The sequence below is a fragment of the Corallincola platygyrae genome, from assembly GCF_039544265.1.
GTDB classification, from domain to species: Bacteria; Pseudomonadota; Gammaproteobacteria; order Enterobacterales; family Neiellaceae; genus Corallincola; species Corallincola platygyrae.
Genome location: NZ_BAABLI010000017.1, coordinates 57,672 through 172,559, shown reverse-complemented (window position 1 = coordinate 172,559; position 114,888 = coordinate 57,672). Strand labels below are relative to the sequence as shown.

106 protein-coding genes and 3 tRNA genes (2 of these 109 running past the window's edge) are annotated in these 114,888 nt (G+C 50.5%); 63 read left to right on the top strand and 46 right to left on the bottom strand.

The genetic code is table 11. From position 1 onward, the window contains the following. Together ABEA14_RS15450 and ABEA14_RS15445 are read right to left on the bottom strand one after the other, a co-directional pair. A protein-coding gene (locus ABEA14_RS15450) for a bifunctional diguanylate cyclase/phosphodiesterase (RefSeq protein WP_345341099.1) crosses the window boundary here: on the bottom strand, positions 1-877 show its 5' end (the start). Its footprint begins 1,025 nt before the window's first position; only the first 877 of its 1,902 coding nucleotides appear in the window; it begins with the start codon at positions 875-877; the stop codon falls past the left edge of the window. Positions 878-1,399: 522 nt separating this feature from the next. Then, positions 1,400-1,816, bottom strand: coding sequence for a c-type cytochrome (locus ABEA14_RS15445; protein ID WP_377776214.1), 417 nt, complete (start codon positions 1,814-1,816; stop codon positions 1,400-1,402). Positions 1,817-2,041: 225 nt separating this feature from the next. On the opposite strand from ABEA14_RS15445, the gene ABEA14_RS15440 reads away from it, so the two are divergent. From ABEA14_RS15440 to ABEA14_RS15410, 7 genes are all read left to right on the top strand, one after another. Then, a tRNA-Arg gene (locus ABEA14_RS15440) sits at positions 2,042-2,118 on the top strand. 34 nt (positions 2,119-2,152) lie between these two features. Beyond that, positions 2,153-2,228, top strand: a tRNA-His gene (locus ABEA14_RS15435). 10 nt (positions 2,229-2,238) lie between these two features. Continuing rightward, positions 2,239-2,315, top strand: a tRNA-Pro gene (locus tag ABEA14_RS15430). A gap of 146 nt (positions 2,316-2,461) precedes the next feature. After that, positions 2,462-3,805: a DNA recombination protein RmuC gene (rmuC, locus tag ABEA14_RS15425; RefSeq protein ID WP_345341097.1), complete on the top strand. Its 1,344-nt coding sequence runs from the start codon at positions 2,462-2,464 to the stop codon at positions 3,803-3,805. Then, complete coding sequence (locus ABEA14_RS15420; protein ID WP_345341095.1) at positions 3,786-4,514, top strand: TIGR01621 family pseudouridine synthase; 729 nt, start codon at positions 3,786-3,788, stop codon at positions 4,512-4,514. Before rmuC ends, ABEA14_RS15420 begins: the two co-directional genes overlap by 20 nt. 260 nt (positions 4,515-4,774) lie before the next feature. Next, positions 4,775-5,464: a PEP-CTERM sorting domain-containing protein gene (locus ABEA14_RS15415; RefSeq protein ID WP_345341093.1), complete on the top strand. Its 690-nt coding sequence runs from the start codon at positions 4,775-4,777 to the stop codon at positions 5,462-5,464. A 333-nt stretch (positions 5,465-5,797) separates the two neighbouring features. Continuing rightward, positions 5,798-6,442 carry a hypothetical protein gene (locus ABEA14_RS15410; protein WP_345341091.1) on the top strand — a complete coding sequence of 215 codons (645 nt, stop codon included), beginning with the start codon at positions 5,798-5,800 and terminating at the stop codon, positions 6,440-6,442. Between the two features lie 68 nt (positions 6,443-6,510). Here ABEA14_RS15410 and ABEA14_RS15405 read toward each other — a convergent pair whose 3' ends face one another. After that, positions 6,511-6,816, bottom strand: a complete 306-nt coding sequence (locus ABEA14_RS15405; RefSeq protein WP_345341089.1) for a hypothetical protein — start codon at positions 6,814-6,816, stop codon at positions 6,511-6,513. 266 nt (positions 6,817-7,082) lie between these two features. Here ABEA14_RS15405 and ABEA14_RS15400 point away from each other — a divergent pair, with 266 nt between their 5' ends. Beyond that, positions 7,083-7,952 (top strand): tetratricopeptide repeat protein, encoded by an 870-nt coding sequence (locus ABEA14_RS15400; RefSeq protein WP_345341086.1) that lies wholly within the window; start codon positions 7,083-7,085, stop codon positions 7,950-7,952. A 47-nt stretch (positions 7,953-7,999) separates the two neighbouring features. Here the strand turns inward: ABEA14_RS15400 and ABEA14_RS15395 are convergent, their stop codons facing one another. Together ABEA14_RS15395 and ABEA14_RS15390 are read right to left on the bottom strand one after the other, a co-directional pair. Beyond that, complete coding sequence (locus ABEA14_RS15395; RefSeq protein ID WP_345341083.1) at positions 8,000-9,952, bottom strand: bifunctional diguanylate cyclase/phosphodiesterase; 1,953 nt, start codon at positions 9,950-9,952, stop codon at positions 8,000-8,002. A gap of 40 nt (positions 9,953-9,992) precedes the next feature. Then, positions 9,993-10,649, bottom strand: coding sequence for a transglutaminase-like cysteine peptidase (locus ABEA14_RS15390; RefSeq protein ID WP_345341081.1), 657 nt, complete (start codon positions 10,647-10,649; stop codon positions 9,993-9,995). A 153-nt stretch (positions 10,650-10,802) separates the two neighbouring features. Here ABEA14_RS15390 and ubiE point away from each other — a divergent pair, with 153 nt between their 5' ends. The 11 genes from ubiE to hemB all read left to right on the top strand — a co-directional run bounded on the left by ubiE (position 10,803) and on the right by hemB (position 20,250). Then, the gene (gene ubiE, locus ABEA14_RS15385) at positions 10,803-11,558 is read left to right on the top strand and encodes a bifunctional demethylmenaquinone methyltransferase/2-methoxy-6-polyprenyl-1,4-benzoquinol methylase UbiE (RefSeq protein WP_345341079.1); all 756 of its coding nucleotides are present in this window, start codon (positions 10,803-10,805) and stop codon (positions 11,556-11,558) included. Between the two features lie 8 nt (positions 11,559-11,566). Then, a complete protein-coding gene (locus ABEA14_RS15380) occupies positions 11,567-12,190 on the top strand; it encodes a ubiquinone biosynthesis accessory factor UbiJ (RefSeq protein ID WP_345341077.1) in 624 nt (207 codons plus the stop codon). Next, complete coding sequence (ubiB, locus tag ABEA14_RS15375; RefSeq protein WP_345341075.1) at positions 12,187-13,833, top strand: ubiquinone biosynthesis regulatory protein kinase UbiB; 1,647 nt, start codon at positions 12,187-12,189, stop codon at positions 13,831-13,833. The genes ABEA14_RS15380 and ubiB overlap by 4 nt, the downstream gene beginning before the upstream one ends. A gap of 79 nt (positions 13,834-13,912) precedes the next feature. Then, positions 13,913-14,152: a twin-arginine translocase TatA/TatE family subunit gene (gene tatA / locus ABEA14_RS15370; RefSeq protein ID WP_345341073.1), complete on the top strand. Its 240-nt coding sequence runs from the start codon at positions 13,913-13,915 to the stop codon at positions 14,150-14,152. A gap of 3 nt (positions 14,153-14,155) precedes the next feature. After that, a complete protein-coding gene (gene tatB, locus ABEA14_RS15365; protein ID WP_345341071.1) occupies positions 14,156-14,584 on the top strand; it encodes a Sec-independent protein translocase protein TatB in 429 nt (142 codons plus the stop codon). Beyond that, positions 14,581-15,327, top strand: a complete 747-nt coding sequence (gene tatC, locus ABEA14_RS15360) for a twin-arginine translocase subunit TatC (protein WP_345341069.1) — start codon at positions 14,581-14,583, stop codon at positions 15,325-15,327. The genes tatB and tatC overlap by 4 nt, the downstream gene beginning before the upstream one ends. Continuing rightward, positions 15,324-15,905 (top strand): hypothetical protein, encoded by a 582-nt coding sequence (locus tag ABEA14_RS15355; protein ID WP_345341067.1) that lies wholly within the window; start codon positions 15,324-15,326, stop codon positions 15,903-15,905. The genes tatC and ABEA14_RS15355 overlap by 4 nt, the downstream gene beginning before the upstream one ends. A gap of 1 nt (position 15,906) precedes the next feature. Next, on the top strand, positions 15,907-16,695 hold the full coding sequence (locus ABEA14_RS15350) for a TatD family hydrolase (RefSeq protein ID WP_345341065.1): 789 nt from the start codon (positions 15,907-15,909) through the stop codon (positions 16,693-16,695). A gap of 113 nt (positions 16,696-16,808) precedes the next feature. Beyond that, positions 16,809-18,695 (top strand): sensor domain-containing diguanylate cyclase, encoded by a 1,887-nt coding sequence (locus ABEA14_RS15345; protein WP_345341063.1) that lies wholly within the window; start codon positions 16,809-16,811, stop codon positions 18,693-18,695. 23 nt (positions 18,696-18,718) lie between these two features. Then, positions 18,719-19,216, top strand: coding sequence for a hypothetical protein (locus ABEA14_RS15340; protein WP_345341061.1), 498 nt, complete (start codon positions 18,719-18,721; stop codon positions 19,214-19,216). 14 nt (positions 19,217-19,230) lie between these two features. After that, a complete protein-coding gene (gene hemB, locus ABEA14_RS15335) occupies positions 19,231-20,250 on the top strand; it encodes a porphobilinogen synthase (RefSeq protein WP_345341059.1) in 1,020 nt (339 codons plus the stop codon). Between the two features lie 60 nt (positions 20,251-20,310). Here hemB and ABEA14_RS15330 read toward each other — a convergent pair whose 3' ends face one another. The 5 genes from ABEA14_RS15330 to rhlB form a co-directional block, all read right to left on the bottom strand. Next, positions 20,311-21,240 carry a hypothetical protein gene (locus tag ABEA14_RS15330; protein WP_345341057.1) on the bottom strand — a complete coding sequence of 310 codons (930 nt, stop codon included), beginning with the start codon at positions 21,238-21,240 and terminating at the stop codon, positions 20,311-20,313. Then, entirely contained in the window at positions 21,237-25,946 is a 4,710-nt protein-coding gene (locus ABEA14_RS15325; protein WP_345341055.1) for a response regulator, read from the bottom strand. The genes ABEA14_RS15330 and ABEA14_RS15325 overlap by 4 nt, the downstream gene beginning before the upstream one ends. A 198-nt stretch (positions 25,947-26,144) precedes the next feature. Next, positions 26,145-27,410 carry a DEAD/DEAH box helicase gene (locus ABEA14_RS15320; RefSeq protein WP_345341053.1) on the bottom strand — a complete coding sequence of 422 codons (1,266 nt, stop codon included), beginning with the start codon at positions 27,408-27,410 and terminating at the stop codon, positions 26,145-26,147. A 178-nt stretch (positions 27,411-27,588) separates the two neighbouring features. Further along, positions 27,589-29,091, bottom strand: a complete 1,503-nt coding sequence (gppA, locus tag ABEA14_RS15315) for a guanosine-5'-triphosphate,3'-diphosphate diphosphatase (protein WP_345341050.1) — start codon at positions 29,089-29,091, stop codon at positions 27,589-27,591. Between the two features lie 3 nt (positions 29,092-29,094). Beyond that, positions 29,095-30,396 carry an ATP-dependent RNA helicase RhlB gene (rhlB, locus tag ABEA14_RS15310; RefSeq protein WP_345341048.1) on the bottom strand — a complete coding sequence of 434 codons (1,302 nt, stop codon included), beginning with the start codon at positions 30,394-30,396 and terminating at the stop codon, positions 29,095-29,097. Positions 30,397-30,506: 110 nt separating this feature from the next. Here rhlB and trxA point away from each other — a divergent pair, with 110 nt between their 5' ends. The 3 genes from trxA (at position 30,507) to ABEA14_RS15295 (ending at position 33,341) form a co-directional block, all read left to right on the top strand. Continuing rightward, the gene (trxA, locus tag ABEA14_RS15305) at positions 30,507-30,833 is read left to right on the top strand and encodes a thioredoxin TrxA (protein ID WP_345341046.1); all 327 of its coding nucleotides are present in this window, start codon (positions 30,507-30,509) and stop codon (positions 30,831-30,833) included. Positions 30,834-31,035: 202 nt separating this feature from the next. Then, positions 31,036-32,301, top strand: a complete 1,266-nt coding sequence (gene rho / locus ABEA14_RS15300) for a transcription termination factor Rho (RefSeq protein ID WP_345341044.1) — start codon at positions 31,036-31,038, stop codon at positions 32,299-32,301. Between the two features lie 425 nt (positions 32,302-32,726). Continuing rightward, a complete protein-coding gene (locus ABEA14_RS15295) occupies positions 32,727-33,341 on the top strand; it encodes a DUF642 domain-containing protein (RefSeq protein ID WP_345341042.1) in 615 nt (204 codons plus the stop codon). A 50-nt stretch (positions 33,342-33,391) separates the two neighbouring features. On the opposite strand, the gene ABEA14_RS15290 is transcribed toward ABEA14_RS15295, so the two are convergent. Further along, a complete protein-coding gene (locus tag ABEA14_RS15290; protein ID WP_345341040.1) occupies positions 33,392-34,942 on the bottom strand; it encodes a DUF3369 domain-containing protein in 1,551 nt (516 codons plus the stop codon). Between the two features lie 80 nt (positions 34,943-35,022). Then, entirely contained in the window at positions 35,023-37,449 is a 2,427-nt protein-coding gene (locus tag ABEA14_RS15285) for a cation:proton antiporter (protein WP_345341037.1), read from the bottom strand. 117 nt (positions 37,450-37,566) lie between these two features. On the opposite strand from ABEA14_RS15285, the gene ubiD reads away from it, so the two are divergent. The 3 genes from ubiD to fre are packed head-to-tail and all read left to right on the top strand — an operon-like array spanning position 37,567 to position 40,091. After that, a complete protein-coding gene (gene ubiD, locus ABEA14_RS15280) occupies positions 37,567-39,054 on the top strand; it encodes a 4-hydroxy-3-polyprenylbenzoate decarboxylase (protein WP_345341035.1) in 1,488 nt (495 codons plus the stop codon). A 23-nt stretch (positions 39,055-39,077) separates the two neighbouring features. After that, the gene (locus tag ABEA14_RS15275) at positions 39,078-39,350 is read left to right on the top strand and encodes a 2Fe-2S iron-sulfur cluster-binding protein (RefSeq protein ID WP_345341033.1); all 273 of its coding nucleotides are present in this window, start codon (positions 39,078-39,080) and stop codon (positions 39,348-39,350) included. A gap of 45 nt (positions 39,351-39,395) precedes the next feature. After that, complete coding sequence (fre, locus tag ABEA14_RS15270) at positions 39,396-40,091, top strand: NAD(P)H-flavin reductase (protein ID WP_345341031.1); 696 nt, start codon at positions 39,396-39,398, stop codon at positions 40,089-40,091. Here the strand turns inward: fre and ABEA14_RS15265 are convergent. From ABEA14_RS15265 to ABEA14_RS15240, 6 genes are all read right to left on the bottom strand, one after another. After that, entirely contained in the window at positions 40,088-41,281 is a 1,194-nt protein-coding gene (locus ABEA14_RS15265) for a heme biosynthesis HemY N-terminal domain-containing protein (protein ID WP_345341029.1), read from the bottom strand. The two genes, fre and ABEA14_RS15265, sit on opposite strands and share 4 nt — an antisense overlap. Then, entirely contained in the window at positions 41,278-42,705 is a 1,428-nt protein-coding gene (locus tag ABEA14_RS15260) for a uroporphyrinogen-III C-methyltransferase (RefSeq protein ID WP_345341027.1), read from the bottom strand. The genes ABEA14_RS15265 and ABEA14_RS15260 overlap by 4 nt, the downstream gene beginning before the upstream one ends. Continuing rightward, positions 42,698-43,459: a uroporphyrinogen-III synthase gene (locus ABEA14_RS15255; protein WP_345341025.1), complete on the bottom strand. Its 762-nt coding sequence runs from the start codon at positions 43,457-43,459 to the stop codon at positions 42,698-42,700. The genes ABEA14_RS15260 and ABEA14_RS15255 overlap by 8 nt, the downstream gene beginning before the upstream one ends. Further along, a complete protein-coding gene (gene hemC / locus ABEA14_RS15250) occupies positions 43,459-44,385 on the bottom strand; it encodes a hydroxymethylbilane synthase (protein WP_345341023.1) in 927 nt (308 codons plus the stop codon). The genes ABEA14_RS15255 and hemC overlap by 1 nt, the downstream gene beginning before the upstream one ends. A gap of 89 nt (positions 44,386-44,474) precedes the next feature. Then, a complete protein-coding gene (locus ABEA14_RS15245; RefSeq protein ID WP_345341021.1) occupies positions 44,475-44,720 on the bottom strand; it encodes a hypothetical protein in 246 nt (81 codons plus the stop codon). A 149-nt stretch (positions 44,721-44,869) separates the two neighbouring features. Next, positions 44,870-45,628: a DUF2914 domain-containing protein gene (locus ABEA14_RS15240; protein ID WP_345341019.1), complete on the bottom strand. Its 759-nt coding sequence runs from the start codon at positions 45,626-45,628 to the stop codon at positions 44,870-44,872. 358 nt (positions 45,629-45,986) lie between these two features. Between ABEA14_RS15240 and ABEA14_RS15235 the strand changes: the two genes are divergently transcribed. Further along, positions 45,987-48,509 carry a class I adenylate cyclase gene (locus ABEA14_RS15235; RefSeq protein WP_345341017.1) on the top strand — a complete coding sequence of 841 codons (2,523 nt, stop codon included), beginning with the start codon at positions 45,987-45,989 and terminating at the stop codon, positions 48,507-48,509. A 25-nt stretch (positions 48,510-48,534) separates the two neighbouring features. Here ABEA14_RS15235 and ABEA14_RS15230 read toward each other — a convergent pair whose 3' ends face one another. Continuing rightward, positions 48,535-49,227: an alpha/beta hydrolase gene (locus ABEA14_RS15230; protein WP_377776213.1), complete on the bottom strand. Its 693-nt coding sequence runs from the start codon at positions 49,225-49,227 to the stop codon at positions 48,535-48,537. Further along, complete coding sequence (gene cyaY / locus ABEA14_RS15225) at positions 49,224-49,535, bottom strand: iron donor protein CyaY (protein WP_345341015.1); 312 nt, start codon at positions 49,533-49,535, stop codon at positions 49,224-49,226. Before cyaY ends, ABEA14_RS15230 begins: the two co-directional genes overlap by 4 nt. Positions 49,536-49,608: 73 nt before the next feature. Here cyaY and lptM point away from each other — a divergent pair, with 73 nt between their 5' ends. From lptM to uvrD, 7 genes are all read left to right on the top strand, one after another. Then, positions 49,609-49,773 (top strand): LPS translocon maturation chaperone LptM, encoded by a 165-nt coding sequence (gene lptM / locus ABEA14_RS15220; RefSeq protein ID WP_345341013.1) that lies wholly within the window; start codon positions 49,609-49,611, stop codon positions 49,771-49,773. A 10-nt stretch (positions 49,774-49,783) separates the two neighbouring features. Then, positions 49,784-51,034 carry a diaminopimelate decarboxylase gene (lysA, locus tag ABEA14_RS15215; protein ID WP_345341011.1) on the top strand — a complete coding sequence of 417 codons (1,251 nt, stop codon included), beginning with the start codon at positions 49,784-49,786 and terminating at the stop codon, positions 51,032-51,034. 99 nt (positions 51,035-51,133) lie between these two features. Next, entirely contained in the window at positions 51,134-51,964 is an 831-nt protein-coding gene (dapF, locus tag ABEA14_RS15210; RefSeq protein WP_345341009.1) for a diaminopimelate epimerase, read from the top strand. After that, positions 51,961-52,656 carry a DUF484 family protein gene (locus ABEA14_RS15205; RefSeq protein ID WP_345341007.1) on the top strand — a complete coding sequence of 232 codons (696 nt, stop codon included), beginning with the start codon at positions 51,961-51,963 and terminating at the stop codon, positions 52,654-52,656. The genes dapF and ABEA14_RS15205 overlap by 4 nt, the downstream gene beginning before the upstream one ends. After that, entirely contained in the window at positions 52,646-53,560 is a 915-nt protein-coding gene (gene xerC, locus ABEA14_RS15200; RefSeq protein ID WP_345341004.1) for a tyrosine recombinase XerC, read from the top strand. Before ABEA14_RS15205 ends, xerC begins: the two co-directional genes overlap by 11 nt. Before the next feature lie 65 nt (positions 53,561-53,625). Further along, positions 53,626-54,363: an HAD-IA family hydrolase gene (locus tag ABEA14_RS15195; RefSeq protein ID WP_345341002.1), complete on the top strand. Its 738-nt coding sequence runs from the start codon at positions 53,626-53,628 to the stop codon at positions 54,361-54,363. Between the two features lie 36 nt (positions 54,364-54,399). Continuing rightward, entirely contained in the window at positions 54,400-56,571 is a 2,172-nt protein-coding gene (gene uvrD, locus ABEA14_RS15190) for a DNA helicase II (protein ID WP_345341000.1), read from the top strand. A gap of 34 nt (positions 56,572-56,605) precedes the next feature. On the opposite strand, the gene ABEA14_RS15185 is transcribed toward uvrD, so the two are convergent. From ABEA14_RS15185 to ABEA14_RS15175, 3 genes are all read right to left on the bottom strand, one after another. After that, the gene (locus ABEA14_RS15185; RefSeq protein WP_345340998.1) at positions 56,606-56,743 is read right to left on the bottom strand and encodes a hypothetical protein; all 138 of its coding nucleotides are present in this window, start codon (positions 56,741-56,743) and stop codon (positions 56,606-56,608) included. Positions 56,744-56,757: 14 nt separating this feature from the next. Then, on the bottom strand, positions 56,758-57,078 hold the full coding sequence (locus ABEA14_RS15180; protein WP_345340996.1) for a hypothetical protein: 321 nt from the start codon (positions 57,076-57,078) through the stop codon (positions 56,758-56,760). Between the two features lie 153 nt (positions 57,079-57,231). Continuing rightward, positions 57,232-58,587 carry a YHYH protein gene (locus tag ABEA14_RS15175; RefSeq protein ID WP_345340994.1) on the bottom strand — a complete coding sequence of 452 codons (1,356 nt, stop codon included), beginning with the start codon at positions 58,585-58,587 and terminating at the stop codon, positions 57,232-57,234. Between the two features lie 283 nt (positions 58,588-58,870). On the opposite strand from ABEA14_RS15175, the gene ABEA14_RS15170 reads away from it, so the two are divergent. The 3 genes from ABEA14_RS15170 (at position 58,871) to ABEA14_RS15160 (ending at position 60,102) form a co-directional block, all read left to right on the top strand. Next, positions 58,871-59,095 carry a hypothetical protein gene (locus tag ABEA14_RS15170; RefSeq protein WP_345340992.1) on the top strand — a complete coding sequence of 75 codons (225 nt, stop codon included), beginning with the start codon at positions 58,871-58,873 and terminating at the stop codon, positions 59,093-59,095. Between the two features lie 133 nt (positions 59,096-59,228). Next, positions 59,229-59,663 carry a hypothetical protein gene (locus ABEA14_RS15165; RefSeq protein ID WP_345340990.1) on the top strand — a complete coding sequence of 145 codons (435 nt, stop codon included), beginning with the start codon at positions 59,229-59,231 and terminating at the stop codon, positions 59,661-59,663. Between the two features lie 16 nt (positions 59,664-59,679). Then, positions 59,680-60,102 carry a hypothetical protein gene (locus tag ABEA14_RS15160; RefSeq protein ID WP_345340988.1) on the top strand — a complete coding sequence of 141 codons (423 nt, stop codon included), beginning with the start codon at positions 59,680-59,682 and terminating at the stop codon, positions 60,100-60,102. A gap of 39 nt (positions 60,103-60,141) precedes the next feature. Here ABEA14_RS15160 and ABEA14_RS15155 read toward each other — a convergent pair whose 3' ends face one another. After that, the gene (locus tag ABEA14_RS15155) at positions 60,142-60,420 is read right to left on the bottom strand and encodes a DUF3624 family protein (RefSeq protein WP_345340986.1); all 279 of its coding nucleotides are present in this window, start codon (positions 60,418-60,420) and stop codon (positions 60,142-60,144) included. A gap of 334 nt (positions 60,421-60,754) precedes the next feature. Between ABEA14_RS15155 and ABEA14_RS15150 the strand changes: the two genes are divergently transcribed. Further along, positions 60,755-61,012: a hypothetical protein gene (locus tag ABEA14_RS15150; RefSeq protein ID WP_345340984.1), complete on the top strand. Its 258-nt coding sequence runs from the start codon at positions 60,755-60,757 to the stop codon at positions 61,010-61,012. Between the two features lie 220 nt (positions 61,013-61,232). After that, complete coding sequence (locus tag ABEA14_RS15145; protein WP_345340982.1) at positions 61,233-62,144, top strand: LysR family transcriptional regulator; 912 nt, start codon at positions 61,233-61,235, stop codon at positions 62,142-62,144. Positions 62,145-62,199: 55 nt separating this feature from the next. Here the strand turns inward: ABEA14_RS15145 and ABEA14_RS15140 are convergent, their stop codons facing one another. Continuing rightward, positions 62,200-64,944 carry a cation-translocating P-type ATPase gene (locus ABEA14_RS15140; RefSeq protein ID WP_345340980.1) on the bottom strand — a complete coding sequence of 915 codons (2,745 nt, stop codon included), beginning with the start codon at positions 64,942-64,944 and terminating at the stop codon, positions 62,200-62,202. A gap of 182 nt (positions 64,945-65,126) precedes the next feature. Between ABEA14_RS15140 and ABEA14_RS15135 the strand changes: the two genes are divergently transcribed. The 4 genes from ABEA14_RS15135 (at position 65,127) to ABEA14_RS15120 (ending at position 67,748) form a co-directional block, all read left to right on the top strand. Then, positions 65,127-65,603, top strand: a complete 477-nt coding sequence (locus tag ABEA14_RS15135; protein ID WP_345340978.1) for a hypothetical protein — start codon at positions 65,127-65,129, stop codon at positions 65,601-65,603. Positions 65,604-65,637: 34 nt separating this feature from the next. Next, positions 65,638-65,988: a hypothetical protein gene (locus tag ABEA14_RS15130; protein ID WP_345340976.1), complete on the top strand. Its 351-nt coding sequence runs from the start codon at positions 65,638-65,640 to the stop codon at positions 65,986-65,988. Between the two features lie 248 nt (positions 65,989-66,236). Next, complete coding sequence (locus ABEA14_RS15125) at positions 66,237-67,316, top strand: DUF3179 domain-containing (seleno)protein (RefSeq protein WP_345340974.1); 1,080 nt, start codon at positions 66,237-66,239, stop codon at positions 67,314-67,316. Between the two features lie 108 nt (positions 67,317-67,424). After that, the gene (locus ABEA14_RS15120; protein ID WP_345340972.1) at positions 67,425-67,748 is read left to right on the top strand and encodes a hypothetical protein; all 324 of its coding nucleotides are present in this window, start codon (positions 67,425-67,427) and stop codon (positions 67,746-67,748) included. On the opposite strand, the gene ABEA14_RS15115 is transcribed toward ABEA14_RS15120, so the two are convergent. From ABEA14_RS15115 to ABEA14_RS15090, 6 genes are all read right to left on the bottom strand, one after another. Beyond that, the gene (locus ABEA14_RS15115) at positions 67,738-68,643 is read right to left on the bottom strand and encodes a LysR family transcriptional regulator (protein ID WP_345340970.1); all 906 of its coding nucleotides are present in this window, start codon (positions 68,641-68,643) and stop codon (positions 67,738-67,740) included. The two genes, ABEA14_RS15120 and ABEA14_RS15115, sit on opposite strands and share 11 nt — an antisense overlap. Before the next feature lie 132 nt (positions 68,644-68,775). Then, positions 68,776-69,663, bottom strand: a complete 888-nt coding sequence (gene rarD / locus ABEA14_RS15110) for an EamA family transporter RarD (RefSeq protein WP_345340968.1) — start codon at positions 69,661-69,663, stop codon at positions 68,776-68,778. A gap of 135 nt (positions 69,664-69,798) precedes the next feature. After that, positions 69,799-71,292 (bottom strand): methyl-accepting chemotaxis protein, encoded by a 1,494-nt coding sequence (locus ABEA14_RS15105; protein ID WP_345340966.1) that lies wholly within the window; start codon positions 71,290-71,292, stop codon positions 69,799-69,801. A 22-nt stretch (positions 71,293-71,314) separates the two neighbouring features. Continuing rightward, complete coding sequence (locus ABEA14_RS15100) at positions 71,315-72,160, bottom strand: substrate-binding periplasmic protein (protein ID WP_345340964.1); 846 nt, start codon at positions 72,158-72,160, stop codon at positions 71,315-71,317. Between the two features lie 135 nt (positions 72,161-72,295). After that, the gene (locus tag ABEA14_RS15095; RefSeq protein ID WP_345340962.1) at positions 72,296-75,016 is read right to left on the bottom strand and encodes a family 14 glycosylhydrolase; all 2,721 of its coding nucleotides are present in this window, start codon (positions 75,014-75,016) and stop codon (positions 72,296-72,298) included. Between the two features lie 174 nt (positions 75,017-75,190). After that, positions 75,191-75,709, bottom strand: coding sequence for a thioesterase family protein (locus ABEA14_RS15090; RefSeq protein WP_345340960.1), 519 nt, complete (start codon positions 75,707-75,709; stop codon positions 75,191-75,193). Positions 75,710-75,933: 224 nt separating this feature from the next. Here ABEA14_RS15090 and recQ point away from each other — a divergent pair, with 224 nt between their 5' ends. Together recQ and ABEA14_RS15080 are read left to right on the top strand one after the other, a co-directional pair. Beyond that, positions 75,934-77,757, top strand: a complete 1,824-nt coding sequence (recQ, locus tag ABEA14_RS15085; RefSeq protein ID WP_377776212.1) for a DNA helicase RecQ — start codon at positions 75,934-75,936, stop codon at positions 77,755-77,757. Positions 77,758-77,897: 140 nt separating this feature from the next. Then, complete coding sequence (locus ABEA14_RS15080; protein WP_345340958.1) at positions 77,898-78,845, top strand: transporter; 948 nt, start codon at positions 77,898-77,900, stop codon at positions 78,843-78,845. Between the two features lie 6 nt (positions 78,846-78,851). Here ABEA14_RS15080 and ABEA14_RS15075 read toward each other — a convergent pair whose 3' ends face one another. Further along, a complete protein-coding gene (locus tag ABEA14_RS15075; protein WP_345340956.1) occupies positions 78,852-79,721 on the bottom strand; it encodes a LysR family transcriptional regulator in 870 nt (289 codons plus the stop codon). A gap of 93 nt (positions 79,722-79,814) precedes the next feature. Here ABEA14_RS15075 and ABEA14_RS15070 point away from each other — a divergent pair, with 93 nt between their 5' ends. Beyond that, positions 79,815-80,351, top strand: a complete 537-nt coding sequence (locus ABEA14_RS15070) for a lactoylglutathione lyase family protein (RefSeq protein ID WP_345340954.1) — start codon at positions 79,815-79,817, stop codon at positions 80,349-80,351. A gap of 155 nt (positions 80,352-80,506) precedes the next feature. Here ABEA14_RS15070 and ABEA14_RS15065 read toward each other — a convergent pair whose 3' ends face one another. Continuing rightward, on the bottom strand, positions 80,507-81,196 hold the full coding sequence (locus tag ABEA14_RS15065) for a pirin family protein (protein WP_345340952.1): 690 nt from the start codon (positions 81,194-81,196) through the stop codon (positions 80,507-80,509). Positions 81,197-81,401: 205 nt separating this feature from the next. Here ABEA14_RS15065 and ABEA14_RS15060 point away from each other — a divergent pair, with 205 nt between their 5' ends. Beyond that, positions 81,402-81,758 carry a DsrE/DsrF/TusD sulfur relay family protein gene (locus ABEA14_RS15060; protein WP_345340950.1) on the top strand — a complete coding sequence of 119 codons (357 nt, stop codon included), beginning with the start codon at positions 81,402-81,404 and terminating at the stop codon, positions 81,756-81,758. A gap of 44 nt (positions 81,759-81,802) precedes the next feature. On the opposite strand, the gene ABEA14_RS15055 is transcribed toward ABEA14_RS15060, so the two are convergent. Both ABEA14_RS15055 and ABEA14_RS15050 read right to left on the bottom strand, forming a co-directional pair. Next, positions 81,803-82,126: a c-type cytochrome gene (locus tag ABEA14_RS15055; RefSeq protein ID WP_345340948.1), complete on the bottom strand. Its 324-nt coding sequence runs from the start codon at positions 82,124-82,126 to the stop codon at positions 81,803-81,805. Positions 82,127-82,254: 128 nt separating this feature from the next. Further along, on the bottom strand, positions 82,255-83,697 hold the full coding sequence (locus ABEA14_RS15050; protein ID WP_345340946.1) for a protein adenylyltransferase SelO: 1,443 nt from the start codon (positions 83,695-83,697) through the stop codon (positions 82,255-82,257). A 100-nt stretch (positions 83,698-83,797) separates the two neighbouring features. On the opposite strand from ABEA14_RS15050, the gene ABEA14_RS15045 reads away from it, so the two are divergent. Then, a complete protein-coding gene (locus tag ABEA14_RS15045; protein WP_345340944.1) occupies positions 83,798-84,151 on the top strand; it encodes a DUF3630 family protein in 354 nt (117 codons plus the stop codon). Here the strand turns inward: ABEA14_RS15045 and ABEA14_RS15040 are convergent. Continuing rightward, entirely contained in the window at positions 84,119-84,703 is a 585-nt protein-coding gene (locus ABEA14_RS15040) for a DUF4136 domain-containing protein (RefSeq protein WP_345340942.1), read from the bottom strand. The genes ABEA14_RS15045 and ABEA14_RS15040 overlap by 33 nt on opposite strands. 24 nt (positions 84,704-84,727) lie before the next feature. Beyond that, positions 84,728-85,348 (bottom strand): hypothetical protein, encoded by a 621-nt coding sequence (locus ABEA14_RS15035; protein ID WP_345340940.1) that lies wholly within the window; start codon positions 85,346-85,348, stop codon positions 84,728-84,730. Positions 85,349-85,526: 178 nt separating this feature from the next. On the opposite strand from ABEA14_RS15035, the gene purU reads away from it, so the two are divergent. Continuing rightward, positions 85,527-86,396, top strand: a complete 870-nt coding sequence (purU, locus tag ABEA14_RS15030) for a formyltetrahydrofolate deformylase (protein WP_345340938.1) — start codon at positions 85,527-85,529, stop codon at positions 86,394-86,396. A gap of 295 nt (positions 86,397-86,691) precedes the next feature. On the opposite strand, the gene ABEA14_RS15025 is transcribed toward purU, so the two are convergent. Together ABEA14_RS15025 and elbB are read right to left on the bottom strand one after the other, a co-directional pair. Beyond that, positions 86,692-87,330 (bottom strand): hypothetical protein, encoded by a 639-nt coding sequence (locus ABEA14_RS15025; protein ID WP_345340936.1) that lies wholly within the window; start codon positions 87,328-87,330, stop codon positions 86,692-86,694. Between the two features lie 171 nt (positions 87,331-87,501). Further along, on the bottom strand, positions 87,502-88,155 hold the full coding sequence (gene elbB / locus ABEA14_RS15020) for an isoprenoid biosynthesis glyoxalase ElbB (RefSeq protein WP_345340934.1): 654 nt from the start codon (positions 88,153-88,155) through the stop codon (positions 87,502-87,504). A 472-nt stretch (positions 88,156-88,627) separates the two neighbouring features. Between elbB and polA the strand changes: the two genes are divergently transcribed. Next, a complete protein-coding gene (gene polA, locus ABEA14_RS15015) occupies positions 88,628-91,381 on the top strand; it encodes a DNA polymerase I (RefSeq protein WP_345340932.1) in 2,754 nt (917 codons plus the stop codon). Between the two features lie 844 nt (positions 91,382-92,225). Here the strand turns inward: polA and yihA are convergent. Then, on the bottom strand, positions 92,226-92,882 hold the full coding sequence (gene yihA, locus ABEA14_RS15010) for a ribosome biogenesis GTP-binding protein YihA/YsxC (RefSeq protein WP_345340930.1): 657 nt from the start codon (positions 92,880-92,882) through the stop codon (positions 92,226-92,228). Positions 92,883-93,068: 186 nt separating this feature from the next. Between yihA and ABEA14_RS15005 the strand changes: the two genes are divergently transcribed. The 8 genes from ABEA14_RS15005 to ABEA14_RS14970 all read left to right on the top strand — a co-directional run bounded on the left by ABEA14_RS15005 (position 93,069) and on the right by ABEA14_RS14970 (position 101,945). Then, positions 93,069-93,638 carry a c-type cytochrome gene (locus ABEA14_RS15005; protein ID WP_377776218.1) on the top strand — a complete coding sequence of 190 codons (570 nt, stop codon included), beginning with the start codon at positions 93,069-93,071 and terminating at the stop codon, positions 93,636-93,638. Positions 93,639-93,704: 66 nt separating this feature from the next. Beyond that, positions 93,705-94,319, top strand: coding sequence for a DsbA family protein (locus ABEA14_RS15000; RefSeq protein WP_345340926.1), 615 nt, complete (start codon positions 93,705-93,707; stop codon positions 94,317-94,319). 565 nt (positions 94,320-94,884) lie between these two features. Next, a complete protein-coding gene (locus tag ABEA14_RS14995) occupies positions 94,885-95,484 on the top strand; it encodes a GTPase-activating protein (protein ID WP_345340924.1) in 600 nt (199 codons plus the stop codon). Beyond that, complete coding sequence (locus ABEA14_RS14990; protein WP_345340922.1) at positions 95,481-95,954, top strand: DUF2489 domain-containing protein; 474 nt, start codon at positions 95,481-95,483, stop codon at positions 95,952-95,954. The genes ABEA14_RS14995 and ABEA14_RS14990 overlap by 4 nt, the downstream gene beginning before the upstream one ends. 120 nt (positions 95,955-96,074) lie before the next feature. Continuing rightward, positions 96,075-97,415 (top strand): oxygen-independent coproporphyrinogen III oxidase, encoded by a 1,341-nt coding sequence (gene hemN / locus ABEA14_RS14985; protein WP_345341332.1) that lies wholly within the window; start codon positions 96,075-96,077, stop codon positions 97,413-97,415. A 220-nt stretch (positions 97,416-97,635) separates the two neighbouring features. Further along, the gene (locus ABEA14_RS14980) at positions 97,636-99,609 is read left to right on the top strand and encodes a sensor histidine kinase (RefSeq protein WP_345340920.1); all 1,974 of its coding nucleotides are present in this window, start codon (positions 97,636-97,638) and stop codon (positions 99,607-99,609) included. Positions 99,610-99,641: 32 nt separating this feature from the next. Continuing rightward, positions 99,642-101,447, top strand: a complete 1,806-nt coding sequence (locus tag ABEA14_RS14975; protein ID WP_345340918.1) for a permease — start codon at positions 99,642-99,644, stop codon at positions 101,445-101,447. Between the two features lie 150 nt (positions 101,448-101,597). Then, on the top strand, positions 101,598-101,945 hold the full coding sequence (locus tag ABEA14_RS14970) for a DUF4870 family protein (RefSeq protein WP_345340916.1): 348 nt from the start codon (positions 101,598-101,600) through the stop codon (positions 101,943-101,945). A gap of 45 nt (positions 101,946-101,990) precedes the next feature. On the opposite strand, the gene ABEA14_RS14965 is transcribed toward ABEA14_RS14970, so the two are convergent. Continuing rightward, entirely contained in the window at positions 101,991-103,214 is a 1,224-nt protein-coding gene (locus ABEA14_RS14965; protein ID WP_345340913.1) for a mechanosensitive ion channel family protein, read from the bottom strand. A gap of 110 nt (positions 103,215-103,324) precedes the next feature. Between ABEA14_RS14965 and ABEA14_RS14960 the strand changes: the two genes are divergently transcribed. After that, entirely contained in the window at positions 103,325-103,882 is a 558-nt protein-coding gene (locus tag ABEA14_RS14960) for a lysophospholipid acyltransferase family protein (protein ID WP_345340911.1), read from the top strand. 6 nt (positions 103,883-103,888) lie between these two features. On the opposite strand, the gene ABEA14_RS14955 is transcribed toward ABEA14_RS14960, so the two are convergent. From ABEA14_RS14955 to ABEA14_RS14945, 3 genes are read right to left on the bottom strand one after another with little or no spacing between them, the layout of a single operon-like run. Beyond that, positions 103,889-104,560 carry a response regulator gene (locus ABEA14_RS14955; RefSeq protein ID WP_345340909.1) on the bottom strand — a complete coding sequence of 224 codons (672 nt, stop codon included), beginning with the start codon at positions 104,558-104,560 and terminating at the stop codon, positions 103,889-103,891. 59 nt (positions 104,561-104,619) lie between these two features. Then, positions 104,620-104,949 (bottom strand): hypothetical protein, encoded by a 330-nt coding sequence (locus tag ABEA14_RS14950; protein ID WP_345340907.1) that lies wholly within the window; start codon positions 104,947-104,949, stop codon positions 104,620-104,622. A 19-nt stretch (positions 104,950-104,968) separates the two neighbouring features. Beyond that, positions 104,969-107,503, bottom strand: coding sequence for a TIM-barrel domain-containing protein (locus tag ABEA14_RS14945; protein ID WP_345340905.1), 2,535 nt, complete (start codon positions 107,501-107,503; stop codon positions 104,969-104,971). Between the two features lie 338 nt (positions 107,504-107,841). Here ABEA14_RS14945 and ABEA14_RS14940 point away from each other — a divergent pair, with 338 nt between their 5' ends. From ABEA14_RS14940 to ABEA14_RS14930, 3 genes are all read left to right on the top strand, one after another. Continuing rightward, a complete protein-coding gene (locus ABEA14_RS14940) occupies positions 107,842-108,282 on the top strand; it encodes a hypothetical protein (RefSeq protein WP_345340903.1) in 441 nt (146 codons plus the stop codon). Positions 108,283-108,369: 87 nt separating this feature from the next. After that, positions 108,370-108,858, top strand: coding sequence for a hypothetical protein (locus ABEA14_RS14935; RefSeq protein WP_345340901.1), 489 nt, complete (start codon positions 108,370-108,372; stop codon positions 108,856-108,858). A gap of 143 nt (positions 108,859-109,001) precedes the next feature. Then, entirely contained in the window at positions 109,002-109,517 is a 516-nt protein-coding gene (locus ABEA14_RS14930) for a hypothetical protein (protein ID WP_345340900.1), read from the top strand. Here the strand turns inward: ABEA14_RS14930 and ABEA14_RS14925 are convergent. Together ABEA14_RS14925 and ABEA14_RS14920 are read right to left on the bottom strand one after the other, a co-directional pair. Next, the gene (locus tag ABEA14_RS14925) at positions 109,514-111,448 is read right to left on the bottom strand and encodes a bifunctional diguanylate cyclase/phosphodiesterase (RefSeq protein WP_345340898.1); all 1,935 of its coding nucleotides are present in this window, start codon (positions 111,446-111,448) and stop codon (positions 109,514-109,516) included. The genes ABEA14_RS14930 and ABEA14_RS14925 overlap by 4 nt on opposite strands. 13 nt (positions 111,449-111,461) lie before the next feature. Next, positions 111,462-112,124: a transglutaminase-like cysteine peptidase gene (locus ABEA14_RS14920; protein ID WP_345340896.1), complete on the bottom strand. Its 663-nt coding sequence runs from the start codon at positions 112,122-112,124 to the stop codon at positions 111,462-111,464. 152 nt (positions 112,125-112,276) lie between these two features. On the opposite strand from ABEA14_RS14920, the gene prsK reads away from it, so the two are divergent. Both prsK and prsR read left to right on the top strand, forming a co-directional pair. After that, positions 112,277-114,400, top strand: a complete 2,124-nt coding sequence (prsK, locus tag ABEA14_RS14915; protein WP_345340893.1) for an XrtA/PEP-CTERM system histidine kinase PrsK — start codon at positions 112,277-112,279, stop codon at positions 114,398-114,400. 49 nt (positions 114,401-114,449) lie between these two features. After that, positions 114,450-114,888 carry the start of a PEP-CTERM-box response regulator transcription factor gene (prsR, locus tag ABEA14_RS14910; RefSeq protein WP_345340891.1) on the top strand. 935 nt of this gene lie beyond the right edge of the window, so the window shows 439 of its 1,374 coding nt (coding positions 1-439); it begins with the start codon at positions 114,450-114,452; its stop codon lies beyond the right edge, outside the window.

The window sequence follows — 114,888 nt, the reverse complement described above, 5'->3', positions numbered from 1 at the left end:
GCAAGATAACAAACTCATCACCGCCAAGCCTGGCGAGTAGATCGTTTCGGCGAATGCAATTAACGAGTCTCTCCCCTGCTTCAATCAGTACCTGATCACCTGCCATATGACCGAGGGAATCATTGATTCGCTTGAAACGGTCGAGATCTACGAACAGTAGCGCGAACTGATGATCGGTATGGCGCTTGTGATGGGCGATCGCCTGTTCCAATCTCTCCAACAGCATTTGCCGGTTGGGCAGACCGGTCAGCGGGTCATGCCTGGCCTGATACAGCAAGGTCGAGATTTGGTTCTTATCTGTTGCCTCGATTTTATTGTGAACAGAAATCCTACCAGAGCGGGCTAATTCTGAACTAAGCAGATGGACTGCGGAGGTTAACAGGGCTATGTTGGATTGCTTGTGAGCCTTCTGGCCTTTATATGACTGTACGGCCACCACTCCGACTGCCTCACCTTCTATTTGAATGGGTGCACCCAGCCAGCTATGGGCAAGTTTGCCGACTTGGGTTGCCAGACCGAGCGATTCTATCTGAGCGAACTGTTCCGGGCCGCAGAGCAGTGGTTCATTGGTTTGCATCACCATGCCGGTTAGCCCGGCCATGAGTTGTTCCTGGCTGAGAGAAAGCATGCTCAGCTGGTCTTTACCGTCAACCGCATAGACGATTTTTAGCGCTGATTTTTGCGAAGCTTTCAACGCAATATAAATATTTTCACACGGCAATAAGCTGCTCACATACTCGTGAAACAGGCAATATAGCTGTTCCATGTTGCCGTCCTGAGTGTATTTGCACAGTTGTGCAAGAAGACGGTTGTGGCGCTGTTGCTGACCACGATAAAGGCGCAACAATCTTTGCTGGTGACGGTGATGCATACTCATGGTTCTGTTACCTCTACGGATCTAATTCGTAGTTCAGCGATATTGCTTACGAAGCGGATCCGGAATCGGGTCAAAAATCGACCGGATTTTAAGCCTAGCAGTGGTTTTTCGAGCCGATCATGAGGAAGATCTGAACTTAGACATGGCACACATTGCGAGTGTGCGCTGGGTTACAAAATGGGTAAATTCTCTAGAGAGGCAGCGGCAAAGCGTCGTCTTTTTTCCGAGCTTTTCCATTTGAATCAGCCCCGCAATATATGACCGCCAAGGATGTCGGGAATGTCGATATAGTAAGGAACAGTTTTCGACCGTTCGTCCTGAACACAGAGTGCCCTTTGGGTATCGCCGCTCCAGTGCATTAGCATGCCCCACAAAGTGTTTTGGGTACCATGCACTCGCGACATACCGTTCGTCCATGTATATCGTCGCTCCTGCACGTCCATGTGCCCGCGACATACCATACATCCATGTATATAAAAAAACCGCCGGATGGCGGTTTTTAGAATCAGGGTTGAATTAGGCTTAGATGCCTTCAACCATGTAATCGATGGCTGCCTGGATATCTTCGTCTGAGCAGTCTGCACATGTTCCACGAGGTGGCATGGCGTTGAAGCCATCAATCGCGTGCTTCAGGACCACGTCCATGCCTTGGGCTAGGCGAGGGGCCCAAGCGTTAGCATCGTCTTTCTTAGGTGCGTTCAATGCGCCAGTACCGTGGCAGGCAAAACAGGCTGCCTGATATATATCGGCGCCTGAGCGAGGGCCAGCAGGTTCAGCAGCGGCCGCAACAGCAGGAGCATCACCCTCAATATAGAGTTCACCCACAGGCTTAATACGTGACTGGATCTCATCATTGGTAGGTTCTTTTGCGGCCAAAGGGGTAGCCAGGACCATGCCGGCCAGGCCAGCGATCAGCAGCTGCTGCAAAGGGGTTGCCATCGGGATCTTCTCTCTCTATTTGTTTTAAGTGGTGCCTTTTAAGTAAGCATACCAGACACCGAGTTGAAGCGATTATAACGTTAAATGTCGGTAGCTAAAATGCTAAGACTGCTGAAATTTCAGGCAATAAAACAGCAAATGACAATTGTTTTTCAGATTCTTTAAAAAAAACGTAGACAAGCGATAAACCCTTTTGTACTATGCGCACCCGCTGAAGGCAGGTGAGCGCCCGTAGCTCAGCTGGATAGAGCGTTGGCCTCCGGAGCCAAAGGTCACAGGTTCAAATCCTGTCGGGCGCGCCAAGGCAACGCAAGAATTCAGCAAAAAGTAGTACTGGTGGCTGTAGCTCAGTTGGTAGAGCCCTGGATTGTGATTCCGGTGGTCGTGGGTTCGAGCCCCATCAGCCACCCCAGTTTTAGTGTCGGCGATTAGCGCAGTTTGGTAGCGCACTTGGTTTGGGTCCAAGGGGTCGCAGGTTCAAATCCTGCATCGCCGACCATTTCTTCAGAGCCCTCGGCAAAAGCCGGGGGCTTTGTCGTTTCAGCCCCGATGTTTTTACTGAGTGTCTTTCCCCTTTTCTTGCGGCTCGCTCCGCACCAGCGTTATGCTCTAGCTGATACCCGTCTGAATTTGGAGTGTTTTCTGTTGGATCCGCAGCTGCTGATAATCATTCTTGCTTCACTATCCCTGCTGTTGTTGATTGCCACTTCAGCGTTAGCTTATCGATCCTCTCTGTTGCGTAGTCAGAAGAGTGAAACTGAGCAGCAACTGGTGGGCAGGCAAGATGAGCTAGCTGACCTTCAGGCCGAATACCGTTTATTGCAGGAAAAAACGCAGCAATTGCAGTTGGAAAAAACTGAGGTTGAAGCTCGTTATCAGGCGCAACATGAGGCTGCATCGGAAAAGTTGGTGTTGCTTGAGAAATCAGAACAACGTCTTCAGGTGCAATTTGAAAACCTGGCAAATCGTATTTTTGATGCCAAGTCACAGCAATTTGAACAACAGAGTCAACAAAAGCTCAATGCCACATTTGCCCCACTGACTCAGCAACTAGGCGCATTTCAAAAGCAGGTGCAACAGGCATACGAGACAGAAGCGAAAGAGCGCCATACCCTGAAATCCGAGATCCTCTCTTTAAAAAAGCTCAACGAACGGATGAGCGAAGATGCACTGAATCTGACCAAAGCATTAAAAGGGGATAGCAAACAGCAAGGGAATTGGGGAGAAGTTGTCTTAGGGCGGGTTCTGGAAGAGTCTGGGCTCCGTGAAGGGCATGAGTATGAGACGGAAGTCAGTCAAACGACGGACTCGGGTAAACGATACCGCCCCGATGTGATTGTTCAGTTACCCGAAAACAAGCAAATCGTCATCGATTCAAAGGTATCGCTGACGGCATACGAACAGTACTTTAATAGTGATGACAATGCCGCCCGTGAAACCGCGTTGTCGGCACACGTTCAGTCAATTCGAAATCATATTAAGGGATTGGGCGCCAAGGATTACCATAAGCTCCCCGGCATCAACAGCCTGGATTATGTATTGATGTTTATCCCTATCGAAGCTGCCTTCCTGGCGGCGCTTGATCACCAGCCTGATTTGGTTAAGTTGGCGCTGGATAACAACATTATGTTGGTTAGTCCGACCAATCTGTTAGTTGCACTGAGAACGGTGCATAACATCTGGCGTTACGAGTATCAGAACCAGAATGCGCAGAATATTGCCGACAAAGCAGCGGCTATGTATGACAAGCTGCGCTTATTTGTGGATGAACTCAACAAAGTTGGAAAATCCCTGGAGCAGTCCCACAACAGCTATCAAACTGCAATGAAGCGGCTGGCGACCGGGCGTGGCAACCTGATTAGTCAGGCAGAGTCGATGCGGGAGTTGGGCGTAGCTGCCAAAAAACAGATAGATCTGGACAGTCTGCCGAAAGAAGAGGAGCCCTCTTTAAAGATTGTTGGTGCCAAGGATGAGTCCAGTGACGCGTGACGCTGCTGCTGATTTTGAGCCGAAAATCCTATTTGAAAATGAGGACTTTTGGGCATTTGATAAGCCTCCGGGTATCAGTTGTCATGATGAAAAGCATGATGACGGCACAATCGCCCCCGGTTTTTTCGGGCTACTACGTGCCTATTTCGATACCAAGGTTTTTCCTGTTCATCGGTTAGATAAGGTGACTTCAGGAATTCTCCTGGCCGCCAAACATGCCGAAAGTGCAGCAAAGTTTGGCCAGTTGTTTGAGCAGCGAACGATTAACAAGTACTACCTTGCCATCAGCGATAAGAAACCCAGGAAAAAACAGGGCGCTGTGATCGGCGATATGGTGAAAGCAAGGCGTGGAGCCTGGAAATTAACCAAAGGCAATACCAATCCCGCTGTCAGCCATTTTTTCACCGCAGCCTTGGGCGAGGGGCTGCGTGTGTTTTTGGTTAAACCCTATACGGGCAAGACTCATCAGATCAGAGTCGCCCTCAAAAGTCTGGGTTCTCCTATTTATGGAGATGGTTTGTATGCCGGCTCAGAAGCTGATCGAACTTACCTTCATGCATATGCAATTGAATTTAAGTGGAAAAATGATGACTTGCGCTTAATCTCTGAGCCCGGAGAAGGTGCGTTTTACCGTTTAGAAAAGCTTAAAACCTTACTTGCGGAAACTCTATCTCCCTGGCGGTTGCGCTGGCCAACCTTAAAAAAGTAGTGCTGGCGGGAGATTGTCTCCTTTTTATATTACTAAAAGCTATAAAAGCGCTGTTGAAAAAACAAACAGATATTTCGATTGTCGGTTTTTTTTTCGCCAACTTTATCTCCCCAACAAAAAAACAAACAAAAACAATTGGTTAAATTTTGGCCAGCATCTTGCTTTAGTTACGTGTGAAGTACCCACAGGGGCGAGTGTCATGTGAGGGCCGCGCAGTACCACTGTTCACTCCATGTGTTATGAAAACAAGGGGTTCAGGTATGAAAGTTTTAACGTTAATTAAGGCATCTTTGGCCGCTTCTACGCTGCTTGCGTCGTCTGCGATGGCTATGGTGATGCCAATGCCAGTGACATTGGTATTTGATAGTGCACCTGGCGGTGATTGCAGTGCCACTATCTTCCCTACTACACCTCCTCAGTCAGGCCCTTGCTCCGACTATAAAGGCGCATCTCTGACTTATGACCTAGATTCTGAGCTTGGAATTAACGAAGCGAAGGACTACTGGCTTGTTGTGACAGCACCGGAAGACGACATTATCCAAGATATCACTCCTGCTTCAGGTGGTTTGGGTAATGATGCTGGTGCTTCAGACAACATTGACCCAGGCGAAATGCTGTACCTAACCTTCAATTTCGCTGTCATGCTGGACGCGATCCAGTTTAATGGCGGTACTTTGAACGGTCATGGTGATAGCTGGAACGATTCTGTGGACGAATGGGGTTTGGATATCAATGCCTGGTCTAAAACGGTAGATCTCGTTGATGATGGATTGTATACCTTGGCAGCACCCAAATTTGTTGCTGCTGGAACTTCAATCGTAGTATCTGCATACGACAATGGTTATATCGAAGCATTGACCTTCACACGTGTCGTGCCTGAACCATCAGCGATTGCTCTGGCTGGATTGGGTCTACTGATGCTTGGTGCAGGACGCTTGCGCCGTAAGTAATCTAAGATATTGGCATTCGTAAAAGCCCGGCATATGCCGGGCTTTTTTACGCTTCGACTTCCATTCTTAAAATCTCTGTAGTGTAAATCGTTATCATTACTGTTCGCTTATCCTAAAAGTCTGTCTTTTTCGCATCGGTTATAGCTGATGTGAATTAAAAGATACCCATTAATAGGTATTTCATATGCATATCGTCAATAAATTATGCTATTTAGTTATTTCTTAACTGTTAAATTCAATAAATACAGTTAGTTATATTCTGGCCTGATCTTTGCTGATGATTAGACTGCAGATAAGTAGTCGCATGTCTTTCAATTATGGATGAGGTCAGTCATGAAGACGTTCCTTTTAGTTTTTGCTCTTATATTTTCTGGCACAGTTGCCGCTGCGCCAATCATCCCTGCTCAATACAATGGTATTGATGACAGCGGAGACAGCCTTTTCACTCTAACCGATGCTGACGCTGTGCTTGACGACAGCAACTTCGAAATGGTGTTCCGTTTTGGTCAGTTCAACACCTTTGACCATGCATTTGGTTTGTACCATTACGATTACATCAATGAATCAATTTCTTCGATGCTGACCATTTTTGATGAAACAGTCGTGGTCGGAGATGATTCAAATGTGATCTGGGATTTGGTTACCATGACTGCCAGCAGTATGTTTGGCAGCATTGACCTGAGCCTTGCAGATGGTTTGGCATTTGGTTTGTGGTTTAAGTCCGATGGTGACTATTACTACAGTCAGGCCAAGTTCAATGGTGGCGTTGACCACTTTGGTTTGTATTGGGAAACTAATCCGTTTGTTGATGCCAACCTCTATGTGTATGCCGTAGATGATGGTATTGATCAGACCTTGGATTATATGGAGCTGGCCGTTAATGATGTTGTGCCGGTAGCTGTTCCTGAACCTTCGGTTGCACTGCTTGCTGGCCTTGGCCTGCTGATGGTGGGTGCGGGTCGTTTCCGTCGTCGTTGATACTTAACACATTTGTGTATGTAAAAAAGCCTGGCTACAAGCCAGGCTTTTTTATGCAGGCTGAACAGCTATTCATCGTAGTTGACGTAAATTGGCTCAACATATCCCTCAGTGTTGTTCACTGTTGAGGGGCCTGCTGCTGGTGGATTGGTCCGAAGTAATGCATCCAAATCTTCAGGTTCCTGGTCGAACTGGTAGTTGAGATAACCTGGCTCAAAAACGCCGTTTTCCAATGTTCTACCAAGTTTAATCGCTGTCCCCTCTTTTGAGGCCTGTACGGCATAATTGAGGTAAGTGGGTTCTTCGTAACCGGTATTAGCAATCACTGAACTTGATAACGTAAGTGCTGCTGTGATTATAAGAAACTTTTTCATGGGGATTCCCCTTCTGTCATTAACAGGCGAGCGATGTGCAGTTTGCCTACCTGTTTGCGTGTCGTATTCCTCAATTAAGACCTGTTGATATCTGAGCTACTTTTAGATGGTCGTGTTATCAATAAGGTGACTTGGTTCTGAAAGTTTTTTGATAGATGGGAGGAGGGATTGAGCTTTGTTAAGCTTGCCCCCATATCTGCAAGTATTGATGGCGAGATTCAAGCCCTCTTGCCCGTGCACTTGTTATTACCTAGTTGGAGTCTCCAGTGGAACCCGTGAATAGCTCGCCTAATATCCTTGATGTTTCAGTCGCCAATTTTCAGCAGGTCATTCAATCTTTGCCTGCTAATCAGTTGTTGCTGCTTGAGTTCTGGGCGCCAGAAATGGAAGCGTGTCAGGCAATGAGCCAGACGCTGGAGAAAATTGCCGCGGAGTATCCAAATGAGCTTGTTGTCGGTCGGGTAAACTGTGCCGCTGATCAGCAGTTGGCCATGCAGTGTGGTGTGCGTGCTCTGCCTACCGTGATGGTAGTTAAAGAAGGCAAAATGCTGGATGGTTTTGATGGCCAGGCCGACGAACAGCAAGTGCGTGCGGTATTAGATAAACACTTGCCGAAGGAGCAGGACCTGCTGCTGGCACAGGCGCGGGAACTATTGCAGGCGCAGCAAGCAACAGAAGCTTTTCCCCTATTGAAGAGAGCCTACGAACTTGATGGCTCAAGGCCAGACATCAGACTGTCGCTGGCTGATACTTTGTTGGCGTTAGGTAAATTGAAAGATGCGGCGGAGCTATTAGCGTCAATAGGGCTGGCTGATCAGGATGGCTATTACCAGTCTTTAATGTCTCAGCTTGAATTGAAGCAGCAAGCAGCGGAATCCCCTGAGCTAAGAGAGTTAGAGCAAGCCCATGCTGACGCTCCGGATGATGTCGAAGTGAGTTATCGGTTGGCCGTGCAGTATCAGGCCGCTAATCGTAGTGACGAAGCCTTGGCTATTCTGTTTTCTTTATTGAAGAAGGATCTGACGGCAGTGAATGGTGATGCCAGAGCGAGTTTGTTAGATATTTTAGCCACATTGCCACAAGGCGATCCGTTGGCAGCCGAGTATCGCCGTAAGTTCTATAGCCTGTTGTACTAGGAAGCTTAGAACACCAAAAAAAGAAGGGGCCTTACGCCCCTTTTTGACTATGAAGCTACAGCCGAGGCAGTGGCCAACGCTGTGGGTTTATTCAGCAGATATCCCTGCCCCATCTCTACGCCGAGCTGTCTTAACATCGCCAGATCTTCCTGCTTTTCAATTTCTAGAGCGATCACCTTAGTGTTCAGGCCACGGCAAAGCTGCAATAGGGTTTGAATAAAGAACTGGTGATCCAGAAGTAGTGGAAGTTGGTGGGTAAAGCGGCCATCAAGCTTGAGGTATTTGGGTTTCATCGCTGTCAGCAATGAAAAGCTTGCGGTGCCAGCTCCAAAATGGTCGATAGCAAAAGATACCCCGGTTTCTTCAAGTCGCAGAATATCTGCAGCGATAGCTTCATAGTTTGGCGTAAGGCGACGCTCGTCGAGTTCTAACGTCAGTCGTTGAGCGAGTTCTTCATCTGCTTTGCAATGTGAGACTAACCAATCAAGAAATGTTTCATCTTGAAGCGATACTGGATCGATATTTAATGCCAGTTGGCCATTCTGCTGCTTGGCAAAACTGATCGCCTCTTTACCAATACCCATCTCCAGCGCAGGTAAACGTTCACACTGGCGAGCCAGAGTTAGGATTGTGCCCGGAGGTAATGAATGGCCTTTTAGATCAGCAAAGCGTGGTAACCACTCTTTGTAGACGACCGAGTCTTTGTCCAGGCGTTTAATGGCCTGCTCTTTGAACTCAAATCGCTGCTCTTGAATAATGGCATCAACCAGTTTTTGACGACCTTGATTGGTAAGCAACACAGTAGGCAACTCGCGGTTACCTGTATTGAAATACAAGCTGAATTTACCTTGCTGTTGTGCGTGTTGTACTGCCAGATCTAATTCACTCAGGATCTGATCTTGTTGGTCCTTGGGCCGGAAGTAGCATAGACCGATACCACCTAAACCATGCTCAAGCTGATGAATGTCCAGCTCATTCAGCAGCGTCAGTAGACTGTTTGCCAGTCGCTCTGCACCGGCTCTGTCTGCCTGCGGCATCAGAATAGTGACTTCCTCGTCATGGACACGAAAAGCGGTCTGGCTCTCTTTAAGCTGAGACATCAGCTTTGGAGCGAGCTGACGCCACAACTGGGTGACAGCTTGATAACCATGGGATTGATAAAGTGAATCCAGTTCCAGCTTTATCAAGAGAACACAACCGGCACAGGCTTGTTCGGTTTGTGTCATCTGGTTTAACTCAGCCAAAAAAGCGCGGCGATTGCCCAATCCGGTCTCATCGTCCAGATAGGCTTGTGCCTGAAGCTGTGATGCTTTCTCTTCCAGTCCGCTGAACAGGGTTTGCAGCGTGCCAGACATCTGATTGAAACTCTCAATCAAGCTATTTATTTCACGGGTGCCAGAGTCTGTTTTCAGGCGGTGGAATTTGCCTTCTGCGATCTCGGCAGCCTTCTGCTGCAGCATCTGCAGTGGCTTTAATAGGCGTTTTACCAGCAACAGTGCACCGATAATCGCCACAACGAAAATGACCGCGCCAGCAAGGATAAACTTCCAGCCCGTAATCCAGAGCCTTTGGTAAGCAGCGCTCAAATCCGCCGTTACCTCAACCCGGCCTGTGACGCGCCAGCCATCACTCAGCTCCATCCGTTTGCTGGGAGCGGTTAACGGGTAAAGTTGTTTGAACCAGTTTGGTGTGCCATTTCTGGCAAGCGGAGAAGAGCGGCGCTCGGCAATCAGTTTGCCTTCGTTATCATGGATAGATATTTGACTGAAATAACCGCGGTCATACAGCGCCGTTATGGTCGCTTCAATGGCTGAACTGTCCCACGGCGAAGTATAAGGTACCAAGGTTAAGCTTAAGGCAGTGGCTGTGTCCTGGGCATGATTGCCTAACTGCTTTTGAATGTCGCTGCGGGCACTTTGCAGATAGATAAGCCAGCTAGCTAACAACATCAGCCCCAACAGCAATGTAATGAGCTGTAGCAGTTGACGTGACAATGTCATCGAATCCCTCCTTGAGCTATTACTGCGAGGTAAACAGGCCCTAAATCTGGTGTTGAATACGGTCCATCAAAGCTTCCCAGAACTCGCCACCCTCCTCTTTCAGTTTACTGCCGCCACGTCCTTGTACGCGTGCTAGCCACTGACCATCATCGTTGAAGCTGATTATTGGTTTAAGGTCTTTTCGCTCACTGGCCAGGCGTACCTGACCATCCAGATTGTCTAGAACCAGTGGGATATCTCCATGTCTGGGGTGGTAGGTCAGCACCATATGGGGTTGGTTATCGGCCACGTTTTTTACGTACATCAGTCGCAATTTTTCAGACGGCACACCCATCAGGCGGAGTGTTTCCAGTTTGGCTACGGAGTAGTCTTCGCAATCTCCCCCGGATGTCGCAATAAACTCCAGCGGTGTTGCCCAGTAATCTTCCTGCTGCCAGTGAGCCTGATCAGAAACGAAATTGATTTGATTGAGGTATTGGTTTGCCAGCTCCAGCTTGGCTTTATCATCAATCAGCGCTCGTCCTTCAACAATCAGCCGTTGCCAGGCTAGCAGATTGTCTCTTGCTTCGATGCCATAAGCCTTTTCTACCTTGGCCAAAACATCGGGTGCAAAGTAGTCGTTAAGTTGGTTGTCCATAGCCCAGGCGGGTGATGCGGCGAGCCAGAACAATAAGGTCGTCACTGTGTTTTTCATCATCAGCCAAACAGAAATCCCTAATTTATATGGATAAGTGTAGTTGGCTATTGCCACAAATAAACCTGATGGTGGTTGCAGGGAAAAAATTTCGGGGTGGGTGAATCAAAGCTTTTTCAGTAAACTGCAGGAGATTGACAAAAATAGGGGCTAAAAGTGAGCGAGTCTGCAGGCGATACCACCCATTTCGGCTTTAAAACCGTAGCAGCATCAGAGAAAGAGTCGTTAGTAGCGGATGTATTCCACTCCGTTGCAGCCAAATACGATTTAATGAATGATTTGATGTCAGGCGGTATCCATCGAGTATGGAAGCGTTTCACTATCGATTGCAGTGGCATCCGGCGCGGCCAGCGGGTTTTGGACCTGGCTGGCGGCACAGGCGATCTTACCGCGCGCTTTTCCAGGTTGGTGGGAGATGACGGCCAAGTCGTTCTGGCTGACATCAACAGCTCAATGCTGAAAGTGGGCCGTGATAAGCTGCGCAATATCGGCGTTTTGGGCAATGTCAGCTATGTGCAGGCCAATGCCGAAGCGCTGCCGTTCCCTGACAACCACTTCGATCTTATTACCATCGCTTTTGGCCTGCGCAATGTGACAGATAAAGATAAAGCGCTGGCGTCGATGCTGCGTGTGCTTAAACCGGGTGGCCGTCTATTGGTGCTGGAGTTTTCAAAGCCCCAGATCAAGTTGTTGAGCAAGGTATACGACGCCTATAGTTTCCATTTATTGCCGAAGATGGGAGAGGCGGTACTCAATGATGGTGCCAGCTATCAGTACTTGGCTGAGTCTATTCGCATGCACCCCGATCAAGACACATTGAAGCAGATGATGGAAACACAGGGTTTTGAGCAGGTGAATTACTACAACCTGACTGGTGGCATCGTCGCACTTCATCGAGGCTTCAAGTTTTAGGAACCCCTATGCCTGTTACTCCGCTATTGGTTGGTGGGTTGGAAGCTTTGCTGAATCGATATCTGCAGTCGGCGCCAAATCACCAAAACCTGTTGGCTTCCCTGCGAGGAAAGCGACTTCGATTGGAGCTTGCTGAACTGCCAGCCCCGCTTTTATTTGCGTTTAGTGATTCTCGTATCGATTTGATGTCCGGTGAACAAAGTGACTGGGACTGTCGGTTGCAACTCGCTGCTATCGATTTGCCCAAGCTGCAGACCGGCTCTGACCTTTCTGAACTGATCAAGTCAGACCGACTGGTGCTTGAGGGTAACGCCGAAATTGCTCAACAGTTTGCGGCTTTGCTGAAAGGATTGGAGGTTGATTGGCAGGAGCCGTTATCTAAGTGGATCGGTGACCCCGCCACCCACATGCTATCTCAGCTGCTTGCACGGGGTAAGCAGTATGCCAATCGGCAAAAAGAGGAAGGTATGGCCCAGCTTGGTCGTATGCTGACGGATGAAGTGGCTCTGGTTGCTCACCCTCTGGCGTTAGCTGCCTTTGCCGACGATGTTCAGCTGTTGGCAGCGGACACCGACGCGGTTGAAGTGCGATTGAAGCGACTGGAAACCAAAACGCAGGAGCAGGGTGCATGAAGGTGTTCGGTCAGTTCTTCCGCCTCTACTTTATCGGTGCAACCATGCTCAGGTTCGGTATCGATAAGCTGATACCGCAGCAGCGTTGGCCCTGGTATCTGAAGCTCTGTCGAGCCACTTTATTCTGGTTACGAAATCAACATCCTGATGCGTCAGATGCCAAGCGCTTGCGCATGGCGATGGAAGCCCTGGGGCCTGTTTTTATTAAGCTTGGCCAGATGCTCTCTACTCGCCGAGACCTGCTTGATGATGACTATGCAAAGGAGCTGGCGTTATTGCAGGATCAAGTTGCACCATTTCCAGGTGAACAAGCACAACAGTTAATGGAACAGGCTCTGGGTGGGCCGCTTTCCAACTGGTTTGACGATTTTGACACCGCCCCACTGGCGACAGCCTCCATTGCGCAAGTACATACAGCCACACTTAAGTCAGATGAGCAGGGGCAGCCACAGAAAGTTGTATTGAAAGTCATTCGCCCTGATATCGAGAAACAGATACTGGCAGACCTGCACTGGATGGAGACGCTTGCCGGGCTGGTAGCACTGCTACTGCCGGACGGAAAGCGGTTGCGCCCAAAAGAAGTGATCCGCGAATACCGTAAAACGATTTTGGATGAACTGGACCTGTCCCGTGAAGCTGCCAATGCGATCCAACTACGGCGCAATTTTGAAGGTTCTGACGCACTTTATGTGCCCCGTGTATACAGTGAACTGTGCCGCACGCAGTTATTGGTGATGGAGCGTATTTACGGTATTCCAGTCGGGGATATCGAGGCGCTGGAAGCGAATGGCACCAATATGAAACGTCTGGCGGAGCGAGGCGTTGAGGTCTTCTTTACGCAGGTATTCAGAGACAGTTTTTTCCATGCCGATATGCATCCCGGCAACATTTTTGTGGCAAAAGAGCACCCTGAAGATCCCCTTTGGATTGGTATCGATTGTGGCATTGTCGGTACCTTGAATCGCGAAGATAAGCGTTACTTGGCAGAAAACTTCCTGGCGTTTTTTAATCGCGATTACCGCAAGGTTGCAGAACTGCACGTAGATTCCGGTTGGGTACCCCTAGAGACCGATGTCGACGAGTTTGAGGTGGCGATCCGTACCGTATGTGAACCCATATTTAATAAGCCACTATCTGAGATCTCATTTGGTCATGTGTTAATTAATCTGTTCAACACTGCCCGCCGTTTTAATATGGAAGTGCAACCACAGCTGGTGCTGCTTCAAAAAACCCTGCTCTATATCGAAGGGTTGGGAAGACAGCTTTATCCTCAGTTAGATCTGTGGCAAACGGCCAAGCCTTTCCTGGAAAACTGGATGCAGGAGCAGTTGGGTGTGAAAGCGCTGAAGCGCCAGCTGCTTGAAAATCTTCCTTACTGGGGTGAAAAGCTGCCGCAACTTCCTGATCTGTTGTTCAATAATCTGCAACATGCGCAGCAGATAATACCTACTTTGGAACGTTTATCCGCGCAATATCACCATCAGGCCAACCGTCGTCAACGAGGTTACTTCTGGCTTGGTACATCAGCCATTGCACTGCTCGCTACCCTTGCGTTGCCGTGGCCTGCTGAACAGTGGCAATGGTTGGGTTGGAGCGTCGTGATTGGGTGCTGGATCCCAGCTTGGTGGTTTAGCCGCCGTTAAACCCCAGCAAAATGTTTTATTGCACAATCATCGCCCTATAATGGGTCAGCATTTGCCATAGAGGCTACTTGGAGAAGGTATGGGTATTAGTTGGGTTCAGTTACTGATTGTTGCCGTGATTGTCATCTTGCTGTTTGGCACTAAAAAACTGCGTAATATTGGTGGTGATTTAGGCTCTGCAGTTAAAGGCTTCAAAAAAGCGATGAATGACGATGACGGCAAAAAAGACGCCGACTTCGACAAGCAGCCTTTGGAAGATAAGCGCGAACAGGCCGACGGTGCTGAGCAACCCACCTCCAAGGAAAAAGACAAGGCTTAAGCCATGTTTGATATTGGCTTTTGGGAACTGATCATCATTGCGGTGGTTGGCTTAGTCGTATTGGGGCCTGAACGGTTACCTGGTGCTGTGCGCAGCGTCACCCGGACTATTGGTACTATCAAGCGTTATGGTGGTGCAGTACGTCAGCAGGTGGAGCAGGAGTTGCAGATCGAACAACTGCATCAGGACCTGAAGAAGGCTGAACAAATGGGTACCAAGGTCACCCCCGAGTTGCAGGCGTCACTGAATAAGCTCAGAGCTCGCGCTGAATCGGTCAACCGCCCTTATGGTAAAGATGAAGGTGAGTCTCCTGTTTCTGAGGATGCTTCGTCGAGCCTTTCCCAATCGACAGATGAAGCCAGTCAATCGCAATCCAGCGAGTTGCCAGGCAACACGTCTGATGCGCCTGCAAAAGACAAGAACCCAGAATGAATAGTCCGTCACAGCAGCCTTTTTTAAGCCATCTGTATGAGTTGAGAGATCGCCTGCTCAAAGCCATTGGCGCGGTGTTGGTTATCTTTATCGCGCTGGTCTATTTTGCCCAGGACATCTACCAGTTTATCGCCGCCCCTCTGATTGCTGAGATGCCTGAGGGTGCCTCGATGATCGCCACGGATGTAGCCTCACCTTTTTTCGTGCCGATTAAGCTGACCATTGTGGTTTCAGCTGCTTTGGCAGTGCCTTTTATCCTGCATCAGGTCTGGGCGTTTATTGCGCCTGGACTCTATAAACATGAGCGGAAATTGGCCGCGCCACTGCTGATTATGAGTTCACTGCTGTTCTACGCAGGAGCGGCGTTTGCATTCTATGTGGTGTTTCCACTGGCGTTTCATTTTCTGACAGCCATCGCTCCCGAAGGCGTGACTATTGCGACAGATATCGGCAGCTACCTGGACTTTGTGCTGAAGCTGTTTTTTGCTTTTGGTCTGGCATTCGAAGTGCCTATTTTCATTATCGTGATGTGTTGGACCGGCATCACCACGCCGCAGAGCTTAAGTGCAAAACGCCCCTATATAATCGTAGGTGCCTTTGTTTTTGGCATGCTGCTCACCCCCCCTGATGTGTTTTCTCAGACCCTGTTGGCGTTGCCGATGTGGTTCTTATTTGAAGTTGGCTTGGTGGTCGCAAAATTGTATCGGCCTGAAGATCCTGAGCCGGAGGAAGAAGAGTCTTGAAACAAATACTAATATCGATTGCTGCGTTGTTAGCAGCTTCTTTTTCAGCTCAAGCTGAGACGATTTCTCTAAAAAGCTGTGCGGCGATTGACCACCCAGTTGAGCGTCTTGCTTGTTATGACACGTTGGCAGGAAGGCTACCAGCTGAAACGGCTAATGCCCCCGAGAAAGTTGTCCCTGCGCCTGGTACAGAAGTGGCCAGTGAGTTACCTGACGCACCTGCTGTTGTTCCCGCTGAACCTATTCCAGCCACCGTTGTTCCCGCTGCTCCTGCTCCAACACCCACTGTTGAGCCTGCGCCTGACGCTGAAGCTATTTTTGGCTTAGAGCACAAACAGAAGCCAAAGGAAGAGCGTCCTGACGAGCTGCAGTTAAAGTGGACCAAGAAGAAAAAAGACGCCTACGGCAAGTGGATTGTTACGTTGGAGAATGGCCAGGTTTGGCGCCAGACTGACAGCACCCGATTTAGTTTCAAGAACACTGACCAGTGGGTGATTATCGCCCGTGGCGCAGTAGGGGGATTCTTCCTGGGCGAGCCTGATCGCAACAAGCGGATCCGCGTGAAGCGAGTTAAGTAACATGGGTTGGGTCGATATCGGCGTCAACCTGAGCAATAAGCAGTTTAATGCCGATCGCGAACAGGTATTGGCACGGGCCAGACAAGCCAAGATTGATACCCTGATATTGACCGGTACTGACATTGGTGAGAGTCAGCAGGTGTTGGCACTTTCTAAACAGTACCCAGACTTGTGTGTGTCAACCGCAGGCGTCCACCCCCATGATGCCAAGTCTTTTGTCGCAGAGGATCTGGAAACGCTGAGAGGCCTGTTGGCAGAGCCTGAAGTGGTGGCGGTCGGTGAATGCGGATTGGATTACAATCGCGATTTTTCACCAAGACCTGTTCAGCGCGATGTGCTTGAACAGCAGTTGGCTCTGGCGGCTGAGCTAAATATGCCGGTGTTCCTTCATGAGCGTGATGCCAGCGACGATCTATTAGCTATCCTTGCTCGCTGGCGGGATAAGATCCCAAATGCCGTGGTGCACTGTTTTACGGGTAGCGAGCAGGCGCTTAAGTCTTATCTGGATCTGGACCTCCACATTGGTATCACTGGTTGGGTTTGTGACGAACGGCGTGGGCAGGAGTTGCTGTCGATGACCCCTCTTATTCCTGCTGGCAGATTAATGTTGGAAACCGATGCGCCTTATCTGATCCCAAGGGATCTCAAGCCAAAACCTAAAAGCCGGCGCAATGAGCCATGTTACCTGCCACATATCGCCAGCCGTGTTGCTGCGGAACGTGGAGAGACGTTGGATAGCCTGCTGGCACATACTGAAAAGACCAGTCGAACATTCTTTAAACTCAGCTGACCGCTAATTTTCAACCATAAGGTACACGAAATAACCAAGATCACTGTTACACTGATTCCCCGGCGGATAGCTTCGCCACTGTTGTAACCTGCTGTATTTGCCGGACTGTTTTGATGAAACTGTGTTATCGAACCTTTTATCTGTCTTGCCTGTTGCTTGGCCTCACGCTGAGCATGCAGTTACGAGCAGAATGGGTCATCACCGACAACACGGTTCGTACGCCCGCCACCGCAACTTGCTGCGAACTTTACCTGACTGACAACGCCGAGCTTTCTGCTTCAGATGTGGCAGCGTTACCAACAAGCGACTGGCAGTCGCTGACCGGCCCAAACATCAATAGTGGTTTTGATCCCAGAATCCACTGGATCAAACTGCGGGTGACAAGCCGCCTTAGTGAAGAGAGAGAGTGGGTGTTGCAGCTGGATAATCCGCTGCTTGATAAGGTTGAGCTCTATCAACAGGCAGACAATGGCGTATTTGTTCATCTTGCTGAGCTGGGCGTTTCGAACCATTCCCGACTGGTGCTGCATCCTGATTATCTGGTGCCACTCAGTCTGCCTATGCAGGGGCAGACAATGCTGCTCATCCGTTTCCAAACTCAGGGTTCCGCCAGTTTGCCAATTACACTTTGGCGCGGCGACCATTTTGTTGAAACCAACCATGTAGATAGCCTGCTCATCGGTTTGGCCTTAGGCGCGTTATTGCTGATGGGGGTTTATAACTCATTGCTGGCGTTTTCCATGCGCACATTGAGTTATCTGTTTTATGCCGGGTACCAGTTCAGTGGCATTTTGATGTTATCGACCCTGCTGGGGATCAGTAGCTACTATCTTTGGCCCGCATTGCCGACATTCCACCACCTGATGATCCCGGTTCTGGGGGCATTGGCCTTGTTGTTCACCTGCTTCTTTGTCGAGCATCTGTTGAAAATTAATGAACAGTATTTGCTGTTGATGCGTTGGCTCAGGGCAATGCAGATCGGTTGCATTCTCTATCTTTTCAGTAGCTTCATAATGTCATACCGCCTGGCGGTCATCCTGTTAGCCATTTTGGTAGTACTGGTGGTGGCCAGCCTTATCAGCATTGGATTTTGGGCGTGCTGGAAGCGCATCCCAATGGCGCGTTACTACACTTTCAGTTGGTTTGCTCTAACCTGTGGTGCAACACTCAGTAGTCTGGCCTATGCCGGCGTTATCGCGCTGCCCTGGAGTAATGCTATTCCTCTGTTGCTGGGTGCTGGGCTTGAAGTACTGGTGATGACTACAACGCTGGCGTTGCGCGCGGGAGATGTCAATCGCAGCCATAGGGCAGCAGAAAAAAGTGCTATCGAGCAGGCCCGAAGGGTAAGGTTGGTTCAGGACAAAGCACTGCAGATACAAGCCAAAGCCAACACTGAATTGGAGCAGAAAGTGCGGGAACGCACGTTTGAGCTTGAGGTTGCATTGCGAGAGCTGGCAGAAACCAATCGAGAGTTGGAAGAGCAAACGACCAGAGATGCGCTTACTGGCGTTCGCAACAGAAAGTACTTCGATAAACGCTACATCGCTGAGCAGCGCCGAAGCCGTCGTGAACAAACGACGTTGTCACTTATCATGATGGATATCGATCACTTTAAACAGGTGAATGATACTTATGGGCATCCCGTGGGAGACGCGTGTATCCGTGAAGTGGCGTCGAGAGCCGCCAGCCTGTTGAAGCGTCCGGGGGATGTCATCGCTCGTTATGGTGGCGAAGAGTTTGCGCTTATTTTGCCTAATACGCCACCTGAGGGGGCGATGCAATTGGCTGAGAAACTATGCGATGTGATTCGTAGCCAGCCTATCGTGACTGGTGTGGGCGAGTTGGCTCTGACTATCAGTTGCGGGGTAGCCTGTCGTTACATCTTACCTGAGACCAGTACTGAGTTGTTGCTGGAAGAGGCTGACCAGGCTCTTTATGGCGCCAAGCAAGGCGGCAGAGATCGTGCCATGTTAGCGTCGCAAAAGGAGAAAACAGATTGAATGTAAAGCTTGAAGGGAATGGAATGAAAGCTGTTTTTGGCCGGTTAATCACAGTGCTGGTCATTGCCACCAGCTCGATATTGTTTGGCTGTCAGGAGAGTGAAGCTCCCGTACCTACAACAAATTTCCGATTGATCGTTAACGACTATGGTCAGTATCAGCGGGTGGCGAGTGACAGTGAAGATTGGACTGGCGACGCCGAGTTGTTATTGCAACGCCGCAAGCTGGCGTTAGAAGCGCAGATCAGCATTGGCTTTCGGTACACTTTGCATGCCGATGATGTATTAGAGCCGGTGAAGCTCACTCTGGCGGTTAAACCGCCCAGTAATGAGCAGGGGCTGACATCGCTGAAGAAAACCTTGATGGTAAAAGCGGATGAATTTCCCTATCAGGGCCAGTTTTTTCACACCCTGGAAGATGCTGACAATCTGTTGCCAGGGACTTGGATCCTATACCTTAAAGCGAATGGCAAGTTGTTGAGCAGACAACCTTTCCAGCTTTTACCCACAGAACAACCGTAAGAGGCCCCCGAGAGATGTCAGATATCGTGAATGTTTTTGGCCAATTCCCTGCGCGTCGTCCACGCCGTATGCGTGCCAGTGACTTTTCCCGCCGCTTGATGGCCGAATCACAACTGTCAGTGAATGATCTGATCTATCCAATGTTTGTGTTGGAGGGAGAAAACCAACGCGAGCCTGTCCCCTCTATGCCGGGCGTAGAGCGAGTCTCTATCGACCTATTGCTGAAAGAAGCCGAAGAACTGGTGGCGCTTGGGGTGCCTGCCGTCGCCCTGTTCCCGGTGACACCTGCCGAGGTGAAATCTCTGGATGCGGCAGAAGCATACAATCCTGATGGCTTGGCACAACGTGCTGTGAAAGCGCTGAAAGCCGCCTACCCGGAGTTGGGTGTCATCACCGATGTCGCATTGGATCCGTTTACCACCCACGGCCAGGACGGCATCATTGATGACGAAGGTTATGTGCTCAATGACATCACCAAAGATGTTTTGGTAAAACAAGCGCTCTCTCATGCCGATGCGGGTGCTGATGTGGTGGCACCGTCAGATATGATGGATGGTCGTATTGGTGCGATCCGTGAAGCGTTGGAAGCGGCTGGCCACGTCAATACCCGCATTCTCGCCTACTCGGCAAAATATGCTTCCAGCTACTATGGCCCGTTCCGTGATGCGGTGGGCTCTGCCGGCAACTTGAAAGGTGGCAATAAATATAGCTACCAGATGGACCCTGCTAATAGCGATGAAGCACTGCAAGAGGTCGCTCTGGATCTACAGGAGGGCGCTGACATGGTGATGGTGAAGCCTGGTATGCCTTATCTCGATGTGGTTCGCAGAGTTAAAGAGAGTTTCAAAGTACCTACTTACGCTTACCAGGTAAGTGGTGAATATGCGATGCATATGGCCGCTATTCAAAACGGCTGGTTGGCCGAAAAGCCGGTAGTGATGGAGTCCTTGTTGGCATTCAAACGTGCGGGTGCTGATGGCATCCTGACCTACTTTGCTAAGCAGGTAGCACAGTGGCTGAAGGAAGATAGCTAGCTGCTGGCTATATAGATAATCATGATAAAAAACGGGGCTTTTGGCCCCGTTTTCTGTTTTTTAGTCGATATCTTCGAGCGTCAGCCAGTATTCAGGCTCCTCCAGCGGTAGCGCTTTTGGCAGATCGGGGTTGTGTAGTTCGAAGATTTCTCGCACCTTCCACTTTGAAAGCGGGAACACGCCCTTGGTGACTGGGTGAGTCTTCATCAAGGCTTTGAGTTCGCCCGACCTAACGGCGCGTTTCATGCCTTTTTCGATCCGCGCTGCCAGCTCGAAATTCTCATGACTGGTGTAAAACAGAAAAGGTAATCGATAACGCAGCAGGATATCGTCGTACGCAACGATAGAGTTATCCTTGGTGCGTGCAAGGTAGGCTTCGATCTCGCTGTAACCTTCGGTGATGGCGCGGGGAAAGTAATCACAACTGCCTTCTCTCAGGCGCTTAAACATATCGTCAAAATTGTTTATCCGTTGCACTGGATAGCCATTGGCTTCGAGGATATCGGAATCTGGCCAGTGTGCTCCCTGGCAGGCGCGAAACAATTTCAGGTCATCAGGGCTTTCAATCTGTTGAAAGGCGGCTAAGTCGGTTTGGCGGATGATCATCATCCGATAACCCAGCAGCCCCATAGTGATAGGCACCCGTGCGGAACGAGCCGCTGTTTCCCTCTCTTTCGATGGGGCTGACGCGACCACATCAATGATGTCATCGTGGTTAAGCAGGCTCATCAACAGCCCCTGATTGTATGGCAGAGGTAATAGTTCTATCTCGGCTGGACCATACTCTGGGGTGGTTTTGTCCAGGGCTAACTGCAACACTTTTATCAGGTAGTCATGTATCGCGTCAGTGGGTGACTGCTTTGGAATAAATTTGACCCGCATTACCTCGGCAGCAGTTTCCTGTTGGCTTTCTTCTGCCAAAGTCGTTTGCGCGAACAGGTAACTCACACACCCAATGACAGTCAGCAGCCATTGACGAACAGGCGTCATGACATCGCCTCTGCGTGCTCAAACAGCGATACCAGTGTTTGCCCTGCCACGTCGAAATCATACTCTTCCAATTGTTGAAGTAGCTGATCCAGCAAGGCTTGCAGCTTGGGATCATGGCACTGCTTTTTCAATTCACTGGCACGCTCGCCCGCTTCGAAGTCGTAGTTATCTGCCAGTTCTTTCAGTTCTGTCAGTGCTTCGATCAGCTGTTCCTTGCTGATGCTCTCCTGCATGCTGGTGGCGGTGGATTGCTGCTCCTGACTGAACGCTCTATCCAGGCAGTGGATAACTTCATCCAGATGCTGTTTCAATAGTTCCATCAGCTTATTGATACTGGCTTCATCCTGTTGCTCGCTGCACGCTAACTCTACGCCACCTGCACTTGCAGCAAGGGTTTTAGCACCGATGTGAGAAGCGGCTCCCTTAAGGGTGTGAGCTGCGCGAGTGGCGGCTTCCCAATCTCCCTCTTGCCAGGCGTGGTTGAACTCATCTACAAACTGACGCTGACCCTTCTGGAATTTCTTCAGCAAGCGAAGATAGAGCCCTTGGTTGCCATTACAAACGGCTATGCCTGCTTCTGTGTCTATGATGTCAGCAGACAGTTCCAGGCTGGAAACATCCTCTTCTTGTTCAGAGTCATCACTGACCAGTGGAATCTCCGTCACTAGTCCACTGGGTGTTATCCATTGGCTGAGGGTGTCGAACATCTGCTCGATATCGATCGGTTTGGCAATATGGTCATTCATGCCTGCCTCAAGCACTTTCTCCTTGTCACCGGCCATGGCGTTGGCGGTCATGGCGACAATTGGCAGGTCTGGGTGGTTTTCTCTAATCTCACGGGTGGCGGTATACCCGTCCATCACAGGCATCTGCACATCCATCAATACGCCGTCGTATTGTTGAGCATTGACCATATTGACCGCTTCCTGGCCGTTGTTAGCAACATCCACCTTGATACTGGCCTGTTCGAGCAACTCTTTGGCCAATTCCTGGTTGAGTTCGTTGTCTTCGACCAGCAGCAGATATGCGCCGGTAAGCATGCTGCGTTTGCCTTGACGGGCTTTGCGCTTGTACTGCCTGCGCTGCAGGTGGTATTGCTCGTCGATGACGCGCTTCAGCGCACGGAACACACTGTCGGGATTTACCGGTTTGGCGATCATGCTGTCGAAACGGCGGCGAATATTCTCTTCGCCAATCTCATCACTGTCATGGCTGGAGACCATCACCAGGTGTTTCATATCCTGGTTGGGCAGTGCTTTCAGTTCATCGCACAGCGCCAAGCCGTTCATCTTCGGCATCTCCCAGTCAATCAGGGCGATATCAAAACTGACGTTGTAACTGGTGGCCATTTCCAGCGCCTCTGGACCTGAGTTGGCGGTGTAAATTTCACAGCCATACTCTGTCAGGATCTCTTTGAGCACCTGGATTGCAGCACTGTCATCATCAACCACCAGTACCCGCTTCTCTTTCAGCAGGGCTTTGCGAGATTCCTGGTGTTCATATTCCAGCGTTTCATTCACGCTCGCCTGCATGGTAAAGAAGAACTCGCTACCCACGTCCGGCGTACTTTCAACCCAGATCTCGCCATCCATCAGCTCGACAAGGCTCTTTGAAATTGCCAGGCCAAGACCTGTGCCGCCAAACTTGCGCGTGGTTGACGCATCCGCCTGGGCAAAGGACTGGAACAGTTTGGCTTTTTGTTCCTCGGTCATACCTATGCCGGTATCACGCACACAGAAGCGCAACTCCACTGTGCTGCCCATGCGGTTTAGCTGGCTGATCTCCAGCGATACAGCGCCGAATGCAGTGAATTTGACCGCGTTACTGAGCAGGTTAGTAACGACCTGGTTTAGACGAAGCGGATCACCAATCAGGTTGAGCGGTACATCCCGGCCAATATCCAGGTTGAGTTCCAGCTCCTTCTCTTCCACTTTCACCGATATCACGGTGAATACATTCTCAAGCAGATCGGCGAGGTTAAAGTCGACTCGCTCCAGATCGATATGACCGGCCTCAATCTTAGAGAAATCCAGGATGTCATTGATTATGCCCAGCAGGTTAGTGGCAGAGCGGTTTACCTTTTCGACATAGTTTTTCGGCTTATCCGGCAGCTCACTCTGCAGCGCTAAATAAGACATACCGATAATGGCATTCATCGGCGTGCGGATCTCATGGCTCATATTGGCCAGGAAGTTAGATTTTGCACTGCTGGCGTCATCGGCCAGTTGTTTGGCCTCTATCAGTGCCAGTTTGGCTTTGTTTTGCTCAGTGATATCACGGAACGCGACCACCACCCCCTGAATCGCGTCGTCTATGGTCAATGGATGGATGTTTATTTCGACCGGAAGATAAGGTGCAGACGGTCGCTCCAGGGTCGCCTCCTCTACTTGGAGAGGATTCCCTGATGACATGACCTCGTTGATGGCGCGCTCCACATCCATATCATTATCAAAAGAGATCGGCAGCACGGACCTGGCGTGGGAGCCAATCACATCCGGGCTGTGTAACAACATGTCGCAGGCCGCAGGATTGATAAAGGTGCACAGTTGGGCACCATTGAAACCTATGATGCCCTCACCAACAGATCCCAGGATTAAGCGGTTGTCCTGCTCCGATTTGCGTAGCTCTTTGGTACGAGCCTCCACTTCCACTTCCAGCCGTTTTGCCGAATCCGCTTGCGCTTGGTATGCACGTCGTCCGATCACCAACATGAACATGGAAACCGAAATGATCACCGCAATGGATATCAAGGTAAGTACCGCCAGATTGACGGCTACTTTGCGAAAATCCTCCATCGCTTCGTCTTTATGGAACTCGCCCACCAACAGCAGATTCAAAAATGGATGCCAGATCCATTGCCCAATTACTTCGTGGCCCTGGTAATCGTTGTAACCACTGAGGTTTTTTCCGCCTCGTTTATTGGATGCGCCATCGAATGGAGACATGATGCCCTGATTGGCCATGGCATCTTCTAACTTGATATTGCCGATGACAGATTCACCCACCTTTAACCTGCCCTGCTTACGCAAAATATGGGTAAAGCTGCTTTCCGAGACCATGAAGCCGCGGTGGTCTACGGCATAAATCTCACCAGAATCTCCTAAACGAATATTGCTGAGGATTTGTGAGAACTCCTCGCTGGGATCTGCGACGCCAGCTAACACACCGATGCGCCTTTGCTGGCGGTCGTACATAGGGGTGGCTATCAGCAAGACGGGGTCTTTATCGTCTTCCGCTATATTTCCATCCAGGTCAAAATCGGACCAGATGGGCGGTATGAACAGGGTCTCTCCAGCGACTACCCGCTGAAAAAGGTCTGGCACTTGTTCTGCCATTAAATTGGGTTTGCCAATAACATGGTCTGCATGAGACGCCAGGTTAATACCGTCAGGGGAAATCAAATAGAAGCGCACCGCGGCCACATTCAAATTGGATGCTTCACGCAGGGCAACTTTAAATGCCCGCAGTTCGGCAGAGCCCCGAGGATCCAGATCAGCCTTGTCCCTTTCCACTAACACCCAGGCCAGATCTTTCACTGCTGGGTTTTGTGAGACTTCGGTGACCATATCAACTCTTCCTTGATACCAGTTAGCCAATTGCTGCTCAGCGGTTGCCAGGCTGATATTGAGGGTTTTGATATTGCCGTTGAGGGTATTGTTGTAGGTGCGGGATAAAACTACCCCTACCAGCAATACCAGAATTAAACAGAGCAGGCCCACGCCAAGCAGGAAGCTGCGGCGGAACTGTTCTGAACCAAATTGCTTGGCGAGTTCGTCTCCCTGCCCACGGACAAAATAGAAGAAAAACAGCACCATGATCAGTGCTGCGGATAGTCCGGCAATTTGCGTGATCCAACCAACCAATGGGTGGTCTTCACGCTGCTCTACCTCCATCGCGGCAGCATCTTGTTTGGCCCACTGCTGGTGTAGCTCAGAGATAAATCCTTTACCCACCTGATTCATACCCCAATCGATCCATTGCTCTAACTCAGGATGATCGCGATTAACACAGAATCGAAGCCGAAGGCTGCGAAGATTGGGCAGGTAAAAGTAGGCGAGATCGCTGAGCTGTTTCTCTTGCCGCCAATAGGCTGCTTGCACCGGGTCGATAATAAAGCCATCAATCTCCCCATTTGCAACCTTGTGCAGGCCTTCCTGAACACTGCCTGTCATCACAGACTGTGGGGCGCCCTGAGTGGCAAAAACCAGTTCTGCATTGGCATAACCCTTAACGAAACCCACAGTGTGTGAAGGGGATAGATCTTCCGGCTGGTTTAACTTTTCTGCGCTGGCTTTAAAAATAATAACCGATTCAATGCCAAGTATCGGATTGCTAAAGTGAAAGTGTTTGGCACGGTGCCGGGTGCGAGCACACAGGCTAAAGACGTGTGCATCCCCGTTTTCTACAGCTCTCAAGCCTTGGCTGAAGCTGTCGTACTCTTTGTAAGTCAGGGTAAAGGGGAGCACTTGATTTAAAGCATCGACCAGTTCTTTTCCGAGCCCTGAACGCTGACCATTTTCATCGATAAAGTCGTAGGGGGGCAGGTTGGGGTCGGCAACCACGAACACCTCAGGATTCTCTGAGGCCCATGCCTGCATTTGTGCTGGCAGGGTTTCATAGTCCATCTGTGCATGAGCCAATCCACTGAACAGCCAAAAGCATATCCCGAAAATGCTTCCAAACAGGCGCAGTAGCTTGTGTGTCATAAGGGCCCCATCATGCATGCCAGCAGCAAGGTGTTGCTGGAAAATTCTAATTCAAGCAATGGGTTGAGCTTAGCAAAAGAATTCAGTAATGCCTGATCTCAGGCATTATCCAGAGCACAAATTCGTTAACTAATCGCGATTGGGACAGAGGATTGGGAGAGTGTTACAGGGATATCTTGGTCATATCCCTGTATCTGATTACCCGCGACCTCTGGCCAGGTCTCCTGAGCGCTGACCGTCCGAGTGTTCAGGCTTGTCGGTTTTTGGCTTCTTCGGCTTTTTTGGCCGCTTAGCTTTAGGGGGGAGTGGCTTGCGTGGTGCTGGCAACGGATGTGTAGGTTCAAAACCTGACAGGATCTCGCGTGGGATGTTGTCACCGATCAGCCGTTCGATGGCGACCAGCAGCTTGAAGTCATCCGCGCAAACCAATGACGCGGCTTCACCACTGGCACCTGCGCGGCCGGTACGCCCGATACGGTGCACGTAGTCTTCCGCGACATGGGGCAGGTCAAAGTTAACGACATGAGGCAGTTGGTCAATGTCCAGGCCGCGTGCGGCGATATCGGTGGCAACCAACACCCTGATGGCGCCACTTTTAAAGTCGGCCAGAGCTTTGGTTCGGGCACCCTGACTTTTGTTGCCATGAATGGCTGCGGCATTAATCTCTTTGGCGTTCAACTGTTTGGAAATGCGGTTTGCGCCATGTTTGGTTTTACTGAACACCAGTACCTGCTGCCACTGGTTGTCATTAATCAGCCGGGCCAGCATGGCCGACTTGCGGTGTTTATCCACCGGATAAACCTTCTGTTCTATCCGTTCTGCTGTGGTGTTGGGCGGCGCCACGGACACTTCTACCGGATTGTTGACCAGGCCCTTGGCCAAGCGTCGTATTTCATCGGAGAAGGTGGCAGAAAACATCAGGTTTTGACGTTGTTTCGGCAGTAGCGCCAGAATCTTTTTGATGTCGTGGATAAAGCCCATATCCAACATGCGGTCCGCTTCATCCAGTACCAATACTTCCAGTTGCTTGAAGCGCACGGCATTCTGACTGAACAGGTCGAGTAATCGGCCGGGAGTAGCAACTAATACGTCAACGCCGCGACGGAGTTTCATCATCTGCGGGTTAATCTTCACGCCACCGAACACAACGGTAGAGCGCAGGGGCAGGTTCTTCGCGTATGCCTCGACATTGGCTCCGACCTGCGCCGCCAGTTCGCGAGTGGGTGTCAGTATCAGCGCTCGCACCTGGTTTGCTTTAACTCTGTCACCCTTGGCTAATTGCTCCAGGATCGGCAAGGTAAAGCCTGCTGTTTTACCTGTGCCCGTCTGCGCGGCGGCCATCACGTCTCGCCCTTCCAGGATCGCAGGAATAGCTTGTGCCTGAATGGGAGAGGGCGTCTTGTAACCTTGTTCTTCAACAGCAGAAAGAATGGCTTCGGACAGGCCTAGGGAAGCAAATGACATAGCGGGTCTCGTTTATTGCGCATATTCATGCGCCGTGGGGCTGATGGTGATAACACCGCCAATTTGGCGGGCGCGCAGCTTACCCTATTAGATGCAAGGATGCGACTTGCCTAGATCAATAGCTTAGCTGGTATATGAGTGTAGCGGGTTTGAAAAAAGCCTCTGCCGAGGACTAGGGTTATTCTTCGTCGGAAGCCAGAGTCAGTTCACCACCGATCTCGAGTGTTAGAAGTGCTTCCTGAGTTAGCTCACTGTGTACCAGTGGGTGACTGTTGAGCCAGTACTTTGAGACATGTAGTAGCAGCTTATCACCCTCAGCACTGATGGTAATTTCCGGAAGAGAGCTGTCCTGGCGACGGCCGCAAAAAATAACGGCCAAACGCAATAGTCTGGCAAGTCTCAGTGTGGTTGTGGATGTTATACCCGCCAGCTTGTCCATCTGCTCAACATCGTAGCCGCCCTGATATTGACTCACCAGAGTAACCAGCAGTTGTTTCTGGCTATTGCTGAAGCCGGGTAGCGTGGCATGTTTGAGAATATAACCAGCGTGCTGGTGGGCATCCTTGTAGCCAATCAGTAAGCCCAATTCGGTCAACTGTGCGGCACTGGCCAGCAGCGCGTGCAGTTCGAGATCTTCCAGTTGCCAGTTTGCTGAAACCTGCTGACACAGAGATAAGGCAAATTCGCTGACACGTGTCGCATGGGGCTGATCGACTCGGAATTGCTGTTTCAATCCACTCAGGGTGCGTTGGCGAACATCATCCTGGCGCTGTTCACCTATCATCTCGTATACCAACCCTTCTCGCAGGGCGCCGCCAGAGGTGATCATCTGTTTGACTTTAAATTGGCGGAAGATGGCAAGCAGGATGGCCAGTCCACTGACAAACACAGGTTTGCGTTCATCCAGTAAACCTTCGATATTGAGTTGGCTGATATCGCCACAACTGATGGCAAGGGCCATCATTTTTTCCAGTTTTTCTAGCGTGATCCGTTCGTCGTACCCCTGGGTCAGCAGCACTTCCTGCAGCGCCTGCACGGTACCGGATGCACCCACACAGCGTTGCCAACCGTAGGCCAGATAGTCGACCACCAAGGGTTTCAGAGCCTGCTCTGCAGCTTGAATCGCTTTATCAAAGTTCGTCTGAGTCAGCTTGCCATCGGCAAAATAGCGCTCTTTAAACAGCACACACCCAATGGGCAAACTGCGCAGAATATGTGGGTCATATTGTTGACCAATGATCAGCTCAGTACTGGCGCCACCAATATCGATAACCAGCTGGTTACCCTGCCCGCTGGAGGTGTGGGCAACGCCCTGGTAGATGGTCTCTGCTTCCTGTTCGCCAGTGATCACCTGAATCGGCTGTCCCAGGATCTGTTCAGCGGTTTCCAGAAAGGTATCGACATTTTTTGCGACACGCAGTGTGGCTGTGCCAACAATTCGGATGTTTTCGGAAGGGATATCCTGTAGCCGCTCTGCGAAGAGCCTCAGGCACTCCCAACCCCTGAGCATGGCTGCTTCATCAAGTTGGAAGTTTTGATCAAGACCGGAAGCCAGCCTGACTTTACGTTTGATCTTCGCCAGTACCTGCACGCTGCCAGCAACGACCCGGACCACCAGCATATGAAAGCTGTTGGAGCCCAGATCGATGGCAGCGTATAGCGGGGACGGCGAACGGCTCAAAGGTTAGCCTCGACGCTCACCGCCGCGACTGCGACCCTGGCCACGACGTCCCTGACCGCCACGGCCCTGGCCACTGCGTTTCTGGCCTGAGTTTGAGCGACGCTTTTGCTGACGAATTGGCGGTGGCAGGTCATCCAGTAAGGCGGTTGGGTCATACTGGCTGACGGGAACGGTATGACCGATATATTGCTCAATCGCTGGCAGGTTCAGTGCATAACGCTCGCAGGCAAAACTGATAGCGTGGCCACTTTCTCCCGCACGACCGGTACGGCCAATGCGGTGAACATAATCTTCGCAATCGTCAGGCAGGTCGTAATTGAATACGTGGGTGACCTTTGGAATATGCAGACCACGGGCGGCAACATCGGTAGCCACCAGAATATCCAGGTGACCTTCGGTGAACTGCTCGAGGATCTTAACGCGTTTACGCTGCGGTACATCACCTGTCAGCAAACCAACACGATGACCATCTGCAGCCAGGTGGCCCCAGATATTTTCTGATTCATGTTTGGTGTTGGCGAACACAATCGCTTTTTCTGGCCATTCCTCTTCCATCAGCGTCAGCAGCAGAGGCATTTTGTGCTCGTTTGATGGATAGAACAGCTCCGCCTGTACGCGATCGGCCGTCATTTTTTCAGGCTCAACGTGCACATGGGTCGGATCGTTCATATGTTCGTATGCCAGCTCGCGTACGCGCATCGACAAGGTTGCCGAGAACAATAGATTCAGGCGCTGAGATGGCTCAGGCATGCGACGGAACATATAACGGATATCTTTAATAAAGCCTAAGTCGAACATGCGATCGGCTTCATCCAGTACCACGACCTGAATGTGATTAAGGCTATATATGCCTTGCTTGTAGTAGTCGATAAGACGACCACAGGTGCCGATCAAGATATCTACACCTTCGTTTAGGGTTTGACGTTGAGATTCGTAACCCTCGCCCCCATATACCAGACCAAGGCGCATGCCGGCGTGTTTCGCCAAGGCTTCTGCGTCATGATAGATCTGGATCGCTAGTTCACGCGTAGGCGCAATAATAACTGCACGAGGGTCCGTAGGCTTGCGGCCTTCCGCAGCCGGCTCTTTCAACAGTTGATTAACTGTCGCCACCAGGAAGGCGATGGTCTTGCCGGTCCCTGTTTGGGCCTGGCCTGCCACGTCGTTTCCACCCAATGCCACGGGTAGACTCATCTTCTGGATCGGAGTGCAGAATTCAAAGCCCTTGCTATGCAGGGCGGCGAGGACCTCTGGACGAAGGTCAAACGCGTCAAATCGCGTATCTGATAAGTGTGTTTTACTCATGGCGCCAAGCATATCAGGTTGCGCTTGCTTTACAACTTGAGATGATTTGAAATAACAGAGCTGATGTGGGCACTGCTACACGTCAGTCGATTAATAAAGCGGAGAAGAAAATGAACGAGAAGATTGTTCAGCTAAGTGATGACAGCTTTGAGGCTGATGTACTGTCTGCTGACCAGCCGGTATTGGTAGATTTTTGGGCCGAATGGTGTGGTCCTTGTAAGATGATTGCCCCTATTTTGGACGAAGTGGCTGATGAGTACGATGGCAAGCTGACAATCGGCAAGCTGAATATCGACCAGAACGCCCAGACGCCTCCTAAGTATGGTATCCGTGGAATCCCTACTTTGCTGCTATTCAGCAAAGGCAGTGTGATCGCAACCAAAGTGGGCGCCCTGTCTAAAACTCAGCTGAAAGAGTTCCTGGACGCGAATCTTTGATCCGTGCCGAAATGCGGCGGAATATCCGCCGCATTTAGTGGACGCCCCCCAACTAAGCTGCTAACCTGATCTTGCTTCGTGCATTTCCTGACCATTTTTCAACTTAAATCCTTTACTTAACACAATATATTCTTAGGAATATTCAAAGGACCCGTAGCGCCTGCTGCGTGCGAGCCGTCCACCAGTCAAGAAACCCACAGACATGAATCTGACAGAATTAAAGAACAAACCTATTTCCGAGCTTGTCGCAATCGCAGAGTCGATGAAGCTGGATAACCTCGCCCGTGCCCGTAAACAAGATATTATCTTCGCTATCCTCAAAGCCCACGCCAAAAGTGGGGAGGACATCTTCGGTGGTGGTGCACTGGAGATCCTGCAAGATGGGTTTGGGTTCTTGCGGAGTGCGGATAGCTCCTATTTGGCTGGACCTGATGATATCTATGTATCACCCAGTCAGATCCGCCGCTTTAATCTGCGTACCGGTGATACCATTGCCGGAAAAATCCGGCCGCCAAAAGATGGCGAACGATATTTCGCTCTGTTGAAGGTTAATGAAGTTAACTTCGACAAGCCTGAAAATGCCCGCTCCAAGATCCTTTTTGAAAACCTCACACCTCTCCATGCCAATGAACGACTTCGCTTAGAGCGCGGTAATGGTTCAACCGAAGATATTACGGCACGTGTGTTGGATCTGGCATCTCCCATTGGTAAAGGTCAGCGTGGCTTGGTTGTTGCTCCGCCAAAAGCGGGTAAAACCATGTTGCTGCAGAACCTGGCTCAGTCAATTGCCTACAACCATCCTGAATGTCAGCTGATGGTATTACTGATTGATGAGCGTCCGGAAGAAGTAACCGAGATGCAGCGTTTGGTTCAGGGTGAAGTAGTTGCTTCAACCTTTGATGAGCCGGCCAGTCGTCACGTTCAGGTTGCTGAGATGGTGATCGAAAAGGCCAAGCGCCTGGTTGAACATAAAAAAGATGTGGTCATCCTGCTGGACTCAATTACTCGTCTGGCACGTGCATACAACACGGTTATTCCTAGCTCAGGTAAAGTACTTACCGGTGGTGTGGATGCCAATGCCCTGCATCGTCCGAAGCGTTTCTTCGGTGCGGCACGTAACGTGGAAGAGGGTGGCAGCCTGACCATTATCGCGACTGCGTTGATCGACACCGGTTCTAAGATGGACGAAGTGATCTACGAAGAGTTTAAGGGCACAGGTAACATGGAAGTGCACTTGGACCGTAAGATCGCAGAAAAGCGTGTTTACCCGGCCATCAATATTAATCGCTCTGGTACGCGTCGTGAAGAACTGCTGACCACGCCAGATGAGCTGCAGAAGATGTGGATCCTGCGCAAGATCGTTCATCCAATGAATGAAAGTGAAGGCATGGAGTTCCTTATCGACAAGTTGGCCATGACCAAGACCAATGACGAATTCTTCGATGCGATGAAGAAACAAAAGTCATAAGTCAGTCCGATAGGTTGCTAGGGTCTGTTGACCTTTCGTGTATGGATTTTGTTCGAATGAAACACGTTTTGAGCAAGAAATGAGCTACGTAACTTAGCGATCTAAGAAAGTAGTGAATGACGCAGCGCAGAACGTGTTTCAACGAACCCTTCGGGCAGCATTTGTTGGCGATTTATCCTTCGTTATCGGCTATTCATTGAGGCCCACTCAACTTCTTAGCCTCTGCCTCGCCTAAATCACCAACATCTTGCTGCAAAAACAAACAGTAAAGGTCAATAGACCCTAGTAAAAGCCCACCTTTATGGTGGGTTTTTTGTATGTTTATTGAACGTATTTGTTAATAAAATAAGTATTCGCTGTTATACTGGTAGGATATGTCTCAGTAGTAGACACGAACTCGTCGTGTTCGGTAGTAGGGATTTCCGATGAAATATGTAATTGCATTCTTGCTCTCTGCCTTGGTTTGGATACCAAGCGCTTCTGCGAATCTCATTGTAAATGGCAGCTTTGACCAGTTTGAGCAGCAGCCAACTCGCAGTTGGTCGATCTATCAGTCTTTGGTGGGCTGGGAAACCACTGCAGGCGCGGGCATTGAAGTAGGTCGTTATTCTTTGTATACCGGCTCCAGTGTTGAGTCTGATAACCCTTGGGTTGTTGAGCTCGATAGCCGTAACAACTCAGCCATGACACAAGTTGTCGATATCCTCGAAGCCAGCTACTACGAACTCAGCTTTAGTTATGCCGCCCGCACGAATCGTGCAGATGACAATGTGGTTAATGTGAGTTTCGACCCGATCGACTCAGCGTTAGCCAGTTTCAATGAAACTAAAAGTTCGCAGCAGGGCTGGCAGAGTGTGAACTACGAGTTTTGGCTCGCTCCCGGTGAATACTCGCTTACTTTCCAGGGTGGCGGTATCAGCAACTCTTATGGCGGTTTGATTGATGCTGTTAGCCTGATTGACGTGGAAGCACCTGCAACGCCGTTACTGGCTGGCATTGCATTGTTTGGTTTGATGTTAAGTCGTCGCGTTAAGAGATAGTTTTTACGCTGATGGTTCAAAAAAGCGCTGAATTATCAGCGCCTTTTTTGTTATTCCGTGTCTGGGTATCTGGCCCGTATCGCCTTTATCTCATCAAAGTTATCCAGAACGATATCGACCAGCTTAGGTTCAAACTGCTGGCCCCTTTGTTCTTTTAACAACGCTACAATTCGGTCGTAATCCCAGGCGTCCTTGTAGCAACGGGTACTGGCTAACGCATCCATTACATCGCAGATGGCGGTGATGCGAGCTGCAATATTAATCTCCTCTCCCGCCAATCCTTTCGGATAGCCTTTGCCATTCCAGTGTTCGTGATGCTGACCGGCGATCACCGATGCTACCTTTAGTATCCGCTTATCGGATCTGGCGAGCAGAGTCTCGCCGAATAATGCATGGGTTTGCATGGTGGCCCACTCTTCGTTATCCAGCTTGCCAGGTTTGTTCAATACGCTGTCTGGAATACCTATTTTTCCTACATCATGGAGTGGGGAGGCGTATTTAATAAGGTCAGCGACGTCCTCATCCAGTCCATATTTGAGTGCGATAAAGTGGCTGAGCTTAGCGACTCTTTTGACGTGTGCGCCAGTCTCTTTTGAGCGGCCTTCAACAGCCTCGCCCAGGATGTAAACCAGCTCTCGCTGGGTATCTTCAATCTCTTCCCTGATCAGTAGGTTTTCATAAGTCAGACCAACATTGGTGGAGTAAATCTCCAAAAGCTGTCTGTCGAGATCATTTAGTTCGCCGCGGTATTCCAGATAGAGCAGGTTCTCGGCTCCCATATGGGAGCGTTTGTAGCAGACATAGTATTTATCGGTGGAGAATGAGCCCTGCTGTTTGGTGGCCTGGTTAAAGGCTTCAGCAACCTCGGCCGGCAGTTCCTCGATTGAGGTGACATCCTGATACTGGTCCAGCTCACCGCTGGTGGCCAACACATGGTAGCGGCCATCCTGAATACTGGCGGCGTAAGCGCTCAACTGACGGCAGCATATCGCATCACTGCGCAGGTTCAGCAAGTTGATTATTTGGTCGAGAATGGCCGAGGCCAGGGTCTTCAGCGTATGTGATTCGTTGACCTCACTGATGGCATCGATCACCCGGCGCAGGCCTTTTCGGCTTTGATTCACCGTACAAATATCGCGATAGCTTCGGATGGTAGAGTAGATCAGGGTCTTTAGTTTGGTTGAGGTGAGTTCGGTTTTGTCTTTGTAGTCGTTGATGTCGTAATCGCGAATGACCTGTTCTTCGGGCGCTTGTCCCGGTTGGCCGGTTCTGAGCACCAGGCGTGTGTAGCAGTTTTTCAGGGTTTCGCGGATCTCGCGAGCACAATCTAGCCCTGCGGTGGGTGATTCCATAACAACATCAAGTAGCGCGAGTGCGATATCGTCCCTTTCGGTCATCACTTTTAGCGCTTCCGCCCCGGTATAGGCTGCGATCAGTTTTACCTTGCGGCCCTTTACTTCCATGCCGTCAATCACCATCTGGGTGATCTGATGCACAGCAGGCTCGTCATCGGCAACTAATACGTGCCAATAGCTATCTTCCGATGGCTTGGGTACTTCTGTGTCCTCTGGCTCGTCGGAAAATAACAGTGTGTCTTCCATAGGTGGTCCTCAATACCAATCCCTGCTCTAAAAGATAATCCAAGCTCTCTCTTCTTCCAGCAAATCTATGTAATTTATTCCTATTTTGGTAACTGGAGCAGCTTCGCGGGGAGTGCAGAAAACTCTTTGCTGATTGCACTCCACGCTGTGCGATCTAACAGCAGCACTTCGACCGGGCAGATCGCTTTTAAGCCTTTGCTGCATTCGGCTTTGCCGGTGGGATCTACGCCAAGCTGCACGCCTGCCTGTTTCAAGGTGACATCGGTTACCAAGCCCGCCTGGCGATCAAATACCTGGACCGTGCCTGCCAGCAGTAACAGCCAATGATGGCTGTGAGGCTCAGGGAAGATCAGTTCGCCTTCGGCAATCAGCTTGTGTTTACCGTTTCGAACCAGCGATTGGAGATGTTCAATTGGCCAACTGGAGGTTGTGTTCAGTTGTTGCAGTTGCGCCAATACATTTTCCTGTTGGGACCATTTTGCACTCTGCTCACTGGCTCTGCGTCGTTGGCGATTATCTTGCTGCAGTTTGGTTCGCTCGCCACTCTCCAGCAGCCCCTGACTGGCGAGTTTATCGATCGCTTCGCTGCGTTTTTCCAGTAACACGCGGTTGGCAATCCGGGTCTGTACCGCGCGACAGAGCGCGGGATAATGCTGCGCCATGGCTTCCAGCTTTATTTTCCATTGTCGGGAGTTCTCATGCAGGGCATGTTTGGCTGGCTCGCTTAAGGTATCCGGCAGCGAGAGTTGGTCTAATAGCTCTTCAAGCGCCGTTTGTGCACGCAGGAAGCTCAGTCCTATCTCATACTGTCTTTCCACATAGCGCTGCTCTTGCTTGAACTGCCTGCCTTCACCGCCGGGCAAACGGTGTCGCCATTTCATCCAAAGCCCTGGTTTAATCATGTTGGCAATATCAGCGTAGTGATCGAGTTTAGGGCAGCCGTCGAGTGCCAGGTCCAAGGCTTTGAGCATTTGGTGAAGCGAGGCGCGACTGAGATAACCCTGATGATATTGTTGCCAGTAAAACTGCCTTTCTGCTTCCAGTAATTGCCGAAACAGTGCGTCCAGATCGGGCTGTTGTGCTGGCGCTGTCTGGTCATCCAGCCCGAGTTGCTGTTCTATTCTGGGCCAGTTGCTTAACGCAAACAGCGGGTCTTGTTTTAGCGCTTTTGCCCCATCAGCAACAGATTGATTTAACAGGCTGCTGGCATGGTCCATGGCTGCTTGTTTCGCAGGTGGCAGCTGATCCAATTTCAGCCATTTACAGAGACTGCGCATGGTTGCCGCATTAATCAACAGTGTAAGTGAGACTACCCCTGCGGTTAGAAACAGGATCTGGTGACCACGCTCGGTTGCCAGCTCTGGCACATGGACAAGGCTTAGGGCTAACACCAGGGCTACCGCACCACGCAGACTGCCCCAGACCATTACCAGTGCTTTATCCAACCGAAATCCACCGGGTAACATCTTCAGGAATGGATAGAGCAGGAACACGGTGACGGCTCTGATCCCCATCACCAGTAGATAAACCCAGGGTATCAAGCCCCATGACAGGGTGTCGCCTAAGGGAATGTTGACTGCAATGGTGATACCTACCAGCAAAAATGCCAGGGTATTGGCGACATGTGCTAACAGGTGCCAGAACTGATTGAGGAATCTGAGTACCTTACTGGGCAACCAAAGTGCTATCTGACTGGTGAGGGTTAACCCCAGCGTCACCACGGCGACAACGCCGGAAACATGGAGAATAAGTTCGGCAAACATGTAACAGAAGAAAGCGGAAGCAACCGAGAGACTGATTTGGGATAGGTGGTCTGATGAAAGATTGCGGATCCATACGAGGAACAATCTGCCGAACAGGTAACCGACCAATGCACCTCCTGCCGCAACCACAACAAATCTAATCAGGGTGTCACCGCCTATGGTGGCGCCCGGCTGCAGCAGCCCAAGGAACAACAGGAAAAGTACGATGGCGGTTCCGTCATTCAGTAATGACTCCCCTTCAAGCAGGGTTTCCAAGCGCTTTCTGGCACCAATCTCCTTCAGTAAGGCGACCACAGCCACAGGATCTGTGGCACTGATTAAGGCGCCAAACAGCAGCGCTTCAGGCCAACTCCACTCCCAAGGCAGCAGGGATTTACATGCCCAAGCAGTAAGCAGAGTGGTAATCAATAACCCGGGTACAGCGAGTAAACTAATTTGGGGAAACAACCGTTTAAACAGGTGCGGTTCCATATTGAAGGCGGATTCAAACACCAGGATCGGCAGAAACAGAGCCAGAATCAGGTGAGGCTCCATGGTGGCAATATAGGTCACCAGCTGGTTACTGACAGGGTCCACCTGTATCAATAATCCGCTGCGATCCAACGCGCCTAGGGCTAGTCCCACTAATAGCAGCGCCACGGTGTAAGGCAGGCTGCGACCATGCAATAGCTGACGAATAGCCGAGCCAATAACAAGCGCAAAAATTGCACACAGTAGTAGCAGTAACTCCGCCGTTAATGCCATCGGTTCTACTCCCTTTGCCAATGTTGACAGTATAGGAGCTAGAAACCCAGCTCAGAGCATGGCGCAGGGTTATTGCATCGTTATAATGACAGCAATCAAATCTTGGGTAGCAAACAGATGAAATACAGGGATTTAAGAGACTTTATCGATTATCTGGAAAGCATTGGAGAGCTAAAACGGATATCACAAACCATAGATCCCTATCTGGAGATGACCGAGATATGTGATCGCACCTTGCGTGCGGGTGGCCCTGCACTTTTATTTGAACATCCTAAAGGTCATCAGGTGCCAGTCCTGGCCAACCTGTTTGGCACCCCAAAGCGTGTTGCACTGGCAATGGGTAAAGACGATGTGGATGCATTGCGTGATGTCGGCAAACTGCTGGCTTACCTGAAAGAGCCTGAGCCACCAAAAGGCTTCAAAGAGCTGATCGACAAACTGCCCACGTTTAAGCAAGTGCTCAACATGCCAACCAAGAAGCTTAAACGTCCGCCCTGCCAGGAAGTGGTGATGACAGGGGACGAGGTCGACTTGACGGCTCTACCGATACAGCATTGCTGGCCTGGCGACGTTGCCCCATTGGTTACCTGGGGTTTGACCATCACCAAGGGGCCGAATAAAAAACGCCAGAACCTGGGGATCTACCGCCAGCAGTTGCTTGGGCCAAACAAACTGATCATGCGCTGGTTATCGCACCGTGGTGGCGCACTTGATTTTCAGGAGTGGCAGGAAGCACATCCGGGAGAGAAATTCCCGGTAGCAGTGGCGTTAGGCGCTGATCCGGCAACCACGCTCGGGGCTGTTACGCCAGTGCCTGATACCCTGTCTGAGTATGCCTTTGCTGGGCTGCTGCGCGGCAGTAAAACAGAAGTTGCTGATTGCATCAGTTGTGATCTGGAAGTGCCAGCCACTGCCGAGATTATTCTTGAAGGATATATCGAGCCAGGTGAGGAAGCTGATGAGGGTCCATACGGTGACCACACCGGCTACTACAATGAAGTTGAGCGCTTCCCGGTGTTTACCGTGACCCACGTAACCATGCGTGAAAACCCTATCTATCACAGTACTTACACAGGGCGTCCGCCTGATGAGCCTGCTGTGCTGGGGGTTGCCTTAAACGAAGTGTTTGTGCCGATCTTGCAGAAGCAATATCCAGAGATTGTCGATTTCTACCTGCCCCCGGAAGGGTGTTCTTACCGGATGGCGGTGGTCACCATCAAAAAACAGTATCCCGGCCATGCCAAGCGCGTCATGATGGGTGTGTGGTCCTTTTTGCGCCAATTCATGTATACCAAGTTCGTTGTGGTATGTGATGACGATATCAATGCGCGCAGTTGGGAAGATGTAATCTGGGCGATAACGACACGAATGGATCCTAAACGGGACACCACCTTTGTCGAGCATACGCCAATCGATTATCTGGACTTTGCTTCGCCAGTGGCTGGCCTCGGTTCAAAAATGGGTATGGATGCGACCAACAAATGGCCGGGTGAGACCGACCGAGAGTGGGGCGAACCTATCGTGATGGATGAAGCGGTAAAATCCAAAGTGGATGCCATTTGGCAGGAACTGGAGATTTTCCCCTCGTCTGAAAAAGATACATAGCACTAAGGTTAAGGCAGGGAGCAATGGCAACGCACGAAGTGACAGTAAATGATGGTGAGTACCGCTTCGTTTTCGGCGATCAGGATTCGTTGCTACAATCTGCGCTCGCTGCAGGCGTACCCTGGCCCTACCGTTGTCGACAAGGTGCGTGTGGCAGTTGCTTATGCCGCATCACTTCCGGTACCGTGTGCTACCCTCGAATGGCACCGATACTGACAGATCAAGAGCAGGCCGAGGGGTGGTGTTTTGCCTGCCTGGCGGTGCCATCGTCAGATATAAAAATAGAAATTGGCTGATATAAGCCAGCGATAGAAATACTAAAAGCTTAGGAGTTTCCCCTGATGTCAGAGCAGTTGCAGTGTCATGTAGAATCGGTGACGCCATTGACGGAGTTTGTATACCGGATCAAGTTGCGTCCCGAGTCGCCGGCAGCTTTTCAGGCGGGCCAGTACCTGCAACTCTGTATCACTGCGAATGACAAGCGACCCTTCTCCATTGCATCTGTCCCGGGTGACGGCACACTAGAGCTGCATATCGGCGCATCCATCCGTGATGGCAAAGCGATGCAGGTGATCCACTTCCTGCAGGTTAACCGCGAGATTAAGGTCGAATTGCCATTTGGTGATGCTTATCTGCGTCAACCACAGCAACGCCCCATTGTTTTGGTGATCGGTGGTACCGGGTTTTCTTACGCGCGCTCTATTATCGGTGAGTTGCTCAAGCAACCCCTGAAACAGCCGGTATACCTCTACTGGGGTGGCCGAGACCGTCGCTCTCTCTACCTGACACCGCTGGCGCAGCAGTGGGAAAGCAAAGAGCATTTCCACTTTATCCCCGTATTGGAAACTCCACCTTCAGGATGGCAAGGCAAAATTGGTAAGGTGCACGAAGCGGTACTGGAAGACTTTGTCAGTTTGGATGGTTACGACGTCTATGTCGCTGGGCCATTTGAAATGGCGGGTGTAGTCAGGGCCACATTTGCAGAGCGTGGCCTGCATCCAGACCACCTCTACGGCGACGCCTACTCTTTTATCTAAATTGCTTTTGTTGCAGGTGTCGCCAGGGCCAAACTCTGGCGATACTGTTTAAATGCTTCCTGGGGTTGCTGGTTCTGAGCAAACACCTCAGCCAACGCTGCATGCGCTTCAGCGCTTGGGGAGATCCGCAGTGACTTCTCCAGATAGGTTTTTGCATCTTCTATCCGTCCTGCGCGCAAGCTGAGTTGACCCAGAACCGACAACAGCAGTGGGTTTTCAGACTGTCCTTTCAGCCAATGTTTGGCTTCCAGCAGTAGACTTTCAGCATCGCCTTTCAGCTCGGTCACCATAGCTAATAACTCGGGCACTATCTGTTTGCGCAGCGTCTTAATGACCAGCGGCTGCATCGCTTCATCTTCACCTAAGGCGAGCATTTGTTTGACGTAGCTGGTGACCAATGCTGGCTCTTGTTTCAGTTTACGAGACAAGCCTTCCCAATGGGTGGCCAAGCCTTTCGCTCCCTGATGACTGCTTAGCTGACTGAAGTAGCCCTGATGAGCCGTTAGTTCCAGAGATGCCAGTTCATCTGCTGTCAGGCGTTTGCTTTGTTTTAGTGGTGTGATCAGGTCCAGCAGATTGGCCCAATCTTCCAGTTGCAGATAGAGGTCCTTTAGCAGCATGACCGCATGAGGGTTATCTGGATGTTCTTTCTGTATCGTGCTCAGAGTTGCCAGCGCCTGCTCTTTCTGACCCTGCTGGATCTGAAGCCTGGCCTGGGTCAGGGATACAGCAAGGGGATTGTCGCCCTGCTTTTTATGGGCCAATTGCAGATAGTGGTCGCGGCGGTCGACCTGTTGCTGTGCCTGCGCCGCTTCTGCTGCACCCAGATAGTTGATCACTGGCAGAGCGCTACCCTTGGCACCCTTAGTCATTAACTTCTCGGCATTTGCCCACTCACCGCTCATTAGTGCCAGCAGACCACTGCGGGTAAACTTGCGAGACTGACGACGGCGTCGGCCGGAGATAAGTTCGCGGGCACTGCGGGTAGCATTGATCGTGCGCTTTAGCAGCCATTCCGTTAGCCAGATACTTAGAATTCCCAGTAACACTAAGAATCCAAATACCACGGCAGTCATTTCAATGGTGTGGGTACCCAATGCGATTAGCACGTAACCCTTATTGCCAGCCAAAACAGGGCCAAACACCAGTCCCGTGACAGCAAGGATGATGATGATTATCAGCTTGGTCATAGGCCACCTTCCTCAGGTACCTGGGGCGCCTGCTCTTGAGGCTCTTCAACTTGTTCAGGTTGGTTCTCTTTTGGTTGCTCAAGTTCAGCTGGAGGCACTTCTTCAACAGGACCGCTTTCCTGAGGCTTAACTGGCTCTTCTGCAGCGGCTACGGGTTGCTCAGGCTCCGTCTTTTCTTTCTTTGTCGGGGTCAGCAGTGCGCTCAAGCGCCGCTCCAATAAACGCTCCAGAGGCGCGCGAACTTTAAAATCATCGGGATAAACAGGCTCGATTTGATGCTGCTTGAGCTCTTTCAGTGATTTGAGCATCGCCTGCGTGTTGGCGTTTTCGGTTTTGAAGAAGTTATCTATCCACTGAGACGCGGTATCAATGGCTGACTCGTAAACACCTTGTTGCTCGCGGAACAGCGCCAGCTGAGCCAGCATCAATTTAGCGCGTAGATTTTCCTGCAGGTACCAGCGTTGATCAGGTGCTAGCAGCGGCTCTACTTCACTGCTGCGACGTCGAACAGTAATAAAGTCATCTGCGAATGAACGCCATGTTTTTGCCAGATTATCGCGCCAGTCGTCAGTGCTGCTACTGGGTTTGTTGTCGTCTAGTTCTTGGTCAATGTCTGGCAGGATGACACTCTTAAGCGCTAATTGGTCAACCTGTCCTGCAAGCGCGTTGAGGGATAAGGCGATGTGGCTGCGGTCAACATTCGGTAGTGCTTTCAACGCTGCCATATCGTCCGCCAAGGCCTTGCGAACTTTGGTCAGACTGGGGTCGGCTAACTCGGCTAAGCGGCCATCAGCTTCTCTCAGCAACATCAGTGACGTAGTGATGTCGTGCTCAAGCCATAACTTGTGTCCCGCCAGTCTTACCAAGTAATTAGTCTCAGCCAATAGCCAGTCACTGGGGTGGCGGCTTGCCAGCGTTAGCAGAGAATTGCTCAGACGGTCCATCTCGACCGATTGGCGCTCAAACTGAGTCTGCCAGTCGGTTTGTGCTGCTCCCAACTGGTTCGGCAGCTCATTGAGTGGTTGCATCTTCTCGAGCATTACTTGCTGGGTGAGTGTGCGCGTTTCAAGCTCGTTGATATCCGTGCTGGCAGCATGGCCGCGCTGGTAGAGGTGATAACTGATAAACAGCATCAGTACTAATGAGATAACAGCTAACAGGAAGGCAAACACCGCCAGGCGATTAGAGGGTGGTTTTTGACTGGCAACAGGTGTCGCCGCTTGTGGCTTGGGTGACGTCAAAGGCTCAGTAACAGGCTGGCGGGCAGCAGGCTCAGGTGCAGCTTTTTCACTCTCTGGTTTGGTCTGTTCGACCTTACTCTCTGAGGGCGCCGTGGACTCGACTTTTTCGGCGTCACTGGCAGACTTTTCGGCACTGGATTTGGCTTCAACGTCACGCGCTTTGTTTTGTTTTTTTTCAGCCATTGGCGTTACCTGTTTGATTCAATTCTGACAATACCCGCAACACGGCTTCATCGCTGGCGCTATGAGTATTGATAATACTAGTAAAATTAAGTGATTGTGCTATTTCTTGCACGCGTTTACTAGGTACCAGCAGGGTCAACTCCTGCTTCAGTTTCGGCTGACCGTTTAACGCGTCAGAGATAAGCGTGACCAGCTCGCCGCTGGTGGCGAGTATGGTGTTTAATTGCAGGCGTAAAATTAATGAAGTCAGTGGCTCACTCAGTGGCATCGCCTGTCTTTGGTATATCTCCAGGTTTGCGACTTTTGCACCACGCGCCCTCATGGTTTCTGACAACAGGGTTCTGCCACCTAGCCCCTTGAGCACAAATACATTTCTCTCTTGAACCAATCCGCTTTCCGGCATCGCCAATACACCTTCACTGCTGGGTGTCTCTGGTATCTGAGCGTCTACGCCTGATTCTTGCCACGCCTGTGCGGTGGCTTTACCGACAGCAATATAGTGGCAATCAGGCCACCTGAAACCGGGAACAGAGGAGAGAAACGTGATGGCATAGTGGCTGGTGCCAATGATCAAAGCTGAATCTGGCAGGCGCGAAATGCGCTGGGCAAGGGTGGGCAGGTTATCGCTGGGGACAATAGATTGAAGAGGAAGGCAGTGAGCAAACAGGCCGAGTTTTGATAACTGATGCTGCAGCGCTTCACCTCGCCCCTCGGGGCGGGTGACCAGCACTCTCACTGCCGTGTCCTTTTGCATCAGTTGCCGTATACCTCTTTCAGCACTTCGTCTGCGCCTTGGGCTAACAGGGCGTCCGCAACCTGTTCTCCCAGATTAAGCGCTTCAGACAAGGGGGCTTTCGCTTCCGCTGTGAACTGTTTGCTGCCGTCTGGGTGACCGACCAGGCCGCGTAACCAGAGCTGGTCATCAATGATTTCAGCGTAACTGCCAATCGGTACCTGACAACCGCCCTGCAGACGCAGATTCATGGCACGTTCGGCAGTGACCCGCGCGGCGGTATCATCATGTTGCAGCGCATTGAGTAGTGTTTGTGTTTCTTTGTCTTCTGCCCGACATTCGATACCCACCGCACCTTGTCCAACCGCTGGCAGTATCTGCTCTGGTGTGAGTTTGGCTTTAATTCGCTCCGGCATCTCCAGGCGAAGTAAGCCTGCAGTGGCGAGAATTATGGCGTCATATTCGCCTGCATCCAGCTTGGCTAAGCGGGTGTTTACGTTGCCGCGCAGATCCTTGATAACCAGATCGGGACGTTGTGCTCGCAGCTGACATTGGCGACGCAGACTGGAGGTGCCTACCACGGCTCCTTCAGGCAGGTCGTCTAATGCGCTGTAGTTATTGCTGACAAAGGCATCACGGGGATCTTCACGTTCACAGATGGTGTGGAGGATCAGGCCATCAGGAAAGTCGACAGGTACATCTTTCATCGAATGTACGGCAATATCCGCCCGACCCTCTAGCATCGCCACTTCCAACTCTTTAACGAACAGCCCTTTACCACCGACCTTGGCCAAAGGGGTATCAAGAATTTTATCGCCCTTGGTGCTCATGGGAACCAGGGTAACGGTTAAATCAGGATGGGCTTCAGTCAGACGGGCAGCAACATACTCTGCCTGCCACATGGCGAGTGGGCTTTTTCGGGTGGCAATGCGGATCGTTCGGGTCATTAGCGCGGATTATTTGAATAATTTTGAATGTCTCATCCTACCACGCTGATCCGAGGGCGTCATCGCACGCTTTTTCCTTGTTAATCCTTTTATTTGTGGAAGTTTATATGTGGTTCCCGTCCCTCGCTGAAGATAAGCTCAAACTGACCATCAGCCAGCTCTCCCTGCGCCACTCTCCTGTTGCCGAGCATGGCAAACCAGTGACCACTACCTTCCAGAGTCAGATAACTGTTGCCTTCGGTAGGGGTATAACCATGCCTGTGGTTATCAGCAAAGATCTCTACTTCGACGGCTTGGCCATTGTCGGCATTGATCGCTCTAAACTGGCTACGCATAGGGCCTCCTGACAGTTTATTAGCTGTCTAAGTTTAGATCTGATTGCAGCGATCTGGTGGCACTATTTGAGGAATTCAGATATCCGCTCAGATAGAACCGGAGCTTTTCGCTCGCGGTCTATCTGCGTGGTTTCAGAGGCGGGGCAGACTTACTTTTCTCTGTAGAACAGTTGGTAAGCGAGTAAGTTATTCTGCTCGTCACGCACTTCGACTCGCCATTCGCCAGATTGGCTGACGGGCAGGTATTTGCTGGAATAGGTACGCCAGCGGTCCCCTTTGATTTTCAGGGGCACCTTAGCGACAACCTTGCCTTTATGCAGCCAAAAGTGGGTTACCACTGCGCCATTCATATCGGCAAATTCATTGAAGTAGAACAATCGAACTACTGAGCTGCCATTAAGCGTTTCACCCGCAGCAACCAATTGGCTGGGTTCACGGCGGTCAACTGTCAAAGCCAGTTGGTCTCTTCGAATGTTGTCACTGATCTTTTCACTCAGCTTTTTATCCTGTGCCTTTGGCAGCTTAGTTGCTTCTTCGATTGGCTCAGGGGCCGGTGCTTTTGCTGCTGTATCGGCTGGCGGTTCGACCTGTTCGGGCGCTAATTCCTCTGGTGAAATCTCCGGGGCTACTTCTGGAACTTCGGCTTCGAGTTCTGGCGTTTTGGGCTCAGAGACAGGTTGTGGCGCCGGTTGGTCTTGAAGCGGTTTTGCCAATTCCGCCTGAGTGAGCGTCGCATAGCCCTCAGCAGGTTCTTCGGGTACTGAAGCTTCTGGCACGGGTTCATCTTTGGGAGCCGATGTGATGAGGGATTCTGGTGGCTCCTGGGCTTCGGCTACTAAGTCTGCACTTTCTGTCGGTGATATCGCAAGCTCTGGTTGCACGATTGAAACGGGTGAAATATCACGCACCGGTTCATCTTTTTTTACTAATAAAAACAGTGCAATTATTACAGCGAGCAGTAATAATGCGGCGCTGAAAATTCGGCCCCATCGCCATTCTGTTTGCTGCTGTAATTTCGGTTCTTTTGGCGTGATATTCACGCGGACTTTTAGTTCTGAAGGCATCGAATTTTGTTGAAGGCTTGTTAACAGAATGGAATATAGCGAAAAACGCTTATAACAAATAGGGTTGATGGTTTACTGAGCAATTGACTACTGTTATATTGGTCACAATCTAATCGAAAATTACCGCCTTGATCACGCTGTTTGCCTGGTGCAATGTGGTTCGCCAATAACAATTATTTAACAGGTAACTGAGGCCGGTCACTTGCAGATAGCGCAATTAACTAAAGTGAAGCAGCGGGTTGTTAACTACAACCAGCTTCGCTTGAGTCGCGCAGAAGCTGGTCTGACCTCTGCTGGTCGTCGTGTTTTCCGCCTTCTCCCCACCCTGTTTCATTTTAATCACCCCGAACTCCCCGGTTTTGTCTCTCTCGATACGCCCTGCGGTCTTGCCAATTTTGAGCCCAGCAGTCAGCAGCTGTCATTAACCGATGAGCTGGTTCGTAGCATGGGTGGTGCGGGTGTTGAGCAACTGCCCATTCCGACCCAATCCGACATTATCGGTCTTTATTGCATGGGCTCGACAGCGTCGATAGGCCAATGCACCGAGAGCGATCTGGATATCTGGGTGTGCCATCACTGCAACCTTGATCCTGCGGTGCAGGAAACATTGCGACTGAAATGTGAGCAGTTAACGGCGTGGGCCTTCACCATGGGTGTGGAAGCCAACTTCTTTCTGGTAAACCCGGAACAGTTCCGTAGCGGTCATAACCAGGTTCTGACCGAAGAAAACTGTGGCAGTGCTCAGCACTTCCTGTTGCTTGATGAGTTTTATCGCAGTGCCGTGCGCATTGCTGGCCGTCATCTGATCTGGTCTTTGATCCCGGCTGAACTCGAAGGCAAGTACAACACAGTGGTGGAAGAGCTTTACCAAAGCGGTGAAGTGGACAAGAGCGAATGGCTTGATATGGGCGGCTTCAGTGGCGTGCCCGCAGAAGAGTATTTCGGCGCCACCCTTTGGCAGCTCTATAAAGGGATCGATTCGCCATACAAAGCGGTATTGAAGACCTTGCTGATGGAAGCGTATTCCTACGAATATCCCAATAGCAAACTGCTTTGTGTGGAACTGAAACGTATCCTGCATGAAGGCTGTGATGACCCGCTGTTGCTCGATCCTTACTATCGCATGTTGCTGAAAGTGACCGAGTACCTTGAAGGTCAGGGCGACGAAAAGCGTCTGGATCTTGCCCGTCGTTGTTTCTATCTGAAAACCCACGAAAAGCTCAGTTCACCGGATCGTCATGAAGGTGAGTGGCGCCGTGGTGCTATTCGTTCATTGGTAGAAAGCTGGGGATGGGATCAGGAGAAACTGCGACATCTCGATAATCGCAATCACTGGAAGATCGAGCAGGTTCGCGTAGCCTATACCGAATTGCTGGATACCCAGTTATTGAGCTTCCGAAAGCTTATCCAGTTTGCCCGTGACAACAATATCTCCGAAGCGATCGATCCAGAAGATATTGGTATTCTCTCCCGTAAACTCTACTCCGCCTTCGAAAGCCTGCCCTCCAAGATTAATCTGATTAATCCACAGATATCTCCAGATTTGGAAGAGCCTGAAATCACCCTGATTGAAGTGCCGGAAGGCCGTAAGGTGGATGCAGGCTGGTATCTGTACAAGCGTCCATTGGAAACATCCAAACTGCTTGGTGCCAAGCCGCAGAAACACGCAGATTCCTTAATGAAGGTGCTGAGTTGGGCACACTTCAATGGTGTGATGACCAAAGACAGCGAACTCTACATCTATCGTCAGAAGAGTGCGCTGGATCTGCGCACGTTGCAGCAATGCAGTTCTGACTTGCGGGCCTGCTTCCCGGTACGTCGTCCTGCCGTTAACAAGTCAGCGTTGTCTCGCCCCAGTGAGATCGGCCAGCTTGCGGTGTTTGTTAACCTGATTAATGACCCGACAGTGCCTTGGCGTGACCGTGTTATCGATTTTGATGTCAGCAGTCATGACGTGCTTAAGTTTGGTCCAGAGCAACAATGTCTGGTGACCAGTATTGATGTGCTCTATCTGAATAGCTGGAACGAACTTCATGTCGCCAGTTTTGAGGGTGAACACTCATTGCTGGAAGGTTTGACCGCCATCACCAACAAGATGAGCAAACACGCCAGCCGCCCCACTTCGATTGATCTGTTCTGTTACTCAGAACAGTTCTCCAGCCAGATCCGCCGTCGAGTGCAGGAACTGCTGGAAGAAGCGATCGATCATCGCCTGCACCGTGATTGTCATCGCCCTCATCTGATGGTGCTGCCGATAGGCAAAGAGAAACATGGCTTAACCTTCTCAGCCAAAGAGGTTAGCTGCCAGGCGATCGACAACTCGGTCGACCTGTACCGCCATATCTCCCAGTGCAAACGTGACCATGCTGAAGTGAAGGTGGATGACTGCAATGAAGTGCGTCCGCCTAAAGTGGTGGAAGCCAATGCCAGTGAAGGTTTGGTACAGTTCTTCTTCGATCAGCAACCTGACCAGCTCAATATCTACGTGGTAGATGAGAAGAATACGGTTGAAGCATACCCAAGTTATGGCGGCAGCAAAGATGAGTTAGTGCAGAGCATTAACCGCTTCTATACCTCCTCCGAAGAAGCCTGCAGCCAGGCCAAGGTAAACTTTAACCTGCCGCAGTTTTACGACATTATCCGAGACGAAAACAAAGAGCTAAGCGTGGTGCCATACCGCTCGGTTAAGCGCCAACCTGTGGCTGAAGTTCAACAAGCGGTTTAGCTTTGGCTATCTGAGAAAGCGTTTGTTAACTGAGAACAGGTAACCGTTCAGCAATAAACTTCCCGACTGCTTCCAACTCTTCCATCGACACTGTATGTGCGACCGGATAGGTCTGAAAATCGACCTTATGGCCATTTTGGGTCAGCGTTTCTACCGCATGCTGTCCGGCGATATAAGGCACTACATCATCCTGGCTGCCATGACCAAAAAAGACTTCAAGGGTGCTGTTTTCAGGTGCTTGTTCGGTTGCCATCAGTTCCGGTTGGCAGAGGTAAGTAGAAAGCGCGACCACACCCGCCAATGGTTTTTTGAATCTGGGCGCCAAGTGCAGGGTGATAACACCGCCTTGTGAAAACCCTGCCAGTAACAGCCTCTCCGACGGAATACCCTTTGCCAGTTGTTGCTCAATGAGGTGTGTCACCTGCTCACAGGAAACAAGTACCTCATCCAGCGGCGCGCGCCCCTCGAGATCCAGACTTTTAATGTCGTACCAGGCACGCATGATATAACCGGCATTTATGGTGACCGGACGTTCAGGGGCATGGGGGAAGATAAAGCGTATTCTGTGCTCTTCAGGCAGGCCAAGATAAGGCGGTACGCCGGCAAACCCTTCGCCAGAGTCACCTAGACCATGCAGCCAGATCACACAGGCGTCGGCCTCTTGTTCAGGATTTAGCTCAATGTAATCCAGGCTGTCAGTGGCGTTTATAGTGCTCAAAACGTCACCTCTTCACCACTTTGCTGCTTGATGGCGTCACTGAGAAAGCTAGTGAACTCATCACCGCTGCGATCATCAATCCATTGGCCTTCAACATAGTTGTAATGGTAGCCACCAAACTTGGTCGCCAGCCACAATTGATGAATAGGCGCTTGTTTGTTGATGATGATTTTACTGCTGTCTTCAAACTCTAGTGTCAGGATCCCACCCTGTGATTCGTAATCGATATCCGCACCGCTTTCATCGATAGCTTCCTCGATGGCGGTCATCTGTTGATCGGCTAATTGGTGATACTGACTGTCGTTCATGTTAGGTCCGCTTTGCTTTTGCTTGTATGGGTGCGATTATAGAGGCCAAATTGATTCAGATCACCGACTTGCCATGATGGATAAGAGAATAGGCGCAACGCTGGCGCTAACCCTGATGCTGGCCGCAGGCTGTGGAAACAAGGGAGCACTCTACCTCCCGGAAGATGCCTCAAAAGCGGAAAAACCGGAACAGGTTTCTGAACCAGCGCCCCAGCCAGCCCCAGCCGCCGATTCATAAGGAGTTTCATTTGGACCACTTTAATTACCAAGACGGCCAGCTCTTTGCTGAGCAGACCGCCGTGGCTGAGTTGGCCGCGCAATATGGTACACCCCTGTATATCTATTCCCGTGCCACCATCGAACGTCATTTCCAGGCGTTTGAAGCAGCGGCAGGCGACCACCCACACCTGGTTTGTTATGCGGTTAAGGCGAATTCCAATATCGCGGTACTGAATGTACTGGCGCGTTTGGGTGCAGGTTTCGACATTGTGTCAGCTGGTGAGTTGGCGCGTGTCGTTGAAGCGGGTGGCGATCCATCCAAAGTGGTTTTCTCCGGTGTAGCAAAAACCGCTGATGAGATGGCCTACGCACTGGAGCTGGGTATTCATTGCTTCAACGTTGAAAGCAGCCAGGAATTAGACCGTCTGAATCAGGTGGCGGGTGAGATGGGCAAGATCGCACCTGTGTCTATCCGTGTGAATCCAGATGTGGATGCAAAGACCCACCCCTATATCTCCACGGGTCTGAAAGAGAACAAGTTCGGAATCGCCATTGCGGAAGCACCGGCGACCTACGCCAAAGCCGCGTCACTGCCAAACCTGAATGTGGTGGGTGTGGATTGCCACATTGGATCTCAGCTGACCGATATCGCTCCCTTTATTGATGCGCTGGACCGCCTGTTGGCACTGATCGATAACCTGGCTGAGCAGGGTATCAAGATCCGTCATCTGGATGTGGGCGGTGGTCTGGGTGTGACCTATGACGATGAGACCCCGCCGCACCCGGAAGCTTACGCCAGCGCACTGCGTGAGCGTTTGGCTGACCGACCGGAACTGTTGCTGGTATTTGAGCCAGGTCGCGCCATTATGGCCAACGCCGGGATCCTGGTGACCGAAGTGGAATACCTGAAGCCAGGCGAAGAGAAGAACTTCGCGATTGTCGACGCGGCCATGAATGACCTGATCCGTCCGTCGCTGTATAGCGCATGGCAGGCGATTGTGCCGGTGAAACCGCGTACGGATGTGCCGGAAGCGATTTACGATATCGTCGGTCCTATCTGTGAGACGGGAGACTTCCTCGGTAAAGATCGCTCGCTGGCCATTGACCAGGGTGACCTGCTGGTGGTGCGTTCAGCCGGTGCCTATGGTTTCACCATGAGCTCTAACTATAACTCGCGTCCACGTGCCGCAGAGTTGATGGTTGATGGCTCCGATGCCCACCTGATCCGTGCCCGTGAAACGCGCGAGTCGCTGTGGCAGGGCGAAGCGGTCTTACCTTAACTGAGAAAAGCGCTTAAGCATGTAGCGCTATAACTTGCTAATATGGGGCGTCCTGATGGCAGCACGCCCCAAATAATAATTAACAGCGGATAGAATTGGATGTTGGTAAATTTTTCCAAAATGCATGGCCTGGGTAATGACTTTATGGTGGTCGATAGCGTCACCCAGAACGTGTTTTTGTCCAAAGAGCAGATCCGCAAGCTCTCCAATCGGAATTTTGGCATCGGCTTTGACCAGTTACTGGTTGTCGAACCGCCCTATGATCCGGACCTCGATTTTCACTACCGCATCTTCAATGCCGATGGCAGCGAAGTTGAGCAGTGTGGCAACGGCGCGCGCTGTTTTGCCCGCTTTGTTCGCGCCAAGGGCCTGACCAACAAACACCGCATTGGTGTTACCACTAAGTCTGGCAAGATCGTACTTCAGGTTGAGCGTGACGGCGGTGTGACCGTCAACATGGGCGTGCCGCAGTTTGAGCCCAATAAAGTCCCTCTTCGCGCAAACAAAATGGAGAAAACCTATCTGGAGAGGATTGATGAGCAAACCGTGATGTTTGGTGCTGTCTCCATGGGCAATCCACACTGTGTGGTGGAGGTAGAGGATATCGACACTGCAGAGGTAGAAACCTTGGGCCCGGCATTGGAACGTCACGAGCGATTCCCAGAAGGTGCCAACATTGGTTTTATGCAGATCATTAATCGCGACCACATTAAGCTACGTGTATTTGAGCGTGGTGTCGGTGAGACGTTGGCTTGTGGCACAGGTGCCTGTGGTGCCGTGGCCGTGGGCCAGCTACAAGGTAAATTATCAGAAAAAGTGCGAGTGGACCTGCCGGGAGGCAGCCTCACCATTCGCTGGCAGGGACAGAACAAGCCATTGCGCATGACCGGCCCTGCTGAGTTTGTATTTGATGGACAGATTAACTTATGAGTGAGCAATCCAAACAAGAGGCGGTGATCGCCCAACTGGATGAGCTGGCCGTGGTCGATTTTTTGGCCGACAACCCAGATTTCTTTTCACGTCACCCTAACCTGCTGGGCACGTTACGATTACCCCATGCCGATCTCGGCACGGTGTCGTTAACGGAACGGCAGCTGACTGTACTGCGCCAGCAAAACGCAGATCTCAAAGAGGAGATCACCGAGCTGATGTCGGTGGCGGCGCGTAACGAGCGTATTTTCCGCGTTTACAGCCAGCTATACACAGATCTGTTGGGCTGTGAGCAGATCGCTGAAGTGCAGCGTTTACTGCAGCAACATCTGTCTGAACAGCTTGGTCTGCCCGTAGTTGCGTTACGCCTGTTTGATTACGGCGGTGGTGAGCGTCAACTGACCCTGATCCGTGATGATGCGGAGCAGGTACTTACCCGTCGACTCGGCGGAGGTAGCTGTTATTTTGGTCGCCTGGGTCAACAGGAACAATGGATTCTGTTTGGCGACAAACAGGTGGAATCAGCGGCACTGCTGCTGATTGGTGAGCCGGGTGAAGCCCATGGCATTCTGGCTATCGGTAGCCATGATGCTCACCACTTCGAACCGGATATGGATTCGCTGTTGGTGGATCAATTGCGTGCGTTGTTATCAACGTTACTGCCTCGCCTGATAGCGAACCATGAAGCCTGAGATCCCACAAGCGTTGGAGCATTGGATCCAGCGCTTTCTCGATTACCTGCGTTATGAGCGGGTCGCTTCCTCCCACACCTGCTCCAACTACCAGAGAACGTTAAACGAGTTTGCTATCCAGATGGCAGAGCTGATGCCAGAATGGACGGCAATGTCACAGCCGATGATCCGTCATTATGTATCGGACCTCAGTTTTAACGGCCTGTCTCCTTCAACGCTTAATCTAAAACTCTCCGCGCTCCGTAGTTTCTGTAAGTTCCTGGTAAGGGAAGGTGTATTGAAGGCCAACCCTGCGGAAGGGATCCAAGCACCCAAACGGCCCAAGCCGCTACCGAAAAATCTGGATGTGGATGAGTTGGACCAACTGCTGGAGATCACCGACGATGATCCGCTGGCACTGCGTGATAAAGCGATGTTTGAGTTGTTTTATGCCAGTGGTTTGCGTTTGGCGGAACTCGTCTCGCTGGATATGAATGCGGTGGATCTGTCCAGTCAGGAGGTCAGGCTGACGGGTAAGGGTAATAAAACCCGTATCGTGCCCTTTGGTGGCGAAGCCAAAAAAGCGATTCAGCGTTGGATCCGGGTACGTGGCGAGTTTGCTGATACCGATGAGTCTGCGTTGTTTCTGAGCAAGCAGAGGCGGCGTCTTTCACCGCGAAGTGTTGAGGCGAGACTGAAACATTGGGCGCAGCGTCAGGGGTTGGGAGACAAGGTGCATCCCCATAAACTCAGGCACTCATTTGCGACCCATATGTTGGAGTCGTCGGGGGACCTGAGGGCGGTGCAAGAGCTGTTAGGGCATGCCAACCTGAGCACTACACAGGTCTATACGCATTTGGATTTCAGTCATTTGGCTGAGGTGTATGACCAGGCCCACCCCAGAGCAAAAAAGCGTAAGAAGTAGAATAAAGAAAGTAGCGCCGAAAAAGAGTCGTGCGAAAAGATACAAACACAGAGGAATCGTTGTCGATGCAAACCCAACAGCACCGCTGGACCTGCTACCGCAGCTTTCATACGCCCACTGCGCTGAGCTTCGACCTCGACGATACCCTGTATGACAACGTTCCAGTGATCACCGGGGCAGAAAAGGGCACCTGGGCTTACCTGCAATCGGAAGTACCTGAGTGGGCGCAATACAGTCGTGATGACTGGTGGAAGCGTCGTCATGCGCTGGTCGATGTCTACCCATTCCTGAAACATGATGTTAGTCGCCTGCGCCGTTGGGCGATACGGGAAATGGCATTGGCACTGGGGTTAAGCAAACGCCAGGCACGTCAGCTTAGTCGTGACGCGTTTGCCCATTTTCTTGAATTGCGCAATCAGGTGGAAGTGGCGGAGGAAACCCACCAACTGCTGGCGGGGTTGGCTGAGCGCTATCCATTGGCTGCCATCAGTAACGGCAATGTCAGCCTCGAAGCGATTGGCTTGGCTGACTACTTTGATGTGGCGCTGTTTGCTGGTGACGGCTGGCCGATGAAACCAGTTCACTGCCTGTTCAGAGAAGCTGAACGCCGCTTAAAACTGGCACCGCATCAGCTACTGCATATCGGCGATAACCTGCATACCGATGTCCACGGTGCCAATATGGCAGGTTGGCAAAGTGGCTGGCTTAACGTGCACAAGCAGCCGTTAAAACTGGCCTCTGATATTCATACTCTGCCAACGATTGAATTTGAAGATGTAGCTGCCCTGCATCGGTTGCTATAATCCCGCGTCTAGATTTTCCTGCCCAGAGAGTTTTCGATGGATGTATCACACCTGCTTGATGGTCTGAACGACCACCAGCGCCAAGTCGTCAGCGCCGCCCCCTGTAGCCAACTGGTTCTCGCCGGTGCTGGCTCGGGTAAAACACGGGTGTTGGTGCATCGTATTGCCTGGCTGATGCAGGTGGAGCAGATCTCTTCTCACGCGATTCTGGCAGTGACTTTTACCAATAAAGCCGCGACCGAAATGCGTGGCCGTATTGAAAAGCTGCTGGGCTCCAATATTCGCACCATGTGGATTGGTACCTTCCATGGCTTGGCCCACCGCCTGCTGCGCGCTCACTACCTGGACGCCAAACTGCCGGAAGGTTTTCAGATCCTGGATGCAGAAGATCAGCTGCGTATGGTGAAGCGGGTGATCCGGGCGATGAACCTGGATGAGAAACAGTGGCCTGCGCGTCAGGCATGCTGGTACATCAACGGCAAGAAAGATGAAGGTTTGCGTCCGCAGCATATCGATCATTTCAACGACCCGCAGGCCAAGGTACAGCTCGATATCTATCGTAACTATCAGCAGGCGTGTGACCTGGCTGGCCTGGTCGATTTTGCCGAACTGCTGCTTCGTGCCCATGAGCTACTGAGAGACAACGAACACCTGCTGCGCCACTACCAAAACCGTTTCGGCAATATCCTGGTGGACGAATTCCAGGATACCAATGGCATTCAATATGCTTGGCTGCGGTTACTGGCAGGGGCTCATGGCAACCTGATGATCGTGGGTGACGATGACCAGTCGATTTATGGCTGGCGCGGCGCTCGGGTCGAAAACATCCAACAGTTTTTGCAGGACTTCCCCAGCGCAGAAACCGTACGACTAGAGCAAAACTATCGCTCGACGGGCACCATTCTGAATGCAGCCAATGCCCTGATCGCCAACAACAGCGGCCGCCTCGGTAAGGATCTTTGGACCGATGGCAAAGAGGGTGAGCCCATCTCTGTGTATGCTGCCTTTAACGAATTGGATGAAGCACGTTTTGTGGCAGGCGTACTTAAGCAGTGGCTCAATGATGGCAATGCCCTCAGTGATGCCGCCATTCTTTATCGCAGTAACGCCCAGTCGCGCGTACTGGAAGAGGCGATGCTGCAGGCGCAGCTGCCCTACCGCATTTATGGTGGTCAGCGCTTTTTCGAGCGTCAGGAGATCAAGGATGCGCTGGCTTACCTGCGCCTGATCAGTAACCGTGATGATGATGCCGCATTCGAACGTGTGGTGAATACTCCTGCCCGCGGTATTGGTGATCGTACCGTAGGTTTGATCCGCAGCCATGCCCGCGACGAGGGTTGCACCCTATGGCAGGCTTGTCGTCATCTGCTCAGCCTTAATGGTTTGGCGGGTCGCGCGGCCAAGGCGGTGGAAGGCTTTCTGCTGTTGATTCAGGAGTTGGATGACACAGTGGATGATTTGCAACTCCATGCCCAAACCGAACGAGTGATCCACGGCTCCGGTTTGATGGCCATGTATCAGGCCGAAAAGGGTGAGAAAGCAGAAACCCGGGTAGAGAACTTAAAAGAGTTGGTATCAGCGACCCGTACCTTTGTGGCACCAGAAGATGCTGAATCTATGTTGCCGTTGGATGCGTTCCTCTCCCATGCCGCGCTTGAGGCAGGAGAAAGCCAGGCCGATGAGTTTGATGATGCGGTGCAGATGATGACCTTGCACAGCGCCAAAGGGTTAGAGTTCCCACTGGTGTTTATGGTCGGTGTCGAAGAGGGCATGTTCCCCAGTCAGATGTCGTCAGAAGAGCCGGGCCGTCTCGAAGAGGAACGCCGCCTCTGTTATGTGGGCATGACTCGCGCCATGCAGCAGCTCTATATCTGCCATGCGGAAAGTCGTCGTATTTATGGCCGGGAAAACTTCCAGCGTCCTTCCCGCTTCCTGCGTGAAGTGCCTGATCAGTACCAGCGTGAGATCCGCATGAAAGCCCAGGTCAGCCGAGCGCCAACCCATCAGCCCAGCCGTTTCTCACAGGAACCGCAGCGTTTTGCTGAAACAGGTTTGAAGTTGGGGCAGCGGGTACTGCATAAGAAGTTTGGTGAAGGCACGGTTCTGAATTACGAAGGCAGTGGTGAGCAGAGCCGGGTGCAGGTGAACTTCGATATGGTGGGTACCAAATGGTTGGTCGCGGCCTACGCTAATCTGCAGGGGCTTTAAGCCCCCGCAGGCACGGTAGTTTTAATCCAGAGGTTTAGTGCCAGTGTTTACGGCGTGGCTTCTGTATTAAAGGTGCGTCGTCGTCCCATCGTTCATGGTCAAGTTTGTCTTGATGATTACGCTGCTGACGACGTTGTCTTTTCAGCTTACGGTCAAACTGTTCAGCGTTCATTTCTCTATAACTCTCTACTCTTGTTCAAATTGCCCGCTTTCGAGCTGCTTGTCTTCTGACTGGTCGTCATCATACAAAGGCTCTTCTTCGGCCTGATAATCTATTGTTGCCGGATCATCTTGCTGCAGCTCTTCTTCATAGTATCCGCGAGCCTCCAGCTCCATCTTCATACAACTGGTGATGTATGTTTGATGCTCTGAGGCGGGAACCTCATCAGATTCAGCCCACTCTTCGCATAACATGCGCACTTCTTCCTGCTCGTAAGGAGGCGCGGGGTCTGCCCACGCTGCCCATGTCAGCAGTAGCGAAAGTGCAGAAGTGACAATCAATTTCATTACAGAATACTCAGTTTTGAGAAACCAAATTACTGCATGATATTGCGCCTGATAAGCCGTATTTGGCGAGCAAATTAATTTTGTTGATAGGGCAAAATTTTCTTATTGAAGTCCGTACTCTTAAGAGTCTTGCTTGCGTCCCCAAACTACACCCTACTCATGCAAATGCAGCAGATTATCCAGTGCCATGCCGGTTTTGCTGAATGAAGTATCCGGTGAGCCTTTAAAGCAGCCAATCACCCAAGGATAGCTATTGGTAACGTAATAACCGTATTGACCATCAATGGTCATGCCGTTGCATTCATCCAGATCGCCGCTGCCTGCAATGTATTCATAGTCACCTCTGAACTGACCGTCGTAGTTGTCGGAGGCAATGTCACCTGTGCCCGCTTGCGGCGTGCTGTAACCCGTCACAGCTTGGCGATGGCCACCGTTGTTTCTTAACTGATAACTGCTCTGTGCTTTGCTGACGATGCCTGATTGCGGATCTGCGAAACAGGGGCCAAATATCGGAAAACCATCGGCGGCAAACCCTATCACCGGACTGGCCGTGCCGTTGGCCTCGCAATCCAGATCGAACATGGCCATTGGGTTGCCGTGGTAGTGGTAGGTGCCGTCGGGTTGTGTGTGTGCATTGTGTTGGTCGGTACCGAATCCATTTAACGGCGACATGGGATCGTAGCGCCAAGGGTTGTCTATCTGATCTTCGCCACAACCTATCTTCTCTCGCCCCAAAGGTTCATTACCCACGTCATAACAAGCGGCTGCCAATAGATCCAATGCCACGCCATTTAGAAACACTGCATTGGTGGTGCCCAAGCTAAGTTCGGTAGATGCTGCCGCCAATACGGGATTGGCCGGTACAAAATAACTGGCCTGTTGGGCACTGACATTGGTGGCAAATGCTGCCGTGGCATCGTTAAAGTCATGGTTGGGAATATTGTTTGATTGGATCGCGCAGAGTTCATCGTTCAGCGTGATAACAATGTCACCATCAAATGCCAGCGCTCGCTGAATATCGGTGACATTGGCGTAATAACTGCCAACGTAAGAGCTACAACTGCCAGCGCGCTGTGTAAAGGTAGCATCTGTAATATCAACACCCTGATTGGAGACCGTGACGGTAACCGTATCTGCTTCACTGCTGCCATAGGGGTCTGCAACCACCAGGCTTAATAGATAGGTTCCGGCCATGTCCGCGGTAAATTCCACCACCATACTGGCATCACCGTCCAGCTCGGTATTGCTTTCAGCTGGCTGAGAGATAAGCGACCAACGGTAACTGAGCGGGTCGTTATCCAAGTCTGTGCTGGCAGCTGCACTCAGTGATACTAACGCACCAACGGCGACTACCTGATCCGCGCCTGCATTGGCGATGGGGAGGTTGTTGGTGTCTTCATCGTCTGCACTGCTCGAATCGCCATCATCGCCAGAATTATCTGCATCGGTTGAGCCTGTACCCTCATCTTCAGGTAGGTTGACCTCAAGCGTGCCTTCATCTGCCGTCACATCACCGCTGTCCGAGGAGCTCCCGCCGCAACCAGTTAGCCAACTGAAAAGTAAAATCAGAAAGATTTGGCGCTGATACGATAGAAATTTACTGCGGTTTAACCCCATTTCGAATCCCTGTTTACGTCTGGCGGGTGTTAGAACGATTATTAGCCAGATAAAGGGCCGACACTGTCGAGAAAGGTAAAGAAGCTTTAAGTCTCTTTACGTTTGTTAAATCAGTAGGCCAATTGGGTCTGGGTGAGCCATACTTATTTGTATAACAACAGCATAGGGTCGATCTATGATTCAATCTGACGTTGCAACGGCGCAGGAAACTCTGCTCAGAATTACCAAGATTATCGAAACGGAAGTCGCGAAAGATGCCAGTGCCTTGCTGGAAGAAGGTTTTGTTTTGCTGGGGGTGGCCCACAGCGTGTTTGAAGATAGCGAAAACCGGTTTGTGTATACCTTAGGTTTCCCCAAGCCGCTATCCGAGCTGAGCGAATCGGTACGCAACAACTATTAACGAAGTTGTCATCAAAACCCATGATCTTTATCCCAAGGTTTGTGCTGACCACTTGCTGGCAGATGAACAAATGGTGAGATTGGTATATACCACACCGTATTCGCTCAAGTGACAGGTCTGTAGCTACCAAACCATGTTTGATTTCGAACCTGACTATTCAACTTATTCAATGGAAGAGCTGCTTCAATGTCTCAAAGATGTTGATCAAGCGCGATGGCCAGAGAGGTACGCCAACATTCAGAAATGGATAGAGGCAGTCCGACGCACGTCCGAAGGTAAACAAGCCTATGAGGCCAAAGTCTTCACTGATTATTGCCTGACTTTATGCGAAAGCCGTTGGGATGACCCTGAGACAGTATTACTGTCGCCTGCCACTATGCTGATGTCTCCACAGCAAAAGGTGGAGAGCTGTGATTTCTTTTCCAATGCTAGTTGTCCCATCTGCAACGGTGCCCTGAACTTTGAAGAAGAGCGGCATGAATGTTGGACTATTTCGTGCCCGTCATGTGATTGTTCTGTTTACTGCCGTTATCTTCGTCGACGAAAGGGCTTAAGTCTCGACTTCTAATCGGGTCTGATAGGAAATGCTAACCAGCCACTTTGATACCGCACTGTTTGAGCGCATTAAACCAAGGTTTCAATACGCTGGCTTTGTGTTGTTGGTCCTTGGTGCACTCAGCTATGTCGTCACGGGTAGCGAAATGACCGCAGCGCTGTTTGTTTTCAGTGGTGTTGTCATCCTTGATGGATTGCGCAGATTCTCCTCCCATAAACTTCCGCTACTGCAAAGCTATCAACTGACAGTCGACTCTGAGCAGTTAACCTATGAAAACCATAAAAACGGCTACCTTGTGACTCGCCCACTTTCAGCAATAACGCGGGTGACGTATCGAGAGATTATCAGGTTGCCGGTGGTTACTGTGGATATGGCAGGGAACGAGCGGTTGCGGTTTGTGTGTTTTACCGAACCAGAACAGCTGCTTCGTGCTTTGAATCGTCAGTTGTAAGCCTGATGACCGTATTGCATTTTTAACCAAGTGCTCAGGTCAATGGTTCTGCTTTGGTTCTCCGGCGTCTGACGTGCTTTTATCTCCTCTCAACCGATAAGCCAATGCAAATAGCAGATGCAGTAACAGAAGTGCCCCAAAACCGAAGGCGCCGGCACACCAGGTCAGCCAGAGAATTTGCTGACTTGTTGGCGTCACGGTCAGTGCGATCAGACAAACCAGGGCAAACAGCGCTGACTTCACCATACAGGCTTGGCAACGACCGAGCTTCACCATCAGCGCATTTTCACAGTATCGGCAAGGCCGGGTGCTCTTCATGGGGTTTGTCCTCTGACAGCTCTCAGTTTAGCTAGCCACGAAGTGTGGATTGTTATCATTGCTGCACTTTAAGTAAATTCGGCGCGTCCGCAAGCTCGCTGTATTGTCAGCCAGTTGGAGCTACCAGTAAAACATAAGCACCACTTATATCTTGTATTGACCAATTTTTATGGTGTGCTTGGTACATTGTCGTCGCGGTTAGATGACGGGTCAGCCATAAGGCTTAGGGTGTATTTCTCTTAGCAGAAAGCCAGTTGTTAAACCGAGCAAAGCTGCACGTTATCGCAGTTGTTTAAATTCTGGGTTTGAAACTGGATTGCCTGAAGGGGGCCTTATGAAACGCTTCGATTTAGATAAGATCTCAACGTTTGTTATCGTCATAACTTTTGTACTGTTTGCTCTGGCGCTGTTTGCCACCGGATTCACCAAGGAGCTATTGCTGGAAACCGGCGTGTTCCTGGTATCAGTGAAGCTGATCATCATGGCGCATAAAGACAACCTGACCAACCAGCAGATGATGAGAGAGTTGGCCGAGATAAAAGCCAAACTAGACGAGCCCGAGCCTGTTTCTGATATGCGCCAATGTGCTTAAACGGCCAACGGCCCTGAGCATGCTTTGACGCCAGCCAACTCCCAAAGGCTGGCTTTTTTCTGTCTGAGTTCTTCCTGTTTCCCGACTATTCCCCCTGATCCTATCTTTAAATTCAGTAGCATAGTGTCACACTCTTTGTAGGATACGTACTGACATTTAGTTAATCGCGATTACACTAAACCCATCGATAATACGATTGTTCGAGGCAGTTGGACGCCACATGAAACATAGCGATTTTAGTTTGTTTCCCATTTTCGTTGCGGTGATGGAAGAACAAAGTCTGTCGAAAGCAGCGAAGCGCCTGAACATGAGCCAGCCAGCGGTCAGCCAAGCCATCAATCGATTGCGAGAGCTGTATGACGATCAGCTCTTTAATCGCGGCAGTCGAGGCGTGGTACCCACCAGTGTCGCTTACGACTTATTTCCCATCTTGCAGCAGGCGGTACAAAGCTGTCATTCCACACTGATGTCGGCGAAACGGTTTAACCCCAAGGCATGTACGCGGGTGTTTTCGCTGTGTTTACTTTCCACACTCAACTACACCTTTGTACCGCGGTTGATTGAACGAATTAAAGGTATCGCACCTGAGTGTGGTATCGAAGTCCATCCTCCGTTCACTGATGATTTGGAGGCTGATCTCCGTTTCCAGCGGTTTGATCTCAATATCGGATTGCACACCAATAAATATGGTTACCTGGCAAAACAAGTGTTGTTGGAAGATGAGCTGGTGGTGATCGCCAGAGAGAACCATCCGCGGTTAAAAGCGCCACTTACCGAACAAAGCTACCTGGCAGAGAAACACGTTGTTCATGGACAATGGCATTCAGGGTCGTCTTACATCGATGAGCTCAGTTTGAGTGTTATGAAAAAGCGCAACGTCGTGTGGAGTGCGCCAGGTGCCATGGAGATGCTTTATGCGGTGAGAGATTCTGAATGGTTGACCATCATGCCGAGTCGCTTTGCCGAAAAGTTTTGTCCGGCATTGAAGCTACAAATATTTAAAGCGCCGTTTCCCGCCAAAGTGACCGCTTCCATGATGTGGTTACCCAGCAATAATACCGATCCTGCCCATAAGTGGTTTCGAGAGCAGTGCCGGCTGGTTGCCAAAGATTTGGGTTACATTCCCAAATAAAAACGGCGTGGCTTTTAGGCCACGCCGAGAAGTTACGAATATTGGGTTTAGTCGGTTACAGCCACTTAATCTTTGTCACCTCCTTAACACCTGACAGTAGGAAAGTAGGTAGTGCTGCAGCCAGCGCGATGCCAAGCAAGTGGGTCAGTTGCAATGCTTCGGTCATAAACACGGCTTGTCCCATGCTGGTATAGATGACACCCAGTGATAAGCCCGCAGATAAAGCGACCGCACCCAGCAAGTACTTATTGGTAAAAGGGTTCTTGCGAAACAGCGTGGTAAAGGTACGCGAATCAAACAGGTGCCACAGCTGAGCGAAAATCAACATAGCGAAAGCAACGGTCTGGGCATACATCTCTGAGTGACCCGCGCCCAGCGACCAGCTGAAAGCCAGGTAACTTGCACCGCCCAGCGCCAGGCCGCGGCATACGATACGGCTACCCAAGTGGTTGCCAAAGAAGCTCGCATTACGCTTGCGCGGCTGACGTTCCATCAAGTCTTGCTCTTCGGGTTCAACACCCAGTGCCAATGCTGGCAAACCGTCAGAGACCAGGTTAATCCAGAGGATCATCAGTGGCGTCAGAGGTAAAACCATCTCTGGGCCCATCAGCAGGAAGGCAAACAGAATCACTGAGACTTCACCCACGTTGGCGGTCAGGGCCTGACGGATGAACTTGCACAGGTTATCGAAGATCTGTCGACCCTGACGTACCGCTTTCACGATAGTGCTGAAGTTGTCATCCAATAGGATCAGGTCGCTTGAGTCTTTTGCGACTGACGTGCCGGTAATGCCCATAGCGACACCAATATCAGCGCGACGCAATGCAGGCGCGTCGTTGACGCCGTCACCTGTCATGGAAGCGACTTCGTTGTTGTGCTGCTGTGCTTTCACGATGCGCAGCTTGTGTTCTGGGGTGACGCGAGCAAACACGGCCACGTTAGGGCAAATCGCGTACAGTTCATCATCGTCCATCTGGTCCAATTCTGCACCGGTCACCACTTTGTCATCATCGCTGCGAATAATGCCGATATCCCGTGCAATTGCTGCCGCGGTCAGGGCGTGGTCGCCCGTGATCATCACGGTACGAATGCCTGCCGAGAAACAATCTTCTATCGCCTGACGAACCTCTGGACGCGGCGGGTCCATGATGCCGAACAAGCCAAGCAGGGTGAGATCTTTTTCCAGTTCTTCATATTTTTTGTCGAGCTGGCTTTCATCTAGTTCACGGAAACCAACGGCCAGCGTCCGCAAGGCATCATTAGCAAACTGGTCGATCGCCTGGTGATAACCTGCAACACACTCGTCAGCCGGTGATGTCGCGAGTGCTTGGCTACCCTGCACCTGAGGAGACAAACTCAGTACTTTACCGTCCGCCATAAAACCGCTGGCATGGTTGAGCATCACATCAGGCGCGCCTTTGGCTGCGAGGAAGTGGTTGCCTTCGCCATCTTTGACGATGACGGAAGCCATCTTGCGAGCGGAATCAAATGGGAACTTCTTGATGACCTGATAGCCCTTCTGGGTCAGCGTCTCCAGGTCCAGTTCAACTTTAGCGGCTGCGACTAACAGCGCGCCTTCGGTGGGGTTGCCGCGTACCTGAGACTCGCCATTCGTCACCTTGTGTTCGGCGTCATTACATAGGCTGGCAACGGTCAGACCCATCATCATTTCCAGGCTCTCGTTGGCCGGAACCTGATGGCCAGCCGGTTGGAATTCGCCCTTCAGGTCAAAACCTTCACCCGATACATTCCAGTAGCGGCCAGCGCCGTCGTAGCTTTTCATTACCTGCATCTGGTTTTGTGTCAGCGTGCCTGTTTTGTCTGAACAGATAACCGTGGTTGAGCCCAGGGTTTCAATGGCAGAAAGTTGGCGCGCCAAGGCGTTGCTCTTGGCCATCTTCACTGAGCCCATGGTCAGCACAATGGAAACGATAGTGGGAAGTCCCTCAGGAATAGCCGCGACAGACAAAGAGATGCTGGTGTTAATGACCTCTAACCACGCCATACCATAGAACAGACCGATACCAGCAACGACAGCAACCACGCCCAGTGCAACAAACATCAGGGACTTGGCAATGGTGTCCATGCGCACCTGCATCGGTGTCTTAACTTCTTCGGTTGAACTCATCAGGTCGGCGATATGACCCACTTCCGTCTGCATGCCGGTGCCTGTGACTACTCCTAAACCATGGCCAGAAGTGACAATGGTGGTCATAAAGCCCATGTTGTTCTGGTCACCCAGCGGGATCTCTTTTTCCTGCAATGCCTCTGCGTGTTTTTCAACTGGCTCTGATTCGCCAGTGAGTGCCGCTTCGTCAATGTTCAGGTTGTGGGCTTCGAGAATGCGCACATCCGCGGCGAGAATGTCGCCGGTTTGGATCTTCAGCATGTCGCCAGGAACAAGCTCGCTGGCGGGGACGTCAATGACTTCGCCATTCCGAATAACTAAAGACATGGGGGCAGCCATATCTTTCAGTGCCTGCATACTCTTTTGTGCTTTTAGCTCCTGCCAGAAGGCGATACCGGCATTGATCAAAATAATGGCGCTGATGGCGATGGCGTCAATCAGGTGGCCGGTGGCAAAGGAGACAAGGGCGCCGATGGCCAGAATTAAAATCAGTGGGTTTTTAAACTGATGCAGGAACAGCTCAAGTGGCGTTTTCCCTTGATTCTCCTGCAACTCATTTTTGCCATACTGTTGCTGCCTCTGTGCAACCTCTTCATGCAAAAGACCTTCGTTGCTGCTGTTCAGTGCCTGCAACGTTTCTTTCGTGGTTTTATTGAACCAATTGTTTTTCATCGAATAAATCTCAAAAAAATGTGAAATGATGTACTGCAGCGGCTCTTTGCGATGCAGTGGCCTCTGGAAGCTGTCTGGCGCACATCTGTTTCACTATCACCAGTTCGCTTCCTCTTTCGAACGGGAAGAAATTTATCAATAAGTGCTCAAAAAACGGTCGATATAAGATATAAGTAGGGCTTATGATTGGTCATGCTGGCAGCTTGATTAAAAACCTGAGACTGGGGGGACGTTTGCGTAATCACTACAAATCCACGCGATGGACAGCGAAACGCTTAGTACTGTTTTGTGGCTGCCTACTGCTTATCCCTATTGGTGTCACAGGTTTTTATCTGGAACTGAGTAACGCATTTAGTAGCTTTGTATTAACGTTGGGGATCTTCGGGGTGCTGTTTCCCTTTGCCAGTCACCATGACGTTTCACTTACGTTTACTGACCGTATGCTGGTGGTCATACAAGGTGGCATGGCAACGGCCAACATTGAGTTGCATGCCGTTACAGGCATTATGCAGGAGCAAAGGGGAGCCATAGACGGTGTGCTGGTGAGATGTCGCAATGATTTGGAGTACTTTGTGCCGCTCTCCATGTTTAGTTCGCCAATAAGAGAAGAGGTCACTCAGCGACTGACATCCATTCAAGCTGTCGCTGAATCAGACTAGAATAGGTTCATCCGTTTTCAAGGAGTCGAAAACCGTGTTTAGCAACATATTCCACAAGACATGCCCTTGGTGCCAGAACAAGAGCAAGGTCAATCAGTTGGGTAGCCGTCCAGCGTTGCCAAAACCCAAGTGGTACCAGTTTTCTCGTCAGGTCAAAGTCTGTCCCTATTGCGCTGGTGCTGTGACTTTTGGTGGAAAGGGGTTGTGGTTTGTGGTCTTGATAATGCCACTGTTTTTCATTGTACTACTGGAGCTTTTTCTTGGCCTCGAGTTGCAGGCACTGCCCTATGTTCGTTCAATCACATGGGGTCTTGCCGCGCTAGGCTTCCTTCTAACTTACCTGTTTTTTGAGCTGGTGAAAGTGGAAGGACAGGAGCCGGAGTAAAGCTTCTTTAACCATGCAGGCCAAGAGCTTTGATATATGTGTGGCCCAAGCAATTACGGTCCGCTCCCCTGTCTCACCTTTTCTCCCAGTTATTTGCGCCATTTTTTATCACCCCATTTTTTATCGTCCCATTTTCTGAGACAGCCTATCCCACGCTGCCCAATTTATCGTCTGCATTCAGAGTGTGAAAATAGCCTCAATCCTATTTAAACCTTGAAATGAATGACCGATATGGCCAAGGAACTGTTATGAAAAAAGTCATTTTTAATACTTACGCTCTTGTACTCGCCGGTGTAGCTATCTTCTGCGCTGTGCTTATGACCGAGCCGGGGCAGTCATTGAATCTGCCCAGAGATATGACCTTGGGCTACTACCAACATGCGGGCATATTCATGTTGCTTCAGCTGGTTGCGCTGGGTGGCCTTTGGTATCTGAGTGAAAAATGGAAAATGTGGGGCAGGATCCGCATGGGCTTAGCGACTATGGGTGTATTTTTCACCTTCTGGGCTTCTATGCACGCGATGCCACTGGCGTTTCCAACTGAGCAGTTCAACGCTGAGTTTGTCACTGTTGAAGAGGCTGACATGTTTATTCCTGAGGAGGACCAGCGTGTCTATGTGGTAGAGCAGGGTGACGAAGTACGTATCTTCCCTCGCTACCATGTCCAGGTGCCCCATGTGGCTGGCTGGGAGCATGATGACAACGAGTATGCGATTACCTTCTGTGGCTTATCTAACTTGGCCATGGTGATAGAAACGGATTACGGTTTGGGTGAGGCAAATCTTCAAGTGTTAGGGCAAACCCACAACAACCTGGTATTCAAAGACGTAAACAATGGCACCGCGATCCAACAGATCACGATGCAGTCAGAATTTACTGACCATAGCACTGTCGTTCTCCCCAATACTCAGATGGATTGGCAAGATGCGAAGAAGCAATATCCAGATGCAAAAGTCTATATCTATGGCATGGAACGTTTTATCGATGGCTTGCTGTTGGCTGTGTTCGAAGAGCCATTGAAGATGCAACGCAGTCAGGGCGAACCCTTTGTCTTCCCGACGCTGGATCTGCAGGACACGCGTATGGATGTAAAAACCGAGATATTTGGTTACGACAATGGCGAAGCTCAAATAGCAATTGATCCTGACTTTGCGCGTAGCAACGACGGCTATGAGTTTGAGCTGGGCAGCGAAACCCTGCGCATTGAAACCGACGGTAAGGTAGTTCGTTTGGTAGATGCGACCACAGGGGAGCAGGTGCCTACTCACAACGGCGTGCACTTTGGCATCTGGTCTCAGTTCTTTGAAAACTCTGAAGTCTTGATGTAACAAGTCCGAAAGCTAGCCCGCCATGCGGGCTAGCTTCAACAACACCTTTCTAGGCACCGAACCACTTCTCTAAAAAAACGGCCTTTGCCATGAATACTCGCGACGGGCATGCGAAAGGCTTTTCCCCAATATCCCCAACGGTTGATAAGAGATATCGATATGACCCTGAACCTGGCTGCTATCCAATTGCTGGCTGATTTTGTTAATGCCGGCTGTGTTCAAGCGTTAGCCTTGAGCAGAAACCTGTCCCAAGAGGAAGCCTTTGACGCACTGGTCGAGTTAAACGCGACAGATCCGGATGTGTGGTTGAGCATTGACGATAAGCATCGCGCCATTGAGCCAACCGGAGCAGCCCGTAGATTAGTTACTGACTTAAGACGGTCGTTGCGAGAGTTCGAAAATTTGGGCCCGCCTCACTGGGTTAGGTCGTAAGTTGTTTAACCGCTTGAGGAAGGGCTTGCTCCAGGTATTTGAGCAGCAAACGCACCCGCTCCGGCATATAGCGTCGGGAGGGGTAAAGCGCATAAAGTGGGTGCTTAAATCGGTATTTGCCATCAAAAAGCTCTGCCAACTGGCCCTGTTTCACCAAGGGTGTTGCATGTAGCACTGACAACCTGGCGATGCCGACGTCGTTCTGAACCAATGCCAGCATGCCTTGGGCTGAATCTGTGATGACATGGGGTTCGAAACTGACAAGCTGCTCATTCTCGCCGTCGCCGAAGCGCCAGCGTGGCTCCTCACCAAAAATAAGCTCCCGGAAGATGATGTTGTGATCAGTCAAATCGCTGGGTGTTTCCGGCACACCCTGTTTTTCGAGGTAATGGGTACTGGCGTAATAACTCCCCGGCACATCGCCCAATTTCTTGGCTATCAGGCTGGAATCCTCTAGCTGACCAATTTGCAGCAACAGGTCAAAGCGCTTGCTATCCGTTAAAGGTGCATTGTTATCACGAGACAGCAACTCTAACGAAATGTTTGGGTGGTCCTCACGAAACTGACTGAGCCACTTTGCGAAGACATGATAAAAAACACTGGGTGCGTAGACGGTAATGCGGCCTGATGCGGTTGACTGTTCGCTGGCGATCTCACTTTGGATCCGTTCGATATCCCCCAGAATAGTCTTTGCTTGCTCGTAGAAAAGCTCACCCTGCTGCGTCAAGTGAAGGGCTCGTGTCGTCCGGTTCAACAGGCGAACCTTGAGGCTGTCTTCCAGGTCTTTAACCCGCCGGCTGATGGTGCTTTTGGGAATGTCACAATAGTCAGCTGCCTTGGTGAAGCTGCCTATTTCGGCAACCAAAACAAACAGCTCCATATCTTCTAATTTCATACGATTACCTGACAATACCAACCGCTACACTGGAACATTTTTGATGCTTTCTCATGTGGCCGTCCAATGTTTTCACACCTGATATCTTAGTGTAACTATATGGTAATGAAGAGAAATGTTCTGTTTAACCTGTCAGGTCACTTTCCTAGTCTTGGCTCTAAACCCGTCAAACGTAAACAGCGCGAGTCCTGCCCAGATGAAGCCGAATGTGACCAGCCTATCCCACTGCAGTGTTTCACCATAAATCGCGATGGCGAGGATAAACATGCAGCTGGGGCCAATATATTGGAAGAAGCCTAATGTCGATAAAGGCATGCGTTGCGCTGCCGCTGCGAAACAGAGCAGTGGCACCGTGGTTACGGCGCCAGCGGAGAGCAGCAGGATATTCATCGTGGTTCCGTTTGCCATCAGGTCACTGGTCGTTGAATCCAGTTGCCACCAATAAGCCAACGCCAGTGGTAGCAATAACGCAGTTTCCAATAACAGTCCGGTAAGGGCATCCACGGGGATTTTTTTACGGATTAAACCATACAGGCAGAAGCTACTGGCCAGTGTCAGTGCGACCCATGGCAATGTGCCTAGTTTAATCAAGGGGATCAGTACGCCGACCGTGGCTAAAGCGACCGCACCCCATTGCAGTTTCCTCAGGCGCTCGCCCAGAAACAGCATACCGACGATGACGTTAAACAGCGGATTGATGTAGTAGCCGAGGCTGGCTTCCAGCAGCAAATCATTGGCCACCGCCCAGATAAACAGGCCCCAGTTACCAGCAATCAGCATGGAGCTAAGGGTCAGCAGTCCGAGGTATTTGGGTTGTTTAAACAGTTGTTGTACCCGGTGCCAACGGCCTGCAAGTAGGATCACAACAATCAGCAACAGGAAAGACCAAACCACACGGTGTACCAGTACTTCGATTGGGCCGACGGCTTGCAGCTGTTTGAAGTAGATTGGGGCAAATCCCCACATCAGGTATGCGGCGATGGCAAAGAGTGCGCCGTGGCGACCTATGGCTTGGCTCATGAAAAAGCGGGTCCAAAAAGAGAAGAAAATTAAGAAGAGAGGATCCTAGCAGAGCAAACAAAAAGGGCATAGCACTGGCGCGCTATGCCCCGTAAATGGAAGGTTACAGGTGGAGCCCTATTTTGGCCTCCGAACTTACAGTCTGAACTTACCTAATTCAGATTTCAGGTCGCTACTCAAATCCAACAGCTTCTCACCCTGTTGCAGGATCATCTGCGCATCGTCTTCCACTTGCTGTGATAGCTCATGGATGGAGGTGACGTTGCGGTTGATGTCCTCTGCCACTGAGCTTTGCTCCTCGGCAGCGGTAGCTATCTGGGTGTTCATATCGTTGATGCTGGTGATATTGAACTGGATCTGATCCAGTGACTGACCTGCTACCTGAGACTGTTCAATAGTGTTGTCGACTGTGGAGCGGCTGAGCTGCATCGCTTCAAACGCGTTATTGGCTGCCAACTGCAGCTCCTCAATGATTTTCTCTATCTCGTGGGTCGATTGTTGAGTGCGTTGCGCCAGGCTTCGTACTTCATCCGCTACCACGGCAAAACCACGACCCTGCTCACCGGCGCGAGCGGCTTCAATAGCTGCATTAAGCGCCAACAGGTTGGTTTGTTCGGCGATGCTCTTAATTACTTCCAACATGGAGCCGATGTTGTCGCTGTTGTCACGCAGCTGAGATATGCGATCTGCAGTGCCGTTCATATCGGCGCCGAGGCGTTCGATCTGCTGGATAGTCTGACCAACAACCACGCCACCCTCTTCTGCCAGTGAAGTTGTGTCTCTTGTGCTGGCGGCGGTTTGATTAGCGTGTTGAGCCACTTCGTGGGTACTGGCTGACATCTCGTTCAGGGCGGTGGCAACCTGTTCGGTTTCCTGCAACTGCTGGCCTGTTGCTTGGGTGGTACCCTGAACGCGACTCGTCATTTGGCCTGCAGCAGAAGAGACCTCATCGGCTGAATTGGCGACAGAGCTGATCAGGCTATGCAGCTGAGCAATAAATCGGTCGAAGTTGCTGGCCAATTCACCGATCTCATCGTCCCTGTCTAATTGCAGACGTCGGGTCAGGTCGCCACCACCAGCAGCGATCTCGCCAAGGGCGCCGGAAACCTCTTGTACTGGCTGAACCACCAGTGAGCGCAGTGTCACCATGTTGGTAATCATAAGCGCAATTAGAAGCACCACTGCGACAACCAAGTCGGTCATGAGAACGCCATTGAGTTGGCTATTGGCGGCATCTTTACGGAAGGTGATCTCCAGGCTGCCGATCTTTTCTTTGCCTTCCCAAACGATATCAACGGTTTGTACCACCAAGTCACTGTCTGCAGGAGCATCTCCAGCCTGCGTAGCCTCACCTTGGGGTTTACCGCGGTGATCTGCTGCTTTTATCTGGTAAACAAAGGGGTACTTGGCGAACGTCTCAAGTACGGTGGCTATCTGCTCTTTGTCGTAACCGAATAAGGGCTCCTGCATTACCACTGAGAGGGCTTCGCTGGTGTCCTGCATATTGGTATCCAGTCGATCCATTATGCCGCCGCGAGACACCAGGTAACTGATAGTGAAGATCACCAACATCACCACCAAAGAGGCGGTGCTGAGTGCAATCATCGATTTTTTTGTTATAGAATTCATATTGTTATGACTCCAGCGTCTATTACAGACTGTCTATATCCAGCCAAAATTCTTTGCGGTTTACCGGGGTTGCGGGATCCATCAATGGGTTAGGTATGCGGATCACCGTGCGTTGTTTGAGTTTGCCTTGATTCAATGCGTCTTTAACCATGGGGTGGTTAAAGAACATTTTGTCGTAGCTACCGTCTTTAATGGCGGCTTCAAACCCCTTGTGGATGAGGTCGTGCAGCTTTTTGTCGTCTTTGCTGACAAAGTAGTACATAGCAAACGGGTATATCAGTAGGACATTGTCATCCACCTTTAAACCCAGATTGGAGTAGGTGCGCACTTCGCTCCAGGGCTCATGCACTGCGCGGGGGAAGTAATCAAATCTGCCACCTTCCAGCATAGGGAACAGATTGTGGTACTTGATGGTGGTGGCGATTGGAATATTGTTCGCCTGCAGGATTTGAGTATCTCCCCAGAACCGTCCCTGACCCGCAGTAAAACGCTTAAGGTCACTGAGATTCTTAATGGTGCTGAACTTAGATTGGTCACCATTGCGGATTATAAAAATACGATGCCCAAGCAACCCTTTAAGCACAGGGATGCGCACAGGCGCCATTTTCTGCTCATATTCAGGCGTCGTCCCTGCCCACATCACAGACATTTTCCCTGTCTCTATCATCTGCAGGGCACGCGCCTGGTTAACGGCTTCGCCCAGCGGTTGGTATTTGGCGTTTGGTGCGGATTTGGATAGCGCTAGCTTAAGAATATCTAGCAGTAGTTGCTCTTTGTCATCGGCGACGGGGTTGTGAACAATGGTTACTGCCTGAGCAGTAAAACTAAGACACAACAGCGCCAAGAGCATGGACAGAAGACGTCTCACCAGCGGGCACTCCTTCACTGTATTAAGTATCCCTAACTCTAGGACAGAAAGGAGAGAGTTGCCCGCGTCTAATTGCCTGAATGTGTGAAAGATCTCGGCAAGCCGGCTATTTTTACGGCTTGCCTGTGAATACCCCTACTGGGCCTGGTTGATTAACTTCACCAGCTCCTTCATCGGGGTTGGATGGTCGTCAAACAGGTTCTGCATTCGCAGCAGGGTGATCCCACCAAATCCTGGCTGACGATTAAGGGCGCGGGCGATCTGCTGCCACCCCTGCTTGCCATAAAGCTCACCGCCCAAGGCGTTTTCACCCATAAGCTCAACACCCAGTTCAGCGGCGGCATCAGCGACCCAGTTCACCAAGTCTTCAGCACGGGAGTAGCCTTCATAGTCTTTGTTGACCATCTCCAGGCAAGTGAAGTGCAGGGCGACGCGTTCGCGCAGCTCTGATGGGATCAGCTCGCCGATCAGTTTGACGTATTCGCCTCGGTTCCGCGGGCCCAGTTCCGGATGTGGAGCGACCAAACCTGCGGTGATTTCAGCGGCACGTGGCATTGCCGGATCACTGATCTCCCAGTGAATTCCAGGCACTTTGACGCCAAGTGTGACTTTTTCCATTCCACCACCGGAGAAGACTTCTGCGGAGCAGGCCAATATCCGATTACCGTGAGCAATAAGTTCTTCCTGATACCAGGTCAGGAACTCGCGGCCCCAACTAGAGTAGAGGTACTGTTTGTTGGCAAATAGCTCGTCGGGATCTGGCATGCCTGCCGTTTCAAAGCTCTTGTGGTTGCTGCTGAAGGCATAGTTCAGCGCTTTCACTGAACGGAATTTACTTTTCAGGTGTTCGACCCAGCGCTTCTTCGCTAAGCGACTGAAACATTGCAAGGTGCCGCGGTTGGGGTAATCACCCCAGTCATGAGCGTTGTAGCTCGGATAACGCAGCTCGCCCGCTGGCCCCATACTGACATTGATCTCGTCAATCATGTGGGCGCGATGCTGGTAATGGTCGCGGAACGCTTCCATAAACTGGCGGTAGAAAGGCAGTACAAACTCATCAGCCCACAATGACACGTACTCCATGGAGGCATCGCCAGTTTCACTGACATATTGCAGATCGCGTACTGACTCCAATTCGTCATGCTTTTCTATCAGCTTGCCCCACAACCAGAGCGGTATGGTCTGCATAAAGTCATCGTTGACGTTGCCACCTGCCTGGTGGAATGACAGGATAGGAACCCAGTGCATCTCGTTGGCGGCCAGGATCTCAACCACCTTGTCGTAGTAGCTCCAGTCAAACCGCCCTGGTTGGCGTCCTTCAATCAGGCCCCACCATAAATCGGTCGATACCGCACTGACACCTACCTTACGCAGTTGACGGATCTCCTGCTCAAACTCGGTCCAGTTCTCCTCTTCCAGCATCATTTTCTGGTTAGCCACCTTCAGATGCAGCGGCCCCATCACGCGGAAAATCTTGCGGCTAAGTGACTGACCAATCTGCCCCTGACCATGTTTAACCCGACCTAACTGGCGCAGGCGGGCGGCACCCGCTTGTTCGGTATCGAGGGCGCTGTCCAAGTCTCGCAATACCCATCCTGCCAGACCTGCGTGCTGCAGTGTCTTCTGCATCAACTTGTCCCACACCAGGTGGTCGTCCAAGGCATCTGGATGGCGGTTTTCTACGAACAGCGATAGGCCAAGCTCATTGGCGCGGCCAAGCCAGGATTGGATCTCCTGATGCTCCAACGTTTGTTCGATGCCAGACAGCCAGAGTGACAGTCGTTGTTTCACTTCTGGGCTGAGGTGTTGTTCCAGACGTTCAAACAGCGGCAGGTGAATAGAGTTGTCGCGGTGCAGCGACAGGCCGGTAAAGGCCATTTGCTGTTTATGATCCTGCTTATGCTGCTGATTGAGTGCCAAAGGCAGACGCAGACCCAACTGACATTGCCAGTGACTTGGGCAGGTGTCGTTGAGGCGGCTCAACAGCTCGGCACTGAAGTCGACTAACTGGCTTTGGTACCAGTCATAAAAATCTGCCAGCGGCAGTGGCAACTCTTCGTTGGCAGGCAGGTCCTCGGTCTCTTCAGAGAAGTAATCATCCAGTTGGCGCTGCGCTAACTCAAGCGCTTCTCTGTGTGTCAGTTCGCCCTGTTGCCAGGCGTTTTGCCATGCTTCAGTGCTGCCATATTTTTTAGTGATCCCTTCGCCAAAGGCTTGTTCGGCCAGGGTGCCAAAGACGCCAAGCTGATAGCAGACTTTACGGTCGATCACGGCATCAATCAGCGGATAGCGAAGCTCTCCGTTAGGCCCTGCACCGAACAGCAGCTGAGGGATGCTATCGACATACTTGTCTGCGAACTTAAAGAAAGCGGTCAGCCACTGCTGGATATAGGGATAGAACAGATCCGTGGCCCACAGGCTGGGCGCGGAAACACTGTCATTGCCGTAAGCGTCAACGTATTTGAGGCTATCCTGTGGCCAGGTCGACGCTGCGTCACCGCTGAAACGACCCCAGAACCAGTCTGGCAGCAGATGGGGTGTACCCGCTTCAAGAACGCCTGTGGCACCAAAATTGAACTCAGGAACGATCTCAAGGCCCGCTTTTTTGATCAGTTTGAACAGGGTGAGATAACCCTGCCAGCGCGCTTTGTCTTCTACGTTGGCCGGGTGAAACGGCGCAATTGTGCGCCAACTAATAGGAACAATTATGCCATCCACGCCTTGTTTTTTGGCGGTGGTTAATTGAGACGCCAGTGCTTGCCGATGTGACGTTTGATTGGGCAAGCCATTGATAATGCGATGCAAAGAAGCGGGTGCATGAACCCAGATTCTGGCGGGTGAATGTGATTGAGCCATCTGTACTCCTTGTTTCGAGTAACTGGCTGTTAAGCCTAGCTGAATCTCGAACAGAGGTTAGAAAGTGCAGGTGACTATATAGGTAGGCCCGCCGGGAGTGTTTGCGCCCGGACAAAGAAGCGATCGATCTGTGATGTGTCTCACAGTTCGCTGGTGGTTCGCAGCCACTATGTTTTAACCCAGCATATAAGCGCCTGTTCCAAAAGCAATTTGTGAGCCCTGCTCATTGTGTAACTCCATCCTGCATACACTGACCCGACTACCTGAGCGGATCACTTCTGCTGTTGCGACAAACGATTCTCCGCGACCGGGACGCAGATAATCCACCCGCATATCAATGGTACCCATCCGAGCCAGCTTCTTGTTCAGCTCGGTTTTGTCCATGGTGTCTGATTTCGCTAGAAAGTTAGCGATGGCGATCAGGCCGCCTGCCACATCCAGCACTGATGCAGTGACGCCGCCGTGCAGGATTTTTTGAATGGGATTGCCAATCAGTCCGTCGTGCATATCAAAATGTACCTCGACCTTGTCACAGGTGAAGTAGGGAATAGTGATACCAAGTGTGCGATTAAAAGGCATCTGATCTGTGAAAAGTCGGGCGATGGTCGCCAGTTTGGGCGTTATATCGGCAGCGACGTAAGGGGAGGTCTCTGCATTCTCAACGGCAGTCTCTGGATTTTCAACAGCAGTCATAAGGTTCAGGCAAAGCCAATTTAGAGTAATTATTCAATTTTCTAGCTTCCTTGTCGCAAGAGCGCAAGCAACTTGTGTGGTTTTTGTGCAGTCGTCGGATTTGCCGCCAACACGCCAAGACAAGATCGCCCTTTACGAGTAAACTAGCCGACGTTTTACTGGGACCTATGCTCCCGGCTGATTTACTCATATAACGTATCCAGAAGAGAGCCTGCTCACCCAATATGATGGCCGCCCCTGCCCCCCAATCTGCTGACCTACACGCGATGGCGCTGAGCCAGCTTAACAGTGTGTTCGGTTATGACAGTTTTCGCCCTGGTCAGGCCGATGTGGTGATGGCGTTGGCACAAGGCGCTGACGCCCTGGTGATCATGCCTACGGGGGCGGGAAAGTCAGTCTGTTATCAGATCCCTGCGCTGATGCGAAATGGGGTCACTATCGTGGTGTCACCACTGATTGCACTGATGAAAGACCAGGTGGACCAGCTGGTCAGCAATGGCGTGAGTGCCGCGTACCTTAACTCTACGCTTAGCCGTGAGCAGCAGATAAAAACTCTGAATCAATTGGCCCATGGCGAGTTAAAGCTGCTTTATGTAGCGCCAGAGCGTTTACTACAATCGAGTTTTCTTGAGCGATTACAGCAACTGCCTTTGGCTATGTTTGCCATTGATGAAGCGCACTGTGTCAGTCAGTGGGGGCACGATTTCCGGCCTGAATATGCCGCCTTGGGCCAGCTAAAACGGCTGTTTCCCCATGTGCCTGTTGCTGCACTGACCGCGACGGCGGACCACGCCACCCGTACCGATATTCTGGCGCAGCTTGGTCTGCAGCAGCCATATCTGCACTTGGGCAGCTTTGACCGTCCCAATATCCGCTACAACCAGATCGAAAAGTACAAGCCATTCGATCAGCTCACTGAATACCTCACGGCCCGTAAAGGCCAGAGTGGGATCATCTACTGCACCAGCCGTAAACGGGTGGAAGACATCAGTGAACGCCTGCGTGCCAAAGGTTTTGACTGCGATGCTTATCATGCCGGTATAGAGCTGGATAAGCGTAATTCGGTGCAGGAAAAGTTTGTTAAGGATGAACTGGCGATCGTGGTCGCGACGGTGGCTTTTGGTATGGGTATCGACAAACCTAATGTGCGGTTTGTGGTGCACTACGATATCCCGAAAAATATCGAATCCTATTATCAGGAAACCGGACGCGGTGGCCGTGATGGTCTGCCCGCAGAAGCTCTGCTGCTCTATGATCCTGCAGATATCAGCAGAGTTCGACGACTGTTGGAGAATATTGAGAACCCCCGTCAGCAGCAGGTGGAGCAGCACAAGCTCAATGCCATGGCGGCCTTTTCGGAAGCTCAGAACTGTCGCCGTCAGGTGTTGCTGCATTACTTTGGCGAGCCACGCAAAAAGAGCTGCGGCAACTGCGATATCTGCCTGGATCCCCCAAAGCGCTACGATGGTGTGGTCGATGCGCAAAAAGTGCTTTCCTGTATCTATCGTATGGGTCAGCGATTTGGTGCTGGCTATCTGGTGGAAGTACTGCGTGGCGCTGACACCGCACGGGTCAGAGAGCATGGCCACAACAAGTTATCGACCTGGGGCATTGGCAAAGACAAATCACCGGAGCATTGGCTGAGTGTGGTCCGCCAACTGGTGCATCTGGGCTTTTTGGTTCAGGACATTACTCAAAGCTCCATCCTGCGTTTGACCGAAGCGGCTAGGCCACTGTTGCGTGGCGAATTGTCACTTGAGTTGGCGGTACCCAGGGTGCGTCTGGCAAAACAGGAGCGCCAGATTGAACTTGAAGGTGATGACCGCCGTCTGTTTGCCCGCTTACGAGGTCTGCGGAAAAAACTGGCCGAAGATGAAGGTGTGCCGCCTTACGTGGTGTTCAATGATGCCACCCTGCTGCAAATGGCGCAGGATAAACCCACACGAGAAGCTGAACTGCTGCAAATCAGTGGTGTTGGTGAGCGCAAGCTGATGCGTTTTGGCGAGCCTTTTTTGGAAGTTATCTGCGACCATCTGTTAGGGCGCTAATCCCAGCTAACGAGCCCACTCTTTCCTTTTCTCTTTTCCTTTCCTTATCCCAACATTGCGCCCGTCGCGCTAGCCATGCATTATGTTAACAAAGTGTAAACTGTGCCCGCCTGGGTGCTTGCGAATGATGGGGAGTCGCTGTGTCGTCAAAGGAATATTCTTCTCGCTCACTTGTTACCAGGTCGATTATTGGCGCCTGTTTGTTGGCATTGCCTTCGGCCAGCTTGATGGCGGAAGAGCTTACTCCCAGACGTTGGTCTCACCTGCCGGTGGACATGAATTTTCTTGGAGCGGCCTATGTTTATTCCGATGTGTCGGTAGACGTTGACCCAGTGCTGCAACTGGAAGATGTGACCGCAGATATTCATACCGTGGCTGCCCGGTATATTCGCTCGTTCTCTCTGTTTGACCGCACCGCGCGAATCAGCGTTGGCCAAGGCTTTCAGGAAGCAAAGTGGCGCGGCATTCTCGATGGAGAACGTGCTACAGCCAAGCGAGATGGTTCAACCGATACCATCGTGCGTTTTGCGGTTAATCTCTACGGTGCTCCAGCTCTATCTGGCAAGGAGTACCGCCAGTACCGCATCAAACAGAGTCAGGACAGCGAGTTTATCTTTGGCGCCGGATTGTCTGTGCAGTTACCCACCGGTGACTACATGGAAAGTAAGTTGATTAATATCGGCTCTAACCGCTACACCTTCCGCCCTCAGTTTGGCGGCATGTACCGCAACGGCCCATGGTCTCTCGAGGGTACTGCTGTGGCGGCCATCTATACCGAAAACGATGAATTCTGGGATGGCAATAAGCTGGAAGAGGAGCCGCTTTATTCAGCACGCGGCCATCTGATTTATGATTTCATGCCGGGTGTTTGGGCCAGTGCAAGTGTGCTGCACAACTATGGCGGTCGCCCCAAGGTGAATGGGATCACAAAGGATTCAGAGAAACAAAACACTGCCTGGGCGCTAAGTGTTGGTTTTCCTATCAACAAACATCTCGGCGTCAAACTGGCTTATGTCGGATCCCGTACCCACAAAGACACGGGCGTAGATTCTGACTCTTTCGCGCTGGGTATCTCGACATTTTGGTAGATGTAGCTAGCTTTGCCACAAGCCAGTAAGTTTCTCATTCAGCAGTTGATAACGCTTGGCCAGTGGACGGTGCTTCTTGGTAATTAGGTAAACCGTTTCATTTACGGGTTGCGACAGCTTTGCGATATCCACTGCGAGTGGGTTATGTACAAGTGCTGATTGCGGTAGCACAGTAAACCCCAGGCCCCGTGAAACAGGTAGCAGGATCTGACTGAGCTGGTTAATAAATCCCTGCTGCTTGAACTGACCCATTTGACTGAATTTGTCGCCGTAGTTAGCGGCCAATACCTGTGTGGCGTAGTGATGCCCGTCGGGGTGATTGATAAAGCCCAAACGACACAAGTTTTCCCAATCGTGTGATTCGCCAACCGGCAGCACTAAGCAAAGTGTATCTGTGCCCAGCTTGGTTTCTGACATCTCAGGATCACCACTTTTGCGGGTGACGATCCCAAGTTCACACAGGTTCTGTTGGACACGTTTGATAATGCCTTCGTTCGGTGCCGCTTCCAGTTGAAATGAGAGCATTGGGTGGGTTTGCTGTAGCACTAGTAGCTCGGGGTAGATGCGGGTAGCGATGGCGCCAGAGCTGGCCAATCGGCATTCACCCTGATAAGCGTCATCTTCGTTCAGCTGCGATAGCAGCAGTTCCTCTTCGTATTCCCGCTGCAGCCCGTATTGCCTGAGTTTTTCCCCTGCTTCGGTCAACTCAAACTGTTTGCCATAGCGTTGTAATAGCGACGTATTGAGGGCGGCTTCGAGCTTTTTGATGTGCTGACTGACTCCCGGCTGGGTCATAAAAAGTCGCTCAGCGGTCTGGGTGAAATGACCGGTTTCTGCCAATACCAGAAAGGTACGAAGATGAAGTGGGTTTATCATAACGAACCATTATCAAAGCCATGATAAACGATAATTTACCATCTTTTGGGTTCGAAACTACACTTTGTTCATCTTCTAAACAGGAGCAAGAACATGACCCAGCAATCACAAGAACCAGCAGCAACCCCGACGCCTTATCCACGTACCTTTTCTCATATCGGTATCTCTGTGCCTGATCTGGAAGCCGCAGTGAAGTTCTACACCGAAGTGTTGGGCTGGTACCTGATCATGCCACCGACGGAAGTGGTGGAAGACGACAGCGCTATTGGCCAGATGTGTACCGACGTTTTTGGCCCTGGTTGGGACCACTTCCGCATCGCACACCTGTCCACCGGTGATCGCATTGGTGTTGAGTTGTTCCAGTTTAAAAACCAGGAGAACCCGGAAGACAATTTTGAGTACTGGAAAACCGGTATCTTCCACTTTTGCGTGCAGGATCCGAACCTGGAAGAGTTGGCTGAGAAGATCGAAGCTGCAGGTGGTAAACGCCGCATGAAAGAGCCGCGTTACTATTATCCGGGCGAAAAGCCTTACCGCATGATCTATATGGAAGACCCGTTCGGCAACATCCTTGAGATCTACAGCCATAGCTACGAGCTACACTACTCAAGCGGTGCTTATACTGGCTAGGCTTTGTATATTGATACGTTTAGGCGCGCGGCTTTAGCTGTTCTGAATTGGAGCTGTTGATGGCGCCTTAGGCAAGGGGTGGTTTTCGCCACCCCTTATGATTGATGCGCCCAATACTATTCAGACCCCGATATAAACCACTACGCTGCAACTAGCTAAGGCAAGTCAAACCATAACCATTCACTGGCGCTGATGCTGCTAAGTGTCACAAGCCCTTCATCCGTAGCAACCGCCACGCCATCACCTGCGGTCAGCGTTATTCCGTTTACTGCTACTTCGCCACTCACCAGTTGTAGGTACCCTTGGCGCCCAACGGTTTTTGGCAAATCGATTTGCTCATCGGCTTCGAACCGTCCCCGATAAACACTGACATCCTGATGTATCTTCAGGCTGCTGTCACTGCCATCAGGCGAAACCACTTTCACCAGCCCTTTGCCATCGAATGCCTGTTGCTGATAACTGGGTGTCAGGCCCTTGGTATCGGGACGGATCCATATCTGTAGAAACTCTGTGGTCTGTCCCTCTGCACCATTGTATTCCGAGTGAGTTACCCCGGTGCCTGCACTCATCAGTTGGAATTCACCGACGGGGATCTCCTGCATATGCCCCATGCTGTCTTTGTGGGCCAGTTTGCCGGAAAGCACGTAGCTCAAGATCTCCATATCCTGATGGGGATGGGTATCGAAGCCTGCGTTGGGCTGCACGATATCCTGATTTATCACCCGCAGTACTGAAACGCCCATATGGGCTGGGTCGTAATAGTGACCAAAGGAAAAGCTATGGTGGCTATCGAGCCAGCCGAGATTGATGTGTCCACGTTCGCTGGCTTTGCGTAGGGTTAACATAAAGCTGCTCCTCCAATTTGATATGGATAAAGCTTATCGATAATTAATAAGAACAAAAATCAGATTAAAACCGACAAAAGATCCTAAAAAATAGAATTAAAGGCGTTTACTGCTTTTTAACGCTCGCCCCTTTGATCAATGTGAATATGCGTGACTTGTTGACTGTCTACTATGGGCCGAAGTACTTCTAAAGGGATCCAATCAGATGCAAACTCTCTTGTTTATTCTTAACCACGCACCTTATGGCAATGAGAGCAGTTATAACGGCCTTCGTTTGGCGACTAACTTGAAAGAGCAACATGGTGACGAGGTAACTATCCGGCTATTTCTAATGTCGGATGCCGTCACCCTGGCGCTATCAAATCAACACCCTGCAGAGGGGTATAACGCGGGCGAAATGCTGGATCTGGCGATCGCGCAAGGTGCAGACGTTAAGCTGTGTAAAACCTGCTGTGATGCCCGTGGTATCAGTGAGTTGCCTCTGATAGACGGTGCCGAGATTGGCACCTTGATAGAGTTATCTGCCTGGACGCTGGAAGCAAATAAGGTGATCACCTTTTAGCTGTGATCACCCTGGGGCTGCTGAGCTTAGAGGCGCCAACACGATCAGTGCTTCAAGCTTGCGTAGTAGGCCGCTATTTGGCGGATATCTTCATCCGTTAACGGTTTGGCAAAGTTGGCCATGATCGGGTTGGGTCGGCTGCCATCACGAAATGCTTTCATCTGCATCTCAAAGTACATCTGTTTTTGACCTGCCAGGTTAGGGTACATGGGGATTGAGGAGATCCCCTCTTTGCCATGGCAGGCCGCGCAACTTTGAGCTTTTGCCTTGCCTTCGGCGATATCATCAGCCTGCGCCGCAGAGGTAAACAGTAGTGGTACTGTTGCCGCGAGTGTTGCCGTAAAAATTGGAAAGAGTCGCTTAAACATACCTGTTGGTCGCCCTTTTGTTTACATCATTGAATTCGTAGCTAGCTACACTGAAAGACAACCGCACTATAGCCAGCTCTCACCTGAGGCTGGCTGATGCAGGTCAATCAGAGTTTTAGTTATAAAAATCAGGTCCCACAAAACGTCTGGTAATACTGATCTCCATCTGCAGGTGTGTCCTGATAATTCGACGTGGTCGGCAGTGTTTCATAGGGCTGTTTCAGTACTTCAAGAAACGCATCAAAGGCGTCGGTTCTGCCTGTAAGCTCAACGATCTGCAATACCGCTTCAACGTGGTGATTGCGCGGTATCACTACGGGGTTGGTTTTCGCCATTAATTGCATCGCATCATTGGTTTCAATACTGCGTTGCTGCAGGGTGTTGTGCCACTTGTTGACCCACTCTTCAAGCCCCTCAAATTCTGCAGGTAGTGGACTGCCTGAGCTGAGTGTATCTGCCAAAACTTGATAGGTTTGGGTGTAATCGAGCTTATGGGATTGCATCAGCTCGAGCAGTTCAATGATCAAATCCCCGTCGGGCGCTTTTCGTTTTGTGATGCCTATCTTAGCGGCGTTCATATCCAGATATGCTTGTTCAAACTTACCTGCGAAGTTGGCGATCAAGGCTTCTGCTTTGGCGAGTGCGGCCTCTTCATCTTCATCGATAAGAGGTAATAACGTTTCAGCTAGTCGCGCCATATTCCAACGACAAATGGTGGCCTGATTGCCAAAGGCATAACGGCCCTGACTGTCGATAGAGCTGTAGACGGTGCCTGGGTGATACACGCCCAGCATGGCGCAGGGGCCAAAATCGATGGTCTCACCGGAGATGGCCGTGTTATCAGTATTCATCACGCCATGGATAAACCCGACTCGCAGCCAGTGAGTGATTAAGGTGATCTGTTTGTCGATAACGGCGTCGAGCAGAGCCAAGGCGCGATTTTTACTGTCAGCCAGTTCGGGGTAGTGGCGTGCGATTGCAAAATCGACCAGGGTTGAGAGCGCCTCATGGTCCTGGCGGGCGGCGAAGTATTGAAACGTCCCGACACGCAGATGACTTGATGCCACGCGGGTAACCACTGCGCCTGGTTTGGTCTCTTCTCTGAATACCTGCTCACCAGTAGTCACGACCGCCAATGCGCGAGTAGTGGGTACGCCTAATGCGAACATGGCTTCACTCATCAGGTATTCACGTAGCGCAGGGCTCAGCGCGCATTTACCATCGCCCTGGCGAGAAAATCGCGTTCGCCCAGACCCTTTTAGTTGCAAGTCCCACTGATTCCCCTGTTTGTCAGTCAGTTCACCGAGAAGATGAGCGCGGCCATCGCCTAACTGGGGATTAAAATGACCAAATTGGTGCCCGGAATATGCACAGGCTATGGGCGTGGAACCGGGTAAACGCTCATTACCTGCGAAGTAGGTCGCCAACTGTTTCGGAGAAGTGGCGTCGATACCGAGATATTCGGCCAGCGGTTGATTCCAGAGCAAGAGCGCAGGCAGGGCGACCGACTCGGGATCTATGGTTTGGCTGAATGCCTCACCTAAGTTGGCGTATTGATTAGAAAGCTGCACTATACCCCCTAAGAAGAACTCGCAAGCTAGCTTGTCTGTGATTACTTGAGTAATTTACTTGGTTATCATGAGAACAGATCCTGGATTGAGATACAAATTGATGATGAAACCCGAGCTTTTCACTGCACCAGAGGGTGTGCCTGAGCGTGAGGCTGACTTATGGTTGATGGCCGATAATCACTGCCAATTGAGCTCAACTCAAATCCGCTGGGAGTCTTTTCCTGATTGGGCTGTGGCGTTTTGCCAGTCGTTGGACCTTAAAGTGATGAGTAAAGACCAGGGTGCTGACAGGCACGTTTGGCATTTGCAGGGCTGGGATATCGAGCTATTGCTGCAGTACGAGGAGATGTCAGCCACTGTTTGGATAGAGGCGCTGAGAAACGCTGACTGGCCTGCCCTGCAGGCCAGTTTGAAACAAGAGTTAAGCTTTGTGGCGGAAGAAACCAGCAAGTAATGTTTCGACTGCGCTATTGAGCCTCTGGACGCGCATCTCCTGACTAAACTCTTTGGACACATTGGCTTGTAGCGCGCCACGCCAAACCGATTGACCTTCCTGATTCTGGATATCAATCACCAGGGTGCCTTTTTCAAAACCTTTATCCCCAGCCAAGCCAAGTGATAGACCAAAGTACTTTTCCAGGTCTTCGTCATTGAGATCTTTTTCCAGCGCCAAAACATAGCTGACTTTAAAAAACGCCTGTTCAGCATGTTCAGTAAAGTGGAATGCCTGTTGGTCCATGGTGTTGACGATTGCTTTGCGTAGCAATCCTTCTACTTCTGGCTTTTCCCCGACGTCTCCCAATACACCACCCGTACGATCTGACCAGGTCACCATTGCCCGGGCCGGAACAGCCAGGTCAGGTGCCTGAATAGACACTGCAACAGACTTCCTAAGCTCTGAAGGTACTGCATCAGTTTGCTGAAGCGGCGTTTCACTTTCACTGCAAGCAAACAGGAAAGACGCAAACAGTAAGGTTGCCAGGGTATAAAGCAGGGTTTTCGCCATGAAACTTTCCTTTAGATTCTTACGTTAAAACTTTACCAGTAGCCCGGCTGTGACCTGATATTGCCACCAGATCTCGCTATCGACTTGAGCGATACAGCCACCGTTACAGAAGATCCGTTTGTTGCTGTCCATTGCTGTCGCAATGGCACGGCCATCCAGTCTGAAGCCAATAAAATCATTAGCTAACCACTTTAAGCCGCCAGCAAATCCCATCGAGAAGTTAGTTTCTGAGCTGTAGTCTTCTGGATCGAAATGGGTCGCGCCAAGGGTCGCGCCTATGTATGGCCTCAATCCTGTATCTCGATGAACAAATTCATAGGTGCCACCAAAGTGGTAGTAGCGGATATCCATCGGGCTAGTGGTACGAGTGCCGTTGTTGTCGAATAGTTCAAGGTCAGTTTCAGATTGTGCGAGATATAGCTCATATTGCAGTTTGTTACCCTTCTTATGGCCATCTAACAGGTTGAGAGTAAAAGCAATTGTGTCGCCACTCTCGGTGTCGAGCTTGTAATCGCTGTCTTCACTCTCTTCAAAACTGTCACTGCCGCTGGTTCCGGCCATGATGGATGCTTCCCACTCCCACTTACTTTCGGCATGGGCGGGCAACATGATGAAAAACAAAGTGAAGGCTATCAAATTGCGCATAATGGCTGTCCTTGTAACGAGTATGCAAAGCCAGTCTAATGCAACTTGGTGAAAAAAGTGCAGTTTCTGGCCAGAGTTCAGGTCGGAGTTGCGAACAGTGCCCAGTTTCGCTGGGATCGGTTATGCTATCGCACCAAATAAAAGCAGCGCATCGAATCAAACGGAGTTAAAGGGAGCCATGAGCCATTCAGCGGCAAAGTCAGCCACACTGTTAATCAACTGCCCGGATCGTAAAGGTCTGGTCCATATCATCACCCAGTTTATCTATACCAACGGCGGTAATGTGATCGATCTGGAACAGCATGTGGACCGTGGTGATGACCGCTTCTTTATGCGAATTGAGTGGGATCTGAGCGAGTTTGTTATTCCTGTGGATGCGCTGGCCGACGCGTTCGATAAAGCGTTGGCAACACCCTACGACATGGAGTGGCAACTACACTTCTCTGACCGCAAACTGCGTATGGCCGTGTTTGTTTCTCAACATGAGCACTGCCTCTATGACATGCTGGCCCGTTACCAGAGTGACGAGTGGGATGTGGAAATCCCGCTGATCATCAGTAACCACACCAAAATGCAGGCGGCAGCGGAAGCAGCGGGTATCCCGTTCTACCATCTGCCTGTGACCAAAGAGAACAAAGCCGAAGTCGAAGCACAGCAACTGGCATTGCTGAAAGAGCATGACGTCGATTTCATTGTGCTGGCGCGTTACATGCAGATCCTGTCTGATGACTTCATTCAGCAGTTTCCAAACCGTGTAATTAATATTCACCACAGTTTCTTACCTGCTTTCCCCGGTGCTAAGCCTTATCACTCAGCACATGCCCGTGGCGTAAAAATTATTGGTGCCACCAGTCACTATGTCACTGCCGAATTGGATGCTGGCCCGATCATCGAGCAGGACGTAGCTCATGTGCGTCATACCGATACTGTTGACGATCTGGTGCGCAAAGGACGAGATGTGGAGAAAGTCGTTCTGAGCCGTGCTATCTGGCGTCATATCAACCAGAAGGTGATCGCTCACAATAATCGCACCGTGGTGTTTGATTAATTTGGTTGTTGATTGGTGTTGAAAAAGCCCGCTGATAGCGGGTTTTTTGTTTTTGCGTCTCAGCTAACGGCCCGATAAACCTCCCTGTTTAACGAGCCTATGATGGGCATCCTTGCCCATCTTTACCTTTCTCTTCGCGGAAGGATACTTGGCTTCGCTTCGGGCAGCATTTGTTGGTGATTTATGCTTCGTTATCGGCTAATTATTGAAGGCCACTCAACTTCATAGCCTTTGCCTTGCCTAAATCACCAACACATTGCCGCAAAAACAAACAGCAAAGGTCAACAGACCCTATTTAAATGGAATTACTCTCAAGCGTGATATCCGCACTGCCCACGCCTACATTGGCTGAAAAAGCGTAGCCTTTGCCATCAGCTTTGAACCAGCGGCTCTCTTTACCCACGAGGTGACTCTCTTCTCTGATGTTTTCGCCTTGCGCTTTTATCGAGACATCGCCCACACCTGTGATGCCTTCGACTTTAGCAAAGGCTGCGATGGGTAGTGTTACATCCAGGCCGCCCACCCCTATGTTCACGTCGGTGTCTTGCTGCAGTGAGGAGAGCTCAGCTTCACCTACGCCTACGTTTAGATTCAGTGAGACACTCGCTGGCAGGTAGACAATCCACTCTTCCTGGTAGGCGTCTTGAGCTAGGCTGATGGTCAATACCCCTCCCTCATTAGTTACTTCCATGCTGGCGTCAGCCAGTGCACTGGCAAACCAGTCGTCACGTTCGGTAACTGTCAGCTCGTAGGAGAGGGTATTTGAGTCACTCGGCAGGATCTGGATCTCTCCCACGTGCACATCCACTTCCACCGTGTGCACATTTTCCAATGCAAGAGATTGCTCGAAGCTGCGACTGGCATCATCTGCCAGCGCCTGAGTCGAAACCAGCAGGGAACTAATAATAAAGGTCGTAGGTAGTAGCATGTGCATTGGCGCTCCTTGTTGTTGGTTACAGTTCAACTCCCACGTTTGAAGTAACAGAGCAGAGAGCATGCCATGCTTGTAATTAACTGAAATTATTGAAATATATTAATTTGATTTTTTGAAGATGTGGTGTGGTTCACCAATAGATAGTAAACCACACCAGATTTATTGAGGGTGTTAAGCCATGGCCAACAGTTTACTGACGGCTTTTTCAATACCGTCAGCAGCTTCTGTAATACTGCCTGCCAGCATGTAAGCGGGGGTCGAAACCAGCTTGTTGGCTTCATCGACAACGATCTCATCCACCGGGCAGGCCTGGTGTGAACCGCCAAGCTGATCAAAGGCGGCTGCTGTGTCGGTATCAGTGCCAATGGTTCCCAATACCCCTTCACCATAAATCTGCGGCAGCATCATAGGGGCGATACACATGTAACCCGCTGCTTTGCCAGCTTTGGCAAATGCCTGGCATGCCGAAAGCACAGAAGGCTCGATCTGACAGTCGGTGCCTTTCAGGGCGAAGTCACATAAATTTTTAGCGGCACCAAATCCGCCAGGGAGCAATAGCGCGTCGAATTCGCCGACATCAAGTTCGCTGATAGGTTTGATATCGCCACGGGCGATACGGGCTGCTTCAACTAATACGTTGCGTGACTCGCCTTCCTCAACCTCTCCAGTCAGGTGATTTACCACGTGAATTTGTGGGATATCAGGAGCGAAACATTGGTAACTGGCGCCAGCGCGACTAAGGGCCAGCAAACTGATCACCGACTCGTGAATTTCTGCACCGTCAAATACGCCGCATCCGCTGAGTATCACTGCCACTTTTTTCATTGCTTAATCCTTGTTCAATGTGGGGCCTCCACATTTAGTATGTAACTTTTTGGTATGACACGTCTCAAATTTCTATTAAAAAGTCTTGATTAGGATCTGGCAATGAAAAATCGATGTGGTAGTCTTTCCTGCTACTGCGATACAGGTCGTTTTTTGACCACCTTCTGAAGCATCGTAGAAAAATAATATTCACAGCTAAAACGGAATTACATCGAGAGCCAGGATTTGCTCGATACCCATCCTCAAGCTGCTGTTTTGTATGTGTTTTATTTTAAATTTCTCTGACTCTATCGGGTTCTCCTGATGGAGGGCTGACTCGTTCCTCCACAAAGTTATCCACAGCTTGAATGCGATTTGTTCATCTTTTCATCGCTGTTTTTCTCCCTAAATCCAGATGCCTGATGTCAAGGCTACAATCACCGCTGTGGCTGTGGCATTCTTGCCGCATTAATAAGAAATATTCGAGTAACTCATGACCACGATCCCGGCCAATCCTTTTGTACTAGTCGATGGCTCTTCCTACCTTTATCGCGCTTATCATGCGCCACCGCATTTAACTAATTCAGCGGGTGAGCCAACAGGCGCGGTATACGGTGTGGTCAACATGCTTCGTAGCCTGCTCAAGCAATATGAGCCATCGCATATCGCGGTGGTGTTTGATGCCAAAGGCAAGACCTTCCGTGATGACATGTTTCCGGAATATAAAGCGCAGCGTCCACCGATGCCGGATGATCTGCGCAGTCAGATCGCGCCTCTGCATGACATTATTCGTGCTATGGGGTTACCTCTGCTTGCCATTGAAGGTGTAGAAGCGGACGACGTGATTGGTACGTTGGCAAGGCAAGCAGCCGCAGAAGGACGTCATACACTGATCAGTACTGGTGACAAGGATATGGCGCAGTTGGTCGATGAGCATGTCACGCTTATCAATACTATGACCGATACCATCCTTGGTCCTGAGGAAGTTGTAGAGAAGTTTGGTATTCCACCTTCACTGATCATCGACTACCTGGCGCTGATGGGCGACAAGGTAGATAACATCCCTGGACTACCCGGTGTGGGTGAGAAAACGGCATTGGCGATGTTGCAGGGGATTGGTGGTTTGGATGCCTTGTATGCCGACCCAGATGCAGTGGCGACATTGGGCTTCCGTGGCGCCAAAGGGATGCCACAAAAGCTGCGTGATAATCGTGATGCGGCCGATATCTCTTACAAACTGGCAACGATAAAACTTGATGTTGCGCTGGACGAAGCCCCAGAGCAGTTGCTGCGGGCCACACCTAATAACGATGCGCTAGTACAGTTGTTTGGCAAGATGGAGTTTCGTCGTTGGTTGGCTGAGTTGCTCGATGGCGACGCCAGTCCAACTTCAGTAGACAGCCCTGCAGCAGAGCCATCTGCACCCGCCGTTGATCGTAGTGGTTATCAAACGCTGTTGACGGAAGCGGATCTTGCGCCCTGGCTGGAAAAGCTAAAATCTGCAGAGCTATTCGCGGTTGATACAGAAACCACCAGTTTAGATGTGCAGGAAGCAAAGCTGGTGGGGATCTCATTCGCGGTAGCCCCGGGTGAAGCGGCCTATTTGCCATTGGGCCATGATTATCTGGGTGCACCCGTTCAGTTGACCCTGGAACAGGTTAAGCCACTGCTGAAGCCTATTTTCGAAGATCCATCGATTAAGAAAGTCGGTCAAAACCTCAAATACGACCTTTCTGTGCTGGCCCGTCACGATATTCAACTCGCCGGCGTAGCGTTCGATACCATGCTTGAATCCTATGTATTCAACAGTGTGGGTGGACGCCATGATATGGATTCGCTGGCGCTTAAGTACCTCAGCCATAAAGCGATCAGTTTTGAGGAAGTGGCGGGTAAAGGTGCAAAACAGCTGACGTTCAACCAGATTGAGTTAGATACAGCATCTCCCTATGCCGCAGAAGATGCCGATATCACCTTGCGTTTACATCAGGCATTGTGGCCAAAGGTGGAAGCTGAATCTTCACTGCTAAAAGTGTTCAAGGATATTGAGTTGCCATTGGTGCCGGTGCTTTCGCGCATAGAGCGTCACGGTGTATTGATCGATAGCGCCATGCTGGCAACGCAAAGTGATGAGCTGGCAACACGTTTAGCAGAGCTGGAGCAGGAAGCATACGAGATCGCTGGTGAAGAGTTTAATCTGGCATCACCAAAGCAACTTCAAGCGATCCTATTTGAGAAGCTTGGGCTGCCTGTTTTGAAGAAAACGCCCAAAGGTGCGCCGTCAACAGCTGAGGAGACGCTGCAGGAGCTGGCTTTGGATTACCCACTGCCCAAACTGATTCTGGAACATCGTGGTTTAGCTAAGTTGAAGTCGACCTATACCGATAAGCTGCCACGTATGGTGAATGCTGGAACGGGTCGTGTGCACACCTCTTACCATCAAGCGGTAACGGCAACGGGTCGACTGTCATCTTCAGACCCTAATTTACAGAATATTCCGATCCGTACCGAAGAAGGGCGCCGTGTGCGCCAGGCGTTTATTGCGCCTGAAGGTAAAGTCGTGGTGGCGGCTGACTATTCGCAGATTGAATTGAGGCTCATGGCGCATTTGTCGAAAGATGACGGCCTGCTTAGAGCTTTCCAGCAAGGAATCGACGTCCACAAGGCGACTGCAGCGGAAGTTTTTGGGGTGGCTGTTGATGAGGTAAGCAGTGAGCAACGTCGTCGCGCCAAGGCGATCAACTTTGGTCTGATCTATGGCATGTCTGCATTTGGCCTCAGTCGTCAGTTGGGTATTCCAAGACACGAAGCGCAAAGCTATATGGATACCTACTTCGAACGCTATCCGGGCGTACTTGAGTATATGGAGCGAACCCGTAAAGAGGCGGAAGAGAAAGGTTATGTGGAAACTCTGTTTGGCCGCCGTTTGCATCTGCCTGATATCAAAGCTCGCAATATGGCGCGTAAAAAAGCTGCCGAACGAGCGGCGATCAATGCGCCTATGCAGGGTACGGCCGCAGATATCATCAAGCTGGCGATGCTTAAAGTCGATGACTGGATCCAAACTGAAGGAAAGGGTCAGATCAGCATGGTGATGCAGGTACACGATGAACTGGTGTTTGAAGTGGACCAGAACCAGGCGGAAGCTCTTTCGGCGAAGGTTTGTGAATTGATGAGTAGTGCCGCCGATCTGGATGTACCCTTGTTGGTTGAAGCGGGCCAGGGTGAAAATTGGGAACAGGCGCACTAGTCAGGTTGTGCAGTAATTCACCATTAAAGGAAATAAAATTACAGAAATTCCTTTCATCTTATCTGACCCTTTGGTACATTAGCAGGTGTAGGGTACAGAGGTAAGATGTTCTATCTTTCAGACCTTTTTTAGTTTCAGACTGTTGAAACTACTGAATTCTCGCCCCGACACGTTAGTGTCGGGGCTTTTTTTATGCCTGAATTCGGGTAATGGTCCGATTTAGTGTAGAAATTGCGCTAAATCAAACAAGCGTTGAAGAGTTAGAGTTTTCACTTTAACTTCGTCGAGGCCAGTAATATAGTGCTTTCCAAGCTAATAACCTTGTTGTTGGCTTTGACCCGCAGGGGTCTGGGAACATTAGCTTCTCCCCAAAGCTTTTATTTGCCGGTTGCACACAGTGCCACCGGCTTTTTTTTGCCCTCCAGAAAGTCGGTTTATTTCCTTAACGTAATTTAATTACGGTTTTGTGACGCTAACACATCGCTTTGTTGACGAATTAAAACTATCTGTTTGAAAAACAAAAGATTGGTCATTGGCTGCGAAGGTTGGCTAAAAAAAGATCAACTTTTTTTGTTTAGCGCAGAACTTTCTCGGAGGGGGCGAGTCTCAATAAGTGCATTGGAAAGTGCTTCCTTTCAAGACTCCCTAGCTTTATTTAGCTGCCCATCCTCCCGGATGGGCTTTTTTTATGTACAGGAAGCACGGTATGTCGCGGATACATGGTACCCAAAACACTTCGTGGGGCACGCTGTGTACAGGAAGTACGGTCAAAAATTGCTCCCTGCATTTTCAACATTTCCGCCATCCTTGGCTTCTGTTTCTACATAAGGTTTGCTGGCCGGTACTATTCGTCAGCCAACTCGCTTTCTTCACTGACTTCTGCGTCATCATTCAGGTGGGCGTAGCATTGCTGCTCGATAAAGCCTGACAGGTGTTCAATCCCCAGCTTTTTCAAAGAGCTGAACAGTTCGACACGAATATCGCCGCCAAACACCATTACAGCCTCACGGACTTTTAGCATCTGAGCCTTACGGGCACCGGACTTGAGTTTGTCGCACTTGGTTAGGAGTGCGAGCACGGGCAGGTTGCTGGCAACAGCCCACTCCAGCAGCATCTGATCCACTTCTTTTAGAGGGTGACGCACGTCCATCAGGATCACCACGGCACACAGGCTTTGGCGCTCTTCGAGGTATTCGGTCAGTGAGCGCTGCCACTTCTCCTTCATCTCGATCGGTACCTTGGCAAAGCCATAACCGGGCAGGTCGACCAAACGACAGTTATGGCCGACATCAAACAGGTTTATCAACTGTGTACGACCAGGGGTTTTACTGGTACGGGCCAGGTTCGTTTGACCACAAAGTGCGTTCATTGAGCTCGATTTGCCTGCGTTTGAACGTCCGGCAAAGGCGACTTCAGCACCGTCATCAGAAGTTAACTGACTGATCTTAGCGGCACTGGTAATAAATTTGGCATTTCGAAAGTTAAGCTTGAAGGGCTCCACAAATGGCCTCCGGGCAACGGGTTACTTTTTGTGAATTTGGTGTAAAATGACCCGATTACGATAATAAGCACGCAAAGTGTACCACGTCCCGCTCCCTAGGCGGACGACAAAGATGGATTAGGGGTATTAATGAAAAGATTCCTGATAGCGTTTACGGCTCTGGTAAGTGCTGTTGCAACTCCTGTGATGGCTCAAGGCGACGTTGAAGCCGGTAAAGCGGCGGCGGCAACCTGTGCCGCATGTCATGGTACTGATGGTAATGCGACCGTCACTATCTATCCAAAGATTGCTGGCCAACATGCCAGTTATATCCTTAAGCAGCTCAAAGAGTTTAAGTTGGGTATGCAGACGGGTGGTAAGGAAGGACGTTACGACCCTGTGATGGGGGGCATGGCGATGCCTTTGGATGAAACCACCATGGAAAACCTGGCGGCATTCTATGCGAGCCAGACAATGGCTCCGGGCGCGACTCCAGAAGACGTTATTGAGGTTGGCGAACAGCTTTATCGCGGTGGTGATCCGGAGCGTGGTTTGCCTGCTTGCTTGGCGTGCCATGGCCCACGAGGTGTGGGTTCAAGCCTTGCCAAGTTCCCTGCAATTTCCGCCCAGCATCCGGAATATACCAAGGCGCAACTGGACAAGTTTAAGTCTGGCGATCGTGCCAATGATATGAACGGCATGATGCGTGATATCGCGATGAAGTTAACCGATGAAGAGATTGAAATCCTGGCTAAGTACCTGGCTGGTTTACACTAATCTAAATTAGGTTAATTATGGAAGGCGACTGTAAGGTCGCCTTTTTTGTATCTGGAGGAGTTATCTATGCCCGTATTTTTGCGCACATTGTGTGGTGTGTTCATCCTGCTGTTCGCAACAGCGGCTTTGGCTGTGCCTGAACTGGGTAAAGATTACTCTGAGGTAACGTTGGCAGATGGTCAAAAGCCGAGCGCCGAAATCGTTGAGTTTTTTTGGTATGGGGCTCCCGGTTCGGCGATGTTGAATGATGTCAGCGAAACCTTGCTGCTTTCATTCCCTGAGTTGGAGTGGCAGCGGATACCGGCAGTTGTCAGAAGCGACTGGCGTCCCCAGGCCAAAGCTTACTATCTGGCAAAGTTGTCCCCTAAGTTCGTTACTTATCATCAGCAACTGTTCGAAGAGATGACCAGTGGTGGTGAGCCGCTTTCTGATCAAACCAGTGTCGTGGCTTGGTTTGCGGCCAGGGGAGAGAACAGCGAACTGATGATGGAACAGTTCCTATCTTCCCGGATGAATGCGCAGTTGGTATCTGATAAAAATTTGTTGGAAGCGGTGAATGTTCCCGGTGTGCCTGCAGTCTTGGTGAATGGACGCTATCTGGTGCATGCGGGCCAACACCTGACACGTGAGAGCTTTTTATCAACGCTGGAGTTTCTGGTTGCTCTACCAAAAGTAGAATAATCAGGTGCGACAACTTTGATTAAAAAGTGTGCACTGGCTAACAAAAAAGCGGCTATGTTATAAATTTGTTGCGAAGATTTCTTGAGTTATTACTCAATTGCACTAGAGTAAAACGCGACTCAGGGAACAAACAGATCAGGACGATCCTGTTGAAGATACATTTAGGTCAAAACACCATCAAAGAGTGTATGGCCAGCAGTCGGGGAAGCGCTGCAATGGGTCCTTGTTTGGGATCCACACGAACTGAATAGACTGCATGCTATTCAGGCGTGAAAGGAAGCATGTAAAGAAGAAAAAAAAGAAGCAATGCACGGAAGCCGGCAACAATAAAATGGATAACCAAACCGGGATGTTGTTAACCCAGTAAGGATTACTGACAAGAAATTTGACCACAACGACGTGGTTGATTGATAAGGCGGGTGACCCGCCTTTTTCTTTTTCTAGCAAACCACTTTTCCCTCCTATTCTGTAGTCATGTGAGAAAAACCAGCAAATTATCGCGCAGCGATGATGTTGCGTTACAATACGTGCCGCAAAGATTGAGTTTCCCACTGTTGAGAGCGCTATGAGTCGCAAACGCAAATCCAGAAAGCCAGGTGCATTGGCTCCCTCGTTTAAACCCAAATCCATTGTTCAGGAAGAGCGCAGTAAGCAGCAAAAGCGTGTTAAAAAGCGCAAGGGATTAAAGCCGGGCCACAAGCAAGTCGCTGAATCGCCAAAGACTAAGGCTGAAAAGTCCGGTGTCTCCAGCAAATTAGCCCCAGAGATAGCTGAACAGTTAGGAAGTAAGAAGCCGGTAGCATTGAATGTGCCCTCTGAGCCGGTTGAAACTCGCGTGCCTGAGACGCCCAAAACTGCAAAGCAGCCGGTAAAGGTTGAGGCGAAAGAGCCTGAAGGCGCGCCTTCAGAGCAGTCCTTGTTGGCTGAGCTAGAAGCGTTGGAGCAGGACAGTCGCTTTAACACCCTATTAGATATGGTTGATAAAGGTGAGCAGCTTTCAGCGGAAGCAGAGGCTGAGTTTGAACGTTTTGTCAGCCAGCATCAGAAATTGGCTGAAGCACTGGGTCTGGATGATGAAGAGGAAGAGCTGGAGGATGAGCTCTGGGAAACCCTGAACCAAGGAGATGCTTTGTCTGACGAATATAAGGATGAGGACCCCTCATGACGTCAATGTGGTGGGCTGCCATTGCCGTTGGTGCCCTGATTATTGTTGGCCTCAGTGTGTATGCCGGTCGATTGTTATATCTGTTAAAACAGCAACAGCAGGCGCAACGCCTGGTGGCTGAACGGAAAAACGCACGTTTACTTGAAAGTATCTACACCATATCCATGGCTGCAGAACAGGGACAATGTGAGTTATCTGAAGCCGCTATTCGGATCTGTGTGTTGCTTGATCATCTTCAGCCTTCTGTCGGGCCAATTGATTTCACCGCGCGCTATCCTAATCTGCATGGCCTTTATGACAAGGTGAAACACCTGCCGACGCATGATGCCCGCAAGAAGTACAAGCGAAATGAGATCATGAAAATGGATCTGCAACGGATGAAAGATGAAGAATCATTTGCCGAGGGGATCCAACCTGAGCTGCTGGCAATTCGGAGTCTGACCAAAGAGCTTTGCCTCAGCCGCGGTTGAAGTCGAGACATTTAGGTTGATAGCGGGCTGCTGGGCAACAGCCCACTGCCCTGTATAATACCCCTGAGAAAATTCTGGAGATTGTCCGTGACTACAGTTGGCCCTGTGTGGGATCAAAGCCTGATCGAAAAGTATAATTTGACGGGGCCTCGTTATACCTCTTATCCAACAGCGTTGGAGTTTCAATCTGGATTCAGCGAGCAGAATTTGCTCGATGCAATCAGTAGCAGCCAGACCCGTAAGTTGTCGCTTTATGTGCATATCCCTTTCTGTCACAAGCTTTGTTACTACTGTGGTTGCAACAAGGTCATCACCCGACATCCCCACAAAGCCGATATCTACCTGGATTTTCTAGCGCGGGAGTTGGCAACCAGAGGCGAGCAATTTTCCGATTATACGGTTCACCAATTGCACCTTGGCGGTGGGACACCCACCTTTTTGTCTGAAACACAGATGAACAGGCTGGTCTCAATGCTGAAACAACATTTTGTTTTTGCAGATGATGTTGAACAGGGCATTGAGGTTGATCCGCGAGAGATCCCGCTATCGATGATGTCGACCCTTGCGGAGTTGGGTTTCAACCGCATCAGCATTGGTGTGCAGGACTTTAACCAGCAGGTACAGCAGGCGGTCAACCGCGAGCAGGACAATGAGTTTATTCATCAATTGGTAGCGGAAGCCCGTCAGCACGGAATGAGCTCCGTCAATCTGGATCTGATTTACGGCTTACCCTTTCAAACCCCAGAATCTTTTGCTGAAACACTCAAGCAAACACTGAAGATGGACCCGGATAGACTGTCAGTGTTTAACTACGCGCACCTGCCGGATAGATTTGCCGCTCAGCGAAAAATTGATGAGGCGCAGATGCCATCTCCTGACCAGAAGATGATGATGTTCAGGCAAACCATCGAAACGTTGACGCAAGCCGGCTACCAGTACATAGGTATGGACCATTTTGCCAAGCCAGACGATGAGTTGGCCAAGCTGCAGCGCGCTGGAGAATTGCATCGCAACTTCCAGGGGTACACCACCCATGGTGATTGTGATCTGCTGGGTGTCGGCGTGTCTTCCATCAGTCAGATTGGAAGCAGTTATCTACAGAATGAGCGTGAGTTAAAGCACTACTATCAGCAGCTGGATGAACGTGGTGATGCGCTCTGCAAAGGGATCACTCTGAATCGGGATGATTTAATCCGCCGTGATGTTATCAAGTCGCTGATCTGTAATCTGAAACTTGATTTGACTGACGTTGAAGCGCGTTGGGAAATCTCGTTTGCTGATTACTTCGAGGACGCCATCGACGCCCTGCAAGGGTTGATGGAAGATGGTCTGGTCACCGTGACCGAGCAGCGGATTGAAGTGCACGCGGCAGGTCGCCTGTTAATACGTTCAATCTGTATGTGTTTTGATGCCTATATGCAACGTCAGATGAGGCAGCGTCAATTTTCACGGATCATCTAGCAAGCCTTTATTGGGGATGGCCCAAATTGAAGCAAAACCAGAATGCCTATCGCCAAAGCGATTGGATCTGCGTAGTATCTGGTTAACAAAAAATTAACATCACCTGATATCTTGTCCGGATTGACTTTTAACCTGTGCATTGAGACAGGCTGTAGGGAAAAGTTGAGCCAGCCGTTGACTTGGGTATACTCCTTGTCCGAAGTGTGATTTTGGTCTGATTATGGTTAAAGATCCGGCGCCGTTAGCGCGCCTATGTCGTCGTCAATTGAGGTTATACCGACTCGGGTTCACCGTGTTGGTGCTGATTACGATCGCGATCTCCTGGTTTGACTTCAGGAATGATATCAAGGACCTACGACATTCGGTCGAGTCTTCATTTCAAGAGCGTTTTCTCGCTCTGAACAATCGACTGGAAAACACCACCTACTATGTACGGGCGCTTGGCCAACAGTATCAATTTGGTAAAGAGTCGCCAGTGGCCGGCACGCTGCAAGATCTGGAGTCTCACCTTCAGCAATCAGCCACTCACTTTCAACTGGATACGCACGAATACTACAACCGGCCTTGGAGCTTCTTTGGTGCGGGTCAGTATCAGCAGGACAACGACGAGTACCGCAGTGAGGTGAATGCGGCACTCAAGCTTGCTGACCTGTTGGTGTCATCACCCTTGGTCGAACCCGCGGCGGTTCAGGCTTTCTATCACAATCCTGATGCTGGTTTTTCATTTATCTATCCTCCGTTGGAGTGGCATGAGTTTCAGCCCGGCCCACGGGATGGTGAAGTTCGTTACCGTTTAATCAATAGCGTGCTTAGACCGCCACAGGTCTGGCTACAGCAGGGCGCTGAAGCCTATTGGACGCGCCCCTATATGGATGCGATGGCTCAGGACCTGCGGGTAAGTTACCTGCAACCCGTTAACTCTGGCGGACGTTATCCAGCGATGGTGGGAGCTGATGTCACGTTGGATTTCTTGCAGCGTTTTGTGTCCTCACTCGAAGGCCCTGAGTCGAATCTGAGTGTGATTAACCTGCAGCCACCTGTTCAGTTGCTGGCCAGTGGCAGGCAGCTATCTGAGGATCCAAATGCCCCGCTATTCGATGACAATCAGATCCTGCAATTACACGAAATGGCGGCAACCCAAACGCGGCAATTAGAGAGTTTGGATGGTGAACTGGTGATGTTGCGACAGTTTGACCATGCGCCTTGGTACTTTGTTTACACAGCTTCTCCGGTGGCGATGCTGCAGGAATTGCGTTGGCAACTGATCGTAAACATCAGTGTGGTACTGCTGGTGGCTGTGATTGGAGCGGTGACGGATCGTTTTATTCGAGCCAAATTCACACGGCCGATGGAACAGGTAGAGATGGATCTGGTCGTTCAGCGTGATGAGCTCGCTCGGGCACTGGATGACCTTGAGCTTGCCAAGAGTGAGTTGGTGCAGTCAGAAAAAATGTCGGCGCTGGGTAGCATGGTGGCTGGGGTTTCCCATGAGGTAAATACGCCTATGGGTATTGTGGTCACCGCCGTGTCTCACCTGAAAGAGCAGATGACGCGCTTACAGTATCAGTTTCAGGATCAACGGCTCTCTTCTGAGCAGCTGGAAACCGCGTTGAAGGACGGGTTGAAGGGGCTGGATCTGATCCAGTTTAATACCGACCGGGCAATACATCTATTGCAGAGTTTCCGCCAAGTGGCAGCAGACCAAACCCAGGGTGAATGTCGTCGCTTCCTGCTTGCCGAGTATATTCAGAAGGTACTGGACAGTATTCAACCTCGTTTCCGTAACTCACCTGTCTCTTTGCAGTTTCACTATGAGCGCGATGTTGAGATTGATAGTTACCCAAGCGCCGTGGCTCAGGTCGTTATCAACTTGGTGATCAATGCGCAAAAACATGGTTATGATGCCGGTCAGGAGGGCGAGATACGCCTCCGCCTGAGCTTTGATGATCATGGGCAACGTGCGCGTTTGAAAGTGCAGGATGATGGCCGTGGCATGAGTGAAGTGGTGGTTGCTCAGGCATTTGACCCGTTCTTCACCACTGCGAGAGAATCTGGCGGCACAGGGTTAGGCTTGAGTATCAGCTATAACCTTGCCGCAGGTCCGTTGGGTGGCAAGCTCAGCCTGGAGTCTCGTCCCGGTCATGGCGCAGCGTTTACCCTTGAGTTACCTTATCAGGCTCCTCTAAAAGCCTGATCCCACTTTCCTGAAAGGCAAACATACTCAGCATGATGTTGATTCTTAGTCTTTTGGCTTTGCTTGCGGGTCCTCCACTGTATAGCTGGATCCAGCGCCATCATGGCTGGCTGGCGCTTACTGATAGCTTTGTATTTGTTGTCGTGGGTGGCTTGGTGCTATTCCACATACTGCCGGAAGTCATTCATGCCGGTGGATGGATGGTACTACTTCTTGTTGCACTCGGATTGTTTGGTCCTACGATTCTTGAAAACCTGTTTCGTCGCGCTGCGCTGCAAATGCACAACGCGACCTTGCTGGTTGGTGTTCTGGGATTGGCGCTCCACGCTATTGGTGATGGGGCGGCGCTGATAGACCATGGCGAACATGAAACCCAGCTGATGCTGGCAGTGAGCGTGGTGCTTCACAGGATCCCGGTTGGCTTGACGGTTTGGTGGCTGCTGCGCCCTCATTATGGCCCTTGGTTAGCCTGGTCTGTTATCTTGTTGATGGTAGCTGGCACCCTGGCGGGCTTTTTTGCTGGTGAAGAGATGGTTACCGCCCTGACTACGCAGCAGTTTGCCTGGTTCCAGGCGTTTATTGTCGGTGCCATTCTTCATGTCGTGTTTCACCGTCCATATCATTCAGAAGATCTGCCTGAGACGCCAACTATGACAGGTATTGGTGGTTTGCTGGGTGTTGTCGCTTTGCTATTGATCCTGTTGCCGGGCTGGCTTGGCTTTCATCTACACGAGCACCACTTACATGACCACCATCATCACCATGAGCTGCACGCTGCCTTGGATGATGCTGCCCCAGAAGCACAATGGCGCTTTTTACAGTTGGCATTGACGATTGCGCCTTGGTTGCTGTTGGCGTATGGCATTGCCGCCATTATTAACTATCTGTTTCCCCGAGCTTTCTGGCTATCCCCGCGTCCGGGCAAGATGCCCGAGGCGATAAGAGGGGCACTGATGGGCTTACCTTTACCTGTGTGTGTTCCTGACGCAACGCGCATCTATCCCATGCTGTTGAAGCAGGGAGCGACGCCAAGTTTCGCTCTCGCATTTCTGGTTGCTTCACCTGTGCTAGGGTTTGACGCACTGCTCATCTCCATACCCTTATTGGGCATAGATTTCGCCATGGCGCGTTTGTTTACCGCTCTGGGCTTAGCCCTGGTTATCGGTGCCTTGATTGGACGATTCATTAGCGAATCTGAGCAAACCATAAGTCGAGAACTGTGCGATAAGCCAACGAAACAAAGAGGTCAGCGCCTGTTTCGGGCCTTTACTGATGGTTATGCACACCTGATCGATCATACCGCTCCGTGGGTTATTGCGGGTTTGGTGGTTGCAGCGACTCTGGCACCGACACCAGGTTGGAGTGTGTTAACCGAACACCTTTGGGCTCAATTTTTGGTGGTCATGATTTTAGCCTTGCCATTACACCTTTGTGCAACGGGGTTAACGCCTGTAGTTGCGGTGCTGATTGCTGTTGGTATGTCTCCCTCCGCTGGTTTGCTGTTCCTGCTTTTAGGCCCGATGGTCAACATTACATTGGTGCGGTTCCTGGTTGCATCCCATGGCAAGAAGATCGCTATTGGCATGTTAACCGTCATGCTCTCGTTATCTGTGGCAACCTGCTGGTGGTTATCGTCCTGGTTAACCCAAGGGGATTGGCATCATCACGAAGGCCATAGCGGCTGGCAGTGGCTGGCTTTAACTGTTCTGGTTTTGCTGTACGCCATTTCCTTATTGCGAAATGGCCCCCGTGCGTTTATTGCCGAGTTGTTTCCCAATGAGTTACGCCATTCTCACCACCATCACAGTCATGCCGATACCGGTCATCGCCACAATTGATTGATTTTTGACAACTCACCCCGTCGATTCACACTTTTTATCTCCGATACTTTTGTTAGCAAATCAGTCAATTAGAATGCCCTTGTCGTTAGCCGTTTTCGATTAAAAGACGCGTTACCAAAATTTTGCATGCGTTCCTAGGGAGACATTATGAGTGAAGTCATTACACCACCTGAGCAAAACCAAGAAGACTTGACCATTGGCCATGTGGTTTATGGCTTGTTTGCAGCCAGTTTTCTGATCGGTATTACGGGCTTGGTTGGTGTCATTATTGCCCATGTTAAGCGTGGAGATGTGGCTGCTGATTCGGTGTTGGCAAGCCACTTTCGCTGGCAGATCCGCACCTTCTGGTTTGGATTCCTGTGGGGTGTACTGGGGGTGATCCTGACCTTCGTCTACATTGGTATCCTTGTGCTACTCGCCAATGCTGTGTGGTTTATTTACCGGATTGTACGAGGTTGGATTAACTTGAATGACAAGAAGCCAATGTATGTTTAGTCATCCGTAATGCCATAAAAAAGGGAGCTTATTAAGCTCCCTTTTTTATTTGCTCAGCCGCTGAAAATCGCTACCAGAGGGTGCCTGAAAGGCGCGTAATTCAAACGCAGGTAGGATGGCATAGATGTGGTCAAACAGATCGGCCTGTAGCGCTTCATAGTTTGCCCATCGCTTTTCCGTGCTAAAGAGGTAGATCTCAATAGGTAAACCCTCGGCAGAGGGTGCCAGCTGCCTGACCAGCAATGTGAGGTCCTGACTTACTAAAGGGTGTTGTCGAAGGTAGCGCTCAAGGTAGGCGCGGAATGTACCTATGTTTGTCAGTTTACGCTGATTACAGGGGTGTTCTTCACTATCCTCGTAGCCTATCTCCTGGAACTTACCGTTCAGATAAGGGCCAATTAGTTTGGCTTTTCTTAGTGAGCCAATCAGTGGCTTATCGAGGAACTTAATCGAGTTAACATCCAGATGAATGGCGCGTTTTATACGCCTGCCGTCCGATTCCTCCATACCACGCCAGTTTTTAAATGCATCAGAAAACAACGCATAGGTAGGTACCGTGGTAATGGTCTTATCCCAGTTCTGAACCTTAACAGTGGTTAATCCGACGTCGAGTACTGTGCCGTCTGCCCCATAGTTACCGACTTCGATCCAGTCACCACAACGTACCATGTCATTGGCAGCTAGCTGCAAGCCAGCGACAAAACCGAGAATAGTGTCTTTAAACACCAGTAGCAGTACTGCGGTAAATGCACCTAAACCACTCAGTAGTACAAGGGGGGAGCGGTCGATCAGCATAGACGCAGCCAAAATCAGCGCAACCAGCATGACAAAAAGTTTGGCTAATTGGGCAATACTACGTAACGGCAGCTTGTGGCTGGAAGCGTGATTGCCAGCCAGTTTCTCAAGTGCACTGAGAAATGCCATAAGGCAGCGGCTAACAACCAGAACCAAGTAGAGGGAGATACCCAGCGACAGGATCTTTTCTACTGTCGGGCTATCAGCATAGGCGACAGGAATCAGTGAGAACAATAGTAATGCAGGCACCAGGTGGGAGAGGTTCTCCATAACGCGATACTCAACCAGAAGGTCATCCCACTGCATAGGACTGCGTTTGATGATCTTGCGTACAGCGGTTAACAAGATACGACGTGTAATCCAGTCCGCCAGCCAGGCCATCAACAACAAGCCTACCAAAAGAAGGCTGTCTAAAATCAGGGGGTGTGCTGGAAGTTTGGCGTTTTGCAGCCAATGAGTTAGGGTGTCTCGCATTTTTCGGCTTCCTCTCCGTTCATGGGCTCATGTTAAAGCAGCCTTAGTTTGGGGAGAAGGTCTAAAGTTAGCCTGTGAGCAGTGAATTACGCAGAGTTTGAGGTGGATTAATGTGGCAAGGTTTCTGTGTTTGGTTATTACGTCGAATGGGTTGGCGTATAGAAGGATCTTTGCCAGCGATTCCTAAGTATTTGTTGATTGGTGCCCCCCACACCAGCAATTGGGATTTCGTGGTCTGTATCATTGCGCGCTTTGCATTGGGACTTGAGATTAAGTTTCTTGGCAAGCACCAGCTGTTTAAGCCACCTTTCGGATGGTTTTTCAGGGCATTGGGGGGATATCCAGTCGTTCGTCATGAACGCAGTAATCTTGTTCAGGATGCAGTTCAGCTGTTCGAACAGCACCCCAACTTTGTATTGGGGTTAGCACCTGAGGGTACACGTAAAGGTGTACATCGCTGGCGCACCGGCTTCTACCATATTGCTTTGGGTGCCAAGATCCCTTTGGTGATGTTGGGTTTAGACTTTGCCAATAAGCGCCTCATCCTTTCTGAGCCGTTGCAGTTAACAGGTGATAAGGGCGAGGATGCCTCTCATATCGAGGCATTTTTCAGGCCAATCAAAGGAAAACAGGAAAAAGAGATACCGCCAGGTTTGGGCTGGGAGTAGCAGACGTTAGTCTGCTACTTGAGCATAAGCATTGGGAAGGTACTCAGCCAGATCCTGTAACAGACCTATTTTGCCGAGCGTCAGTGGTTCACCTGGTTTAACCAGAACATAACCAGAATCGCTGACTATCGGCTGCGCCAACAACATGCCCTCTACCAGAGCGTCAAACGCGACTCGCTTACCTCCTCCATTGGCATCATCTGCCAAAGGGTCTGTTTCCAGCTGCAATGGCTTTTCAGTATCGAGTACTTCGTATGCCACCGAGGGTCTTAATTCTGGTTGCGGACCTAGTAGCAGGTGGTCAATCCGTGTCTTCAGTTGGTCTACCGAGATCGACTTGTTGATAATTGCATCGGCGTCCAGAGCGATGGCTGTACCTAAAATGGGCACTTCATCATGGCTGGTGATAATCATTACTCGGGTGTTACGTGCTTGCTTGGTCAGTCCGCATCGAACTTTCTGCAGTACGCTGAGACCGTTTACCAAAGGCATCTCTATGTCAGTCAGGATGAGGTCAAAGCTCTCTTGTTCCATGCAGGTAAGCGCTTCCTCACCATCACTTGACACTGTGATCGCAGAGAAGCCGAGCTGTTGTAACAGGCTGTTGAGCAAGTGGCGCGTGATTGGCTCGTCGTCAACCAGCAACACTTTAAAGCTATCCCACACACTCTCAGACATTCATCTCTCTCTTCTAAATACGAAAAAGGGCACGATAATGGTGCCCTTTATTGTTAGTTCTACTTGGATGCATGGCGCCAGCGGTAGCAGTATACCAGCCCCTCTTTCTCTTGATGTTTGACCTCTTCCCAAAGGCCTAACTGCTGAAAGTATCGCTTGGCTTCGTCAAACTCGCCAGGCTTCATCGGGGGGTAGAGCTCACCGGCCTCATGTTCGGCTTTTGAGAATGACTCCGCCAGAGAGCTAGGCTTGGTGCGCCAGCGATAGCAATAGACGATACCGTCAATGCTCTGGTCTTTCACCTCATGCCAGATACCTTGCTCTGAGAAGTAGCGTTTCGCCTCTTCAAATTCGCCGGGTTGTGCCGGCGGAGTCAGTTTAAAGCCCATCTTTCATACCTTTTGAAAGTTATCGCCAGATAATTTCGACATGATTTACGTACGCAAGTTTCATAATGCCTGCTTTTGCATACACGCGGTTACCATCCTGATACCAACCTTTAGCGGCGCGTTTGTACTCTTGCATGCTGTTGTACTTGCGTAAACGCTCTTTACGGTAGGTAACTGAGCTGATCTCCTGACCGTGGGTAATAAACATGGTGTTTACTTCACGGCCTGGTTTCATGCCATCAAAACGACCACGCGCTTCGGCGATGGTTAGCTCAGCAGATTTCTTGCGCTGCTTTAACACTAGGTCGGTGCTGAGCTTCGCTTTATTTTGGTAGTCAACTGAAGTGCCATCATCCTCATACATGGTGAACTTGCTCTTCATTTTGCCATCGCCAAGGTAGGCCACAACCAACAGGGTATTTTCTTCTTCGCCAGTCGGGCGCAGACCATCAATATTCATCATAGTGTCATCGACAATATATTGTGGAATCACTGTGCCAGTTTTAACGAACGTTGGCAGGCGGTAGATACCTTCGCGGTAAAGAGGGAATGGGCCAAACCACTCACCGGCACTCTGATAGCGCTCGTGGTCATGATAGTCAATCCATTCGCCTTTAGGCAGATATACAAGCGCTTCACGGGCACCGGCTTCGGCTACCGTTGCAACGATCATGCGATCACCGATCATCTTCTGATTCGCAAGCGTACGAACACCTGGGTCATCCTGATAGTGATAAACCATAGGTGGGAAGATGGCGGTACCACGGGTGTATGCTTCGTGCGCTAATGAATAGTAATACGGAGTAAGCGCGTAACGCTGGCGAATGATTTCGCGGTTGCTGTTAACGTCACCAATCTTAGCTGGGCTGGTTTCCTTACAGTTACACAGGTTTTCCGTGTGAGGGCGCATCGGGATATCGATCGCTGCACTCACCGCCAGCCATTGAGTGTACATCTCGTCAGCATTGCCGCCAGCCAGCGCTTTGCGGTGGAAGCCGCCGATGTCTGAGCCATAGTAGTCGAAACCCGACATTGACATATGCATCTGGGTGTTTATGTGTGCGGCCAAGTTTTTAAGGTTTGAGCCGATATCACCAGACCACAAAGCGGTGCCGAATCGCTGGCTACCGGCAGTGCCTGAGCGGCTGAGAATAAACGGACGCTGCTTATGTTTGTTACGCTGGTAGCCTTCAGCAATGCTTTGGCTCCAAAACAGGTTGTATAGGTTGTGCACGTCGCGGTGACCGTGTTGAGTCTCTGTGCCAATGCCCACACCTGAGTACCAAGCGTTCACATCGTACTGTTCAGGCTCACCTAAATCAGTCCAGTGACCCATCACACCATCTTTAATCAGTTGCTCACGACGCCAGTCATGCCAGAAGTTCGCGCCTTCAAGGTGAGTGAAGTCGAGCATGCCGCCTTTACCCCACCAAGGGTTGCTTTCCAGATAAACCGGGTCACAAGGGTAAGGACACTGGCGAACAAGATACCCTTTGGTTGCCATTGTCAGGTATTCAGGTAAGCGTTTACCAACGTAGGGCTCTTCTATCGGGATGATGCCCAGACCATATTTACTCTTGTATTCTTTGATACGCAGTTTGGGGCTGGGGAAGTTTGTTTTGTCCCAGCGCAGTGAGCCCATTTTAGTGTTGTCAGATCCTTCTCTGATACCGCCGAACCATTGCAGGTCCAGAAATGCGCCATCAACCGGGAATTTTGCAGCGCGCAGATCACGCATTGCCATATCGACTTCTTTCCAGCTATCGAAGCCATATTCAGACATCCACAGACCAAACATCTTGCGAGGTGGCACAGGCGGGCGACCGGTCAGGTCGAGGTAGTTTGAGCGAAGGTCTTGCAGGTTACGACCCCCCATCACATATACACGAAGGGCATCACCACCTGTGTTCATTTTGTATGGGTCGCTGGTGAAGTCCCAAGTCTGAGCATAGGTGTTGTCTACAAACATGGCCCAGTTCTGCATACCCTGGCCGAGGAAATATGCGACCGGCACCTGGGTGTTACCTACGGCGCCACCACCCTGGCCTACCATTCGGTTGCCCATCTCATTGCCTGGAGTGCGGCGCTGGCCACTCAAGTCACCATTTAGTTCGCCTAGCTTGCGATGTTGTTGGCCCAGACCGTAGATGTGGTAGAAGTTCTCACGGCTGAACTGCAAGCTGAGCTGGTCTGGCTTGGTCGATAAAGGACACAGTTCGCTGAGCGTGTACTCAGGTTGTTTGCGGATGTCCGTTACTTTCACACATAGGCTGGAAGTATCGATACGAACAGCAAGCGTTTTCGTTTTCAGGGTGTTACCACCCGCAGGAATAGGTTTGGCTTTATGGTCGTTGCGCAGCACCATGGGGGACGTGTAAATGCGACCGGAAGATGCGTTCTCATGCATCGCCCACTCGATGTGAACTAAATCGTCCTCGAGTAATTCGATAGAGAGAACATTTTTGCCACTTACGGTGCGGTATACCGACGCCGACTGTGCAGCAAAACTGAACAGACATGAGAGCAATGTCAGCAAATAAATCGGTTTAACCACGGGAAGACTCCTCGGATACGGTTCTAGTTATATTCAATTGTTGCCAGGTTGTTACGAATATTATGTAACACTGTACAATAACCCGACAGCTACAATCGCCTTGTAGAGTAAAGAACAACGTTAATTTTGAACTGCATCGCAAAATATTCGTGCTTTATCGTCAAAATTGACATCTTGATGGAACTACCGCGGCGTCGAAAAGCCGTCACCCATCCTCTGGCTATGGTTGTCGAAGCATTTTGTATGCCAGCCAATATACTAAAAACTGTGAATTGGGATCAGTGACCAATCCATGCAAATTGCTAATATATTTCTGAATTTTTTAGTTGAGAGTAACGATGAAAGGACTGATTCGCGCAGCAGGTATGTTCATATTGGGGTTATCTGCAATCGCATTTGGGGCGAGTGCAACTCCTCACCCTCTGGATTCAGCGCGACAGGCGTGTCTGCTAAAAAACAAAAACATGGTTGATTTGGCGGAATGCTACGTTGACGTGGTCGATGAGTGGCGAGACGAAGTTGAACGAGTGTATGAATTCGTTATCGAGCGTAAAGCCAAACAGGGCAAAGTTAGCGAAGCACGCTTGATTATTCAGCAGCAGGAAAGCTGGTTGAAGTACCGGCAAGTGGTTCTAAAGACTTGGCAATCTTCTTGTTCTGGCAATGCCGCTTGCCAGGTACAACTACCCGAGCAAGAACTCAAGGCGCAGCGTGAACGTTATTACGAGTTAGAGGCATACATTGACTGCATCTCATGCTTCGAACCTTATGATGGATAAAATTGGACAAAATGGCTGGTTGTGGCGAATAATTAGGCAGCCAACCTAAACTTCTGCATAAACAATCGGCGTGGCAAGGATGTCAGCATGAAACTTAAAACATTTATCTATGGAACGCTTGGGGTTGCGGCCTTGGTGGCGCTGCAACAGTCAGGCGAAGAAGAAGCATTGCTCATGGATCGCGTTCTTGCCTGGGCAAACAAAACCCCTTTCTATGCGCAAGCCCGAGTTCGATACAACGTCAAAGGCGTTGATGGTGAAGGCATTTTACTGTTTCAGTTGAACCCTCTAGACGGCTGCCAAAAAACCCTAAAGCGCTTTATCAGTGAAGTCACACGATGTGACGACTGTGAACTCACGTCTATCAGTTGCTCAATCTCTCCAACCCCCTATCAGATGCAGTTATTGAAGGGAGACGAATCTGAGCGCGGCTACATGTTGGTGCAGAACAGCAGTGACGAAATGAGTAAAGCGGTACTGCAGTACTGGGGCTTGGATAACCAAGAGTGGTATCAAATATGCCACAGCATGCGTGGTAATTTGTCCAGCTCTGACATGCAGGCGCGTTGCATTTAATCTGAGAACGTGTGAAGGTGTACCTCGCTTGTGAGTGAGGTGCGCCTGCGTGAGCGTATTCCCTGCCGTCCACATCTTTATAAACGTTAACATTTGATAGTTATTCTGGACTAAATTTGGTCCTGGACTAGGGAAAGTGTGCTTTGAAAACCACAACTCCATTGAGGCTGGTGTGGAGCCTTTTTATCGCCATCATTTTAACCGCTTGTGGTGGCAGTGGCGGCTCATCAGCTGACAACCCACCTGAACAGGCTCTACCCGGTGCTCCAGAAGTTCACCCTCCCGAGGTGGCTCCTGAGCCTGATCCAATACCCATGTTGACTTGGGGTATCCCAACGACACGCACTGACAAAACAGAGCTTGCCAGCTGGGAAATTGATAAGTATCAGGTGTTATTTGGCAAAGACAGGTTTAAGTTAGAACTGCTTGATGAAGTGCCTGGAGGTTCTTCATCACCTGGGCTTTCATTGGAATCGCTGAATCCCGGTTACTACTTCTTCTCAGTCACCGTGATTGATGTCAATGGGCTTGCAAGTGACTCCTCTGAAGTTATTCTGCGCAAAGTGCCCGATGACTTCCTTGACGATAACTCTGGCAGTGAGGGCAGCACAGGAAGCGGCGAAACCGACGATGGCTCGGTTGGAACCAGCGCTGGTTAGTTTAGCTTCTCTACCGATTCAGGCTGCCCAAACAGGTAGCCTTGCAATCCATCAATACCCAGCTCCCTCAGGGTGCAGGCTTCTTCTTCTGTTTCAACCTGCTCAGCATAAACATCTATGTCTAGCCCATGTCCCAGCTGGATTAGGGTGCGAATAAAATCCTGATTCTCGCGTTCGTCACTGATGCCGTGTACGTAGTTTCCTGCTACTTTCAGGTGGTCTGGGCGGATTTGCCGTAAATAGCTGAAAGGCAGTGTACTTACACCAAACTTCTCAATGGTGATTCCGAAACCAAGTGAGCGTGCTTGTGATATAAAACGTTCCGCGCCGGTCATGTGCTGCTGCAGTGAGTGTTCACTTAGTTCAAAACTTAACTGTTGGCCTGTTAGTTTGCTTCCTGAGGTTTGTTGTCTCAGCCAATCGATAAATTTACTGTCTAGAACCGTTTGTACCGAAAGGTTGATGGCAAACTTTAGCCTCGGAAGCCTGCCAGCGAGTTCCTGAGCTTGCAAAATGACGGACTTATCCAGCTCTTCAATCAGCCCCAACCTGCCTAGCTCCGCAAACAGATCTGGTGTGTTGAGAGGCTCCCCGCTGTCATCATAGAATCGAGAAAGCAACTCGTAGGTAAGGATTTGGTCGTTACCACTGTCAAAGATGGGTTGGCAGGACAAACGCAGGTGAGGCGGTCGAATCTGCCTCAGTAATTTTTGCTTTCTGGCCGCAATGTCGAGCTGGTCGGCATCTAGTTTTTCTTCAGGTGTGAGAATATGGATCCGGTTTTCACCAGGTTGACCGGCGAGTGTCAGGGCATGGTCAGCATTGGCGAGCAGTTGTTTCATCTCCATACCAGGACGGTAATCACACACTCCGATAATGGCGACCCCCTGCGTTTGTTCAGGATGAGCAAAGGCTTCGAGGGAGCTTGACAGACTTTCTACATTTTTTACCTGCTCCAAACGGGTGGGTAACAGCAGTGCTATTTCACTCTCTGAAGTTCGAAATGCCCAGCCTTGGAAGTGCTCGGCTACTTCCTGGCAAAGTTGGCAGACACGTTTGATCTGCTCTTTTGCTACCGGGGCTCCGGATCTTTGTTGCAGGCTTTCAATACCCGTCAATCTAACAAACCATAATGCACCACTGGGTTGTTCGGGGTCTTTCAGCAGGGTTTTCAAGTGGTCAATAAATGCCCGTCGGTTTCGCAGTTGGGTTAATCCATCTATAAACGCTTCTGCCTGCAGTTTTTCCGCCCTGTCGCTAAGGTCTTTGAAGTTTTTTTCAGTCTTTTCCACCATCTTATTGGTTGCTACAACAACGCTCCGCAATTCACTCGGCTCTGGCAGCTCGATAGTGAAGAAGTTACGTTCGGCAATGGCGTTGGCTTGGCGCTCGATGTTACGGAGTGGTTTAAGGATCACTAACAGGAACCATAGTCCTAGGGCTGAAGCGCCAATAGCGATAAATAGCGCATTCCGCAGGCTCTTTTGGGCTGATAACCAGAGATACTCATATGCCAGCCCTGTATTGCTCTTGATCTCAATCTTGCCTAGATAGTTCCATGAGTAGAGCTCTGATTGACCTGTTCCCGGTTCCAACACAAGCCAGTCAATAAACCAGCCCGGAACTCCTTCCAGCTGAAGACTGCCGGTTCGGTGGATCACGACTTTGTCATTTTTGTCGGTGAGAGTAAATTCACCAATGTAGTTCGAGTCGACCAGGCTATTTACTTGTGTCTCGACCATGACCAGATCGCCGGTTTCGACATGCTGCAGGCACCACATACCAAAATATCGCGCGGTGTCGGTGGCATGAGTTTGTAGCTGTTCCTTCAGGTATTCCTGTGTCTGCTTCAGCTGTACTACAAAATAGACGCCAGCGCCCAGCAAACTGGTGAAGACCAGTAGCAGTAACAACCGTGTGCGAAGGGACATATTAAGCTCCTATTTAATAGCCAGATTCAATTCGCTCAAGCAGCTCATACCAAGGCTGTTGGCTATTTTCGATAATTCGTTTACCACGATTCAGTGCCTTACTTTGCCAAAGCCCTTCCGCATTAAAGCTATACACAGGCACGAGATCTTTGCGCTCTGAAGCTTTCTTAATTTTATTGGTCAGGTTATCCAAAACGAGAGGCATGGCATCTGGTGTTTCGTAGTAAGTTAATACCATGTGTGCTTGGTTGATACGTATAGCTTTCACATACATTAAACGTAACTTTTCCGGAGCGACACCGAGCGCACGCAGAGAAAAGTACTTCGCTACCGAATAATCTTCACAATCCCCAGCCGCAGTGGCGAGTAACTCTACAGGTGTTGCCCAGTAATCTTCCTGGCCCCAGTGATCTTTGTCATGCTTAAAGGCGATTTTATTGAAGTACTTATTTACGAGTTTTAGCTTGTCGCCTTCGGAAAGATTTTGGCCACGCTCAAGAAGTCGTTTTAATTTGGATACTCTGGTAGCGGCTTCTTCACCGTAGTCTTTCGTTACCTTGGCAAGTAGCTCGGGGGTGAAGATCTCAAGAAAGCCATCCGAGCGAATAGTCGCTGCAATAAACAAACAGCAGATTAAAACCAGGTATTGGTTGAGTACGGCTCGAAAGAACGACACTGCCTATTCTCATTATTTATCGCTAAGGGAGAGTGTAGTGCAGAGAGAGAAATAGAAAAGATACTTAGTTTGTAACTTGTTAATTAATAGATGTTAACTGGTCAAATTATGATTTATTGATACTGAGTCTCGTTTCTGTATAGAACAGGTAGGTGGCCAGGTTCATTACTGCTACTATCGAGTGGTGGTCTGGGATGATGATGGTGTTATATGGAGGTTTCCCCAGAATGGATATGGCGCAAATAAATCTGGTTAGTTATCTGTTTGCTGGTTTAGCATTTTTGCTCTTTTTTGGCCTGCAGCTGACAACCAAGCGGACCGGATTGCCTGCCAAACTGCTTTTTGCAACCACACTTTTCCACTTGGTTTGGGCTGTTCTTCTCGGTATTGGTAGCTTAGCTGAGCATCCGCCTTATCACCTCATGCTGGCGCTCGATGGTGCCAGATATATAGTATCTATATTGCTACTAGCGAGCTTGTTGCACTCATCTGAGACCATCAATGTGTTGATCAAGCGAAGTAAGATATTGCGCTGGTTTCTGCCTCTGTCACTACTGCTGATTTTCTCCGATCTTTTTATGCCAGAACTGAAGTTTCCTCCGGTTACGGTGTTGTTTAGTGGCCACCTCTCTTTGGCTGTCGTCGGGTTGATGGCTGTAGAACAGGTTTTTCGATATGGAGATAATCAACAACGCTGGGCGTTGAAACCCTTGTGCCTGGCTTATGGCGCGCAGTTTGCGTTTGATTTCGCGATGTACGCTGAGGCAACTTTATTCAATCATTTGGATCTGATTATGTGGGTGGGCAGAGGGCTGGTATTCGCCCTTAGTGTTCCTTTCCTTTTGATATCGTCTCGCCGAATAAAGCAGTTATCTCTGAAGATCTTTGTTTCTCGCCAAGTGGTGTTTCACAGCACTTTGCTATTTGGCGCGGGTATTTATTTACTGTTAATGGCTGGTGCAGGTTATTACATTCGTTACTTTGGTGGCGAGTGGGGCACGCTGGGCCAAATGTTGTTCTTTGCGCTCGCACTGTTGCTGTTAGCCTCACTTTTTTTGTCCGACTCGCTACGCCGCCAAGTGCAAGTATTTATCACCAAACACTTCTATGCCAATAGATATGACTACCGAATCGAGTGGCTGAAAACTAACAAGAAATTAGCAGAGAGAGGTGTCGATGATTGTATCTATTCGACGGCTCTGGATGCGATGGCTACGGTAGCCAAAACTTCCACAGGATGCTTATTGAGGCGACAAGGACAGCACTTGGTTGAGCAAGCTCATACGGCCTCTCTTGGTAACAACGCCACCAGAGATATAGCCAGAGAAGTTGCGCTGGCCAAGCCGTTCTGCCAGGAAACGCGTTGGATCATCGATTTGGATGAATATCAGAATCATCCCGGGCGTTATGCTTCACTATCTATCGATGTTGCTTTATTGCGCCAAAATGGAATTGAGATATTGGTGCCCATGATGGAAGGCGAACAATTGACAGGCTTTTTTGCGCTCGGCCGTGCAGAGGGCGAGCCGAGTATCAATTGGGAAGATCGAGATTTGTTCAATACGGTTGCTCACCAACTGGCAACTTTCCTCAGTTTACATGAGGCCTCTGAAGCTTTGACAGAGTCGAAGCAGTTTGATGCATTCAATCGTATGTCCGCATTCTTGTTGCATGATTTGAAAAACATTGTGGCGCAATTGAATCTTATTGTGGTCAATGCCGTTCGCCATAAAAACAACCCAGAGTTTATTGATGACAGTCTGGATACACTCAGTAATGCGGTGGCCAAAATGCAGCGGTTGATGACTCAGCTGAAGCAAAGTACGCCCACTCCGGAGTCACGCAAGCAGGTGAATCTATGCAGCCTGCTCGAAGAACAAGTGGCTCGTCATCAGCAGTCCCAGCCTAAGCCAATTCTTTCTTGCTCCGAGCAGATAAGCATCAGCCTTGATGGTGAGCGATTTGCCGCCATTATTGGCAACCTGATTCAGAATGCACAGGATGCAACGCCTGACGAGGGAGAAGTGACCGTGACCATGGCCACCAGGAAAGGGGGGGTTGAAATCCTAGTGAATGATACGGGCTGTGGCATGAGCCGGGAATTCATAAACGAGAGGTTATTTAAGCCTTTCGACACAACTAAAGGTAACGCTGGTATGGGCATCGGGGTTTACGATGCTCGTCAGTTTGTTCAGGGGTGTGGTGGCAGCTTGGCTGTTGAAAGTGAGGAAGGTAAAGGAAGTTGTTTTACATTATCTTTACCTATTCACAGCTAGAGCGGATCTGTCATACTAGACCCGCCCCGACAACATGGAGAGTATAGGCTTGGTGGTTAAAAAAGATTATTTGTTGATCGTTGATGACGATCCGGGCATTCAGAAACAGCTGAAGTGGAGCCTGGACAAGTATGATCTGGTTTTTGCTGATGATCGTGCATCAGCGATCAAACAATTAAGGCGCTTTGAGCCTGCGGTTGTTACGCTGGACCTGGGTCTTCCGCCTGATCCTGCTAATGCCAGTGAGGGCCTTAAAGCGCTGTCAGAAATTCTCTCTCTCGCTCCCTCCACTAAAGTGATCGTAGTCACCGGTAACGATGACAAAGAGAACGCTTTAAAAGCTATCGCCGAGGGTGCATACGACTATTACCACAAGCCGATTGACCCTGATGTCCTTCAGGTCATCATTGACCGCGCTTTTCAGGTTCATCGTCTCGAAAGTGAAAACCGCCGTTTAGTGGAGGCATCTACGCCTGGTACGGCCGGAA

Excerpts from the sequence above, each read along its gene's own strand:
- ABEA14_RS15445 (WP_377776214.1), bottom strand. The coding sequence starts at position 1,816 with ATGGCAACCCCTTTGCAGCAGCTGCTGATCGCTGGCCTGGCCGGCATG.
- ABEA14_RS15420 (WP_345341095.1), top strand. The coding sequence starts at position 3,786 with ATGAGTCCAGTGACGCGTGACGCTGCTGCTGATTTTGAGCCGAAAATC.
- ABEA14_RS15415 (WP_345341093.1), top strand. The coding sequence starts at position 4,775 with ATGAAAGTTTTAACGTTAATTAAGGCATCTTTGGCCGCTTCTACGCTG.
- ABEA14_RS15410 (WP_345341091.1), top strand. The coding sequence starts at position 5,798 with ATGAAGACGTTCCTTTTAGTTTTTGCTCTTATATTTTCTGGCACAGTT.
- ABEA14_RS15405 (WP_345341089.1), bottom strand. The coding sequence starts at position 6,816 with ATGAAAAAGTTTCTTATAATCACAGCAGCACTTACGTTATCAAGTTCA.
- ABEA14_RS15395 (WP_345341083.1), bottom strand. The coding sequence starts at position 9,952 with ATGACATTGTCACGTCAACTGCTACAGCTCATTACATTGCTGTTGGGG.
- ABEA14_RS15390 (WP_345341081.1), bottom strand. The coding sequence starts at position 10,649 with ATGATGAAAAACACAGTGACGACCTTATTGTTCTGGCTCGCCGCATCA.
- ABEA14_RS15380 (WP_345341077.1), top strand. The coding sequence starts at position 11,567 with ATGCCTGTTACTCCGCTATTGGTTGGTGGGTTGGAAGCTTTGCTGAAT.
- ubiB (WP_345341075.1), top strand. The coding sequence starts at position 12,187 with ATGAAGGTGTTCGGTCAGTTCTTCCGCCTCTACTTTATCGGTGCAACC.
- tatA (WP_345341073.1), top strand. The coding sequence starts at position 13,913 with ATGGGTATTAGTTGGGTTCAGTTACTGATTGTTGCCGTGATTGTCATC.
- tatB (WP_345341071.1), top strand. The coding sequence starts at position 14,156 with ATGTTTGATATTGGCTTTTGGGAACTGATCATCATTGCGGTGGTTGGC.
- tatC (WP_345341069.1), top strand. The coding sequence starts at position 14,581 with ATGAATAGTCCGTCACAGCAGCCTTTTTTAAGCCATCTGTATGAGTTG.
- ABEA14_RS15350 (WP_345341065.1), top strand. The coding sequence starts at position 15,907 with ATGGGTTGGGTCGATATCGGCGTCAACCTGAGCAATAAGCAGTTTAAT.
- ABEA14_RS15345 (WP_345341063.1), top strand. The coding sequence starts at position 16,809 with ATGAAACTGTGTTATCGAACCTTTTATCTGTCTTGCCTGTTGCTTGGC.
- ABEA14_RS15340 (WP_345341061.1), top strand. The coding sequence starts at position 18,719 with ATGAAAGCTGTTTTTGGCCGGTTAATCACAGTGCTGGTCATTGCCACC.
- hemB (WP_345341059.1), top strand. The coding sequence starts at position 19,231 with ATGTCAGATATCGTGAATGTTTTTGGCCAATTCCCTGCGCGTCGTCCA.
- ABEA14_RS15330 (WP_345341057.1), bottom strand. The coding sequence starts at position 21,240 with ATGACGCCTGTTCGTCAATGGCTGCTGACTGTCATTGGGTGTGTGAGT.
- ABEA14_RS15325 (WP_345341055.1), bottom strand. The coding sequence starts at position 25,946 with ATGACACACAAGCTACTGCGCCTGTTTGGAAGCATTTTCGGGATATGC.
- ABEA14_RS15320 (WP_345341053.1), bottom strand. The coding sequence starts at position 27,410 with ATGTCATTTGCTTCCCTAGGCCTGTCCGAAGCCATTCTTTCTGCTGTT.
- rhlB (WP_345341048.1), bottom strand. The coding sequence starts at position 30,396 with ATGAGTAAAACACACTTATCAGATACGCGATTTGACGCGTTTGACCTT.
- trxA (WP_345341046.1), top strand. The coding sequence starts at position 30,507 with ATGAACGAGAAGATTGTTCAGCTAAGTGATGACAGCTTTGAGGCTGAT.
- rho (WP_345341044.1), top strand. The coding sequence starts at position 31,036 with ATGAATCTGACAGAATTAAAGAACAAACCTATTTCCGAGCTTGTCGCA.
- ABEA14_RS15295 (WP_345341042.1), top strand. The coding sequence starts at position 32,727 with ATGAAATATGTAATTGCATTCTTGCTCTCTGCCTTGGTTTGGATACCA.
- ABEA14_RS15290 (WP_345341040.1), bottom strand. The coding sequence starts at position 34,942 with ATGGAAGACACACTGTTATTTTCCGACGAGCCAGAGGACACAGAAGTA.
- ABEA14_RS15285 (WP_345341037.1), bottom strand. The coding sequence starts at position 37,449 with ATGGCATTAACGGCGGAGTTACTGCTACTACTGTGTGCAATTTTTGCG.
- ubiD (WP_345341035.1), top strand. The coding sequence starts at position 37,567 with ATGAAATACAGGGATTTAAGAGACTTTATCGATTATCTGGAAAGCATT.
- ABEA14_RS15275 (WP_345341033.1), top strand. The coding sequence starts at position 39,078 with ATGGCAACGCACGAAGTGACAGTAAATGATGGTGAGTACCGCTTCGTT.
- fre (WP_345341031.1), top strand. The coding sequence starts at position 39,396 with ATGTCAGAGCAGTTGCAGTGTCATGTAGAATCGGTGACGCCATTGACG.
- ABEA14_RS15265 (WP_345341029.1), bottom strand. The coding sequence starts at position 41,281 with ATGACCAAGCTGATAATCATCATCATCCTTGCTGTCACGGGACTGGTG.
- ABEA14_RS15260 (WP_345341027.1), bottom strand. The coding sequence starts at position 42,705 with ATGGCTGAAAAAAAACAAAACAAAGCGCGTGACGTTGAAGCCAAATCC.
- ABEA14_RS15255 (WP_345341025.1), bottom strand. The coding sequence starts at position 43,459 with ATGCAAAAGGACACGGCAGTGAGAGTGCTGGTCACCCGCCCCGAGGGG.
- hemC (WP_345341023.1), bottom strand. The coding sequence starts at position 44,385 with ATGACCCGAACGATCCGCATTGCCACCCGAAAAAGCCCACTCGCCATG.
- ABEA14_RS15245 (WP_345341021.1), bottom strand. The coding sequence starts at position 44,720 with ATGCGTAGCCAGTTTAGAGCGATCAATGCCGACAATGGCCAAGCCGTC.
- cyaY (WP_345341015.1), bottom strand. The coding sequence starts at position 49,535 with ATGAACGACAGTCAGTATCACCAATTAGCCGATCAACAGATGACCGCC.
- lptM (WP_345341013.1), top strand. The coding sequence starts at position 49,609 with ATGATGGATAAGAGAATAGGCGCAACGCTGGCGCTAACCCTGATGCTG.
- dapF (WP_345341009.1), top strand. The coding sequence starts at position 51,134 with ATGTTGGTAAATTTTTCCAAAATGCATGGCCTGGGTAATGACTTTATG.
- ABEA14_RS15205 (WP_345341007.1), top strand. The coding sequence starts at position 51,961 with ATGAGTGAGCAATCCAAACAAGAGGCGGTGATCGCCCAACTGGATGAG.
- xerC (WP_345341004.1), top strand. The coding sequence starts at position 52,646 with ATGAAGCCTGAGATCCCACAAGCGTTGGAGCATTGGATCCAGCGCTTT.
- ABEA14_RS15195 (WP_345341002.1), top strand. The coding sequence starts at position 53,626 with ATGCAAACCCAACAGCACCGCTGGACCTGCTACCGCAGCTTTCATACG.
- uvrD (WP_345341000.1), top strand. The coding sequence starts at position 54,400 with ATGGATGTATCACACCTGCTTGATGGTCTGAACGACCACCAGCGCCAA.
- ABEA14_RS15185 (WP_345340998.1), bottom strand. The coding sequence starts at position 56,743 with ATGAACGCTGAACAGTTTGACCGTAAGCTGAAAAGACAACGTCGTCAG.
- ABEA14_RS15180 (WP_345340996.1), bottom strand. The coding sequence starts at position 57,078 with ATGAAATTGATTGTCACTTCTGCACTTTCGCTACTGCTGACATGGGCA.
- ABEA14_RS15170 (WP_345340992.1), top strand. The coding sequence starts at position 58,871 with ATGATTCAATCTGACGTTGCAACGGCGCAGGAAACTCTGCTCAGAATT.
- ABEA14_RS15165 (WP_345340990.1), top strand. The coding sequence starts at position 59,229 with ATGTTTGATTTCGAACCTGACTATTCAACTTATTCAATGGAAGAGCTG.
- ABEA14_RS15160 (WP_345340988.1), top strand. The coding sequence starts at position 59,680 with ATGCTAACCAGCCACTTTGATACCGCACTGTTTGAGCGCATTAAACCA.
- ABEA14_RS15155 (WP_345340986.1), bottom strand. The coding sequence starts at position 60,420 with ATGAAGAGCACCCGGCCTTGCCGATACTGTGAAAATGCGCTGATGGTG.
- ABEA14_RS15150 (WP_345340984.1), top strand. The coding sequence starts at position 60,755 with ATGAAACGCTTCGATTTAGATAAGATCTCAACGTTTGTTATCGTCATA.
- ABEA14_RS15145 (WP_345340982.1), top strand. The coding sequence starts at position 61,233 with ATGAAACATAGCGATTTTAGTTTGTTTCCCATTTTCGTTGCGGTGATG.
- ABEA14_RS15140 (WP_345340980.1), bottom strand. The coding sequence starts at position 64,944 with ATGAAAAACAATTGGTTCAATAAAACCACGAAAGAAACGTTGCAGGCA.
- ABEA14_RS15135 (WP_345340978.1), top strand. The coding sequence starts at position 65,127 with ATGATTGGTCATGCTGGCAGCTTGATTAAAAACCTGAGACTGGGGGGA.
- ABEA14_RS15125 (WP_345340974.1), top strand. The coding sequence starts at position 66,237 with ATGAAAAAAGTCATTTTTAATACTTACGCTCTTGTACTCGCCGGTGTA.
- ABEA14_RS15120 (WP_345340972.1), top strand. The coding sequence starts at position 67,425 with ATGCGAAAGGCTTTTCCCCAATATCCCCAACGGTTGATAAGAGATATC.
- ABEA14_RS15115 (WP_345340970.1), bottom strand. The coding sequence starts at position 68,643 with ATGAAATTAGAAGATATGGAGCTGTTTGTTTTGGTTGCCGAAATAGGC.
- rarD (WP_345340968.1), bottom strand. The coding sequence starts at position 69,663 with ATGAGCCAAGCCATAGGTCGCCACGGCGCACTCTTTGCCATCGCCGCA.
- ABEA14_RS15105 (WP_345340966.1), bottom strand. The coding sequence starts at position 71,292 with ATGAATTCTATAACAAAAAAATCGATGATTGCACTCAGCACCGCCTCT.
- ABEA14_RS15095 (WP_345340962.1), bottom strand. The coding sequence starts at position 75,016 with ATGGCTCAATCACATTCACCCGCCAGAATCTGGGTTCATGCACCCGCT.
- ABEA14_RS15090 (WP_345340960.1), bottom strand. The coding sequence starts at position 75,709 with ATGACTGCTGTTGAAAATCCAGAGACTGCCGTTGAGAATGCAGAGACC.
- recQ (WP_377776212.1), top strand. The coding sequence starts at position 75,934 with ATGATGGCCGCCCCTGCCCCCCAATCTGCTGACCTACACGCGATGGCG.
- ABEA14_RS15075 (WP_345340956.1), bottom strand. The coding sequence starts at position 79,721 with ATGATAAACCCACTTCATCTTCGTACCTTTCTGGTATTGGCAGAAACC.
- ABEA14_RS15070 (WP_345340954.1), top strand. The coding sequence starts at position 79,815 with ATGACCCAGCAATCACAAGAACCAGCAGCAACCCCGACGCCTTATCCA.
- ABEA14_RS15065 (WP_345340952.1), bottom strand. The coding sequence starts at position 81,196 with ATGTTAACCCTACGCAAAGCCAGCGAACGTGGACACATCAATCTCGGC.
- ABEA14_RS15060 (WP_345340950.1), top strand. The coding sequence starts at position 81,402 with ATGCAAACTCTCTTGTTTATTCTTAACCACGCACCTTATGGCAATGAG.
- ABEA14_RS15055 (WP_345340948.1), bottom strand. The coding sequence starts at position 82,126 with ATGTTTAAGCGACTCTTTCCAATTTTTACGGCAACACTCGCGGCAACA.
- ABEA14_RS15045 (WP_345340944.1), top strand. The coding sequence starts at position 83,798 with ATGATGAAACCCGAGCTTTTCACTGCACCAGAGGGTGTGCCTGAGCGT.
- ABEA14_RS15040 (WP_345340942.1), bottom strand. The coding sequence starts at position 84,703 with ATGGCGAAAACCCTGCTTTATACCCTGGCAACCTTACTGTTTGCGTCT.
- ABEA14_RS15035 (WP_345340940.1), bottom strand. The coding sequence starts at position 85,348 with ATGCGCAATTTGATAGCCTTCACTTTGTTTTTCATCATGTTGCCCGCC.
- purU (WP_345340938.1), top strand. The coding sequence starts at position 85,527 with ATGAGCCATTCAGCGGCAAAGTCAGCCACACTGTTAATCAACTGCCCG.
- ABEA14_RS15025 (WP_345340936.1), bottom strand. The coding sequence starts at position 87,330 with ATGCACATGCTACTACCTACGACCTTTATTATTAGTTCCCTGCTGGTT.
- elbB (WP_345340934.1), bottom strand. The coding sequence starts at position 88,155 with ATGAAAAAAGTGGCAGTGATACTCAGCGGATGCGGCGTATTTGACGGT.
- polA (WP_345340932.1), top strand. The coding sequence starts at position 88,628 with ATGACCACGATCCCGGCCAATCCTTTTGTACTAGTCGATGGCTCTTCC.
- ABEA14_RS15005 (WP_377776218.1), top strand. The coding sequence starts at position 93,069 with ATGGCTCAAGGCGACGTTGAAGCCGGTAAAGCGGCGGCGGCAACCTGT.
- ABEA14_RS15000 (WP_345340926.1), top strand. The coding sequence starts at position 93,705 with ATGCCCGTATTTTTGCGCACATTGTGTGGTGTGTTCATCCTGCTGTTC.
- ABEA14_RS14995 (WP_345340924.1), top strand. The coding sequence starts at position 94,885 with ATGAGTCGCAAACGCAAATCCAGAAAGCCAGGTGCATTGGCTCCCTCG.
- ABEA14_RS14990 (WP_345340922.1), top strand. The coding sequence starts at position 95,481 with ATGACGTCAATGTGGTGGGCTGCCATTGCCGTTGGTGCCCTGATTATT.
- ABEA14_RS14980 (WP_345340920.1), top strand. The coding sequence starts at position 97,636 with ATGGTTAAAGATCCGGCGCCGTTAGCGCGCCTATGTCGTCGTCAATTG.
- ABEA14_RS14975 (WP_345340918.1), top strand. The coding sequence starts at position 99,642 with ATGATGTTGATTCTTAGTCTTTTGGCTTTGCTTGCGGGTCCTCCACTG.
- ABEA14_RS14970 (WP_345340916.1), top strand. The coding sequence starts at position 101,598 with ATGAGTGAAGTCATTACACCACCTGAGCAAAACCAAGAAGACTTGACC.
- ABEA14_RS14965 (WP_345340913.1), bottom strand. The coding sequence starts at position 103,214 with ATGCGAGACACCCTAACTCATTGGCTGCAAAACGCCAAACTTCCAGCA.
- ABEA14_RS14960 (WP_345340911.1), top strand. The coding sequence starts at position 103,325 with ATGTGGCAAGGTTTCTGTGTTTGGTTATTACGTCGAATGGGTTGGCGT.
- ABEA14_RS14955 (WP_345340909.1), bottom strand. The coding sequence starts at position 104,560 with ATGTCTGAGAGTGTGTGGGATAGCTTTAAAGTGTTGCTGGTTGACGAC.
- ABEA14_RS14950 (WP_345340907.1), bottom strand. The coding sequence starts at position 104,949 with ATGGGCTTTAAACTGACTCCGCCGGCACAACCCGGCGAATTTGAAGAG.
- ABEA14_RS14940 (WP_345340903.1), top strand. The coding sequence starts at position 107,842 with ATGAAAGGACTGATTCGCGCAGCAGGTATGTTCATATTGGGGTTATCT.
- ABEA14_RS14935 (WP_345340901.1), top strand. The coding sequence starts at position 108,370 with ATGAAACTTAAAACATTTATCTATGGAACGCTTGGGGTTGCGGCCTTG.
- ABEA14_RS14925 (WP_345340898.1), bottom strand. The coding sequence starts at position 111,448 with ATGTCCCTTCGCACACGGTTGTTACTGCTACTGGTCTTCACCAGTTTG.